Source organism: Luteibacter sp. GL_149, from assembly GCF_057834065.1.
The window spans coordinates 2869186-2981764 of the sequence record NZ_CM174395.1 but is presented as its reverse complement, the minus strand read 5'-3'; the positions used below and the strand labels follow the sequence as shown (position 1 = coordinate 2981764).

At 63.0% G+C, this 112579-nt stretch carries 107 protein-coding genes, 2 tRNA genes, 2 pseudogenes and 1 riboswitch (1 of these 112 cut by a window edge); of the genes and pseudogenes, 67 read left to right on the top strand and 44 right to left on the bottom strand.

Annotated elements, in window-relative coordinates:
• The 5 genes from AC3IR3_RS13235 to AC3IR3_RS13215 form a co-directional block, all read left to right on the top strand.
• A protein-coding gene (locus tag AC3IR3_RS13235; RefSeq protein ID WP_489192746.1) for a hypothetical protein crosses the window boundary here: on the top strand, positions 1-229 show its final stretch. 554 nt of this gene lie to the left of the window's left edge; 229 of the gene's 783 nt are visible here — the last part of the coding sequence; the start codon falls outside the window, past its left edge; the stop codon is at positions 227-229.
• Positions 230-577: 348 nt separating this feature from the next.
• Positions 578-886, top strand: a complete 309-nt coding sequence (locus AC3IR3_RS13230; protein WP_489192745.1) for a zinc ribbon domain-containing protein YjdM — start codon at positions 578-580, stop codon at positions 884-886.
• A gap of 177 nt (positions 887-1063) precedes the next feature.
• Positions 1064-1402, top strand: a complete 339-nt coding sequence (locus tag AC3IR3_RS13225) for a hypothetical protein (protein ID WP_489192743.1) — start codon at positions 1064-1066, stop codon at positions 1400-1402.
• 32 nt (positions 1403-1434) lie between these two features.
• On the top strand, positions 1435-1878 hold the full coding sequence (locus AC3IR3_RS13220; protein WP_489192741.1) for a hypothetical protein: 444 nt from the start codon (positions 1435-1437) through the stop codon (positions 1876-1878).
• Between the two features lie 192 nt (positions 1879-2070).
• Complete coding sequence (locus AC3IR3_RS13215; protein WP_489192739.1) at positions 2071-3018, top strand: DUF6708 domain-containing protein; 948 nt, start codon at positions 2071-2073, stop codon at positions 3016-3018.
• Positions 3019-3221: 203 nt separating this feature from the next.
• On the opposite strand, the gene AC3IR3_RS13210 is transcribed toward AC3IR3_RS13215, so the two are convergent.
• Positions 3222-3584, bottom strand: coding sequence for a winged helix-turn-helix transcriptional regulator (locus tag AC3IR3_RS13210; RefSeq protein ID WP_489192737.1), 363 nt, complete (start codon positions 3582-3584; stop codon positions 3222-3224).
• Between the two features lie 113 nt (positions 3585-3697).
• On the opposite strand from AC3IR3_RS13210, the gene AC3IR3_RS13205 reads away from it, so the two are divergent.
• Positions 3698-4432 (top strand): SDR family NAD(P)-dependent oxidoreductase, encoded by a 735-nt coding sequence (locus AC3IR3_RS13205; protein WP_489192735.1) that lies wholly within the window; start codon positions 3698-3700, stop codon positions 4430-4432.
• A gap of 77 nt (positions 4433-4509) precedes the next feature.
• Complete coding sequence (locus AC3IR3_RS13200; protein ID WP_489192733.1) at positions 4510-5109, top strand: NADPH-dependent F420 reductase; 600 nt, start codon at positions 4510-4512, stop codon at positions 5107-5109.
• Positions 5110-5136: 27 nt separating this feature from the next.
• Here AC3IR3_RS13200 and AC3IR3_RS13195 read toward each other — a convergent pair.
• Positions 5137-5951 (bottom strand): annotated as a pseudogene (locus tag AC3IR3_RS13195) (IS3 family transposase); the annotation flags it as partial.
• Positions 5952-6073: 122 nt separating this feature from the next.
• On the opposite strand from AC3IR3_RS13195, the pseudogene AC3IR3_RS13190 reads away from it, so the two are divergent.
• A pseudogene (locus AC3IR3_RS13190) lies at positions 6074-7036 on the top strand (efflux RND transporter periplasmic adaptor subunit); the annotation flags it as partial.
• Positions 7033-10122 carry an efflux RND transporter permease subunit gene (locus AC3IR3_RS13185; protein ID WP_489192732.1) on the top strand — a complete coding sequence of 1030 codons (3090 nt, stop codon included), beginning with the start codon at positions 7033-7035 and terminating at the stop codon, positions 10120-10122. The pseudogene AC3IR3_RS13190 and the gene AC3IR3_RS13185, both read left to right, overlap by 4 nt.
• A 246-nt stretch (positions 10123-10368) precedes the next feature.
• Here the strand turns inward: AC3IR3_RS13185 and AC3IR3_RS13180 are convergent, their stop codons facing one another.
• Entirely contained in the window at positions 10369-10542 is a 174-nt protein-coding gene (locus tag AC3IR3_RS13180) for a DUF3363 domain-containing protein (RefSeq protein WP_489192730.1), read from the bottom strand.
• Between the two features lie 325 nt (positions 10543-10867).
• Here AC3IR3_RS13180 and AC3IR3_RS13175 point away from each other — a divergent pair, with 325 nt between their 5' ends.
• The 8 genes from AC3IR3_RS13175 (at position 10868) to AC3IR3_RS13140 (ending at position 19788) form a co-directional block, all read left to right on the top strand.
• On the top strand, positions 10868-11287 hold the full coding sequence (locus tag AC3IR3_RS13175) for a heavy metal-responsive transcriptional regulator (protein ID WP_489192729.1): 420 nt from the start codon (positions 10868-10870) through the stop codon (positions 11285-11287).
• Entirely contained in the window at positions 11284-13611 is a 2328-nt protein-coding gene (locus AC3IR3_RS13170; protein ID WP_489192727.1) for a heavy metal translocating P-type ATPase, read from the top strand. Before AC3IR3_RS13175 ends, AC3IR3_RS13170 begins: the two co-directional genes overlap by 4 nt.
• Before the next feature lie 154 nt (positions 13612-13765).
• Complete coding sequence (locus tag AC3IR3_RS13165) at positions 13766-14374, top strand: GNAT family N-acetyltransferase (protein WP_489192725.1); 609 nt, start codon at positions 13766-13768, stop codon at positions 14372-14374.
• On the top strand, positions 14371-15645 hold the full coding sequence (gene folC / locus AC3IR3_RS13160) for a bifunctional tetrahydrofolate synthase/dihydrofolate synthase (protein ID WP_489192724.1): 1275 nt from the start codon (positions 14371-14373) through the stop codon (positions 15643-15645). Before AC3IR3_RS13165 ends, folC begins: the two co-directional genes overlap by 4 nt.
• An 87-nt stretch (positions 15646-15732) precedes the next feature.
• Positions 15733-16776, top strand: coding sequence for an SPOR domain-containing protein (locus AC3IR3_RS13155; protein WP_489192723.1), 1044 nt, complete (start codon positions 15733-15735; stop codon positions 16774-16776).
• A 61-nt stretch (positions 16777-16837) separates the two neighbouring features.
• Entirely contained in the window at positions 16838-17431 is a 594-nt protein-coding gene (locus tag AC3IR3_RS13150) for a CvpA family protein (protein WP_489192721.1), read from the top strand.
• Between the two features lie 13 nt (positions 17432-17444).
• Positions 17445-18923 (top strand): amidophosphoribosyltransferase, encoded by a 1479-nt coding sequence (gene purF, locus AC3IR3_RS13145; protein WP_489192719.1) that lies wholly within the window; start codon positions 17445-17447, stop codon positions 18921-18923.
• Between the two features lie 64 nt (positions 18924-18987).
• Positions 18988-19788, top strand: coding sequence for a ferritin-like domain-containing protein (locus tag AC3IR3_RS13140; RefSeq protein ID WP_489192717.1), 801 nt, complete (start codon positions 18988-18990; stop codon positions 19786-19788).
• A gap of 209 nt (positions 19789-19997) precedes the next feature.
• On the opposite strand, the gene AC3IR3_RS13135 is transcribed toward AC3IR3_RS13140, so the two are convergent.
• From AC3IR3_RS13135 to AC3IR3_RS13090, 10 genes are all read right to left on the bottom strand, one after another.
• On the bottom strand, positions 19998-20849 hold the full coding sequence (locus AC3IR3_RS13135; protein WP_489192716.1) for an ion transporter: 852 nt from the start codon (positions 20847-20849) through the stop codon (positions 19998-20000).
• Positions 20850-20934: 85 nt separating this feature from the next.
• Positions 20935-21669, bottom strand: a complete 735-nt coding sequence (locus tag AC3IR3_RS13130; protein ID WP_489192714.1) for a UDP-2,3-diacylglucosamine diphosphatase — start codon at positions 21667-21669, stop codon at positions 20935-20937.
• A 4-nt stretch (positions 21670-21673) separates the two neighbouring features.
• Positions 21674-22390: a peptidylprolyl isomerase gene (locus tag AC3IR3_RS13125; RefSeq protein WP_489192712.1), complete on the bottom strand. Its 717-nt coding sequence runs from the start codon at positions 22388-22390 to the stop codon at positions 21674-21676.
• A 215-nt stretch (positions 22391-22605) separates the two neighbouring features.
• Complete coding sequence (locus AC3IR3_RS13120; protein WP_489192710.1) at positions 22606-24123, bottom strand: Ppx/GppA phosphatase family protein; 1518 nt, start codon at positions 24121-24123, stop codon at positions 22606-22608.
• A gap of 92 nt (positions 24124-24215) precedes the next feature.
• Positions 24216-24722 (bottom strand): hypothetical protein, encoded by a 507-nt coding sequence (locus AC3IR3_RS13115; RefSeq protein ID WP_489192708.1) that lies wholly within the window; start codon positions 24720-24722, stop codon positions 24216-24218.
• A complete protein-coding gene (locus AC3IR3_RS13110; protein WP_489192706.1) occupies positions 24719-25864 on the bottom strand; it encodes an MGDG synthase family glycosyltransferase in 1146 nt (381 codons plus the stop codon). Before AC3IR3_RS13110 ends, AC3IR3_RS13115 begins: the two co-directional genes overlap by 4 nt.
• Positions 25865-25888: 24 nt before the next feature.
• Positions 25889-27964 (bottom strand): polyphosphate kinase 1, encoded by a 2076-nt coding sequence (ppk1, locus tag AC3IR3_RS13105; protein WP_489192704.1) that lies wholly within the window; start codon positions 27962-27964, stop codon positions 25889-25891.
• A 92-nt stretch (positions 27965-28056) separates the two neighbouring features.
• Positions 28057-29340, bottom strand: coding sequence for a phosphate regulon sensor histidine kinase PhoR (phoR, locus tag AC3IR3_RS13100; RefSeq protein WP_489196930.1), 1284 nt, complete (start codon positions 29338-29340; stop codon positions 28057-28059).
• Positions 29341-29412: 72 nt separating this feature from the next.
• Positions 29413-30102 (bottom strand): phosphate regulon transcriptional regulator PhoB, encoded by a 690-nt coding sequence (gene phoB / locus AC3IR3_RS13095; RefSeq protein WP_132143098.1) that lies wholly within the window; start codon positions 30100-30102, stop codon positions 29413-29415.
• 67 nt (positions 30103-30169) lie between these two features.
• Entirely contained in the window at positions 30170-31801 is a 1632-nt protein-coding gene (locus AC3IR3_RS13090; protein WP_489192702.1) for a beta-barrel assembly-enhancing protease, read from the bottom strand.
• A 175-nt stretch (positions 31802-31976) separates the two neighbouring features.
• Here AC3IR3_RS13090 and grxC point away from each other — a divergent pair, with 175 nt between their 5' ends.
• From grxC to AC3IR3_RS13075, 3 genes are all read left to right on the top strand, one after another.
• The gene (gene grxC, locus AC3IR3_RS13085) at positions 31977-32246 is read left to right on the top strand and encodes a glutaredoxin 3 (RefSeq protein WP_489192700.1); all 270 of its coding nucleotides are present in this window, start codon (positions 31977-31979) and stop codon (positions 32244-32246) included.
• On the top strand, positions 32246-32626 hold the full coding sequence (locus tag AC3IR3_RS13080) for a carboxymuconolactone decarboxylase family protein (protein WP_132143092.1): 381 nt from the start codon (positions 32246-32248) through the stop codon (positions 32624-32626). Before grxC ends, AC3IR3_RS13080 begins: the two co-directional genes overlap by 1 nt.
• Positions 32627-32763: 137 nt before the next feature.
• Entirely contained in the window at positions 32764-33780 is a 1017-nt protein-coding gene (locus AC3IR3_RS13075; RefSeq protein WP_489192698.1) for an isocitrate dehydrogenase, read from the top strand.
• A gap of 83 nt (positions 33781-33863) precedes the next feature.
• Here the strand turns inward: AC3IR3_RS13075 and AC3IR3_RS13070 are convergent, their stop codons facing one another.
• From AC3IR3_RS13070 to AC3IR3_RS13040, 7 genes are all read right to left on the bottom strand, one after another.
• Positions 33864-34778, bottom strand: a complete 915-nt coding sequence (locus AC3IR3_RS13070; protein WP_489192696.1) for a sigma-70 family RNA polymerase sigma factor — start codon at positions 34776-34778, stop codon at positions 33864-33866.
• A gap of 7 nt (positions 34779-34785) precedes the next feature.
• Positions 34786-35739, bottom strand: a complete 954-nt coding sequence (locus AC3IR3_RS13065) for an aspartyl/asparaginyl beta-hydroxylase domain-containing protein (protein ID WP_132143086.1) — start codon at positions 35737-35739, stop codon at positions 34786-34788.
• Positions 35740-35790: 51 nt separating this feature from the next.
• Positions 35791-36567, bottom strand: a complete 777-nt coding sequence (gene thiD, locus AC3IR3_RS13060) for a bifunctional hydroxymethylpyrimidine kinase/phosphomethylpyrimidine kinase (protein WP_489192694.1) — start codon at positions 36565-36567, stop codon at positions 35791-35793.
• Between the two features lie 223 nt (positions 36568-36790).
• Entirely contained in the window at positions 36791-37081 is a 291-nt protein-coding gene (locus AC3IR3_RS13055; protein ID WP_489192692.1) for a GIY-YIG nuclease family protein, read from the bottom strand.
• Between the two features lie 48 nt (positions 37082-37129).
• Positions 37130-38518 carry a PhoH family protein gene (locus AC3IR3_RS13050; protein ID WP_132143080.1) on the bottom strand — a complete coding sequence of 463 codons (1389 nt, stop codon included), beginning with the start codon at positions 38516-38518 and terminating at the stop codon, positions 37130-37132.
• A gap of 197 nt (positions 38519-38715) precedes the next feature.
• The gene (locus AC3IR3_RS13045) at positions 38716-39177 is read right to left on the bottom strand and encodes a peroxiredoxin (protein ID WP_489192690.1); all 462 of its coding nucleotides are present in this window, start codon (positions 39175-39177) and stop codon (positions 38716-38718) included.
• A complete protein-coding gene (locus AC3IR3_RS13040) occupies positions 39178-39738 on the bottom strand; it encodes a glycine cleavage system transcriptional repressor (protein ID WP_489192689.1) in 561 nt (186 codons plus the stop codon). It abuts the gene before it with no gap.
• A 124-nt stretch (positions 39739-39862) separates the two neighbouring features.
• Between AC3IR3_RS13040 and dapA the strand changes: the two genes are divergently transcribed.
• Both dapA and AC3IR3_RS13030 read left to right on the top strand, forming a co-directional pair.
• Complete coding sequence (dapA, locus tag AC3IR3_RS13035; protein WP_489192687.1) at positions 39863-40756, top strand: 4-hydroxy-tetrahydrodipicolinate synthase; 894 nt, start codon at positions 39863-39865, stop codon at positions 40754-40756.
• A 29-nt stretch (positions 40757-40785) separates the two neighbouring features.
• A complete protein-coding gene (locus AC3IR3_RS13030; protein WP_489192685.1) occupies positions 40786-41373 on the top strand; it encodes a hypothetical protein in 588 nt (195 codons plus the stop codon).
• A 146-nt stretch (positions 41374-41519) separates the two neighbouring features.
• Here AC3IR3_RS13030 and fdxA read toward each other — a convergent pair whose 3' ends face one another.
• Both fdxA and AC3IR3_RS13020 read right to left on the bottom strand, forming a co-directional pair.
• The gene (gene fdxA / locus AC3IR3_RS13025; protein WP_132143074.1) at positions 41520-41843 is read right to left on the bottom strand and encodes a ferredoxin FdxA; all 324 of its coding nucleotides are present in this window, start codon (positions 41841-41843) and stop codon (positions 41520-41522) included.
• 30 nt (positions 41844-41873) lie between these two features.
• Positions 41874-41949, bottom strand: a tRNA-Glu gene (locus tag AC3IR3_RS13020).
• Positions 41950-42170: 221 nt separating this feature from the next.
• Between AC3IR3_RS13020 and pcnB the strand changes: the two genes are divergently transcribed.
• From pcnB to pgi, 6 genes are all read left to right on the top strand, one after another.
• The gene (pcnB, locus tag AC3IR3_RS13015) at positions 42171-43532 is read left to right on the top strand and encodes a polynucleotide adenylyltransferase PcnB (protein WP_489192683.1); all 1362 of its coding nucleotides are present in this window, start codon (positions 42171-42173) and stop codon (positions 43530-43532) included.
• Positions 43529-44026, top strand: coding sequence for a 2-amino-4-hydroxy-6-hydroxymethyldihydropteridine diphosphokinase (folK, locus tag AC3IR3_RS13010; protein ID WP_489192681.1), 498 nt, complete (start codon positions 43529-43531; stop codon positions 44024-44026). Before pcnB ends, folK begins: the two co-directional genes overlap by 4 nt.
• A gap of 123 nt (positions 44027-44149) precedes the next feature.
• The gene (panB, locus tag AC3IR3_RS13005) at positions 44150-44914 is read left to right on the top strand and encodes a 3-methyl-2-oxobutanoate hydroxymethyltransferase (RefSeq protein ID WP_489196929.1); all 765 of its coding nucleotides are present in this window, start codon (positions 44150-44152) and stop codon (positions 44912-44914) included.
• Positions 44915-44935: 21 nt separating this feature from the next.
• Complete coding sequence (panC, locus tag AC3IR3_RS13000; protein WP_489192680.1) at positions 44936-45784, top strand: pantoate--beta-alanine ligase; 849 nt, start codon at positions 44936-44938, stop codon at positions 45782-45784.
• 121 nt (positions 45785-45905) lie between these two features.
• Positions 45906-46286, top strand: a complete 381-nt coding sequence (panD, locus tag AC3IR3_RS12995; RefSeq protein ID WP_489192678.1) for an aspartate 1-decarboxylase — start codon at positions 45906-45908, stop codon at positions 46284-46286.
• Positions 46287-46460: 174 nt separating this feature from the next.
• Positions 46461-48092, top strand: a complete 1632-nt coding sequence (pgi, locus tag AC3IR3_RS12990; protein WP_489192677.1) for a glucose-6-phosphate isomerase — start codon at positions 46461-46463, stop codon at positions 48090-48092.
• A gap of 62 nt (positions 48093-48154) precedes the next feature.
• Here pgi and AC3IR3_RS12985 read toward each other — a convergent pair whose 3' ends face one another.
• Positions 48155-49735 carry an amidase gene (locus AC3IR3_RS12985; protein ID WP_489192675.1) on the bottom strand — a complete coding sequence of 527 codons (1581 nt, stop codon included), beginning with the start codon at positions 49733-49735 and terminating at the stop codon, positions 48155-48157.
• Between the two features lie 129 nt (positions 49736-49864).
• On the opposite strand from AC3IR3_RS12985, the gene AC3IR3_RS12980 reads away from it, so the two are divergent.
• The gene (locus AC3IR3_RS12980) at positions 49865-50569 is read left to right on the top strand and encodes a c-type cytochrome (protein WP_489192673.1); all 705 of its coding nucleotides are present in this window, start codon (positions 49865-49867) and stop codon (positions 50567-50569) included.
• Positions 50570-50572: 3 nt separating this feature from the next.
• Positions 50573-51811 (top strand): c-type cytochrome, encoded by a 1239-nt coding sequence (locus AC3IR3_RS12975; RefSeq protein ID WP_489192671.1) that lies wholly within the window; start codon positions 50573-50575, stop codon positions 51809-51811.
• Here the strand turns inward: AC3IR3_RS12975 and AC3IR3_RS12970 are convergent.
• The 3 genes from AC3IR3_RS12970 to typA all read right to left on the bottom strand — a co-directional run bounded on the left by AC3IR3_RS12970 (position 51808) and on the right by typA (position 55096).
• Complete coding sequence (locus AC3IR3_RS12970; protein ID WP_489196928.1) at positions 51808-52311, bottom strand: mismatch-specific DNA-glycosylase; 504 nt, start codon at positions 52309-52311, stop codon at positions 51808-51810. The genes AC3IR3_RS12975 and AC3IR3_RS12970 overlap by 4 nt on opposite strands.
• Positions 52304-52984, bottom strand: a complete 681-nt coding sequence (locus tag AC3IR3_RS12965; RefSeq protein WP_489192669.1) for a Dph6-related ATP pyrophosphatase — start codon at positions 52982-52984, stop codon at positions 52304-52306. The genes AC3IR3_RS12970 and AC3IR3_RS12965 overlap by 8 nt, the downstream gene beginning before the upstream one ends.
• A 282-nt stretch (positions 52985-53266) precedes the next feature.
• Positions 53267-55096 carry a translational GTPase TypA gene (gene typA / locus AC3IR3_RS12960; RefSeq protein WP_489192667.1) on the bottom strand — a complete coding sequence of 610 codons (1830 nt, stop codon included), beginning with the start codon at positions 55094-55096 and terminating at the stop codon, positions 53267-53269.
• 204 nt (positions 55097-55300) lie between these two features.
• Here typA and AC3IR3_RS12955 point away from each other — a divergent pair, with 204 nt between their 5' ends.
• On the top strand, positions 55301-55756 hold the full coding sequence (locus AC3IR3_RS12955; RefSeq protein WP_489192665.1) for an ArsR/SmtB family transcription factor: 456 nt from the start codon (positions 55301-55303) through the stop codon (positions 55754-55756).
• 51 nt (positions 55757-55807) lie between these two features.
• Here the strand turns inward: AC3IR3_RS12955 and AC3IR3_RS12950 are convergent, their stop codons facing one another.
• From AC3IR3_RS12950 to AC3IR3_RS12935, 4 genes are all read right to left on the bottom strand, one after another.
• On the bottom strand, positions 55808-56554 hold the full coding sequence (locus AC3IR3_RS12950; protein WP_489192664.1) for a hypothetical protein: 747 nt from the start codon (positions 56552-56554) through the stop codon (positions 55808-55810).
• A complete protein-coding gene (locus AC3IR3_RS12945; protein ID WP_489192663.1) occupies positions 56551-57942 on the bottom strand; it encodes a hypothetical protein in 1392 nt (463 codons plus the stop codon). Before AC3IR3_RS12945 ends, AC3IR3_RS12950 begins: the two co-directional genes overlap by 4 nt.
• 197 nt (positions 57943-58139) lie before the next feature.
• Positions 58140-58838 carry an alpha/beta fold hydrolase gene (locus AC3IR3_RS12940; RefSeq protein ID WP_132143045.1) on the bottom strand — a complete coding sequence of 233 codons (699 nt, stop codon included), beginning with the start codon at positions 58836-58838 and terminating at the stop codon, positions 58140-58142.
• Between the two features lie 29 nt (positions 58839-58867).
• A complete protein-coding gene (locus tag AC3IR3_RS12935) occupies positions 58868-60265 on the bottom strand; it encodes a GntP family permease (protein ID WP_489192661.1) in 1398 nt (465 codons plus the stop codon).
• 176 nt (positions 60266-60441) lie between these two features.
• Between AC3IR3_RS12935 and AC3IR3_RS12930 the strand changes: the two genes are divergently transcribed.
• From AC3IR3_RS12930 to AC3IR3_RS12920, 3 genes are read left to right on the top strand one after another with little or no spacing between them, the layout of a single operon-like run.
• Positions 60442-62730, top strand: a complete 2289-nt coding sequence (locus tag AC3IR3_RS12930; protein ID WP_489192660.1) for a TonB-dependent receptor — start codon at positions 60442-60444, stop codon at positions 62728-62730.
• Positions 62731-62744: 14 nt separating this feature from the next.
• Complete coding sequence (locus AC3IR3_RS12925; RefSeq protein ID WP_489192658.1) at positions 62745-63788, top strand: extracellular catalytic domain type 2 short-chain-length polyhydroxyalkanoate depolymerase; 1044 nt, start codon at positions 62745-62747, stop codon at positions 63786-63788.
• 16 nt (positions 63789-63804) lie between these two features.
• A complete protein-coding gene (locus tag AC3IR3_RS12920) occupies positions 63805-67086 on the top strand; it encodes a hybrid sensor histidine kinase/response regulator (RefSeq protein ID WP_489192656.1) in 3282 nt (1093 codons plus the stop codon).
• Positions 67087-67138: 52 nt separating this feature from the next.
• Here AC3IR3_RS12920 and AC3IR3_RS12915 read toward each other — a convergent pair whose 3' ends face one another.
• The gene (locus tag AC3IR3_RS12915; protein WP_132143816.1) at positions 67139-67789 is read right to left on the bottom strand and encodes a response regulator transcription factor; all 651 of its coding nucleotides are present in this window, start codon (positions 67787-67789) and stop codon (positions 67139-67141) included.
• 178 nt (positions 67790-67967) lie between these two features.
• On the opposite strand from AC3IR3_RS12915, the gene AC3IR3_RS12910 reads away from it, so the two are divergent.
• The 4 genes from AC3IR3_RS12910 to AC3IR3_RS12895 all read left to right on the top strand — a co-directional run bounded on the left by AC3IR3_RS12910 (position 67968) and on the right by AC3IR3_RS12895 (position 72778).
• Positions 67968-69716, top strand: coding sequence for a 3-hydroxybutyrate oligomer hydrolase family protein (locus AC3IR3_RS12910; RefSeq protein ID WP_489192654.1), 1749 nt, complete (start codon positions 67968-67970; stop codon positions 69714-69716).
• Positions 69717-69848: 132 nt separating this feature from the next.
• Positions 69849-70358: a peptidylprolyl isomerase gene (locus AC3IR3_RS12905; RefSeq protein ID WP_489192652.1), complete on the top strand. Its 510-nt coding sequence runs from the start codon at positions 69849-69851 to the stop codon at positions 70356-70358.
• A 195-nt stretch (positions 70359-70553) separates the two neighbouring features.
• The gene (locus AC3IR3_RS12900) at positions 70554-71753 is read left to right on the top strand and encodes a pyridoxal phosphate-dependent aminotransferase (protein WP_489192650.1); all 1200 of its coding nucleotides are present in this window, start codon (positions 70554-70556) and stop codon (positions 71751-71753) included.
• 41 nt (positions 71754-71794) lie between these two features.
• Positions 71795-72778, top strand: a complete 984-nt coding sequence (locus AC3IR3_RS12895; protein ID WP_489192649.1) for a malate dehydrogenase — start codon at positions 71795-71797, stop codon at positions 72776-72778.
• Between the two features lie 77 nt (positions 72779-72855).
• Here AC3IR3_RS12895 and gnd read toward each other — a convergent pair whose 3' ends face one another.
• A complete protein-coding gene (gnd, locus tag AC3IR3_RS12890; RefSeq protein ID WP_489192647.1) occupies positions 72856-73860 on the bottom strand; it encodes a phosphogluconate dehydrogenase (NAD(+)-dependent, decarboxylating) in 1005 nt (334 codons plus the stop codon).
• Between the two features lie 359 nt (positions 73861-74219).
• On the opposite strand from gnd, the gene AC3IR3_RS12885 reads away from it, so the two are divergent.
• From AC3IR3_RS12885 to AC3IR3_RS12870, 4 genes are all read left to right on the top strand, one after another.
• Positions 74220-75884, top strand: coding sequence for a glycoside hydrolase family 19 protein (locus AC3IR3_RS12885; protein WP_489192645.1), 1665 nt, complete (start codon positions 74220-74222; stop codon positions 75882-75884).
• A 117-nt stretch (positions 75885-76001) separates the two neighbouring features.
• Entirely contained in the window at positions 76002-77984 is a 1983-nt protein-coding gene (locus AC3IR3_RS12880; protein WP_489192643.1) for a M1 family metallopeptidase, read from the top strand.
• A 43-nt stretch (positions 77985-78027) separates the two neighbouring features.
• Positions 78028-78684, top strand: a complete 657-nt coding sequence (locus AC3IR3_RS12875; protein ID WP_489192641.1) for a Pr6Pr family membrane protein — start codon at positions 78028-78030, stop codon at positions 78682-78684.
• A 69-nt stretch (positions 78685-78753) separates the two neighbouring features.
• Positions 78754-80586, top strand: a complete 1833-nt coding sequence (locus AC3IR3_RS12870; protein WP_489192639.1) for an ABC transporter ATP-binding protein — start codon at positions 78754-78756, stop codon at positions 80584-80586.
• A 44-nt stretch (positions 80587-80630) separates the two neighbouring features.
• Here AC3IR3_RS12870 and AC3IR3_RS12865 read toward each other — a convergent pair whose 3' ends face one another.
• Positions 80631-81515 carry a LysR substrate-binding domain-containing protein gene (locus AC3IR3_RS12865; protein ID WP_489192638.1) on the bottom strand — a complete coding sequence of 295 codons (885 nt, stop codon included), beginning with the start codon at positions 81513-81515 and terminating at the stop codon, positions 80631-80633.
• A gap of 96 nt (positions 81516-81611) precedes the next feature.
• Here AC3IR3_RS12865 and AC3IR3_RS12860 point away from each other — a divergent pair, with 96 nt between their 5' ends.
• Entirely contained in the window at positions 81612-82517 is a 906-nt protein-coding gene (locus AC3IR3_RS12860; protein ID WP_489192636.1) for a DMT family transporter, read from the top strand.
• 70 nt (positions 82518-82587) lie between these two features.
• Positions 82588-84222, top strand: coding sequence for a serine hydrolase (locus AC3IR3_RS12855; protein ID WP_489192635.1), 1635 nt, complete (start codon positions 82588-82590; stop codon positions 84220-84222).
• 181 nt (positions 84223-84403) lie between these two features.
• Here the strand turns inward: AC3IR3_RS12855 and AC3IR3_RS12850 are convergent, their stop codons facing one another.
• A complete protein-coding gene (locus tag AC3IR3_RS12850) occupies positions 84404-86800 on the bottom strand; it encodes a DUF3772 domain-containing protein (protein ID WP_489192634.1) in 2397 nt (798 codons plus the stop codon).
• 167 nt (positions 86801-86967) lie between these two features.
• Here AC3IR3_RS12850 and tpiA point away from each other — a divergent pair, with 167 nt between their 5' ends.
• The 6 genes from tpiA to AC3IR3_RS12820 all read left to right on the top strand — a co-directional run bounded on the left by tpiA (position 86968) and on the right by AC3IR3_RS12820 (position 90718).
• The gene (tpiA, locus tag AC3IR3_RS12845) at positions 86968-87717 is read left to right on the top strand and encodes a triose-phosphate isomerase (protein ID WP_489192633.1); all 750 of its coding nucleotides are present in this window, start codon (positions 86968-86970) and stop codon (positions 87715-87717) included.
• A gap of 25 nt (positions 87718-87742) precedes the next feature.
• Positions 87743-88183 carry a preprotein translocase subunit SecG gene (secG, locus tag AC3IR3_RS12840; protein WP_489192631.1) on the top strand — a complete coding sequence of 147 codons (441 nt, stop codon included), beginning with the start codon at positions 87743-87745 and terminating at the stop codon, positions 88181-88183.
• A 20-nt stretch (positions 88184-88203) separates the two neighbouring features.
• Positions 88204-88288, top strand: a tRNA-Leu gene (locus tag AC3IR3_RS12835).
• A 224-nt stretch (positions 88289-88512) separates the two neighbouring features.
• Positions 88513-89208, top strand: a complete 696-nt coding sequence (locus AC3IR3_RS12830) for an outer membrane beta-barrel protein (protein ID WP_489192630.1) — start codon at positions 88513-88515, stop codon at positions 89206-89208.
• Positions 89209-89312: 104 nt separating this feature from the next.
• Positions 89313-89389: riboswitch (S-adenosyl-L-homocysteine riboswitch) on the top strand.
• Between the two features lie 15 nt (positions 89390-89404).
• Positions 89405-90274, top strand: coding sequence for an ATP-grasp domain-containing protein (locus AC3IR3_RS12825; protein ID WP_489192628.1), 870 nt, complete (start codon positions 89405-89407; stop codon positions 90272-90274).
• A gap of 174 nt (positions 90275-90448) precedes the next feature.
• Positions 90449-90718, top strand: a complete 270-nt coding sequence (locus tag AC3IR3_RS12820; protein WP_489192627.1) for a hypothetical protein — start codon at positions 90449-90451, stop codon at positions 90716-90718.
• Between the two features lie 15 nt (positions 90719-90733).
• Here AC3IR3_RS12820 and AC3IR3_RS12815 read toward each other — a convergent pair whose 3' ends face one another.
• Positions 90734-92194 carry a serine hydrolase domain-containing protein gene (locus tag AC3IR3_RS12815; RefSeq protein WP_489192625.1) on the bottom strand — a complete coding sequence of 487 codons (1461 nt, stop codon included), beginning with the start codon at positions 92192-92194 and terminating at the stop codon, positions 90734-90736.
• A 220-nt stretch (positions 92195-92414) separates the two neighbouring features.
• Between AC3IR3_RS12815 and AC3IR3_RS12810 the strand changes: the two genes are divergently transcribed.
• The 4 genes from AC3IR3_RS12810 (at position 92415) to AC3IR3_RS12795 (ending at position 95333) form a co-directional block, all read left to right on the top strand.
• Positions 92415-94022: an MFS transporter gene (locus tag AC3IR3_RS12810; protein WP_489192623.1), complete on the top strand. Its 1608-nt coding sequence runs from the start codon at positions 92415-92417 to the stop codon at positions 94020-94022.
• Between the two features lie 79 nt (positions 94023-94101).
• Positions 94102-94386: a hypothetical protein gene (locus AC3IR3_RS12805; RefSeq protein WP_489192622.1), complete on the top strand. Its 285-nt coding sequence runs from the start codon at positions 94102-94104 to the stop codon at positions 94384-94386.
• A gap of 72 nt (positions 94387-94458) precedes the next feature.
• Positions 94459-94890: a GFA family protein gene (locus tag AC3IR3_RS12800; protein WP_489192620.1), complete on the top strand. Its 432-nt coding sequence runs from the start codon at positions 94459-94461 to the stop codon at positions 94888-94890.
• A gap of 83 nt (positions 94891-94973) precedes the next feature.
• Positions 94974-95333 (top strand): DUF1304 domain-containing protein, encoded by a 360-nt coding sequence (locus AC3IR3_RS12795; protein WP_489192618.1) that lies wholly within the window; start codon positions 94974-94976, stop codon positions 95331-95333.
• A 61-nt stretch (positions 95334-95394) separates the two neighbouring features.
• On the opposite strand, the gene AC3IR3_RS12790 is transcribed toward AC3IR3_RS12795, so the two are convergent.
• The 4 genes from AC3IR3_RS12790 to AC3IR3_RS12775 form a co-directional block, all read right to left on the bottom strand.
• Positions 95395-95736: a DMT family transporter gene (locus AC3IR3_RS12790; RefSeq protein WP_489192616.1), complete on the bottom strand. Its 342-nt coding sequence runs from the start codon at positions 95734-95736 to the stop codon at positions 95395-95397.
• Between the two features lie 72 nt (positions 95737-95808).
• A complete protein-coding gene (arsB, locus tag AC3IR3_RS12785) occupies positions 95809-96882 on the bottom strand; it encodes an ACR3 family arsenite efflux transporter (protein ID WP_489192615.1) in 1074 nt (357 codons plus the stop codon).
• A complete protein-coding gene (locus AC3IR3_RS12780) occupies positions 96875-97387 on the bottom strand; it encodes an arsenate reductase ArsC (protein WP_489192613.1) in 513 nt (170 codons plus the stop codon). The genes arsB and AC3IR3_RS12780 overlap by 8 nt, the downstream gene beginning before the upstream one ends.
• A 25-nt stretch (positions 97388-97412) precedes the next feature.
• Positions 97413-97757 carry an ArsR/SmtB family transcription factor gene (locus tag AC3IR3_RS12775; RefSeq protein ID WP_489192611.1) on the bottom strand — a complete coding sequence of 115 codons (345 nt, stop codon included), beginning with the start codon at positions 97755-97757 and terminating at the stop codon, positions 97413-97415.
• Positions 97758-97795: 38 nt separating this feature from the next.
• Between AC3IR3_RS12775 and arsH the strand changes: the two genes are divergently transcribed.
• Entirely contained in the window at positions 97796-98524 is a 729-nt protein-coding gene (gene arsH, locus AC3IR3_RS12770; protein WP_489192609.1) for an arsenical resistance protein ArsH, read from the top strand.
• Positions 98525-98541: 17 nt separating this feature from the next.
• Here arsH and AC3IR3_RS12765 read toward each other — a convergent pair whose 3' ends face one another.
• A complete protein-coding gene (locus tag AC3IR3_RS12765; protein ID WP_489192607.1) occupies positions 98542-98862 on the bottom strand; it encodes a hypothetical protein in 321 nt (106 codons plus the stop codon).
• A gap of 241 nt (positions 98863-99103) precedes the next feature.
• Between AC3IR3_RS12765 and AC3IR3_RS12760 the strand changes: the two genes are divergently transcribed.
• Both AC3IR3_RS12760 and AC3IR3_RS12755 read left to right on the top strand, forming a co-directional pair.
• Positions 99104-99484, top strand: coding sequence for a tautomerase family protein (locus AC3IR3_RS12760; RefSeq protein ID WP_489192606.1), 381 nt, complete (start codon positions 99104-99106; stop codon positions 99482-99484).
• An 81-nt stretch (positions 99485-99565) separates the two neighbouring features.
• On the top strand, positions 99566-99853 hold the full coding sequence (locus AC3IR3_RS12755; protein WP_489192604.1) for a WYL domain-containing protein: 288 nt from the start codon (positions 99566-99568) through the stop codon (positions 99851-99853).
• On the opposite strand, the gene AC3IR3_RS12750 is transcribed toward AC3IR3_RS12755, so the two are convergent.
• Both AC3IR3_RS12750 and AC3IR3_RS12745 read right to left on the bottom strand, forming a co-directional pair.
• Complete coding sequence (locus AC3IR3_RS12750; protein WP_489192603.1) at positions 99844-100527, bottom strand: HAD family hydrolase; 684 nt, start codon at positions 100525-100527, stop codon at positions 99844-99846. The genes AC3IR3_RS12755 and AC3IR3_RS12750 overlap by 10 nt on opposite strands.
• 36 nt (positions 100528-100563) lie before the next feature.
• Positions 100564-102438 carry an esterase/lipase family protein gene (locus AC3IR3_RS12745; protein WP_489192601.1) on the bottom strand — a complete coding sequence of 625 codons (1875 nt, stop codon included), beginning with the start codon at positions 102436-102438 and terminating at the stop codon, positions 100564-100566.
• Between the two features lie 193 nt (positions 102439-102631).
• Between AC3IR3_RS12745 and AC3IR3_RS12740 the strand changes: the two genes are divergently transcribed.
• The 7 genes from AC3IR3_RS12740 (at position 102632) to AC3IR3_RS12710 (ending at position 109429) form a co-directional block, all read left to right on the top strand.
• A complete protein-coding gene (locus AC3IR3_RS12740) occupies positions 102632-103627 on the top strand; it encodes an Lnb N-terminal periplasmic domain-containing protein (RefSeq protein ID WP_489192599.1) in 996 nt (331 codons plus the stop codon).
• Positions 103628-103823: 196 nt separating this feature from the next.
• The gene (locus AC3IR3_RS12735; protein WP_489192598.1) at positions 103824-104474 is read left to right on the top strand and encodes a PAAR domain-containing protein; all 651 of its coding nucleotides are present in this window, start codon (positions 103824-103826) and stop codon (positions 104472-104474) included.
• An 84-nt stretch (positions 104475-104558) separates the two neighbouring features.
• The gene (locus tag AC3IR3_RS12730; protein ID WP_489192596.1) at positions 104559-105254 is read left to right on the top strand and encodes an NADPH-dependent F420 reductase; all 696 of its coding nucleotides are present in this window, start codon (positions 104559-104561) and stop codon (positions 105252-105254) included.
• 163 nt (positions 105255-105417) lie between these two features.
• A complete protein-coding gene (locus tag AC3IR3_RS12725; protein ID WP_132142949.1) occupies positions 105418-105663 on the top strand; it encodes a hypothetical protein in 246 nt (81 codons plus the stop codon).
• Positions 105664-105726: 63 nt separating this feature from the next.
• A complete protein-coding gene (locus tag AC3IR3_RS12720) occupies positions 105727-105963 on the top strand; it encodes a hypothetical protein (protein WP_489192594.1) in 237 nt (78 codons plus the stop codon).
• A 21-nt stretch (positions 105964-105984) separates the two neighbouring features.
• Entirely contained in the window at positions 105985-106212 is a 228-nt protein-coding gene (locus AC3IR3_RS12715) for a DUF3820 family protein (protein ID WP_489192592.1), read from the top strand.
• A gap of 358 nt (positions 106213-106570) precedes the next feature.
• On the top strand, positions 106571-109429 hold the full coding sequence (locus AC3IR3_RS12710) for a TonB-dependent receptor plug domain-containing protein (RefSeq protein ID WP_489192589.1): 2859 nt from the start codon (positions 106571-106573) through the stop codon (positions 109427-109429).
• 57 nt (positions 109430-109486) lie between these two features.
• On the opposite strand, the gene AC3IR3_RS12705 is transcribed toward AC3IR3_RS12710, so the two are convergent.
• Positions 109487-110443 carry an NAD-dependent epimerase/dehydratase family protein gene (locus AC3IR3_RS12705; RefSeq protein ID WP_489192588.1) on the bottom strand — a complete coding sequence of 319 codons (957 nt, stop codon included), beginning with the start codon at positions 110441-110443 and terminating at the stop codon, positions 109487-109489.
• A gap of 91 nt (positions 110444-110534) precedes the next feature.
• Here AC3IR3_RS12705 and AC3IR3_RS12700 point away from each other — a divergent pair, with 91 nt between their 5' ends.
• Both AC3IR3_RS12700 and AC3IR3_RS12695 read left to right on the top strand, forming a co-directional pair.
• The gene (locus AC3IR3_RS12700) at positions 110535-111434 is read left to right on the top strand and encodes a LysR family transcriptional regulator (RefSeq protein ID WP_489192586.1); all 900 of its coding nucleotides are present in this window, start codon (positions 110535-110537) and stop codon (positions 111432-111434) included.
• A 67-nt stretch (positions 111435-111501) separates the two neighbouring features.
• Positions 111502-111696: a hypothetical protein gene (locus tag AC3IR3_RS12695; protein WP_489192584.1), complete on the top strand. Its 195-nt coding sequence runs from the start codon at positions 111502-111504 to the stop codon at positions 111694-111696.
• Positions 111697-111699: 3 nt separating this feature from the next.
• Here the strand turns inward: AC3IR3_RS12695 and AC3IR3_RS12690 are convergent, their stop codons facing one another.
• The gene (locus AC3IR3_RS12690; protein WP_489192582.1) at positions 111700-111852 is read right to left on the bottom strand and encodes a hypothetical protein; all 153 of its coding nucleotides are present in this window, start codon (positions 111850-111852) and stop codon (positions 111700-111702) included.
• Between the two features lie 129 nt (positions 111853-111981).
• Between AC3IR3_RS12690 and AC3IR3_RS12685 the strand changes: the two genes are divergently transcribed.
• Positions 111982-112572 carry an NADPH-dependent FMN reductase gene (locus AC3IR3_RS12685; protein WP_489192580.1) on the top strand — a complete coding sequence of 197 codons (591 nt, stop codon included), beginning with the start codon at positions 111982-111984 and terminating at the stop codon, positions 112570-112572.
• Positions 112573-112579: the final 7 nt, after the last annotated feature.

Genomic DNA, 112579 nt, shown 5'->3' with positions numbered 1-112579 from the left:
CTATCGCGACGTGTTGCCGCATCTGGATAGCGCGTCCCGACTCGGCGCACTCGAGCTGACGTTCTGGCCGGAGGCGACGGTGCCAGTGCCGCTGGAGATGGCTCAGTTAGCGGCCGCTGCCGTAGGTCGGCACGTCCAGCAGCCGACCCAGCCGAGTCCGCTCTTCGAGGCGGTTCGCGCGCACCTGGCGCCTCCGTCTCGTTTTCATGTGGTAGGTCGTCAAAGGTAGCGTAAGTGAGTGTGCAGGGATGGGCGGCCTATCCGAGGCGGACCAGGTTTTGATACGAAGCGTTTGGGCAGACGTATGCCGTGCGACTCATTGGGAAGGCTGCGACTTATCCATTGGGAGTGACGCCGCGGATCGGGCACTCCATAGTCGTTCACGTGGCTCAGCGATATCGCTCGTTCGGGTGGCATCCTACGAATGGAAATGATGCTTTGCCAGGGCGCTTTTGTCCTGCCCCGTTGGCGCTTCGCCGCATCACTGACTGTGACGACAAAACGACATATTTGTCCTTCTAGATAAGAGAACTTTCCCGTGAACACGTCTGATATTTCAGCTTGCCCGCTTTGCGGCATGGAAAACACCTACGCCGACGGCGACATGTACATCTGTCCCGATTGCGCGCACGAATGGCCTCAGCGGTCGATGAGCGTCGAGGAAAGCGCCGCCCTGGTGCGCGACGTCCATGGCAATGTGCTCGATAACGGTGACTCCGTCGTGGTGATCAAGGACCTGAAAGTGAAAGGATCGTCCATTCCGCTCAAGCAGGGTTCGATCATCCGCAATATCCGCCTGGTGGAAGGCGATGCCGAGCACATCGAAGGGAACTCGGACAAGATCAAAGGTCTTGTGCTCAAAGTGTGCTTTCTGAAAAAGACCTGAGCGTTCGCTAATCGTCATCGGTAAACCGGACGGAGGTGGTTAAACCCACTTATTGCCTCCGTCCCGGTTTCCTGGGCGGTGCCTTGGCATGACGGCGGCCATGGCGTCGGAGTGACGGAGATGGCAAGCGGCAAGAGTACATCCGACTCTTTCGTGGTCCGCGACGGGCAAGGATCGATGAATCCCGATCCCCCGATGACCATCACGGTCGCGGACGGCGAGATTTCGTACTACGCGTGCGGACGCGACGTCGGTGTCTTGCCCGAGACGACGTATACGGGAATCGGAAAATACGTACTGAATGTCGACAAGGCTAGCGCGCAACAAATCGACTCGTTGAAAGCGGCCTTGAGTAGCCGTACTTTTGCGCCGGCGGAAGGCATCGGCAGCGGCACGGTGCTCGACTTTTCATTCGAGAAGGACGGCCGGCACTATGAGGGCGAATACAACTACAGGATGGGCGAAGCGTTCAACGCCCGGCTCGAACCGTTCTATCGGATCGCCGACAAGTCCTGAAGAACGGTCGACCGGAGATCAATCTTCATCCCGTGTTCGCCGCGCATTCGGGCAAGTACGGATTCGTTGTCGATCTCACATTCGGCAACGAAGGGCGGAAGGAAGTCAGCATCGCGGGCCCCGATACCTGGTCGCCCGACCTCACGCGCCCGGATCAGTACAACGTGCAGATCGGCGCGATCAACCGCGCCGGCACCTCCTTCTACGTGCGCCTCGTAAGCCGCTATCTGAGCGACACATCGCGCCGCTACGGCAAGGCAATCGTAGTGAAACCGGGCGAAGCGGTCACGCTGACTTTTCAGGTTCCTTACTCCGCCGTCACGTTAAACAGCACCCCTTCGTCGCGTCGGATTACATCGGGAAGCTATCGCTTCACCGGCCAGATGACCGTCGACTTTCTCGCGCCGGCCGAGCTGCACGGCAAGATCCGTACGCCGATGAACGATGTGCAGTCGGTCGATCTGCAGGCGCCGTGATATCGCGGCGATGGCGCGTACCGCAGCAGCCAATTCGTCGTCAGGGCATTCGCGATGATGTTGCTCGTCAACAACCGGATTCAGGATTGGCTGGAGTTGACGTACTCGGGAAAAGCCAAAAACGTAGCATTGAAGTACAAGATGGCGGAGATGGAAATGTGGCAACTGGACATGGCAACCAAAGGCTGAACGATGGAGTACACCGGTCTTATCAACAAGTACAAGGTCAATCGCCCGCTTACGGAGGAAGAGCGTCGGAACCGGCTCGATCCCGCCCAACGGCTGGAGGTTTCGCCGAACTACTTCAGCTCGACGATCAGGATGAATAGCCGCTACCTGGAGGTCGCGGACAAGTACTACGGCTGGAAAGGGGCGCTGACGTTCGTGACGAGCGCCCTGATGGTCATCTGTCTGGGCATTACATGGATCTGCGCGGATATCTTCTTCGTCGATGGATTGATGGGCAACGCCGGCGAGCGAGCGGCCAATATGCTTCTCGGCGGCGGCCCGTTGCTGTTGGGCATCGCTATGACTTCCGCCCTCGTTTGGCTCATCTCCAGGGAGTGTTTTCGCTTTACGCATTATCCGATTCGCCTGCAACGGGATCTGCGGATGGTGCATGTGTTCCGGCTGGATGGAACCGTACTTTCCGTCCCGTGGGATAAGGTTTTCTTCGCGCTGGGCCGAGGCAATCGACCCTTCGGCATTCAAACGTGGGATGTGCGCGGACATGTGCTCGGCGACGATGGCGTTACCGTCGTGGAGACGTTCTGCTTTGCGCTGGCGTGGCCGGAGAAAGAAGAGCTTCACCGGTATTGGGAATATGTCCGGCGGTATATGGAAGAGGGCGCGGCGGCGATCGTGCCTTATACGCTTGCGTATCTACCCATTTCCGAGCGGCGCGAAACCTGGCGGTTCGGTTTGTTGCGGCTCGCGCTGAATCTGCCTGGCCAGACCTTTGCGCAATTGATTCTGTCGCCGGCTTTGTTGCTGTTCTCGTTCGCTCGATGGTTCGCCATGCGAAGCTGCAGGATTCCGATCTGGCCGAAGCAGATCGAAGATGCTTGCGTAGTCGACGCCGGCGATCCTTTCGCAAAGGACGCCAGCTCGAATCCTGACCGATTCTGGAAGGTGATGTGAGATGCAGGCCGCGACGTCGCTCGGGCAAACGGAGCTACCTGGCATGGCGTCGTGGGTCCAGGGATACCTGAAGAGATCGCTGCCACAAACATGGGCCAGAGCGCCCAAGCCGCGCATCCCGACAGTCTGATCGGAAGAATCCGACCTGTCGCCGTCCCACGAATGCGGAGGGTCGTCCGACTCAGCGGTTCTTCGGCATTCTGCTAGGGCAAAGTGTCGCGCTTGGCGAAGATGCTTGCCATTTCCGCCATGTTCTCGGTTCCCCAGGTGCACAGTGGGATGATCGCGTCAGCCAAGCTGCGACCGAGTGGGGTCAGCGTGTAGTCCACGCGCGGAGGCACTTCCTTGTAGTCGTTCCGCGCCAGCACACGATCGGCCTCCAGATCCTTCAATTGCTGGATCAGCACCTTGTCGCTGACGCCCGGGATCAAGCGCTTGAGCTCGCCGTAGCGCTTCGGGCCGTTGCGCAGGAAAAACAGGACCAGCGGTTTCCACTTGCCCGAGATGATGCGGAGCGTGGCGTTGAGCCCGCAGCCGGGATCGCAGGTTTGAGCAGGCGTCGTCATTCTTTGATACTTACCAAAAAGTGCATACTTGTCCTTAGGTTATCAGAGTCGCATCCTTGTCCTCAAGTAAGCAGTCCCTTGCTTCCGTACAACTTGAACAAAGGATGCACGACATGACCAGACTGAATGGAAAGACCGCCGTGATCACCGGCGGCGCTACCGGCATCGGCCGCGCCGCGGCAAAGCGCTTCATCGAGGAAGGTGCCTTCGTCTTCATTTTCGGCCGCCGGCAGGAAGCGCTCGACGCCGCAGTGGCCGATCTCGGGCCCAATGCCCGCGCGGTGAAGGGCTCGGTCTCCGATGTGGCCGACCTCGACCGACTCTACGCGGCGGTGAAGGCCGAGCGCGGAACCCTCGACATCGTCTTCGCCAATGCCGGGGCGGGAAGCCAGCTTCCGCTTGGCCAGATCACCGCCGAGCATATTGACGAAACCTTCGATACCAATGTGAAGGGTACGATCTTCACGGTCCAGAAGGCGCTGCCGTTGATGGGCGAGGGCGGTTCGATCATCCTGACCGGATCGAGCGCCGGTACCACGGGCGCCCCGGGAATGAGCGCCTACAGCGCGAGCAAGGCGGCAGTGCGCAACCTCGCGCGGACCTGGGCGGAGGACCTGAAGGGCACCGGCATCCGGGTAAACGTGTTGTCGCCCGGGGCGACGGCCACCGAACTCGCGAAGGAAGCGTTAGGCGAGGAGGGCCAGAAGGTCTTCGCCTCGATGACTCCGCTCCAGCGCATGGCCGATCCGGCGGAGATCGGAGCGGTGGCCGCCTTTCTCGCGTCGCGGGACAGCAGCTTCATGACCGCCAGCGAGGTCGCCGTCGACGGCGGCCTGGCGCAACTCTGACGCGCTAGGGCCGGCCGGGCGCTCCGTCCGATGATTCGGAGCACCCGTAGGGCTCGGTGAACTGAAGGAAAATATATATGAGCTACGCAATTATCGGTTTCGGCAAGATCGGCCAGGCCCTGGCCAAGGCGTTTGCCCGCAACGGCGTCGAAGTATCCGTTGCAACCACGCGCGACCCGGAAAGCTTTGCATCCGATGCGGCCGCGATCGGACCCCAGATCATTCCCAAGAAACTGGCGGAAGCGGTCAAGGCGGACATCGTCTTTTTGGCCGTCCGTTTCGAGTCGCACCCGGATGTCGCGAAGGCGCTGCCCAACTGGCAGGGAAAGACCATCATCGATGTGACGAATGCCTACGGCGTGCCCCCTGAGGAACTGGGAGGACGGCCTTCTTCCAGGGTCGTCGCGCAGGCTTTCTCTGGTGCAAGACTGGTTAAGGGCTTCAACCATTTGGGCGCTGCCGTCCTTGCCCAAGACCCGGCCGTACATGGTGGCAGGAGAGTCGTGTTCCTGGCGAGCGACGATGACGGCGCCGCAGCGGAGATCGGTGCGCTTGCGGAAAATCTCGGTTTCTCGCCGATCAAACTTGGCGGGCTTTCGGAAGGTGGACTGCTTGTGCAGGCGCGCGGAACTAGCTGGGGTCAACTGATCTTTAAGGACTTGGTCAAGTTCGACTGATGAATCGCGATCGCTAGTTCGATGCGATCACGCCTCGTGGACAGAGGGCAGCCACGGTTTGATGGAAGCGAAGGCGACGCCGCCGTTGTGGCTATGGCGGCGGGTTCGATTGTAGAAGACTTCGATGTAGTCGAAGTCTTCGGCACGGGCCAGATCGCGAGTTTTGTAGGCGCGTTTGCGGATGCGTTCCTTCTTCAGGCTGCTGAAGAAGGACTCTGCGACAGCATTATCCCAGCAGTTGCCGCGTCGGCTCATGCTCGGCTGTAGACCGTGAGAGCGACAGAAGCGTTGCCAATCATCGCTGCCATATTGTGGGCCTTGGTCGGAGTGCACGATCACGGGTTGTGACGGCTTACGCCGCCATAACGCCATCAACAACGCATCCGGTGCCAACTCGCGCGCCAGGGTCGGCTTCATCGACCAACCCACTACTTTGCGCGAGTGCAGATCGATCACCACCGCCAGGTAAAGCCAGCCCTGCCAGGTCCGCACATAGGTGATGTCGGTGACCCATGCTTGGTCGGGCGTATCTGTCGCCTCCCCGTAAACTTCCGCTCCAGCCGATTGGGCGCGACGATGGATGGCCGCCCCGCGATCCGTCGTGGCGCCTTGTAGCCACGAATCGCCTTGATTTTGCGGTGATGCGTGATCTTCTCGACGCGATGCTTACCACACGTTTCGCCAGCCTCGCGCAGATCACCGAAGACGCGGCTAGCGCCATACACCCCACCGCCGGCCACATACGAATCGCGAATGACGCCAAGTAGGCGTTGGTCTTCGATGTCACGAGCCGACATCGGCTTTTGCATCCATTGATAGAAACCGCCGCGTGTCACGCGCAGAAACCACCCAGTAGCGAAGGCAATGACTTCGGTCAGCTCTTATGCGCCCCGCGCCGTCACATTCGTTTGCCAACCACCGCCGAGTGCTCTGAAGGCAGCAACCGCTGCACGCGCCGATTCGGTTTACAGGAACCGTAGCCGCCCGGGTTCAGAGCGACTTGGGTTTTCGCGTCTCCGGCAAGGTGCTGGAACGGCTTGTGGATACGGGGCAAAGCGTCAAACGTGGTCAGCCGCTTATGCGTATCGACCCCGTCGATTTGAAGCTCACGGCACAAGCGCAGCAGGAGGCGGTCGCCGCCGCGAAAGCTCGGGCGCAACAGACCGCAGAAGATGAAGCTCGTTACCGCGACCTGCGCGGAACAGGCGCGATATCGGCCTCTGCCTACGATCAGGTTAAGGCGGCGGCGGATTCGGCGAGAGCCCAGCTCAATGCGACCGAAGCCCAGGCAGAAGTTGCCCGCAATGCAAACCGATATGCAGAGCTGGTGGCCGATGCCGATGGCGTGGTCATGGAAACACTGGTCGAACCCGGCCAAGTCGTCAGCACCGGACAGGTCGTGGTGCGCTTGGCCCATGCCGGGCGCCGCGAGGCCGTCGTTCAACTGCCGGAAACCCTGCGCCCAACAGTCGGGTCCACAGGACAGGCCACGCTCTTCGGAAAAGAGGGCGTTACCGTTCCGGCCAGACTCCGACAGATCTCGGATGCCGCCGATCGAACGACCCGCACGTTCGAGGCGCGTTACGTACTGGAGGGCGAGCTGGCCAACGCCCCACTGGGGGCCACCGTCAGCATCCAGATTCCCGTTGGATCTGCTTCGGCGCAAAGCGGCTTGCAGGTGCCAATCGGTTCACTGTTCGACGTAGGTAAGGGGCCGGGCGTGTGGGTCATCAACGGCGATCCTGGGAAAGTTACCTGGAGGCCGGTCGCGGTCCAGCGCCTGGATGACGACAGCGCACGCATTGCCGGTCAGCTCAAGCAAGGCGACCGGATAGTTGCACTGGGTGCACATCTGCTGCGCGAAGGCGAGTTGGTGCGAGTTGCTGGCCAGACTGGGGCCGCTGTGTCCGAGGGAGCTCGTCTGTGAGCGAAGGCCGTTTCAACCTGTCAGCGCTCGCGGTACGCGAGCGCTCAATCACCCTGTTCCTGATCTTTCTGATCTCGCTGGCAGGGCTTGTTTCATTCTTCAAATTGGGCCGTGCAGAAGACCCCGCCTTCACAGTCAAGGTAATGACCATCATCACCGCCTGGCCTGGGGCCACTGCGCAAGAAATGCAGGATCAGGTCGCCGAAAAGATCGAAAAGCGCATGCAGGAGTTGCGCTGGTACGACCGTACCGAGACCTATACAAGACCCGGCTTGGCCTTTACGACTTTGACCTTGCTTGACAGCACCCCTCCGTCAGAGGTGCAGGAGCAGTTCTACCAGGCTCGCAAGAAAGTCGGAGACGAGGCAAACAATCTTCCGTCCGGCGTCATCGGGCCGATGGTCAATGACGAGTACGCGGACGTCACCTTTGCTCTGTTCGCGCTCAAAGCCAAGGGTGAGTCGCAGCGCCTGCTCGTACGTGACGCGGAGACGTTGCGCCAGCGGCTTCTGCACGTGCCGGGCGTAAAGAAGGTCAACATCATTGGGGAGCAGTCCGAGCGGATCTTCGTCGAGTTCTCACATGAGCGGCTGGCAACGTTGGGCATCAGTCCACAGGACGTGTTCGCCGCGCTCAATAGCCAGAATGCTCTGACGCCGGCAGGCTCCGTAGAAACCAAGGGGCCAGAGGTATTCATTCGCCTCGATGGCGCTTTCGACGAACTGCAGAAGATCCGCGATACCCCGGTGGTAGCACGGGGGCGCACACTGAAGCTGTCGGATATCGCCACCGTCCAGCGTGGCTATGAAGATCCTTCCACTTTCATGATCCGCAACGGTGGCGAACCTGCGTTGCTGCTGGGCATCGTCATGCGCGATGGTTGGAACGGACTGGACCTGGGCAAGGCGCTGGACAGCGAGGTTGGTGCAATCAACGGCGAGCTGCCGCTGGGCATGAACCTGTCCAAGGTCACAGACCAGGCCGTCAACATCAGTTCGGCAGTTGACGAGTTCATGATCAAGTTCTTCGCCGCGCTGTTGGTGGTCATGCTGGTGTGTTTTGTCAGCATGGGTTGGCGCGTGGGCATCGTGGTCGCCGCGGCGGTGCCGTTGACGCTGGCAACCGTCTTCGTGGTGATGGCCGCGACCGGCAAGAACTTCGACCGCATCACGCTGGGCTCGTTGATCCTGGCGCTGGGTCTGCTTGTCGACGACGCGATCATTGCCATCGAAATGATGGTTGTGAAAATGGAAGAGGGTTGCAGCCGCATCGCCGCTTCCGCCTATGCCTGGAGCCATACCGCAGCTCCTATGCTCGCCGGCACGCTGGTTACGGCCGTCGGCTTCATGCCCAATGGCTTTGCCGCCTCCACCGCAGGCGAATACACCAGCAACATGTTCTCGATCGTGGGTATAGCACTGATCGCTTCCTGGGTGGTTGCGGTGGTTTTCACTCCCTACCTTGGCGTCAAATTGTTGCCTGACCTCCAAAAGGTCAAAGGCGGTCACGAAGCGCTCTACGACACGCCGCGTTACAACCGCTTCCGTCATGCATTGGAGCGCGTCATTGCGCGCAAGTGGCTGATAGCCGGTTCGGTAGTAGGCCTTTTCGTTGTGTCCGTGCTTGGCATGGGGGTGGTCAAGAAGCAGTTCTTCCCGATATCCGACCGTCCGGAAGTATTGGTCGAGGTGCAGATGCCTTACGGCACTTCGATCGCGCAAACCAGCGCCGCCACCGCCAAGGTGGAAGCCTGGCTCGCCAAGCAGGAAGAAGCGAAGATCGTGACCGCCTATGTCGGCCAGGGCGCGCCTCGCTTCTATCTGGCTATGGGGCCCGAACTGCCTGATCCCTCGTTTGCCAAGATTGTGATCCGCACGGACAGCCAAGATGAACGCGAGGCATTGAAAGTGCGTCTGCGTCAGGCAATCGCAGGTGGCCTGGCCCTTGAGGCGCGGGTGCGTGTTACTCAGCTCGTATTCGGCCCGTATTCGCCGTTCCCGGTCGCCTATCGGGTCACCGGTCCGGACCCGGACAAGCTACGCAGCATCGCGGCCGACGTGCAGCACGTCATGGATGCCAGTCCTATGATGCGCACGGTCAATACTGACTGGGGCACGCGCACGCCCGCGTTGCACTTCACCTTGCAACAGGATCGTTTGCAGGCCGTGGGGCTGACTTCCAGTGCCGTGGCGCAGCAACTGCAGTTCTTGCTGAGCGGCGTGCCTGTCACCGCTGTGCGTGAGGATATTCGCACGGTACAGGTCGTCGCCCGTTCGGCGGGCGACATCCGGCTCGACCCTGCCAAGATCGCTGACTTCACGCTGGCGGGTGCCAATGGGCAACGTATCCCGTTATCGCAGGTGGGCAAGGTCGATGTGCGCATGGAAGAGCCGGTCATGCGTCGTCGCGACCGCATGCCGACGATCACCGTAAGGGGCGACATCGCTGATGGTTTGCAACCGCCGGATGTGTCGACAGCCATCGCCCAGCAGCTCAAGCCCATCATGGACAAGCTGCCAGGCGGCTATCGCATCGAGCAGGCAGGGTCTATCGAAGAGTCAGGAAAGGCGACGAAAGCCATGTTGCCACTATTCCCGATCATGCTGGCAATCACTCTGATCATCATCATTTTTCAGGTGCGCTCGATTTCCGCGATGGTCATGGTCTTCCTGACCAGCCCACTGGGTTTGATCGGTGTGGTGCCAACCTTGCTTCTGTTCCAGCAACCATTCGGCATCAATGCGCTGGTCGGCCTGGTTGCACTGTCGGGCATCTTGATGCGCAACACGCTGATCCTGATCGGGCAGATTCACCATAACGAGCAGGAGGGTTTAGATCCGTTCCATGCGGTCGTTGAGGCAACCGTGCAGCGTGCCCGGCCGGTGGTCTTGACCGCACTGGCGGCGATCCTGGCCTTTATTCCGCTTACCCATTCTGTGTTCTGGGGCACGCTTGCCTACACGCTGATTGGCGGCACTCTCGCAGGAACCGTTCTGACGCTGGTGTTCCTGCCAGCTATGTACTCCATCTGGTTCAAGATTCGGCCAAGTGGCGTCAAACAGTTGGTGAAAGCTGGGCCCGCATGATCGGGCAGAACATGTGCTACCGCTATGGCCTCCCGAACAAGGGACAGATTCGGCGACTCCAAGGAGAGTCCCGTACTGCAATCACATCGAGGCCGCGATGCAGGCTCTGATCCTGCCGATGGCGCGTAACTCATTGAGAAATCGAACCGCCACGCAATCCCCGATTGCCGAGCGAAACGGCAAGTGCATCCCCACTGCAAAGGGAGTGGTTGTGCTTGCTTCGGATGAGCTTTCCAGAATCGGCGGCTAGTTGTCTCGGTTGATGCAGAGCCTGGTCATCAGATGGAGAGCCCGCGCTGCCGTCCAAACTCCCCATTGACCCCGCCACCGCGCACCCGTCGCGGCGAACTGCTGGCCCAGTCTCTGTTCAATCACTGACCTCCACGGCACCAGGCTGAATCCCTTGCCGTCGTCGAGCATGGCGTACCGCCCGCTAGCGAGCATTACGCTGCGTCGATAGCTCTCAACACGACCCAGCCCCGAGCCGCAGCGGTAGCGGTCAATAGAAGCCAGATCAACTTCAACTCATAAAGCCCCATTTCAGGTCACCCCCAAAGGGCATTCATGCGATGCCTACTGGTCTGAACGAGGATGCCCGCATGACCTACTCATCGTCGTGGACGCCGTCTGGTCCTAGTCCGCGAACGCCTCGGTTAAGCAGTGACGAGATAAAGGGAGCTCGACAACAGATAATGCCACGTCGTGCTTGACTCTTGACCTAGATCAAGGGTCTAGACTATGTCCCATGACTACCGAATCGAACTCTCTGACTATTGGGCGCATCGCCAGCACCGTGGGCGTTGCTATCGACACCATCCGCTATTACGAGCGCGAGGGACTGCTTCCCCAGCCGCGCCGGCGTGCGTCGGGCTATCGGGAATACGACACTGGCGCGGTGGTGCGCCTGCGTTTTATCCGGCGGGCCAAGGACCTGGGCTTTACCCTTGAGGAAATACGTGAACTGCTGGCTCTTTCGTCCGACCGGGCGGAAGGCGTCAGTGGCGTACGCGAGCGGGCACAGAACCGGCTTGAGGCCATCGACGCGCGCATTGTCGAATTGCAGCGCGTACGTGCCGGGCTGGCGGATCTGATCGACGCCTGCCCGGGGCATGGGGCGCCGGAGGAATGTCCCATTCTTCGCGCCTTGTCGGACGTGCGGGCATGAGCGCCTCGTGTTGTGCAGCCCATGGCGCTACCGCGTCGGTGGAAGTGAAAGATCCGGTTTGCGGGATGACGGTCGATCCGGAAACGGCGAAGCATCGGGCCGGGCACGACGGGCGGACGTACTATTTCTGCGCCGCGCGCTGCCACGATCGTTTCGTCGCCGACCCCGATGCGTTCCTGCATCCGAAGGCGTCGGCCGCACCGGCGGCTCCCGCGGGCGCGATCTATACGTGTCCCATGCATCCGGAAGTCCGTCAGATCGGCCCCGGTTCGTGTCCGAAATGCGGCATGGCGCTGGAGCCGGCCATGCCGTCCGCGGATGACGACGACGGCGAGGTGCGGGCGCTGGGGCGGCGGATGGCCGGGTTGCTGGCGTTGACGCTTCCCGTGTTTCTGCTTGCCATGGGACCGCATTTGTTCGGCTGGCATTTCGCGCATCCGTTCGACGCGATCGCGGGCTGGGTCGAGGCGGTGCTCGCCAGTGTCGTGGTGCTCTGGGGCGGTGCACCGTTCTTCGCGCGCGGCTGGCGTTCGTTGCGGCCGTGGTCACCGAATATGTACACGCTGATCGCGTTGGGTACGGGTGTGGCTTGGACGTATAGCGCGATCGCGTTTCTTTTTCCCGGACTCTTTCCGCCCGCCATGCATGACGGGCACGGTGGTGTAGCCGTCTATTTCGAATCGGCGGCGGTGATCGTTACGCTGGTGTCGCTGGGCGATTTCCTCGAGTTGCGCGCGCGTCGGCGCACCGGAGCCGCATTGCGCGCGCTGCTCGGTCTGGTGCCGAAGACGGCACGGCGTATCGGCAACGATGGCGGCGAGCATGACGTGGCGCTGGAAGATATCGCCGTGGGCGATGTGCTTCGCGTCAGGCCCGGCGAGAAAGTGCCGGTGGACGGTGTTGTCGTCGAGGGCGAAAGCCATGTCGACGAAGCCATGCTCACAGGCGAGCCCATGCCGGTGAGCAAGAGGCATGGCGATCGCGTGACCGGCGGTACGTTGAACCAGCATGGCGCGCTGACCATGCGTGTCGATCGCATCGGCGGCGATACCATGTTGTCGCGCATTGTGGCGCTTGTCGCCGATGCGCAGCGTTCTCGCGCACCGTTGCAGCGTATTGCCGATCGCGTCGCGGCGTGGTTCGTGCCCGCCGTGGTGGCGGTGGCCGTCCTTGCGTTTGCGGCATGGTGGCTGGTCGGTCCCGATCCGCGTTTCGCTCACGCGCTTGTCGCGGCGGTATCGGTTCTGATCATTGCCTGTCCCTGCGCGCTGGGGCTGGCGACGCCGATGTCGATCATGGTCGCGAGCGGTCGTGGTGCGCAGATGGGCATCCTGTTCCGCGATGCGTCGGCGATCGAAACATTGCGCGATGTCGATACGCTGGTGTTCGACAAGACCGGCACGTTGACGGAAGGAAAGCCAACGCTGACCGAGGTACAGACCTACGGTCGCGAACGCGCGGCGGTACTGGCCTTCGCGGCGGCGGTGGAGCGGCCCAGCGAGCATCCGCTCGCGGCGGCGGTCATCGCGGCGGCCGACGCCGAGGGAATAGTCATTCCTGCGGTCACGGGGTTCGAAGTGGCGGTGGGTCGTGGCGTTGTTGGCCGGGTCGGCGACACCGATGTCGCCCTGGGCAATCTGAAACTGATGGAGCAGGAGCGTGTCGATACCGGCGCGGCGCGCGATCGGGCCGAGTCTCTGCGCGCGCACGGCGCCACGGTGATGTTCCTTGCGCTGAACGGACGTCTCGCTGGTTTGCTCGCGTTCGCCGACAAGGTGAAGCCTTCGGCGGCACCCGCACTCGATGCACTGCGCGAAGCTGGCCTGCGTCTGGTGATGCTAACCGGCGACAGCGAAACCACCGCGCGCGCGGTAGCGGCGAATCTGTCGGTCGACGAGGTGCACGCCGGTGCGTCTCCCGAAGAAAAGGCGTCGATCATCCGGGCCCTGAAGCAGGCGGGGCACAAGGTGGCTATGGCGGGCGATGGTGTGAACGACGCACCCGCGCTGGCGCTGGCCGATGTCGGCATCGGGATGGGCAATGGCAGCGATATCGCCATCGAAAGTGCATCGGTCACTTTGCTGAAGGGCGATCTGGCGGGCATCGTGCGTGCGCGTCGTTTGTCTCAGGCGACCGTGACCAATATCCGGCAGAACCTGTTCTTTGCCTTCGTGTACAACGCCATTGGCGTTCCACTGGCGGCGGGCCTGCTGTATCCGCTTTGGGGCGTCACGCTGTCGCCGATGGTGGCCGCGCTGGCGATGAGCCTGAGTTCGGTGTCGGTGGTGGGTAATGCGTTGCGGTTGCGGGGCGAAAAGCTCTGATTGAGGTGGCCCAGCAGGGCAGGCCATTTTTTGTGGGAGCGCGCAGGTGCGCTCCCACCGGGCCCGCTCCGTCGGGCGCTCCGATGTACAGCGTGCGCGTAAGTGCTCTTCGCGCGTTAAGCTTCGCATCTCCCCACCGCTTTCCGAGCGTCCCATGTCCCAGTCCACCGACTTTCGCATCGAAACCTACGTGGGTGCCGCGATGCTCGACCACCTCGACCGGGTGGCCGCGTTGCGCACCGCCGTGTTCCGCGAATGGCCGTACTTGTACGTGGGTGACGACAACTACGAGCGCGAATACCTGTCCCACTACGCGGCATCTCCGCGCAGCATCTGCGTGCTGGCGCGGGTCGGCGACGAGATCGTCGGCGCGTCAACGGGCATCCCCCTGCGCGACGATGCGGCTTCGTACCACCAGCCTTTCGAGCGCAAGGGCATTCCCGTCGACGATGTGTACTATTTCGGCGAATCGGTCGTGTTGTCCGAATGGCGCGGTCGCGGCATCGGTCATCGGTTCTTCGATACCCGCGAAGCGCATGCGCGCACTGTTGGCGATTTTCGCTGGACGGCATTCTGCTCCGTGCAGCGCGACGAGAACGATCCGCGTCGTCCTTCGGGTTATCGCGGAAACGGGGTGTTCTGGACGAAGCGAGGCTACGAGCCGCGCACGGACATGACGTGCGAACTGACGTGGCCGGAAATCGGCAGCGCGGAGCCGGTGAAGCATCGTCTCGGCGTCTGGATGCGGAAGCTCGTACGTTGACCTCGCGCAGCCTCGCCGAATGGCTTTCCTATCAGGAAGGCGTGCATCCGCGAGACATCGCACTCGGTCTCGAACGGGTAAGCAATGTGTGGCAACGCATGGGCGGCGGCAAGCCCGCGCCCATCGTCATCACGGTGGGTGGCACGAACGGCAAGGGGTCGACGGTCGCGCTGCTGGAGGCCATGCTTCGCGCGGCGGACTATCGCGTCGGGTGTTACACCTCGCCGCATCTGCTTGCCTATAACGAACGCATTCGCATCGACGGCAGCGACGCTGCCGACGACGATCTCGTGGCTTCCTTCGAGCGTATCGAGGAAGCGCGCGGCGAGATTCCGCAGACCTATTTCGAATTCGGCACGCTGGCGGCGCTGGATCTGCTGATACGTGCCGACCTGGATGTCGCGATTCTGGAAGTTGGTCTCGGTGGGCGTCTGGACGCGGTCAACATCGTGGACGCCGATGCGGTGGCGATCACGACCGTCGATCTCGATCACCAGGACTGGCTGGGTTCCGACCGCGACAGCATCGGCTATGAAAAGGCAGGTATCGCCCGGGTGGAGCGTCCCGCCATCGTGGGCGAGGCGAATTCCCCCGCGGGTCTGATCAATGCATTGAACACGATCGGCGCGGCGACCGAGCGGGCAGGCGTCGATTTCACGGTGGTGCGCGGTGTCGATGGCTGGCGCTGGACCCATCGCGACGGTACGTCGTTCGACCTGCCGGACCCTGCGCTCGACGCGCCGTGCCAGCACGACAACGCAGCGACGGCCGTAGCCGTTCTGCATGCGTTGCGCGAACGCCTGCCGGTCGGCGTCGACGCGATGGCGGCGGGCCTGCGCGCGGTGCATGTTCCGGCTCGCTTGCAGCAGACGCGCGCCGCGCCGCGCGAAGTGGTGGATGTCGCGCACAACCCGCAGGCGGCCCGTGCGCTGGCGGACTGGCTCGACGCCCGGCCGCACGGGCAGGGCGGTCGTGTGCTCGCGGTCTTTGGCGCGCTTGCCGACAAGGATGTGGCCGGTGTCGTCGGCGCTCTCGGTCGGCGGGTGGACGGCTGGTATCTCGCCGGGCTGGACGGAAGCACGAAGCGCGGACTGACCGCGGGTGCCGTGACGACCTTCCTTCAGGAAACCCTGCCGGGTGCCCATCACGCGTCGTTCGACGATGTCGCCTCGGCGATACGCGCGGCGCGGGAAGATGCGGCGGCGGACGATACGATCCTGATCTTCGGTTCTTTCTTCGTAGCCTCGGCCGGGTTATCCATGGCTATGTGAACGTCCCTGTCGCCACGCAGGCGATGGGTGCCCGATGCCGGGTATAATCGCGGCGATACGCTAAGCGTCAGCCGTATGGAGCCTTCATTGAAAACACGTCTGCTGGGTGCCGCCGTCCTGATCGCTCTGGCGGTCCTGTTCTTGCCGATGATCTTCTCCAGCGCGCCGCCTAAAACGGATGCCGACCAGACCGTCAGCCTGGAAATTCCTCCGGCGCCGGATCGCGAACTGCAGACGCGGACGCTCGATGTCGCGCCGAACGGCGCCCCGGCTTCCGTGGCGGGTGCCCAGGTGGCCAATGGCCCGGTTCCCCAGGCCCCCGTTGCAGCGGCTCCGGCGGGCGACAAGCTCGCCTCGGTCAACATCGCTTCGCGCAAGCCGGCCGACGCCCTGCCGGAAGATTTCGCCAACCAGCCGCAGCCGAAGCCCGCATCGGCTCGCAGCACGCCGGCGCCGAAGCCCGTTACGCCCGTCGCGACCGCTCCGGTGAAGCCGGCCGCGGCGGCAGCAACGCCTGTCGCACCGGCCGAGCCCGCCGGCACGGCCGCACGCGGCAGCTATACGATCAACCTCAGCGCTTATGCGGATCACGCCAAGGCTGATGCGCTGGTATCGAAAGTCCGTGGGCTCGGTTATCCCGTCACCGCCAGCGCCACGACGCAGGCCGGCAAGGCGCTGACCCGCGTCACGGCAGGGCCGTTCGAAAGCCGTACGGCCGCCGAGGCGGCTCGTCTCAAGATCACCTCGTCGGTTCCGGGCGTGCCAGCCTCCCTGTCGGCAGGTTCCAGCAGCCAGCAGGCGGATGTCGCGCCGCGCGCGCCGGCCCCGGTTGCCGCCGCGCCGGCAGGCACCTCTCCCGCGCCTGCACCCGCCGCTGCCAGTGCGCCGCACGCGGGCGGGTTCGCCGTTCAGCTTGCCGCCGTCAGCAACGAAGTCGAAGCCACGCGTCTGCGCGATAAGCTGCGCGCCGCGGGTATCGCGGGTTATGTGGACACCGTGTCCAGCAGCAGCGGCGCGAAGCTCTGGCGCGTACGCGCCGGGCCGCAGACGCAGCGGGACGACGCGGTACGCCTCAAGGAGCAGGTGAAAGCCAAGCTCGGCATCGACGGCGTCGTGGTCACCGCCCCGTAAGGCGGGCGGCCCACTGCGCTTCGATTCCCATGCCTCTCCGCCCCCGCCATGGAACGCCTGAGTGAACTGGCTCGACTACACCATTCTCACGATCCTTGGCTTGTCGGTCTTGATGGGGCTATGGCGCGGCCTCATTTCTGAAGTGTTGTCGCTGGTGATCTGGGCGATGGCTTTCTGGGTCTGCTGGACGTTCGGGCCCTCGGTGGCCGGGTATTTCGAGCACAGCATCCCGCAGCCTTCGGCGCGGATGCTTCTCGGGTACGGCATGTGCTTCGTGGCGGTACTGATCCTGGGCGCGCTGGTGCGTTTCGTGATCGGGCGACTGGTGGCGGGTACGGGACTTGGCGGCACCGATCGCCTGCTGGGCATGGTGTTTGGCTTTGCCCGCGGCGTACTGATCGTGTCGCTGGGCGTGTTCCTGCTGGGATTCACGCCGATCGCCGGCGATTCCTGGGTACGCGATTCGCAGATGTTGCCGCAATTTCGCGGCGTAGCCGACTGGCTCGGCTCAGAATTACCAGCGTCGGTACGCGGGAATTTCCACCTGCCCGACGTGCTGGACCATATTCCCAAGCTGTCGGTGCCGTCGTTGCCGCAGCAGGACACGATCGATCATCTTCACCCTGCCGCCGCGTCCACGGCGGCTCATCAGTAGGAAGGCAAGTCCCATGTGCGGAATCATCGGCATCGTCGGTACCACCGAGGTGGCATCGGCCCTGTATGACGGCCTGACCGTCCTGCAACATCGCGGGCAGGATGCCGCCGGCATTGCCACGGTGGACGGCGCGCGTCTGCGCCTGCACAAGGGCAATGGACTGGTCCGCGACGTATTCAACCAGAGTGGTGTCTCCAAGCTGCACGGTCGCATCGGCATCGGTCATTGCCGCTATCCGACCGCCGGTTCGACCGACATGGAAGAAGCGCAGCCTTTCTACGTGAACTCGCCTTACGGCATTGCCTTCGCGCATAACGGCAATCTCGTGAACACCGAGGTGCTGCGCAAGGAAATGTTCGAAGACGACCGTCGCCACATCGACACCGATTCCGATTCCGAGGTCCTGCTGAACGTGCTCGCGCACGAACTGCAACTGGAAGACCGCGGAAACCTGACGCCCGAACATGTCTTCAAGGCGGTATCCGCCGTGCACGCCCGTGCGCGTGGCGGCTATGCCTGCCTGGCGCTCATCCTCGGCTACGGCCTGGTGGCGTTCCGCGATCCGAACGGCATCCGTCCGCTGGTGCTCGGCGAGCGCGAGACGGTGGGTGGCCGCGAATACGCGGTGGCCTCCGAATCCGTCGCGCTGGACGTCCTCGGTTTCAAGCGCGTGCGCGACGTGGAGCCGGGCGAAGCCGTCATCATCACGGACGGCGGCCAGCTGCATGCCCAGCGCTGCGCGCCGGATGCGGTGCACGCACCGTGCATTTTCGAATACGTCTACCTCGCGCGTCCCGATTCGATGATGGAAGACGTGTCGGTATACAAGGCCCGCCTGCGCATGGGCGAGAAGCTCGCCGAGAAGATCCTTCGCGAGCGTGGTCCGGACCACGGCATCGACGCGGTCATCCCCATCCCGGATACCTCGCGTACGGCAGCCAGTTCGCTGGCGCAGGCGCTCGGCGTTCCGATGCGCGAAGGGCTGGTCAAGAATCACTACATCGGCCGTACCTTCATCATGCCGGGGCAGGGCGAGCGCGTGAAATCGGTGCGTCGCAAGCTCAACGCCATCGAACTGGAATTCCGCAAGAAGAACGTCCTGCTGGTCGACGATTCGATCGTTCGCGGCACGACTTCGAAGCAGATCATCCAGATGGCCCGCGACGCGGGTGCGAAGAACGTCTACTTCGCTTCGGCCGCGCCGCCGGTGCGCTATCCGAACGTCTACGGCATCGACATGCCCGCGACGGCGGAACTGATCGCTGCCGGCCGTACGGTGAAGGAAGTCGAGACGGAGCTTGGCGCCGACTGGCTGGTCTATCAGGACCTCGAAGATCTGATCTGGGCCGTCAGTGACGGCAACGAAGATCTGAAGCACTTCGATACCTCGTGCTTCTCGGGCGAGTACGTGACGGGTGTCGAAGCCGGCTACCTCGCACAGCAGGAAACCCAGCGTTCGGATGCCGCGAAAACGGAACGCCGTAGCGCCTGAGTCCGATCGGCTCCACAACGAGGCGGCCCATCGAGGCCGCCTCGTCGTTTCAGGGATTCTGGACATGACCGATCTCCATGCCGCCGCCAAACGCTGTCTCGATGCCGTCGACCCGGCCGAGAAGGTGCGTCTGTCGTTCGAGACATGGCAGCATCTGCTCGATGGCGAGCTGGGCCCCGATGTCGACGCGCCCGGTCCCGAGCCGGTCGGTCCGCCGGGACGGCCGTCGCTTCCCCGTCTGATATCGCCGCGCGATCTCGCGCAGCGCGGGCTCGGAACGGCCGAAGGGCGTGCCGCGTTGGTCCATGCGATTGCGCATATCGAATTCAACGCCATCAATCTGGCGTGGGACGCCGTTTATCGATATCGCGGCAAGCCCGAGGGTTTCTATCGCGACTGGGCGTCCTGTGCGAACGACGAGGCACGCCACTACACGATGCTGGCCTCGCGTCTGGCGGAGCTTGGCCACGCCTACGGCGATTTCGACGCGCATAACGGCCTGTGGGACATGGCGGAAAAGACGGCGCACAGCGATACCGCACGCATGGCGCTGGTGCCGCGTGTGCTCGAAGCGCGCGGTCTGGACGTTACGCCGGGAATGATCGAACGCCTCAAGCGTCAGGGCGACGATCGGACCGTTGCGATACTCGAAGTGATCCTGCGCGAAGAAGTCGCGCATGTCGCCGCGGGGACCCGCTGGTTCCACTGGTGCTGCGAGCGTGACGGCGTCGAGCCGCGCGCTACCTTTGTCGCGCTGCTCGACGAGTACATGCACGGGTCGCTACGCGGTCCGTTCAATCGCCCGGCCCGCCGCGAGGCCGGCTTCAGCGAGCTGGAGCTGGAGTGGCTGGAAACGTTGGGCTAAGGGCTTTTTGCGCTTTCTGTGGGAGCGCGCCTGCGCGCGAAAGCCAACAGGGTGAGGATGACGGATGCTCACCTTCGCGAGCCCGCTTCCCGGGCTGCGGATGTCACGCATAGCATCTTCGCTACGTTGGCTTTCGCGCGCAGGCGCGCTCCCACGGAAAGCTTCGCACCCCCATAGGCATCCTCACGGAGAGCGCCTTGTTCGTGCGGTTACAATCCTGTCCCGCACTTCCTGCAATATCCCGCATCGCGCTCGTGCCCGACCGTGCCGCAATGCGCACACATGCGCGTATCGCGCTCGCCGCGAATGATGCCGGCGGCCAGTTCCGCACCGACGATGCCGGTGGGCAGTGCGATGATCGCGTAGCCGAGCAGGATGGTGACGGAGGTGAGCATCTGGCCCAGTGGCGTACGCGGCGTGAGGTCGCCGTAACCCGTGGTGCTCAGTGTGACCACTGCCCAGTACATCGCGGCGGGAATGCTGGTGAATCCGTGCTCCGGACCTTCCACGACATACATCATCGTGCCGAGGATCACGACGAGGATGCACACCGCGAAGAAGAACACGAAAATCTTCCGGCGCGCATGCGCCAGCGCCGTCATGAGTCCGTGCGCTTCGTCGAAGTACAGGGGAATCTTCAGCAGCCGGAAAATGCGCAGCAAGCGCAGGATGCGTACGTCGATGAGGTAATGGACGCCAGGGAGTACCAACGCGATATAGGTAGGCAGGATGGCCAGCAGATCGATCACGCCGAACAGGCTGAAGGCATAGCGCAACGGTCGCTGCACGGACAGCAGGCGTACGATGTATTCGGCGGTGAAAGCGACGGTGAACACCCATTCCAGTACATACAGAGGCGCGCTCGCCTGCGCATGGATGGACGTGACACTGTCCAGGATCACGACCAGCACGCTCGTGACGATCACCAGCAGCAACGTGACGTCGAAGCGACGTCCTGCCACCGTGTCCGATTCGAAGATCAGCGCGTGCGCCTTGCGTCGCCATCCGCTCGCGGGCTTACCGAAACGGAGACTGCGCGTGTCTTGCCGGGACATGTTCATGCAAGGAATGCCTCACGGGAGCCGCGCCGAGTCTAGCGCTTTGGCGGGGGCCTGCGGCTATAGAGGAAGTCCGATGGCGATGCCTTCAAGCCGCGGGCAGACGCAGTCCGCGCAGCTCGACACCGTTGGCATCGACGGTCAGCACCGACCCCTGGTCGTACCAGTCGCCCAGCACGATGCGCTGCGCGGATGCGCCGTCCAGTGTGAAATCGTGGATGGCTGGACGATGCGTATGACCGTGGATGAGGCGATGCACGCCCTTGTCGCGCATGGCGGTTTCCACCGTGTGCTGGTTCACGTCCATGATCGCCTCGGCGATACGGCCGGTGCGCTCTTTGCTTTCCGTGCGTGCTTTCGCGGCGAATGCACGGCGTGCCTCGAGCGGCATGGCGAGAATCTGCGCGCCCCATGCGGGCGTCCTTACCTGCCGGCGGAACGCCTGATAGTCGATGTCGTCCGTGCACAGCAGATCGCCGTGCATCAGCAGGGTTGGCGTGCCGTACAGGTCGTGTACGGTGCCGTCGTCGAGAAGAATCATGCCGGCACGTTCGGCGAAGGTCTCGCCGAGCAGGAAGTCCCGGTTGCCCACCATGAAGTACACCGGTACGCCGGCATCGCGCAGGCCGCGCGTCGCGTGTGCGATGCGTCCGGGAAGTTCGGCATCGTCATCGTCGCCGATCCAGGCTTCCACCAGATCGCCCAGGATGTAGAGCGCATCCGCCGCGCGCGCTTCGTCGCTGGCAAGGTAGTTCTCGAACAGGGTCGTGATCGCGGGGCGGCTATCGTCCAGATGCAGGTCGGAAATAAAGAGCGTCGTCATGCGATCAGTGCTTCGCCGTCTTCGCTTTGGCCGGTGCGGGCTTCGTCGCGTCGCTCTTCGGAGCGGGCGGGGCGGGCGGCGCCGGGGCGGTGGGAGCGGGGGGAGTGGCCTTTTCCTCGCCGACGACGTTCGCCGTCGTGATGACGACCAGCGGATCGGGTACGTCGCTGACGAACGGACCTTGCGGGTGCGTTGGCAGTTTCGCGATCTTGTCGACCACGTCCATGCCGGCCACGACCTTGCCGAACACGGCGAAGCCCCAGGTCAGGCCGCTCTGGTTGCTGACGTAGTCCAGTCGGCGGTTGTCGACGAGGTTGATGTAGAACTGGGCGGTACCCGAATTCGGATCGGCGCCGCGCGCTACGGCAATGGTGCCGCGCAGATTCGACAGGCCGTTGTCGGCTTCGCTGGGAATGGCCGCACGCGTACGCCGCTGGGTCAGGTCGCGACCGTAGAGGCCGCCCTGAATCATGTAACCGTCGACCACACGGTGGAATACGGTGCCGTCGTAGAAGCCGTCGCGGATGTACTGCGTGAAGTTCGCCACGCTTTTGGGCGCTTTCTCCGGGTACAGCTCCAGCGTGACGTCGCCCTGGCTGGTATGCATGATCACGCGCGGATGCTGATCGGCGCCGGCCGCCGGAGCGTTGGGTTTGGCCGTCTGCGCCGCAAGCGACAAGGGCAGGGCGAGAAACAGGCTGACTAGGGCGAATCGAAGCATGGGCGTTATCGGGTAGGGCGAGACATTCGGGCGATGATACGCCTATACAGGGGGGCTCTGATGAAGTGCGGGTGGGGGATGGGAAGTGGGGGCGTGCTTCCGGCGAACGCCTGAGGGAACGACAAACGCCAAGCAGCCGTTGCTTCCGCCGGACGATATCCGCCCCCTCAGGCGTTCGTCGGATCTGCGCCCCCACTTCCCATCCCCCACCCCCCTTATTCGGTGGCCAGTTCCAACTGCAATCCGAGATCGGCCAACGGTTCGCGTTCCTGCTCCAGATCGGCCTCGGTCAGCGGATGCTGGTCGAGCCAGTCGGCCGGCATCGACAGGCGCAGGCGCTGACGTGTCGCGGCGACGCGGATGCGTGGCAACGCCTCGGCGCGGCGGGCGCGACGGAACAGTACGCCCAGGCGCAGCAGCGCCGTAATGTGCTTCGCCAGCATGCGGTAACGCACCGGCAGACTTGCCAGCACGGATTTTTCCGGCTTGCGGCGATGGCACTCGACGATGGCGGCCAGCAGTTGCTGTTCCTGCCGCGAGAAGCCGGCGAGGTCCGCATGCCTGAGGATGTAGGCGCCGTGACGCTGATGCTGGCTGTGGGCGATGGCCAGGCCCAGCTCGTGGACCCGGGCGGCCCACGACAGCCATTCGCGGGCGTCGTCGTCCAGTTTCCAGGCCTTCGCCACCTGATCGAAGAATCCGAGCGCGGTGGTTTCCACGCGGCGCGCCTGAGCGCGGTCCACGCCGTAGCGGCTGGCGAGGGCATCGATGCTGGCCGTGCGCGGGTCGGTACCGACCGCGCGACCCATCAGGTCCCACAGGAGGCCTTCGCGCATGGAGCTTTCCGATACGCCCAGCCGTTCGATGCCAAGGGACTCGAACGCGGCTTCGAAGATGGCGACGCCACCGGCGAAGACTTCGGCGCGGTCGTCGGCCAGTCCGGGCAGCTTGAGCGTGGAGGACTGTCCCTGCTCGATGATGGCTTCGCGCACGGCGGCGAGCGAGGCGGGCGTGATGCCGTTGTCGGAAAGTTTCATGGCGCGGACCACGGCGCCGATCGATTTAGCCGTGCCCGACGACCCGTAGGCGTCGGCCCAGCCGGCCTCGCGATATTCCTCGCCGAACTGCTGGAGCAGCACGCCGATTTCGCGGCGCGCTTTTTGCCAGCGCTTGCGCGTGATCTTCCCGCCAGGGAAGAAGCGCATGGTGGAGGCGATGCAGCCGACCTGGACGCTTTCCGTGTGCAGCGGCGCGGTGCCGCGACCGATGATGAATTCGGTGCTGCCGCCGCCGATATCGATCACCAGCCGGTGATCGCGCGAGGCGGGCAGGTCGTGCGCGGCGCCCAGGAAGATCAGGCGTCCCTCTTCGCGACCGGAGACGATTTCGACCGGATGGCCGAGTGCCGCTTCGGCGGCGGACAGGAACGCCTGCGGCGAGGCGAGTCGCCTGACCGTGTTGGTGGCGACCGCACGGACGCGCATGGCGGGGATGCCGGCGATGCGCTGGCCGAAGCGGGCGAGGCTGGCGAGCGCCGCGGCGCGGTGCTCTGCGTCCAGCGTGCCATCGGAGCGCAATCCGACGGCCATGCGCACGGAATCGCGCAGGCGGTCGATGACGCGCGGTTCGCCGTGCTCGAAGCGGGCCACGACCATGTGAAAGCTGTTGGAGCCCAGATCGACGGCGGCGAGCAGTTCGCCTTCATTGATCTGCGATTTGCCGGCATTGCTCAATGGGCCGTCCCGAGACTTCGATTCGGGCGATTCTTGCACGTGCCGAGGGCTTGCAGGCAATAGATCGCGTTCTGTAGGGGCACAGCGGACTCCTACCCGGCGCGGACCCGATCGCGCGACCTCGAAGAGAGGCCCGAAAGCACGAACAACCCCAGCCCCAGCGCGCCATAGACCCAGTAATCCGTCGGCGCCACGCCCCACCAGTGCTTATGCCATGGCACGTCGACAGGATTGAATCGGTCAAGGCCCCAGGCCGGATTCAGCACGAACCAAAGCAGGTCTTCGGTGACCCAGAAGATCATCACGCAGGCGATGGCCCGTACCTCGGCGCGCCACGTCCAGCGGCCCTGGAACACCATAGGGAAGTGGAAGAACAGCGCGATGAACGGGAATACCCAGGCGTGGTAGCCGGTCATGGCGCGACCACCCCACAGCAGGTCCAGCAGCCAGTGGCGTTCGATGCGCCACGTGGGCAGGCTGGTGGCCCAGCCCGCGCCGCCTTCTATCTGGATTTCGACATTGGCGAACATCCAGGCGAGGACCAGGGTGAAGGCAAACGTCGCAATGAGCGTCCACGGTCGTTCGAACCGAAACCTCACGCGGTCGTCGCCAGATCCGCAAGCACGATATTGAGCACATCCTTCGCCGCATCGGGGCGCCCGATGGCGCGGGCGCGTTCGCGCATCGCCTGCAGGTGACCCCGGTTGCGGTTCAGATGGGCGATGCGCCACGCGAGCGCTTCCGCATCGATCCCCTTCAGGGCGGCGCCTTGCTCGAGCAGATAATCCGCGTTGCGTTCTTCCTGCCCGGGGATCGGTGCATTGACGATCATCGGCAGGCCCATCGCCAGGCATTCCGACGTCGTCAGGCCGCCGGGCTTGGTAATGGCCAGATCGCAGCAGGCCATCAACCGCTCGACCTGCCGGCTGAAACCTTGCGGATACAGTCGCCCCGGATGCTGGGCGGCGAGCGTGTGCAGCCGGGCAAGCGCGTCCTCGTTGCGTCCGGCAAGCACGACCAGCTGAAAGTCGCCGTCGACCGCGAGGAGTCTGGCGGCCACGTCGTCCAGACCGCCGACACCCGCACCGCCGCCCATCACCAGATACGCAGGGCGGCCGGGATCGATGCCGTATTCGGCCGCGCAGGCAAGACGATCGGGTGCGGACGAGAAGGCGGGCATGATGGGGATGCCGGTGGTATGCACGTTTTTCCTGTCGATACCGACGGCGTGCATGCGCGCGGCGATTTCGTCGTTGGCCGCGAAGTAACCGCGCATGCGCGGTACGACCCACATGCGGTGCAGGTCGAAATCGGTAACCTGTACCCACACCGGCACGTCGAAGCGATTGCGGCGAATTTCGTGCATCAGCATTTCGGCGGGAAGGAAGTGCGTGCAGACGATGGCGTCGGGACGGAATTCCGCGATCGCCTTGCGCAGCTTGCGCGTGTTCAGCCGCTCCATCGTGCGACGCATGCGCTGCACGAGCGCATCGGGATGCGCGTCGTCCGTGATGCGGTAAAGCATGCCCCACAACTGCGGGTGCTTCGTGATCAGGCGCAGGTAGAAGTCCGAGTACATACGGCGAAAGCTCGACGGGACATAGTCCATCGCGTCGAGGTGCAGGCTGGTGACGTCCACGCCGTTGGCGGCCATCGCCTCGACGGTCGCGTGGAGTGAATCGGCGGCGCGCACGTGACCGGCGCCCGCCGAAACGCTGAGAAGGAGGATTCGACGCGTCATTCTGCACTCATCGGTTGATGCTCATCAGTTGATGTACCTGGCAAGCAACGCTTGCTGGGCGCTGTACGGTTCCTGGCCCTTCCCGGGAATGCGGCGGGTATAGCGCCCGTCGTCTCCCAGCATCCAGGCCTGTGTGTTGTCGCGCAGATAATTTTCCAGCGTTTCTTCGTACACGCGTGTCGCCAGGGCAGGGTCGAGGATGGGTGTGGCGATCTCGATGCGGCGCATCAGGTTGCGTTCCATCCAGTCGGCGCTGGCGCAGTAGATTTCCGGATCGCCGTCGTTGCCAAACCAGTAGATGCGACTGTGCTCGAGGAAACGTCCGATGATCGAGCGCACGCGGATACGCTCCGACACGCCCGGCAGACCCGGTCGCAACGTGCAGGCGCCGCGTACGATGAGTTCGATATCGACACCGGCGTTGGACGCGCGGTAAAGCGCCTCGATCACGTGCGCTTCGTTGAGTGCGTTCAACTTGGCGACGATGCGTGCGGGACGTCCGGCCTTCGCGTGTTCGATTTCCCGCTCGATCTTGCCCATGACGCTGCTGTACAGCGTGAACGGCGAATGCAGCAGACGCTTCAGCTGGATCATCGGTCCCAGCCCCGAAAGCTGCTGGAAGACCTTGTGGATGTCCTCGCCGATTTCCTGGTTCGAGGTCATCAGGCCGATATCGGTATAACCGCGGCTGGTGCCCTGGTGATAATTGCCGGTCGACAGGTGAACGTAGCGACGCAGGCCGTCGCCGTCGCGGCGCACGATCAACAGCATCTTCGCGTGGGTCTTGTAACCCACGACGCCGTATACGACCTGTACGCCCGCTTCCTGCAGACGGTTGGCCAGGCCGATGTTCGCCTCTTCGTCGAAACGCGCGCGCAGTTCGACGACGACGGTTACGTCCTTGCCGTTGCGCGCCGCGTCCACCAGCAGGTCGACCAGCGGCGAGTCCTTGCCCGCACGATAAAGCGTCTGCTTGATCGCGAGTACGTTGGGGTCCTGAGACGCGCGGCGCAGCAGTTCGACGACGGAGGCGAAGGATTCGTAGGGATGATGGAGCAGCACATCGCGCGTGCTGAGCACGTCGAACTCGTTGACCTCTTTCTCGAACACTGGCGACAAGCGCGGCGTGAAACGGGGGAACTTCAGTTCGGGGCGGTCGATCTGGTCGTAGACGATGCCGGCACGAATGATGTTCACCGGGCCATCGCAGCGGTAGATGTCCTGGTCTTCGAGCTGGAAGTTAGCCATCAACATATCGGTGATGGAGCGCGGGCAGTCCGCGCCGACTTCGAGGCGAACGGGGCGCGCATACCCGCGACCGGCCAGTTCCTCGCTGAGCGCGCGGGCGAGGTTTTCGACCTCGGCTTCCTCGACCACCAGCTCGCTGTTGCGCGTGACCCGGAACTGATAAGACGCACAGACATTGAAACCGGGGAACATCTCGACGGCGAAGGCTTGCAGCACTTCGGCGAGAAACACGAAATCGAAGTCCGCACCGGCGACTTCCGCCGGCAGGCGAACCAGGCGCGGCAGCGACCGCGGCGCACGGACCAGCGCCATGTGTCCTTCGCGGCCGAACGCATCGCGGCCCTGCAGGACCACGGCGACGTTGAGCGTCTTGTTAAGAATGCGCGGAAACGGGTGCGCGGGATCGAGGCCCAGCGGCGAGAGCACGGGCATGATCTCGTTCTGGAAATAGCCCTGCAGCCAGCGCCGCTGCTTTTCGGTCCACTGGCTGTGCGTAAGGAAGCGGATGCCTTCGACGGCGAGGGCGGGGCCCAGTTCGTCCTGCCACGTCGTGTAGATGTCGGCGACCAGTTCCAGCGTGCGCTCGCGAATGCGCGCCAGGATTTCCGCCGAGGGCATGCCGTCCGGCCCGGGCGCCGCGGAGCTGAGCGCATGGTGATGCTTCAGCACGGCCACGCGAACCTCGAAGAATTCGTCGAGGTTGTTGCTGACGATGGTGAGGTAACGCAGGCGCTCGAGAACGGGAATCGCGGCGTCGCGGGCTTGCGCCAGTACACGGAAGTTGAATTCCAGCGCCGCCAGTTCCCGGTTCAGATAGAGCTCGGGGGCCCCGAGGTCGACGTACTCGCTCATTCGTTCCACTTCGCCGCGTGACAAACGCCGATGGTGGCGCGTTTGCATCATGCCGGAAAGTGGCAACGCAGCAAGGACGGCGTAGTCACGAATCAGCCATGCAGGTGCAGATCGTGGGCGCGCTCGGGGTCCAGCAGGCGTTCGGTGCCGAAGACGCAGGCGAAAGTGGAGCCCTGGCCGGGTTCGCTGTCGATCTCGAGACGAGCCTGATGCAGGTTGAGTACGTGCTTGACGATGGAAAGACCAAGGCCCGTGCCGCCCGAGTCGCGCGACCGGCTGGAGGACACGCGATAGAAGCGCTCGGTCAGCCGGGCGATATGCGACGCCGGAATGCCGAAGCCGCTGTCCTTGACCGAGAAGGTCGCGCCATGGGCGGTACGCTCCCAGCGAATGTCGATGCGTCCGCCGGTGGGCGTATAGCGAACCGCGTTGCTCACCAGGTTGGAGAAGGCGCTGTGCAGGTCTTTCGGCGAACCGAGGATGTCGGTCGCGATGGAGCCCTCGAGCGCAATCTTGTGGCGCCCCTGACTCAGCGCTTCGGCTTCCTTGCGCAGCGTGGCCAGCAGCGGCGTCATCTGGACCTGCTCTTCGGCGACGTGGTCCTGGGTTTCCAGGCGCGAAAGCGTCAGGAGGTCTTCGACGATCTGCCCCATGCGCTTGGACTGGATGCGCATTTCGTCGATCACCGAAGCCAGTTCCGGGATGTCTTCCGGATCGAGCAGTTCGAGGTAACCGTGAATCACCGTGAGGGGCGTGCGTAGCTCGTGCGAGACATTGGCCACGAAATCGCGGCGAATCTGTTCGAGCCGGGTGAGATGACTGGTGTCTCGGGCCAGTAACAAACGCTGGCGACTGCCGAACGGCAGCAGCGTGACCGAGATATGACGGTTTGGCCGGCCGGGGGCCGTGACATCGTTAAGCGGTTCGCGCGCGCCTTCGGTCAACCAGTCCGCCAGTTCCGAATTGCGCAGCACGTCCAGCAGGTCGCGGCTGCGGTCGGTCGGGCGACGAAGGCCCAGCAGTTCTTCCGCCGCGTGGTTGAACCAGCGCACGTGACGCGCCTGGTCCAGCAGGACCACAGCGTCCGGCAAAGTGCCGGCGGCGCTGCGAAGGTCGCGCAACTGGGAGGCGATACGGCGGGTTCGGGTCATGAGACGGTCATATTGCGGATCGGCCTCGGCGCGGGCCGTGGCCATCATTGGCCGGTTTCGATGACGGATTCGCGACAGCAGTACGACGATTTCGGCCAGCGCGACCACGGTCACACCCGCCAGCGGCGCGTCGACGAACGCACCCGCCACACCCCCGACGACAAGCGCCGCCATAAGAAGGGCGGGCAGTCGCAGGGAGCTGTCGAAACGATAGGACATGGGCATGACCGAAAGGCGGATGGGCCACGGCACCTTACCGTGCCGTGACATCGCCGTCAGCCCGATATTTTCCGAAACTCAGGTGCTTGCGGAAAACCGGTAGCCGGCGCCACGTACCGTCTGCACCATGTCGTCGAGCTTCCACGGCTCGAGCGTCTTGCGCAGGCGACGAATATGGACGTCCACGGTGCGCTCTTCTACGTAGACGCTGCCGCCCCATACATGATCGAGCAACTGGGCGCGCGAGTAGACGCGTTCCGGGTGGGTCATGAAAAAGAACAGCAGCCGGTATTCGGTCGGACCGATGGGGATGGCATCGTCGCCCGCGAATACGCGGTGCGCGGGTCCATCGATGCGCAGACCCCCCAGTTCGACCATGCCCGATCCGTCGTCGCCCTGGCTGCGTCTGAGCACGGCCTTGATGCGGGCGATCAGTTCGCGGGTGGAGAACGGTTTGATGACGTAGTCGTCGACTCCGGCTTCCAGGCCATTGACGCGATCCATCTCCTCGCCGCGGGCGGTGAGCATGATGATGGGGATCTCGCGGCTGAGTTCTTCTTTGCGGAGACGGCGGGCCAGTTCCAGTCCGCTGGTGCCCGGCAGCATCCAGTCGAGCAGGATGAGGTCGGGAACCCGTTCGGAAATGGCGAGCTGGGCGGTGCGGGCGTCGGCGGCGTGTGCCGCGTCCATGCCAGCCTTGCGTAAGGCGAAGGCGACCATGTCGCGTATCGATGCCTCGTCTTCGACGATCAGGATGCGCTTATGCACTCGGGGAGGCTCGTTGGCTGTGACGGTATTATTGCAGCCGGGTTGTGTTACATGGCAATGACAGTTCTCACATTCCTTGCTGGCCGCGACCGTCCGGATTGTCATCGGTCTGTATGCGACGCTTGCGAAGTTCCAGTAAAAGTGGCGTCAGATCGCTGATTCGGGCCTGTATGCGGGATCTTTGGTAGTAATCCAGATCGTCGCGCTTAAGCAGCCGGCGCAGCTGTTCCATGGCGTCGAACGGCCGGCCGGACAGGTAAGCGCTGTCCGCATAGGCCTCGGAGGCGCGGATATTGTCCCCGGCGAGCTCGCTGGCCCGGCCGAAAGTACGGTAAAGCTCGGGGTCATCGCTGTTGTCGAGCATGGGTTTCAGCATCGCGACGGCCTGGCGCGAGGCATCCCTGGCCCCGGTGGCCACCAGCGCCTGGGCGTAACCCAGCGCCACCGCCCGGTTCTGCGGCGAATTCGCGTGCAACTGCTTGTAGATGACCATGGCGTCGGCGCGGCAACCCGCGTCCACCCAGGCATCGGCCATGGCCAGGCGCAGCACGACGCTGTCCGGCTGGGCGTCCACCAGCGGCTGCAACTGGCCGGCGGCCTGCGTGCCGCGGTTGGTGCGGATCAGCGACAGAGCGTAACCGTAGCGGTTGGCGGCGGTGTCGAATTCCTTGTGCTTCAGGTTTTGCTCGTAATACGTGGCGAGCCTCAGCGCGTCCCCCGAGAGCACCCGCGCCCGTTCGCGCATCAGCGCGTAGTTATCGCCCGGGCCGTTGCGCTGCGCGGCTTTGCCGCCGGCCAGGATTTTCGTCGGGTCTTGCACGTAAATGACCGGAGCGGTGCTTTTTTCCCAGGTGGCCTTGTCCAGCGTCGGCTGCCGGGGCCGTTGGGCCAGCTGGGTTTCAAGGACGCGGGCGCGGGCTTTGGCGTCGCTGATACGGTTCATGGTGACCGGATGGGTCTGGAGGAATTCCGGCACGGCGTCCTCGCTGGCACCGGCACCCGTGCGCATCGTGTCCTGCATGCGTTCGAAGAATCCCGCCATGGCTTCCGGATTGAAGCCGGCATTGGCCAGCGTCTGGATACCGACGCGGTCCGCTTCGGTTTCGTCCTTGCGGGTGAAGTTGATCGAGCGCTGCATCAGCAGGCTCTGACCACCCATCAGAACGGCCGGCGCCGCGTCGCCGCTATGCGATCCCGCGCCCGCCGCGATCGCGCCGAGCAGGATCAGGGCCATCAGCGGGCCATTCTTCTTCGAATCCTCGAAGGCGCGATAGAGGTGGTTCTGCGTGATATGGCCGATTTCGTGGGCAATGACGCCCGCCAGCTCGCTTTCGCTGTCGGTAATCGCAATCAGGCCGGAGTTGACGCCGATATAGCCGCCGGGCGCCGCGAACGCGTTGATCTGGTTATCCCGGACGATGAAGAACGAGAATTTGTCCTTCGGCCTGTCGCTGGAGGCGACCAGCCGGAAACCGAGATCGTTGATGTACTGATCGAGCAGCGCGTCGTCCAGGACCATGTCGAGCGCATGCATCTGACGCAGCATGCCCGCGCCGTATTCGTCGGCTTCGCGGGGGCTCAGCAGGGCATTGGCGGAACTGCCGAGGTCGGGCAGGCGGACTTCGTCCTGCGCTCCCGCGGTGACGGGAATGGCGGCGGCTGCCAGGGTGAAAAAGAGGCGTTGGAGAGCGTTGCGCATAGGTCCTTAAACGATACCACTCGTGTCTGCATTCGAGTCCGTTCACGGGCCGTCCGGCGATCCGGCCGCGTCGCCCGGGTCTTGGGCCGCCTTGCCGGCCGGAGGTTCGAGATACGGGCTTGCAATACTGAGCCCGCAACTACATCTTGGCCACCAGTCCCATCTGGAGAAGCCCATGGCTAACCCCGAGATCACCATCTATTCGACCGCTGTCTGCCCGTACTGCGTTGCCGCCAAGAACCTGCTCAAGTCCAAGGGACTGGAGTGGAACGAGGTGCGCATCGACACCGACCCGGCGCAGCGCGACGCGATGCTGACCCGTAGCGGCGGCCGCCGCACCGTGCCGCAGATCTTCGTCAACGACCAGCACGTCGGCGGTTTCGACGATCTGGTGGCTGCGGACCGTAGTGGCAAGCTGGCGGAAATCCTCGAGGTGGCCGGCTGATGAGCGACGACCGCCTCTCGGAGTTCACCGATTTCCGCAAGCGCATGAACGAGCGCATCCTGGCGGAAGACAACCAGGTCGTCCGCCGCTTCTTCGCGCTGGATACCCAGACGTACCGCGAAGGCGCGCTGGATGTGAAGACGAAGGAAATGCTGGGCCTGGTGGCCTCCATGGTCCTGCGCTGCGACGACTGCATCAGCTATCACGTGGCCCAGTGCAAGGAAGCGGGCGTCAATCGCGCCGAATTCTTCGAAGTGTTCAGCGTCGGCCTCGTCGTCGGCGGATCCATCGTGATTCCCCACCTGCGCCGCGCGGTGGACTTTCTCGATTCGCTGGAAGGCGGGCAGGGCGACGCGGCGGTTTGCGCGGATCACGCTTAAGCGCGATGGGGTGCCAGCCCCGGTCTCACCGGGAAAACTTGTGAGTTGAACCCAAGATCGCCGATAATTGGGCGATTTTTCTCGCTCGCGCGCCCCTCCGCGCGCTTCCCCGCGTTCAGCTTCCCAGGAGTTCCCCTATGAGCAAGACCATTGCCGTTATCCCCGGCGACGGCATCGGCCCCGAGATCATGGATGCCACCATCCGTTGCCTCGACGCGCTCGACTGCGGTCTCGTATACGACTATGTCGAAGCCGGCATGGTCGCGCTGGACAAGCTCGGCGACCTCCTGCCCGAAGCCACGGTCGACGCCATCGCGAAGCACAAGGTCGCGCTCAAAGGCCCCCTGACCACGCCGATCGGCGGTGGCTTCACCTCGATCAACGTCACGCTGCGCCGCAAGTTCGACCTGTACGCCAACGTGCGTCCGGCGATCAGCTTCCCGGGCACCAAGGCGCGTTACGAGAATATCGACATCATCACGGTGCGTGAAAACACCGAAGGCGCGTACCTCGCCGAAGGCCAGACGCTGTCCGAGGACGGCCAGGTCGCCCAGTCGATCATCCGCAATACGCGCAAGGGCAGCGAGCGCATCGTCCGCTACGCGTTCGAAATGGCGCGCAGCAAGGGCCGCAAGAAGATCACGGCCGTGCACAAAGCCAACATCATGAAGACGAGCTCGGGCCTGTTCCTGAACGTCGCGCGTGAAGTGGCCAAGGAATACGCGGACATCGAGTTCAACGAGATGATCGTGGACAACACCTGCATGCAGCTGGTGATGAACCCGTACCAGTTCGACGTCATCGTGACGACCAACCTGTTCGGCGACATCCTGTCCGATCTGTGCGCCGGTCTGGTCGGTGGCCTGGGTCTGGCTCCGGGCGCGAACATCGGTGCCGAAGCGGCGATTTTCGAAGCGGTGCACGGTTCGGCTCCCGATATCGCCGGCCAGAAGAAAGCCAACCCCTGCGCACTGCTGCTTGCCGCCGCCGACATGCTCGATCACCTCGACATGGTCGCCAAGGGCACGCGTCTGCGTCACGCCATCCGCGAGACGATCGATGCGCGCGATCGCGTCACGCCGGATCTCGGTGGTAAGGGCACCACGGACACGTTCGCCGATGCACTGGTCGAGCGCATTCGCGCTTCGGCGTAATTGCGCCGGTCAGTTGGATGGAGAGGGCGCTTCGGCGCCCTTTTTTTGTGGATGGGATGAAGAGCGGGGGTGGGGAGTGGGGCCTACGCCCCCACTCCCCACCCCCAACCCCGCTTCACCACGCTTTCCAGGCGACGAAGTTTCTCCGGATTAAGCACGCTGCGAACCGAATGGATGCGCTCGCCGTCGGACTCGATCCACGTCGCCGCGTAAAGCTCGCCGTTCCGCCATGTCAGCAGTACCGGCTCGCCGCGCAGCTCGGCGATGGTCGTGTCCGCACCCGGTGCGAACGCGGCGATGCGTTCGTACATGGCCAGGATGCGCATGGAGCCACGCAAAGGACGCAGCACCGAGCGACGGATGCCGCCGCCATCGCCGATCAGCGTCGCATCGTCCGCCAGCAGGCGTCCCAGCGTTTCTTCCGTCGGATCGGCGATAGCCGCCGCGAACCTTTCCAGCAGGCGGCGCTTGGCATCGTTGTCGATGCTGCGGCCGGCCCGTTCGGTTTGCAGGCGCGTGCGCGCGCGATGAACGCGTTGTCGACATGCTGCTTCCGATCGCCCGATCATCGCGGCGATGGCGGGATAGTCGAGATCGAAAACATCGTGGAGCAGGAACGCGGCACGCTCTTCGGCACCCAGGCGTTCCAGCAGCGCGATGTAGGAGGTCGACAAGGTCTCCGCGCGTTCGAGGCGATCCTCGGGCGAAGCGTCGATGCCATCGTTGGCCGCGACCCAGGGTTCGGCTAGCCAGCGGCCGGGATAGTCCGCGCGTTCGAGTTTCGCGCGGCGCAGGCGATCCAGTGCCAGGCGCGTGGTGGCGGTGACCAGCCATGCCTCGGCGGATTCGACGTTCGCGACATCCTGCGTATGCCAGCGCAGCCATGCTTCCTGCACGATGTCCTCGGCGTCGTCCACGGAGCCGAGCATGCGCCACGCCAGCCGTGTCAGGCGCGCACGCAGCGGATGGAAAAGTTGTTCCGCCGCCGTTCGCGCCATGACGGGCTCAGTGGCCGCGGAAGAACGGGTAGGGCGCGAGGAAGACCAGCCAGATCAACAGCAGGATGCCGATGTATTTGGTGATGCGGAACAGCTTCGGGTAAGCCTTCTTGAATCGTCGGCTACGTTCGCGGCCGCGCTTGTTGACCGCGAACATGCGATTGACGAAACCGACCTGCTCCTTGCCGTCGTCGCTGTTCGGCGAAGCGGTGATCGAGCCCATGAAGGCGCCGACGCGTTTGTTGATCCGCGTCATCAGGCTGCTGCGCAGCGGGCGTTCCACATCGGCGAACAGGATGACGCGGGTCTGGTCGGTAAGATTCTCCGCCCAGTGAACATAGGTTTCGTCGAATACGACGTCCTTGCCATCGCGCCATGCATGCATCTCGCCGTCGACGAAGATGCGGCATTCGTCGGAGTTCGGCGTGATCAGACCGAGGTGATAACGCAGCGAACCGGCGAACGGATCGCGGTGCGGATTGAGCTTGCTGCCCGGCGGCAGCAGCGCGAACATCGCCGCCTTCACGCTGGGGATCGAGTTCAGGAGTTCGACCGTCTTCGGGCACAGCGTCTCGGCCGACGCGAGCGGCTCGCCGTACCACTTCAGGTAGAAGCGCTTCCAGCCCTGTTTGAAGAACGAATTGAAGCTGGCGTCGTTGTGCTTTTCCGCGGCGCGGATGAAACCTTCGTCGAACAGGTGCATGGCCTCTTCGCGGATGGCCTGCCAGTTCTGCTGCAGAAGGTCGAGCTGGGGGAACCCGGCGCGATCGAGGATCGGACGTGCGGGTACCGCCGAGAAGGCGTACATCAGCAGGTTGTACGGTGCGAAGATCGCCGAATGATCGACCAGCTGACGGTCGAAGCGCAGTCGCGAGCGTCCGCGCAGATGGATGACCAGCACGCACAGCGTGAACAGGATCAGCAGGTACAGGGCGATGAATCGCGGCCCGAGGAAATTCATGGCGAAGACTCTTGGATAGCGTGTTTCGGATGGGGCCTAGGATACTCCGGGTCAATGCCCGAGGACGTACAGGTCGCCGCCGCCGGGTTTGTAGCTATTTGCGAAGGTGCGCTGCACATAGGCGATGGCGGCGCGCACGGCGGTGCGGGGCGTCCTGCCCTTCGCCAGCTCCGCGGCGATGGCGGAGGCCAGCGTGCAGCCGCTGCCGTGACCTTCGCGTTTGAGGCGGGGATGGCGGATGGTCATGACGCCGCGCACGTCGTAGAAGCGGTCGACCACTTCCCGGCCGCTGGCGTGTCCTCCTTTGAGGAGGACGGATTTCGCGCCGAGGGCGAGCAGTGCCGCGCCGGCCGCGTCGAAATCGCCGGGCTTGCGGATAGGGATGCCCAGCAGCGCTTCGGCTTCCGGCAGGTTGGGCGTGAGCACATCGGCGAGCGGAATCAGCGCATTCACCATGGCGTCGATCGCGTCGGTGGCCAACAGTCGCGCGCCGCTGGAGGCGATCATCACCGGGTCCACCACCAGCCACGCGGGCTTGCGACGGCGCATTTCCTTCGCCACCAGCCGGGTAACCGCCGCGCTGCCGAGCATGCCGGTCTTCACCGCGCCGATGGGGAAGTCGTCGAACACGGCATCGAGCTGGCTGCGGATGTGCGCCAGCGGGACGGTATGGACGGCTGTGACACCGCGTGTGTTCTGCGACGTGATAGCGGCGATGGCGCTGAGACCGTGCACGCCGCGCGCGTGGAAGGTTTTCAGGTCGGCCTGGATGCCTGCTCCGCCGCCGGAGTCGGAGCCGGCGATGGTGAGTGCGATGGGTTTGGTCATGGGGTGGTAAGGATAGTGGAGGAGCCCGTCGGTTGGGCTGGGGCTTGTTCGGACATGGTCGCGCTGGGTTCCTGCCTGCGCAGGAACGACGAATGATTTTGAGGGGGACGCGGTCAGCGCGTCACCAGCACGTCCGCCGTTCCGTCTCAACCCCCTCGCCGTCGTTCCTGCGCAGGCAGGAACCCAGCGCGATGCAGTGGTAAATACGCGGTGCCGGGTTGTATCAAAGCAGCCCTGGGTAGAAATCGAGCCAATCCGGATTCCCGGCTTCTATCAACCGCAGTTTCCACGCGCGCTTCCATCGCTTAAGCGCCTTCTCGCGAAGGATCGCCGACTCCATGGTCACGTGCGATTCGAACCAGACAAGCGAGTGCACGTTGTAGCTTTTCGAAAAGCCTTCAACAATGCTTTCCTTGTGCTGCCAGACGCGGCGAATCAGATCGCTGGTCACGCCGATATACAGCGTCCCGTTTCGCCCACTCGCAAGCATATAAACAAACGGCTGCCTCTCCATGGCATCTCCAAACGGCGCGGGGCGTCAGCCCCGCGCCTCCAGGGTTCCTTACAACGCTTCGGAAGCAAAATCCGCAAGCCTCGATCGCTCGCCACGCCTCAGCGTGATATGCCCCGAATGCGCCCAAAGCTTGAATCGGTCCACCGCATAGGTCAGGCCCGACGTCGTCTCGGTCAGGTAAGGCGTATCGATCTGCTCCACGTTACCGAGGCAGACGATCTTCGTCCCCGGACCCGCGCGCGTGATCAGCGTTTTCATCTGTTTCGGCGTGAGGTTCTGGGCTTCGTCGATGATCAGGTAACGACTCAGGAAAGTACGGCCACGCATGAAGTTCAGCGAGCGGATCTTCACGCGCGAAGCGAGCAGGTCGTTGGTGGCCTGTCGGCCCCACGAACCGCCTTCCTCGGGATTGGCCAGTACCTCAAGGTTATCGGTCAGCGCACCCATCCAGGGCGTCATCTTCTCTTCCTCGGTACCGGGCAGGAAGCCGATGTCCTCACCGACCGACACCGTCGCGCGGGTCATGATGATTTCGCGATAGCGCTGCTGATCCATGACCTGTGCAAGGCCGGCGGCCAGTGCGAGCAGGGTTTTGCCGGTGCCTGCCGTACCCAGCAGCGTGACGAAGTCGACGTCCGGGTCCATCAGCAGGTTGAGGGCGAAGTTCTGCTCGCGGTTGCGTGCGGCGATACCCCAGACGCCATGCGCGGTATGCGTATGGTCATCCAGCAGTACGAGTTTCGCCGTGCGCTTGTCTTCCGTCTCCACGATTTCCAGCACACGCAGTTCGACGTCGTTTTCGCCGGGCATGTACAGGCACTCGTTGGCGTACCAGTGCTCGTCTTCGCGCATGGTCACTTCGTAGTACGTGCGGCCGCGTTCGTTCCACGAACGAAGTTCGGGATGATGACTCCAGAAATCTTCCGGCAACCCGTCCGAGCCGGTGAACAGCAGCGCGAAATCGTCCAGTGCTCGGTCGTTCTCGTAATCTTCGGCGGTGATGCCGTAGATGGATGCCTTGATCCTGAGGTTGATGTCCTTGGTGACGAGGATGACCGGCCGATCGGGATACTGGTCGCGCAGGTCGATGACGGCTGCGAGAATCTGGTTGTCCGCCTTGCCGTTGCCGTGACTTGCCCGCTGCTGGAAGTAAAGGCGGCCTACCGCGCCGCGTTTCAGTTTGATGCCCTGGGGATTGGACAGCTCGATGCCGTCCTTGATGCCGTGCCCGTTACCTCGTTCGATCAGTTCGTTGAGGAAGCGACTGACCTGGCGGCCGTTGCGCGAGACTTCCGAACCGCCTTTCTTCTTTTCGTCCAGTTCCTCCAGCACCGTCATGGGGATGAATACATCGTGTTCCTCGAAACGGAACAACGACGTCGGGTCGTGCAGGAGCACGTTGGTGTCGAGGGCGTAGATGCGCTTGCTTCCGGTCATGCGGAAGTGACCTCACTTGAGAGGTTGCTGATAGCCGGCTTTCCAGCCGGCCGCTCTGACGGTCGCGTGGGCGACCCCCCTTGCCGCCGGCACGCGGGCGGCGGGCGGCGGGAGACGTGCAAACGCCAACGCCCCGCGTCCGCCCGTCGCGAGCTTCGGGCTCGCGACGGTGGGCAGGGCGTTGACGGTCTTCGGGATCACTCAGTGGGGATGGCTTCTAGTACGTGTTGCGCGTGGCCCGGCACTTTGACGCCACGCCATTCCATGGCGAGCTTGCCGGTGGGGTCGACTAGGAATGTACTCCTGACGATGCCCATGTGGCGCTTTCCGTAGAGAACTTTTTCGCGAATGACATCGAACGCCTGGCACCAGGTTTCGTCGGCGTCGGAGATCAGCGGGAAGGGCAGGGATTGCTTCGTGGCGAAATTGCCGTGCGAGCGTACCGAGTCGCGCGAAACGCCGATGACTTCCGCACCGCGCGAAGCGAATTCGGGATACAGATCGCGAAAATTCTGCGCTTCGGTCGTGCAACCGGGCGTGCTGTCCTTCGGGTAGAAGTAGACGACGATCCATCGGCCTTTCAGCGATGCCAGCTTCAGTGTGGCGCCATCGCCCGTCGTGCCTGCGAGATGGGGTATTTTCTTACCGATTCCGATCATTCAGAACTTCACCGGATCCATGATGGCGTCGAGGTTGAGCCCGTCGCACAGTTCGAGGAAATCGTCGCGTAGCGCGGCGATATGCGTTTCGGCGGGTATGCCGATGGTGATCTGGGCCTGGAACATGTCCGCGCCCGTCTGCATGGCCTGGTAGCGCATCGACGAAAGCTGCTCGACGCTGATGTCGCGGCGGGAGAAGAATTCGATGATCTTGACCAGGATGCCCTGGCGGTCGGCCGCGATGACTTCCACCAGATAGGGCAGCAGATGCGTCCTCGGTTCGCGAGGCGTGGTGCGGTAGTGGACGATCTGCACATCCTCGTCGCGGCCGAGCTTGGCGAGCGCCGTCTCCAGTTTTGCCACCGCATCCCACGATCCGCTTGCCAGCAGCATCACCGATGTGTCGTTGCCAATCGTGGACACGCGGGCGTCAGCCATGTTGCAGCCCGAGTCCGCGATGCGCTTGGCAAGCGGCAGCAACGGGGCGCGATGGGCAGGGGAAAGCGTCTGGATCAGCAACTGGTTGTCGGCGGTGGCGTTACGCGGCGCGGAGCGATTCAAGATGGACTACCTGTGTGCGGTCCCGCGGGGCGCGGGGCGGCCTTAACGTCTGGAGTTCAGCTTACTTGCCCGCGTCGTGAGCCCGCAAGTAACATGGAAGGGCTCGTAACTCGTGGGTCAGCCCTTGAACATCTCTGGAAGTATCTGTGCATTGGCCACGCCGTTCGGTAATGACGGCGGCCTGGACCTCGACGCCTTCGGGCGCCTCATCGACCAGCAGATCGCCGGCGGTACGCAGGCGGTCGTCGTCGCCGGATCTACCGGCGAGTCCCATTTTCTCGATCATCACGAGTTCGACCGGTTGCTGGTCTTCGCCGTCGAGCGCGTCGCGGGCCGTATCCCGGTCATCGCGGGTACGGGTGAAGCCGGTACCGCGAAAACCGTGGCGATGACGCAGCGTGCCCGCGATCTGGGTGCCGATGTCGCGCTGGTCGTGGCCCCCTTTTACGTCCGTCCCACCCAGGAAGGCATGCGCCGGCATTTCCTCGCGGTGGCCGACGAGGGCGGGCTTCCGGTCATTCTCTATAACGTGCCACCGCGCACCGGCTGCGACATCGCGCCGGAAACCACCGCGGTACTGCGCGACCATCCGGCGATCGTCGGCATCAAGGAAGCTCGGGGCGATGCGGAACGCATTCGCGCCACGGCGGAACTTGTGCGCGAAGATTTCGTCTATCTCAGCGGTGACGACGGTTCGGCCCACCAGGCCATGCTAGCCGGCGCCGCTGGCACCATCTCGGTGGTGGCCAACCTGGTACCCGATGCTTTCCGGCAATTGTGCGACGTGGCCCGTTCGGGCGACGCCGATCGCACAGCCCGGCTGGTCGGGCGCCTGGCGCCACTGATCGACGCGCTGAACTGTGCTCCCAATCCCATCCCCGTAAAGGCCGGTCTGGCCGCCCTGGGACTGGGATCGGCGGCGCCGAGGCTGCCGCTGATCGAGCTCGAGTCGGGTCCGGCACTATCCCGATTGCGCGAAACGCTCGCGGCTCTGGCACCATTGGCGTCCGCAGCCTGAAGCCACACCCCTTTCAACGGAACCCGTTCATGAAGAAATCGTCGTTCGCGCTGGCCTTCACGGCAGTCGCCATGTCCACCCTGGTCCTTTCCGGCTGCGGCATGTTCCGCTCCCACAAGGATTGGGACAAGGCGCAGCAGGAAGCCCCGTTGGAGATCCCGCCGGGCCTCGATACGCCGTCGACCAGCGCGGCGCTCGTCATTCCCGACGTCGGTTCCGGCGCTGCTGCCGCAGCCGCTCAGCAGTCGGGCGCTTCCGCGGTCTCCGACGGCTTCGTGTCGGCCGACAACGTCGACAACGTCTATCGCCGTATTGGCGAGGCACTCGGCGCTGGCGATCTCGGCAAGGTGCTGGCGCACGACGACACGGCCCATACCTACCAGCTGTCGGTAGGCAAGGGCACGTCGGAGAGCAAGCCCGGCCTGTTCCGTCGCATGTTCGGCGGCGGCAAGAAGAACGATGCGACCGATGCCGCTCCGTCTTCGTCCACGCCGGGTACGCGTCAGGTCGTCATTACGGTCATTCCCAGCGGCACGGGTAGCGAAGTCCGCGCACAGGGCGACAGCGACGGCGTTCGCCGCGTGGTCGATTCGCTGAAGTCGCGTATGGGCGGCTGAGGTTCGGGCCTTAAGATGCGAAAACGCCGCCCCAGGGCGGCGTTTTCGTTTGCGGGACCATCGTTTGTTGTAGGAGCCCGCAAGCGGGCTCCTACAAAACAAGGCGCTGGGCTGGACAGCAAAACGGCCCTCGAGGGGCCGTCGGGTCAGAGCTGGAGCAGGTCGATCTTGCCGGGTTTGTTTTCCCAGTCCTTGGCGTCTGGCAGGCCATCCTTGCGTTCGGTGATGACCGGCCAGTCTTTTGCCAGGTCGGCATTGAGCTTCACGAAGGATTCCTGACCCGCGGGGACGTCGTCCTCGGGGTAGATCGCATTGATCGGGCATTCCGGCTCGCACAGGGTGCAGTCGATACACTCGTCCGGATCGATGACCAGGAAATTCGGGCCTTCGTGGAAGGCGTCGACCGGGCAAACCTCGACGCAGTCGGTGTACTTGCACTTGATGCAGTTGTCGGTGACGACAAAAGTCATGCCGCGAGCAGCCTTAATGTGCGTGAGGAATGGTGCTCCCTACGAGACTCGAACTCGTGTTCCCGCCTTGAGAGGGCAGTGTCCTAGGCCACTAGACGAAGGGAGCGATTCGTACGCGAAGTACGAGGCGCGCTAGTATAGCGAAATTGCGACAGGCGGCAATGCCTTTGTGAAAGCTTTTGCCCCGTCCCAATGCCGGCATTGGGGGCGATATTCGTAAGTCAGCCACGAATTCGTTACATTGCAATCATTCATCCGAGGTCGGTCTGGACTGACCCGGCGGCTTCGTCACTGGACGCTTGGGCGTCCGCCAGGACTTCTTTCAGCTTGAATCCCGATACAAGGAAGGACGCTCCGCCGGTGTTGCGCATTATCCCGCGTGAGCAGCATTCCATCTCCCGCAAGAACATCAGCAAGGCCGCGCTGCGCGTCCTGTACCGCCTGCACGACGCGGGGTTCGACGCTTACCTCGTCGGCGGCGCCGTGCGCGACCTCCTGCTCGGTGGGCACCCCAAGGACTTCGACGTCGCCACGAACGCGACGCCGGACGAGGTCAAGGGGCTTTTCCGGAATTGCCGCCTGATCGGGCGCCGCTTCCGTCTTGCCCATGTGGTGTTCGGTCCGGAGATCATCGAAGTGGCGACGTTCCGCGGCACGGGCGAGGAGGGCGGCGAAGGCGACCGTCACATCGTCGACGGCCGGATCGTCCGCGACAACATCTGGGGCACGATCGAGGAGGACGCGGTACGCCGCGATTTCCGCGTCAACGCGCTCTATTACGACATCGGCGATTTCAGCGTCCGCGACTACGTCGGCGGCATGCAGGATCTCGAGGACCGCACCATGCGGCTCATCGGCGATCCGGAGCTGCGCTACCGCGAAGATCCCGTACGGATGCTGCGTGCCGCGCGTCTGGCCGCCAAGCTCAATTTCACCATCGACAAAGCGACCGCGGCACCGTTCGCGACATTGGGCCACCTGCTCGGAGAAGCTGCGCCCGCGCGCTTGTTCGACGAATCGCTCAAGCTCTTCCTTGGCGGTCACGGGCTGAAAAGCTTCCGGATGCTGGAAGCTTGCGGCTTGCTGAAATTCCTGTTCCCGGTCACGGCGCGTGCGCTGGAGCGCGGCGACGAAGCGCTTCGCGCGTTGGTGGAGCAGGGGCTGGCCAATACCGACAAGCGCATCGCCGACAGCAAGTCGGTCACGCCGGCCTTCCTGTTCGCGGTGCTGTTGTGGGGCGAAGTGCGCGATCAGGCGCATGCATGGGTGGCCGAGGGTCTGGACGTCAACGAGGCCTGGCAGCGTGCGGCGGTCCATGTCGTGGGCGAGCAGTGCCAGCGCGTGGCGATTCCGCGCCGCTTTACGTTCACGATGGAAGAAATCTGGGCGTTGCAGCCGCGTTTCGAGCAGGTGCATCGCAAGCGCGTCTTCCGGCTGATGGCGCACCCGCGCTTCCGTGCGGCTTTCGACTTCCTGCTGCTGCGGGCGCACGAATCTCCGCAGATAAACGAACTCGGCGAGTGGTGGGCACATGCCCAGCAACTGCCACCCGAAGTGCTCGCGCAGGCGCTGGGCGGCGGTGGCGTCCCCTCGCCGGAACCGACGACCGTCGCCGCGGCGCCCGCGCGCAAACGTCGCCGCCGGCGTAAGCCCGCGGGTCGTGGCAAAGGCGATTCGGGCAACGCGTGAACGTCGTGCCCGGCGCCCGCGCCTACATAGCGCTTGGCAGCAATCTCGGCGATTCGCGCGACCATTTGCTGCGGGCCACTGCGGCGCTGGACGCGCATCCCGGCGTTTCCGTGGTCGCGCGTTCGCGTTATTACCGCACGCCTCCGTGGGGCGTCATCGACCAACCGGATTTCGTCAACGCGGTGATCGAGGTGTCGACCTCGCTTTCCCCATCGGCCCTGCTCGATCTGCTGCTGAGGACCGAACGTGCTTCCGGGCGTGTCCGGGACGGCCAGCGCTGGGGGCCTCGTATCCTCGATCTGGACCTTCTGGTTTACGAAGGCGTCACGCAGGACGACGAGCGGCTGATCCTGCCGCATCCCCGTATCCGCGACCGCGCTTTCGTCCTGCTCCCACTGGCGGATGTTGCCCCCGACCTCCATATCGAGGGGCAGGGCCGTGTAGTCGACCTGCTTGAAGCCGTCGATACCGGCGGTTGCGAAGTCATTCCTTGAGTCCCGTTGCTGCAAAGCGGGATAATTCTCAGGTTCCGCTCACCGACTAAGAGAGCTGCCGTGTACGCCGAAAAAACGAGTGCCCCCTCCCGTAAGCCGGTCACCGTGCCGGGCCTGCGGGCGATGAAGGCCGAAGGGCGCAAGATCACGATGCTCACCGCTTACGACGCGAGCTTCGCGGCCCATCTGGAGGCCGCCGATGTCGATGTCGCCCTGGTGGGCGATTCGCTGGGCATGGTTGTGCAGGGTCGCAGCAGCACGCTGCCGGTGACCGTCGACGACATGGTCTACCACACCATCATGGTGGCGCGTGGTCTGTCCTCGACCCTGCTGGTGGCGGACCTGCCCTTCATGAGCGACCGCGACGTGCCTTCGGCACTGGATGCCGCCGCCCGCCTGGTCGGGCAGGGTGGTGCGGCAATGGTGAAGATCGAGGGCGCCGGACGTATCTGCGAGGTGATCTCGGCCATCGTCGAGCGCGATATTCCGGTTTGCGGACATCTGGGCCTTACTCCCCAGTCGGTCCACAAGTTCGGCGGCTATAAGGTCCAGGGCAAGCAGCAGGACGCCGCGGACAAGCTGGTGGCCGATTCGAAAGCCGTGGAAGCCGCCGGTGCCGACATGCTGGTGCTGGAATGCATCCCGTCGGCGCTTGGCGCGCGTATCGCCCGCGAGCTTTCCATTCCCGTCATCGGCATTGGCGCCGGTGTCGATTGCGACGGTCAGGTGCTGGTCGTCTACGACATGCTCGGCCTTACGCCGGGCAAGCGTCCGAAATTCAGCAAGGATTTCCTCTCCGGCCGCGATTCTATACAGGGCGCTATCGCTGCCTATGTCGCGGACGTGAGGAGCGGGCAGTTCCCCGGCGTCGAACACGGCTTCAACTGACCATCCAGGCTTTAAGAAATCATGCAAACCGTGACAGATGCCGCCGCGCTACGCGCCGCGATCCGTGGCTGGCGTACCGCCGGGCAGACCGTCGGCCTGGTGCCGACGATGGGCAACCTGCATGCGGGGCACCATTCCCTGCTGAAGCTGGTGCGGGACCGCGCCGACCGTGTGGTGGCGAGCGTGTTCGTCAATCCCACGCAGTTCGGTCCGGGCGAGGACTTCGAGCGCTATCCGCGCACCCTGGCGCAGGATCAGGCCGGTCTTGCCGAGGCCGGTTGCGACATCCTGTTCGCGCCGGAAGTGTCGACGATGTATCCGTTCGGCCCCGCGGCCAGCGTCAGCATTCACGTGCCGTTGCTCACCGAAACGCTGGAAGGCGCGCATCGTCCCGGCCATTTCGATGGCGTGGCGACGATCGTGGCCAAGCTGTTCAATCTCGTTCAGCCGGACCTCGCGGTCTTCGGCCAGAAGGATTTCCAGCAGTTGCGGGTCATCGAGCGCATGGTTCGCGACCTGTCGCTGCCGATCAAGGTCATGGCTGCGCCCACGCTGCGCGACGACGACGGCCTGGCCCTCAGCTCGCGCAATCAGTACCTCTCGCCCGCCGAGCGTGCCCGGGCGCCCCAGATCCACGCCACGCTGATCCAGATGCGCGAGCTGTTCGTACAGGGCGGCCATGCCTGGCAGGCGTTGGAGCAGGCCGCCTCGGCCCGACTGCAGCGGGCGGGCTTCGTTCCCGATTACGTGGCGATCCGGCGCGCCGAGGACCTGGGCGCGCCCGGCGTCGACGAGCGGACGGGGCTGGTGGCCCTGGTGGCGGCAAGGCTCGGCAGCACGCGCCTGATCGACAATCTCACCTTCGACTGACCGGCCCCTTGCGCCGGGGCCGGGCGCCCCCATTAACCGCCCCGAAGCGCCTTGACGACGCCGGGGGCGCGGCTGGCTATAATTGGCGTTTGCCTTTCATCGATCCCACGGTATTCCGCTCATGCACCTGAACATGCTCAAGGCCAAGATCCACCGCGCTACGGTGACCCACGCCGAGCTGCATTACGAAGGATCGATCGCCATCGACGGACTCCTGCTCGACGCATCGGGCATCCGCGAGTACGAGCAGATCCACGCCTGGAACATCAATAACGGCAAGCGCTTCGTCACCTATGCGCTGCGTGCCGAAGAGGGCTCCGGGATCATATCGGTCAACGGCAGTGCGGCCCATCGCGCCAAGCCGGGCGACCTGGTGATTATTGCGGCGTTCGTCAGCCTGTCCGAAGCCGAACTTGCGGCGTACAAGCCCGACCTGGTCTATGTCGATCGCGACAACAAGATCACGCACACGAATCACGCGATTCCGAAGCAGGCAGCGTAAGAGCCTGCGATATCCCTGTGGGATTCGGATTGCTGCGGGAGCGCGCAGGCGCGCTCCCGCAGGGTTGGTCGCCTACCTCACCAGGATATCGCCGATCTGTTGGATCGATACAATTCCAACACTGCTCCGTGCGGTAACATCGAGGCTTCCTCCGATGCATAGCAAGTGGGAGCCATGGATTCCAAGCACACCCGTCTGCCGTCCTTCGAAGCGCACGCTTCGCGCCTCGCCTCCACTCATCTGCGCCAGCTGCTCGCCGACGAGGCGCGCGGGGACCGGCTCCGACGTCGCGTCGGACCTATCCTCCTCGACCTGAGCCGGCAGAAACTCGACACGGCCGCACTCGACGCCGTCGGCGAATACATCGAAAGCACGCATTGGCAGGCCGCACGCGATGCGATGTTCTCCGGCGAGCACATCAACACCTCCGAAGATCGCGCCGTGCTGCATACCGCACTGCGTTCCGGTGCCTCGCGCCATCCCGTCGCTCCGGCCGACGTCCGCAAGGAAGTCGAGGCAACGCTGCAGCGCATGGAAAAAATCGTCGGTGCCGTGCATCGGGGCGAAGGCGAAACCGTCGGTCTCATCCCGCAGGTCACCGATGTCGTGAACATCGGTATCGGCGGTTCGGACCTGGGTCCGCGTCTTGCCGTGCATGCGCTGGAACAGTTCCACGTCAAAGGCATCCGCAGTCACTTCCTGACCAATGTGGACGGCCAAGCTGCATACAACCTGATGAACCAGCTCGATCCGCGTCACACGCTGGTCATCCTGGTCTCGAAGACATTCACGACGCAGGAAACCCTGCTCAACGGTGGCGTCTTCCGCGACTGGATTTTGCGGGCGCATGACGGCGACGAACGCGCGGCCTCGAAGCATTTCCTTGCGGTCAGTTCCAACGTCGAAGCCGCCGAGAAGTGGGGCGTACCGGCCGCGCAGGTCCTGCCGATGTGGGATTTCGTCGGCGGCCGTTATTCGTTGTGGTCGGCGGTCGGCGCCGCCATCGCGTTTTCCGTTGGCATGGACAACTTCCGGCAGATGCTCGCCGGTGCGGCCGAAGTGGACGATCACTTTCGCAGTGCGCCGTGGCAGGAGAACGGTCCCGTACTGCTGGCCATTGCCGAGCTGTGGAACCGCAACGTACTGAAGCGCACCAGCCGTGCGGTAGTGCCTTACGTCGACGCGCTGGTCGACCTGCCGTCGTACCTTCAGCAATTGGAGATGGAAAGCCTCGGCAAGCACGTGCATCCGTATGGCGGAAAGGTCGAGGATTCGACCGTGCCCGTGGTCTGGGGCAGCATTGGGACGAACGCGCAGCACGCGTATTTCCAGGCGCTGCATCAGGGCACGGATATCGTGCCGCTGGAATTCATCGGCATCGTGAAGCCCGCGCATCCGTTGGTGAAAAATCATGCGGCGCTGCTGTCGAACCTGCTGGCGCAGGCTGCCGCGCTGGCGCTGGGAAAGACCTTCGACGAGGCACTGGCGGAAGCGAAGAGCGGCACGGATGAACAGCGTCGCGCACTCGCCGAGCAGCGCACGTTCGAAGGCGATCGTCCGAGCACGGTGTTGATGCTCGATTCGCTGACGCCTTACTCGCTGGGTGCGTTGATCGCGCTCTACGAACACAAGGTTTTCTTGCTCGGTCACCTCTGGCGCATCAACGCGTTCGATCAGTGGGGCGTTGAGCTGGGCAAGGCCATCGCCTCGCAGATCCTGCCATCGCTGGATGCGAACCCGGATACCCTGACGCAGTTCGACAGCGCGACACGCGCGCTGATCAAGGCGATTCAGTCCAGAAAATAAGCGCGAAACCTGCGCTGTGTGTAGGAGCCCGCAAGCGGGCTCCTACACACGGTAGTCTGGTTTTACGGAACCGTCGGCAGAAACTTCGGCTTCCGGAAAGCCTGTACCTTCTGCTCGAATCCATAAGCAATCGAAATCAGCGTCGGCTCGCTCCACTTCGTGCCGAAGAACACCACGCCTACCGGTAGATCATGCGCGAAGTCGGCTGGCACCGTGATCGACGGATAGCCGGCGATTGCCGCGGGTGCCGATACGCCGCCGACGGTCGGATCGCCACTGACCACGTGGTCGCCGAGTACCGGATCGGTGAGAAACGCAGGCCCCCAACTTGGCGCGAGCAGCGCATCCAGCCGGTTCGCTTTCAACGCCGCGTCGATACCTTCCGGCCCGGCCAGTCGCTTCGTTTTTTCCACGGCCTCCACATAAACCTTGTCGGTGAGCGCGCCCTTGGCCTGCGCCTGCAGGAAGAGTTCCTGGCCGAACCAGGGCATCTCTTCTTTGGCATGCGCATCGTTGAAGGCGATGAGGTCGGCGAGGCTATGCACGTTCAGGCCGGTACGTGTCGCCAGATAGGCGGCGATATCCTGTTTGAAGTCGTACAGAAGCACGGTCAACTCGTAATCGCCGAACTCTTTCAGATGTGGAATCTCGACGTTATCGACCACGACGGCACCGTTCGCCTTCAGCACGGCGATAGTCTTTTCCAGTGCGCGATCCGCATTCGGTTCGATGCCGGCGAGTTGACGCACCACGCCGATGCGTTTGCCGCGAAGACCGTTGCTGTCGAGGAATCGCGTGTAATCGGTAGCGTGACGGTCGGCTTCCGCGGTCGCCTTGTCGCGTGGATCGGAACCTGCAATCGCCGAAAGCACGGCAGCGACGTCGGCGACGCTGCGTGCCATCGGTCCCGCCGTGTCCTGGCTATGTGAAATGGGCACGATGCCTGCACGGCTGACGAGACCGAGGGTCGGTTTTATGCCGACCAGTCCATTGACCGCGGCGGGACAGATGATCGACCCGTCGGTTTCGCTACCGATGGCGGCGGTCGCCAGACCCGCGGCAATGGCGGCGCCGGAGCCGGCGCTCGATCCGCACGGGTTGCGATCGAGGACGTAAGGATTGCGCGTCTGGCCGCCGCGTCCGCTCCATCCGCTGGATGCGTGGTTCGAGCGCATATTCGCCCATTCGCTCAGGTTGGTTTTACCGAGAATCACCGCACCCGCTGCGCGTAGTTTCGCGGCGACAGTCGAGTCGTGCGGCGCGGGCGGTCCGACCAACGCCAGTGAGCCGGCCGTCGTCTGCATGCGATCGCCCGTGTCGATGTTGTCTTTCAGAAGAATGGCGATGCCGCGCAGCGAGCCCGTGGTGTGTTCGTCGCTTTGTCGCGCAATGGCGAGCGCGTCCGGGTTGACCTCGATCACGGCATTGATGGTCGGTCCGGCTTTATCGATCTTCGCAATGCGGTCGAGGAAGAGTTGGGTTACCCCTTCCGCGGTCAGGCTGCCTTTGGCGTATGCCTGCTTCAGCGAGTCGATGGAAGCGAACGCGGTCGTTTCGTCGGGCGCGGATGCCGAGACGGCGTTGACTGCGCCAAAACAGAGCAAGGCGGCCACAGCCGTCCTCGTGGTGGACTTTACGAACATGCTTTCCCCCTTAAGTCATGCGGCGATGCGCCTCATCTTAGCTCGACATGGGATAGCTATACTGCGTGGACGCAAGGCAAGCCGGATGCACTCAGGGGCTGCCTCTACGTAATGAAACGGAGTCCTCGAATGCGTCCCTGTTCTCTTCGCTGGCTGGCCCTGGCCGCCATTGCCCTGTCCGTGACCGCCGCCCAGGCGGACGACAGGCCGGTTCCCGATACCCTGAAACAGCGCATCGCCAGCTGCACCAGTTGCCATGGCGAGCAAGGGGAGGGCGGCGACAACGGATTCAATCCGCGACTGGCGGGCAAGCCGGCCGGATATCTGGTGCGTCAGATGCAGGACTTCAAACAGGGCCTGCGCCATTACCCGATCATGGAATACACGGTCGCGCCGCTGACCGACGACTATATGCGCGAGATCGCCGACTACTTCGCCGGGCAGGACGTACCGTATACGCAGCAGAAATCGCCGCGCCTGCCCGCGAGTGCGATGACCCGTGGCGAGCAACTGGTTACGAAGGGCGATCCGGCGCGCCATATTCCCGCCTGCTCGGACTGTCACGGTCCGCGTCTGACCGGCATGCAGCCGGACATTCCCGGCCTGGTCGGTCTTCCTTACGACTACATCAGTGCGCAGCTCGGGTCCTGGCGCACGCAGACGCGAAGCACCGTCGCGCCCGATTGCATGGCCACCATTACCAGTCGCCTGAGCGACGCCGATATCAGTGCCGCCGCCGCGTGGCTTTCATCGTTGCCCATTCCCGGCGATACGCATCCGGAACCCGCGGGTTCGCTCACGATGTCCATGCGTTGCGGCAGCGTGGGAGGCTGAGCTATGACGATCATGACCCACCGCATCTTTAGCATCGTCGCATCCTTCGTCCTGTTCGCCGTCGCCGGATCGGCCCTTGCCGTCGATGGCAATCAGGTAGAGCGTGGCCGGTACCTGAGCCTTGCCGGCGACTGCGCGTCCTGCCACACAGCGAAAGGTGGCAAGCCATACGCCGGTGGTCGAACAGTGCCGACGCCGTTCGGCAACATCCCCTCGCCGAACCTCACACCGGACAAGTCGACCGGCATTGGCGACTGGACGGCGGACGAGTTCTACCAGGCCATGCACGACGGTCGCGGCAAGGACGGACAGTTGCTGTATCCGGCATTTCCTTTTACGTCCTACACGCAGGTAACGCGCGTCGATAGCGACGCGATCTTCGCGTACCTGCAAAGCCTGCCCGCGGTGCATAGCGAGAATCGCGACAACGAACTCCGTTTTCCGTACAGCATGCGTCGGCTCATGGCGGGATGGCGGACGTTCTATTTCACGAAGGGCGAGTTCGAAGCCGATCCGAAACAGTCGACCCAGTGGAATCGCGGCGCTTATCTGGTGAAGGGGCTGGGTCATTGCAACGACTGCCATTCGGCGCGCAATTCGCTCGGCGCGACGATCGACGATCCGCGTCTGGCCGGCGGCCTCATTCCGATCCAGGACTGGTACGCGCCCGACCTGAGCACACAGGCTCACGGAGGCCTGTCGGGATGGACGCAAAGCGACATCGTCGACCTGCTCAAGACCGGCCGTTCGGCGCGTGGTACCGCGTTCGGTCCGATGGCCGAAGTCGTTCGCGAAAGCACCCAGCATCTGACGGACGAGGATCTCGCGTCGATCGCCGTTTATCTGCGATCGCTGCCGGCACGACCAGAGCAGAAGAAAGACGACTCGCTGCCTTCACGTCCCATGTTTATTGCGAAGGGACAGAAGGTTTACGCCGATCGCTGCGCGACCTGCCATGGCGATTCCGGCAAGGGCAAGGGAGACGCCTATCCTCCGTTGGACGGCAATTCGTCGGTTGTCGAACCGGTGGGCGTCAATGCGATTCGTGTCGTGTTGTCCGGCGGTTTCGCGACGGCAACGAAGGGCAATCCGCGTCCGTACTCGATGCCGCCGTTCTCGCAGCATCTCAGCGACGACGAGGTGGCCGCGGTGGTCTCGTACATTCGCCAGGCATGGTCGAATGCCGCGAACCCGGTTTCGGCGGATGACGTGCGCACGTACCGGTCGACGCCGGGCGGCTAGCCAGCCGCGTGCACCAGTCGTGCGAGGTCGTGCCAGACATCGGCGTTCCATGAGCGCCGAGCCTGGCCGGAAGGCGAGGGCAGCACGAAAAGGCGCGTGTCGCCGAATGCCTGTTCCTGCAGTCCGTAAGCCGGCTTGCCGCCCAGCGCGCTATGCGCCGCGTGCTTGCTGGTAAAGGCCAGGACACCCGGTGCAAAGGTCGCGATCTTCTTGCGCAGCGCGGCCACGTCGAAGGCATCCGCGGGAAGGTCGATATCGTTGCCGCTATGGAACTTGGCCAGATCCGTCATGCCTATGCCGAAGCCCGGCATCAACGGATATTCCGCCGGTGCGAGCAGGCGGGGCGTCAGTCCGGTCGCGAAGACCGTTCGCCAGAACATGTTGCCCGGATGCGCGTAGTACGCGCCGGCTTCCGCCGAGCGCCGGCCCGCCGCCGTGCCGCAGAACACCAATCGCAGGCCGGGTCCGAGCACATCGGGAAGGATCGGCGCATCACGCATCGGCAAGCAGGAAGTCGGTGTACTGGAAGCGTTCGTCGCGCAGCAGGGAATCGCCGCGCTCCAGGGCTACGTCGCGCGCGAATAGCGGGCCGCCATAGCTCAGCGTGTGAAATTCGCCGCGCTCGCCACAGGCATCGACGCCGTCCGGTAGTTCGTCCAGCAGTGCATCGTCGAAGTCGCGACCGCAGAACGTCGCCTCGAGCTGCGTGGTGTCGACGCAGCACAGCGCGGCACGATGACCCTCGGTAACGAAGCGGCGGGCAAGGGCGGAGGTGTCCTCGCCCCACAGTGGGAACACGCCCTGCCAGTGGTCGCGCGCCAGTTGTGTCTCGCGATAGGCGCGTACGTCGTCGAGAAACAGGTCGCCGAACGCGCAGTGGGAAATGCCCGGCCAGCGCGCACGTGCTTCGTTCAGTGCCGCCTGGTAGATCCGTTCGTAGCTTTCGTTGTCGCTGGGCCACGAGAGGGATGCTTCGATCACGGGAAGGCCGAGCGCCGCGGCTTGTGCGTGCAGCACGGTGCGCCGTATGCCGTGCATTGCGATGCGGTCGTAGTTTGCCGTCACGGTGGTGAGCAGGCCCACCACGTTCCAGCCCGGGTCGGCACGCAGGCGTCCAAGGGCCATCAGGCAGTCTTTGCCGCCGCTCCACGAAAGAATGATCGGTGTGCTCATGCGGACTACTTTACGGGTTTCGTGCTGCGCGGGAAGGGATGGTCAGTTAGTGAGCAAGGCAACGCAAGTGCGTGCCGCATAAGGATGGTTCGGAGTTATCCACATGCTTATGCAGCGACTGTCCACAGCGGTTGTGGATAACGAGGGTATGCATCGCAAATGCCAGGAGCCCGCGTGTGGTTTGTAGGAGTCCGCAAGCGGGCTCCTACAACAAGGTATCGCGGCGCAACAAAAAAGCCCGGCTTTCGCCGGGCTTTTCCTTATCGCTTCATCCAGCGCGCATCAACCGCCGCGCGAATTCTTCTTGCGATCGCCTTCCGTCAGGTGACGCTTGCGGATGCGGATTTCCTTCGGGGTGACTTCGACCAGCTCGTCGTCCTCGATGAAGTCCAGGGCCTGCTCCAGCGTGTGCTTGAAGGCGGGAGTCAGCTTGATGGCATCGTCCTTACCCGAGGCGCGCATGTTGGTCAGCGGCTTGGTCTTGATCGCGTTGACCGTGAGGTCGTTGTCCTTCGAGTGCAGACCGATGATCTGGCCTTCGTACACGTTGTCGCCTTCGGCGGCGAACAGCTTGCCGCGCTCTTCCAGGGGTCCGAGCGAATACGCCGGCGTGGTGCCCGGGGCATTGGCGATCATCACGCCGTTCTGGCGCTTGGCGATGGCGCCCGCTTCCTTCGGAGCGAAATGATCGAACGTGTGGAACAGCAGGCCCGAGCCCTGCGTCAGCGTCTTGAACTCGTTCTGGAAGCCGATCAGGCCGCGAGCCGGAATCAGGTAATCGAGACGAACGCGACCCTTGCCGTCCGACACCATGTTCTTCAGCTGGCCCTTGCGGATGCCCAGCTTTTCCATGACGCCGCCCTGGTGGACTTCTTCGACGTCGACCACGACCTGCTCGACCGGCTCCATGAGGACACCGTCGATTTCCTTGACGATGACTTCCGGACGCGACACGGCAAGCTCGTAACCTTCGCGACGCATGTTCTCGATCAGCACCGACAGATGCAGTTCGCCACGGCCGGAGACCAGGAATTTATCCGGATCGGAGCCTTCTTCCACGCGCAGGGCCACGTTGTGCAGCTTTTCGCGGTCGAGACGCTCGCGGATCTGGCGGCTGGTGATGAACTTGCCGCCGCTGTGGTCCTTGTTGCCGGCGAACGGCGAGTTGTTCACCTGGAAGGTCATGCTGATCGTCGGTTCGTCGACGGTCAGTGCAGGCAGCGCTTCCGGGGTGTTCAGGTCGCAAACGGTATCGGAGATGCCCAGGTCCGCGATGCCCGAGATGGCGACGATATCGCCGGCCTCGGCTTCCTCGACTTCCACGCGCTCCAGGCCCATGAAGCCGAGCACCTGCAGCACCTTGCCCTGGCGCTTCTTGCCATCGGGGCCGACGACGCTGACCGGCATGTTCTTCTTGAGCTTGCCGCGCTGGATGCGGCCGATACCGATCACGCCGACGAAGTTGTTGTAGTCCAGCTGGCTGATGCGCATCTGGAACGGGCCTTCCGGATCGACGTCCGGCTTGCTGACGTGCTTCATGATCGCTTCGTAAAGCGGCGTCATGTCGCCTTCGCGGGCTTCGTGTTCGAGGCTGGCGTAACCGTTCAGGGCCGAGGCGTAGACGATCGGGAAGTCGAGCTGCTCATTGGTGGCGCCGAGCTTGTCGAACAGGTCGAACACCTGGTCGACGACCCAGTCCGGACGGGCGCCCGGGCGGTCGATCTTGTTGACGACGACGATGGGCTTGAAGCCCATGTTGAACGCCTTCTGCGTCACGAAGCGGGTCTGCGGCATCGGGCCGTCCATCGCATCGACGAGGATCAGCACCGAGTCGACCATCGACAGCACGCGCTCGACTTCGCCGCCGAAGTCGGCATGCCCCGGGGTGTCGACGATGTTGATGCGGTTACCGTTCCAGGTGATGGCGGTGTTCTTGGCAAGGATCGTGATGCCACGTTCCTTTTCCTGGTCGTTCGAATCCATGACGCGCTCGGCGAGCACCGTACGCTCGTTGAGCGTGCCGGACTGCTTAAGAAGCTGATCGACGAGGGTGGTCTTGCCATGGTCAACGTGAGCGACGATGGCGATATTGCGCAGGTTTTCGATTGACATCGGGTATGCCCCAGCCTTGAGCCGGTGCACCTCTTTGGATTGGGAAGCCGCCGATTATAAAGGGTTTCCCTAACTTTCGCATGACACGTTGAGAACGCGGTTTTCATGGGGTTTAGGCCGATGGGACGGGGCGCCACGGGGGGGGCGTCGAGACATTCAACCGACTGGTTGACAAAAGAGGGCTGGCGGCAGATATTCAACCTTATGGTTGATAATCCCGGGCAGCAACTCGACTGCGTCTTCGCGGCGATGGCCGATCCCACCCGCCGCGCGATGTTGGCGCGACTGGCGCTCGGCCCCGTCAGCATTGGCGAACTGGCCGCTCCCTTCGAGATGTCGCTCGCCGCGGCGTCCAAGCACGTGAAGGTACTCGAACGGGCCGGACTCCTCGTGCGCCGCGTGCAGGGAAGGACCCATCTGTGTGAGCTGGACGCCACGCCAATGCACGCGGGCATGGAATGGCTGTGTCATTACGAACGGTTCTGGAGCGGCAGGCTCGACACCCTAAACGATATGAACGATAGGACAAGGGCGGCGAACTCCGTAGGCGCTCTCTGTGGGAGCGCGCCTGCGCGCGAAAACCAGATTGCCTCAGACACCCCACTTATCGGCAATCAAGACGAAAGCCAGGTCACCGTATCGTCAAAGTTATCGGTATAGATAACGTCGCGACCGGTCCCGATGCCATCGCGGGCATCGGGACCGGTAGCTCTAAGCGCGAAAACGCATGGTGAAATGGGATGTGCCGGTTGTTCTGCCGACTGTCCCATCACCTCCGTAGGACGTAATCGCTCCCCGAAGGTATTTCTGAACCAGCAATCCAGCGTCGGAGTAGGTTGGCGGATGGCTATCGGGGTCGATGCGCATGCTCAGGTCGTAGTCCACTTCAGCGGCTCGCGCTTCTTTCAGAAGAGAGCGTAGCTTTACGGATTCATCGATGGTTGTCTCTAGCCCCGCATAGTCGATGGACCCGTTTCCTTGTATGCCGAATTTGCCATGGCCTATGAGCGCGCCCTGCTCATCGCGACCACCGCTCTGCGTATCGTATGCCTTGACCACCTGCTGGTTAAATTCGACAGCCAGCCGGGCAAGGTCGGGGTCGGCATTAAGCTGGTCTTCGATCCACTGAACATCGCCCCATAGTTCAGTATCGACGATCTTAAGACGTCCCTTCTCGACAACGACGTCGAACTTCGCATCGGCCAGGTAAGGCCGCTTGACGCCGATCTCGTCCAGCCGTGTCGAAAAGACCTCGGCAAAGCGGGCGAATGACTTGCCGGTTTCGACCATGGATTGAAAGTACGCCATGAAACTCTCGTGGGCGTCGAACGTTGGCACCGAAGGCGTTGACAGGATTTCTCCGGGTGCGTCATCTCCACTCAGCTGTGATTCCATTACATGACTGTTTCGCGGTGTTTCGAAGGGCGTCTTTACGGATGGGGAGAAATCGATTTTCATGGGCGGTTCCCCCGATATTGTTCGTCACAAATATGCGTGAAGAAGACAATGCCTGGCCATGTAATGGGTTCGTCGTTATCCGTTTTGACGATGACGAACGCGTTCGGGGCGTAGGTGATATCCCAGAATTCCGCGGGGTAGGAGAATGTGGCGAAACGATGCGGCCCGAGTATGCCGGGGCCTCGGCACTTTCCAATGGGAAGTTTCGTTTCAAACGATCCGCTTTCGTCGGTAAGACCTTCCATCCTGGCGAGAAGAACTGCGGAATCTCGCGTGCCATCGGAGTCATAGACCTCGATGGTGACGTGTTCACCTGCGGGCTGCGTAACATTGCCTGACTTGTCCCATACGGTAACGCCGACGTCGATTTCGCGGGCGGCCGTGAATGGGCCGGGCGCGAGGCCGCTCAACTGCTCACTGCTAGTGTGTTTGTACACCCCACCTTTATTGGTTGGGTCGCTCATGTGGATCACATATGGGGCTGCCGCTGTGGCCGCAGAAGTTGGGCTATAGCTTCGTAGATTGATGGGTTGCCCACTTATCGACCGAATGGGCTTTTTTTGGTCTGGAGGAAGTGTTCTCCATGTTCCATCGACAAGTACTTCCGTGGTTTGCCCTGGGGCACCGGTGAACGTAATCCACGTTACGGTCTGCGCCGCAGGTGGGGTAATTGCGTAATAGTCAAAATCGTCAGGCGTATCGAGTGTTGCCTGAAGATGATGATTGCCTGTCAATGGCGTTGCGCGAGCCAGAGAATCGTTTGCTTCGTACTGGTCGAATTTCCCCGATTCCAGAAGTTGGAATCTGAAATCCGAGCCACCTTCGCCTGACTGCGCGTCAATGACGAAAAGAACGCGCGTAGGCTCTGAAGTAATGGTTTGTACCAGCTTGAAAGATTCGGTGCCGGTTTGGCTATCCAGTGTGGTCCACGTTCCGTCGTCTGCGATCCTGAAAAGGTAGGCATCATGGCGTTCGCCACCGGGAAGATCGCTTACATAGGCCGTTATTTTCTTCGACGATTCCGCGACGAACTGAAAGCATCGAATGCTGCCGGTGGGCGCAGTGGGGGCGCTGTACAGACTACCGACAGCAATTTCGTCACATCCATCGAGCGGCGCCGGGACCTTCGCCGAATCGACCTTGCCTGCGGATTGAATTCGTCTGGCGAGATTTTTCTGCTCTGCAACTGACTGTTTCGTATGCAGCGGCATAGGCAGCTGGAATGTTTTGATCGGCGCATTGTTTGCTACGGCGCGATCGATGACATCAGTCGCTTCGGCCGTTGCGGATGCGTTCGATAACGATGTATGTCCATGCGAGGCTCGAGAATTTGGCGCAGTGGCTATCAGTGCCGCTACGATAAGCAGTTGAAATGCCCTGGGTTTCATCGAATGGTTCCCGTGGATTTGGCGGAGCATCGTCGAGCGTATTCAGCGCTCGATGCATCGCCAGCCTTTGCGGCTCGATGAAATTAGTTGTCCCCACGTCTTGCGTCGGCAGGCGGCAGCTATACGGTGACGTGCTCCTACTCGCCTCGGTTCGTAGGTAGTTGGCGCATCCCTGCGCCGTTAGTCATGCGTCCCTGCTAAAGCAAATTCACCTGCTGCGTCGCCGTATACCAGAGCAGCCCGTAATGGCCATACGGGAAGGTGTAGCTCGCCGTCTCGCCGGCAATCTGCGAGGTGTGCACGCCATAGACGAGGCATACGCCGCCGTAACAGTTGATCTCGTCGGCATACGACTTGAACGAGTACATGCGCGCGCCGAACTTGTGTCCCGAAATACCGTTGAGGAAGGGGTTGTTGACCGAAAGACCCCAGCTGCCGCAGGTCGTGGTCGCCACGTTGAACGGATAGGTGCCGCAGCTCCACAGGCCGCGGAATGCGCCCGCGATACCGATGAACGCGTCTACCGACGTGGATGCGCCGATACGATCGATAACGCGTGCGGCGAGCGTCGCGCCCATGGAGTGACCGATGACGTCGATCTTGCCCGTGCACGAGGACGCCAGCGCGTCGACGATGGCATTCTCGACCGGTGTTTCCTCGGTGCCTTTGTGATCGTTGCATGCGGCGCAGAAGGCGTTGCCCCATGCTGGAGCGAAGATCTGCGACTCGGTATAGCCGCGTTGCACGAGCAGATCGTGCGTGGCCTGGAAATCGGTCGGCTTGCCGGTATTGCCATGGACCAGCACGACATTGTCGACGCAGGCGGCATAGGCACTCCCTGTGCCGATGAGCGAAAGAACGAGAAGCGCGGAAAACAGACGACGTAGGGAACGCATGCTGACGTACCTCCGGTTGGTGCGCTCGTTCAGACGACTCCAAGCGCGTAGTAGGCGACGATCGCGACGAAGACGGCGAGCGTCTTGATCACGGTGATCGCGAAGATGTCGCGGTAAGACTGGCGATGGGTCAGGCCGGTGACAGCCAGCAGCGTGATGACCGCGCCGTTGTGGGGCAGGGTGTCCATGCCGCCCGATGCCATGGCCGCGATGCGGTGGAGCACTTCCATCGGAATGCCAGCCGCTTCGGCGTTATGTATGAACGTATCGGCCATGGCGCCGAGTGCGATGCTCATGCCACCCGACGCCGACCCGGTGATGCCGGCCAGCGCCGTGACCGATATCGCTTCGTTGACCAGGGGATTGGGAATGGCATGCAGTGCATCGGCCACGATCCGGAAACCGGGCAACGCGGCGATGACGGCGCCGAAACCGTATTCGGACGCCGTGTTCATCGACGCAAGCAACGCACCGCCGACGGCTGCCTTGCTGCCTTCGGCGAAACGGGTCACGACCGGCTTCCATGCGAAGGCGAACACGGCCGCGATGCCGATAAGCAACGCACCCTCGACGGCCCAGATCGCGGAGACTTTCGACACCTCCTGCACGACGGGCGCCGATGCACCGACCACGGTCGGCATGAACGACTGCGTTGAGCCGTAGAGTCTGGGAATCGCGAGGGTGAGCAGCTTGTTCGCCACGCCCACAAGCACCAGCGGCAGCAGGGCAAGCAGCGGATGGGCGAGTTTTTCGCCGGTAAAAGCAACCGGTTCGTTGACCAGCGATTCGCCATAGCCTTCGCCTGCGGCCGCCGCGGCACGACGGCGGTGCTCCAGATAAAGCAAGCCGACGACGAGAATGAAAACCGACCCAAGCAGTCCGAGCCATGGCGCGGCCCAGGTATTCGTGCCGAAGAAGCCGGTGGGAATGATGTTCTGGATCTGCGGCGTGCCGGGCAGCGAGTCCATCGTGAACGTAAACGCGCCGAGTGCGATCGTGCCGGGAATGAGCCGCTTCGGGATGCCTGCCTGGCGAAACAGTTCCGCCGCGAACGGATACACCGCGAAGACCACGACGAAGAGCGAGACGCCGCCATAGGTCAGCAGCGCGCATACGAGCACGATGGAAAGGATGGCCCTGCGCTCGCCGAGCAGGCCGATGGTCGCCGCTACGATAGCGCGTGAGAAACCCGACAATTCGATCAGCTTGCCGAAGACGGCGCCGAGCATGAAGACGGGAAAATACAGCTTGAGGAAACCGACCATCTTGTCCATGAACAAGCCGGTGAACATCGGCGCGACCAGGGACGGATCGGTCAGCAGCACGGCACCCAGCGCGGCCACGGGCGCAAACAGGATCACGCTATAGCCGCGATAAGCGACCAGCATGAGGAAGGCCAGGGCGGCCAGCACGATCAGCAATGCCACGAGACTCTCGTCCTTAAGCGTCGCGTACGAAGCGCGACTTCGGCGGCGAGTATCCGCAGGGGGCGTGCGGCGCGGCACTGTACCAAGGTACAAGTGTGAACGCGTACGCCCCCTACCTATGCTTCATGTCATACGGCGCCAAGGGGGCGTCGACTTTCGATGTACCCGGGGGAACCATGAAGCACACACCGCTGACGTTCGCGATCGGCCTGGCACTTGGACTTGTCTGCGCGCTGCCCGCCGCGGCGCAGGATGCCGCCGCGCCGTCCGCCACCTCCACCGAGGCGCAGAAGAAACAGCAGAGCGCGACGCAGTTGTCCGAAGTGACGGTAAGCGCGCGCCGCCGCGACGAGTCGATGGAGAAAGTGCCCGTCGCCGTCAGCGCGTTCGGCGAAGACGATATGAAAGACCTGCAGGCCACCAGCATCGATGGCCTGCAGGGCGCCGTGCCCAATATGAATATCGTGCAGGGCCGCGGTTCGTCCTCGTCGGTCAATATCTTCATTCGCGGCATCGGTCAGCCAGACGCGCTGCAGACTTTCGATCCCGGCGTCGGCATGTATGTCGACGATGTCTACTATTCGCGTATTCAGGGCGCGCTGATCAGCCTGTTCGATGTCGATCGCATCGAAGTGCTGCGCGGTCCGCAAGGCACGCTATACGGCAAGAACTCCACTGGCGGCGCGGTGAAGGTCGTCACGAAGAATCCGGGAACGACGCCGGAGGGCTCGGTCGAAGCGACCTTCGGGAACTATGGTCGTCGCGAAGGGCGTTTCTACGGTTCGACGCCGTTGAGCAAGGACGGCGCATGGTCGGCCTCGCTGGCCGGCGCAATCACGCGTAACGACGGTTACGTGAAAGATAACGAAGGTCATCGCTATAACGACGACGACACGAAGTCGATTCGCGGCAAGCTGCGCTATCACCCGTCGGAAACGTTCGACGGCGTTCTGACGCTCGACTATACGAAGATGGATACGGCCCTGACGCTGGGCCAGCCGGTGTCGCCGCTGACCCAGACCGATCTGGCGCGTGGGCCGGTCGTGCTGCTGCGCCCGAACCTGGACGAGAAGTACAACTTCCACACGGAAACCTCGTTCGATCCGGACAAGGGCCAGAAGCTGACCCACAAGGGCGCGGCGCTGAACATGAGCTGGCGTCTGTCCGACCAGTGGAATCTGAAAAGCATCACCGCCATCCGCAAGCTCGACAGCAATTCGTATATCGACATCGATGCATCCAAATACCAGCTGGGCGACGTATTCGTCGGCTTCCGGCAGAAGCAGGTCAGTCAGGAACTCCAGCTGGCATTCGACAACGGAAGCAACCTGCAATCGGTATTCGGCGCGTACTTCCTGCGCGAGAACGTGCCGTCGACGCAGTATGCGTACGCGGACGACCTGTTCGCGCTGGCCGGCCGGAAGATCACGTTCCTGCGCAGCATCGACGACGATCTGACGACAAAGAGCTATGCGGCGTTCGGTCACGTGAACTGGGAGTTCACCCCGAGCTGGACGCTCGCCGCCGGCCTGCGTTACAGCCGCGAAAGCAAGGACTACGACCGCACGACCAGCACATTCTGGGGTGTTCCCTTCATGGCGCTGGACGAAACGGTCGCACTGGCCAAGAGTAAGACCTGGAGTGCATGGACGCCGACGGTCAGCCTGCAGAAGCAGTTCAGTCCGCAGGCGATGGGATACATTTCGGCGAGTCGCGGCTTCAAGTCGGGCGGCTTCAACGGTCGCGCGAATGCCGCGAACGAAGCGAAGAATCCCGAGTTCGATCCAGAATACGTGTGGACCTATGAGGCTGGCCTGAAGCTGCGTTCGGCCGATAATCGCCTGCAAGCCAATATCGCCGCGTTCCATAGCGACTACAAGGATTTCCAGGCGCGTGTGTCGGAAATCCAGAACTCGGGTTCGCTCACGCCGACTTTTGCGTTCCCGGTCATCAATGCGGCGAAGCTCAAGATGGATGGCTTCGAAGTCGAAGGCGTCGCGCTGCTCGGCACCGGGACGAAGCTGAGTACGCAGATCGGTTATCTGGACGCGAGGTACGACAAGTTCGACGACGCGCGGCTGGATCCCACTAATCCGCAATACAACCCGCACCTCCATGACCATGTGCCATTCTCGCCGAAGTGGACCTCGCGCATCGCGGTATCGCAGACCTTCTCCGTCGGCGGTGGCGCGTTGACGGTGGGCGCCGATGCGTCCTATCGCACGGAAACATGGCTCAGCGTCGACAACTACACTGCGCTCAGCCAGAAAGCCTATACGCTGGCTGGCCTGTTCGGCGTGTTCGATTCCGGCGATGGCCACTGGCAGCTTCGTGCCGGCGTGCGCAACGCGACCAACAAGGTCTACAAGACCGATGGCCAGGAGTTCTCCAGCGTCGGTAACATCCGTACCGCGTACTACGGTATGCCGCGCAATTACTACGGTAGCGTTCGCTATAACTTCTGATGCGGGAAACGACGATGAAACCTTCGTTCAAGACAATGTGCCGGACGGCATTCGCTGTCGCAATCGTATCGGCGGGCGCGGCGATGGCGGCCGATGCTCCCGCGAAGCTTCCCACGTTGCATGTCGACGCGGCGCGCGTCACGGTGGCGGGACTGTCGTCCGGCGCATATATGGCGACGCAGGCGCAGATGGCGTATCCGGACGTGTTCCATGGCGCCGCGCTCGTCGCCGGCGGGCCGTATGGTTGTGCCGGTGGCAAGCTCGATGTCGCGCTGGGCAGCTGCATGAAGGGTACGCCGGTGCCGGATGTTGCCGCGCTGGCGAAGAGCGCTCGCGAACGCGCCGGCAAAGGCGAGATCGGTCCGCTTGGCGCGCTTGCGCATACCCGGATTTACGCGCTGCACGGTGCGCAAGACGCGCTGGTCGCTCCGGTCGTCGGCCATGCGTCGGCGGGTTTCTACGAAGCGTTGCGCAAGGGCGATCCGGCGCTTGCCGGCATGACGATCGTGGACGATGGAGATCGCGCCTTCGCACATAACCTGCCGGTCGGTGCCGCTGGCGACGATTGCGGAAAGTCGGTGGCGCCGTATCTCGGGCACTGCGGGTTCGACGCGGCCGGAGCGATCTTCGCTCAACTGTATGGCAAGCCGGGAAAGCAGGCGGGGAAGGCGGCGGGCGAGATCCGCCCCTTCGATCAGGATGCTTATCGGACGGATGGCAAGGACGCGTTCCTTGCCAGCACCGGTTATATCTATCTGCCACCGGACTGCCTTGCCGGCAAACCCTGCGGTGTGATGGTCGCGCTGCATGGCTGCAAGCAGAACGCCGATGCGGTGGGACAGGCGTTTGTCGCGGATGCGGGCTTCAATCGCTGGGCCGACGTGTACGACGTGGCCGTCCTGTATCCTCAGACCCGCGCGGTCTTCGCGCCATTGAATCCGCAGGCATGCTGGGACTGGTGGGGATATTCGGGGGAAGGTTACGACTCGCGGGCAGGCGTCCAGCTGACATGGCTGACGAACGCGCTCGTGGGGTTGGGCGTGTCCAGGCCGCATTGATTCCGGCGACGCGCTCATGAGCGCGTGGATCGTCGCGACCGCCGCGGGTCTCTGGCTTTGCTTGTTGTTCGGGGTGGCGCTCTACGGCGAGCGTCGTCCCGGTCTGTTCCAGCGGCGCTGGGCCGTGGTGTATTCGCTGTCGCTGGCGATCCACTGCACATCGTGGACGTTCTATGGAACGGTGACCCAGGCCAGTCGCTCCGGCTGGTGGCTGCCGCCGACCTTCGTCGGCGCGATCCTGATGTACGTACTGGCGGTCGGTGTGCTGCGACGGCTCGTCGTACTCGCGCGCGACTACAACGCCGGTTCGCTCGCCGATCTGATTTCCGTGCGCCTGGGAAGGCATCGCGGTCTTGCGGCGCTGGTGACCGTGGTCATGCTCGTCGGCATCGTTCCGTATATCGCGCTGCAGTTGAAAGCGGTGGCGATGAGTTACGGTTTGCTTGCGCGCGGCCGTCATCCCGATGCGCCGGCATGGCAGGACAGCGCGCTCTATATCGCGCTGCTGATGGCCGCCTTCGCCATGCTGTTCGGCACGCGACGCGCCTCGGCGATGGCGCATAACCGCGGGCTGGTGCTCGCGATGGCATTCGAGTCGTTGTTCAAGCTCGGCGCGATGCTCGCGTTGGGCACGCTTCTGTTCGGTGCTGCGCCTGTATTGTCTGCACTGCCCGCCGTTGTCGTGCCGCCGGTGCACGATACCGGCGGCTTTCCCGCCTTGATCCTGCTGGGTGCGCTGGCGATGTTTACCCTGCCGCACCAGTTTCACGCCGGCATGGTCGAGTGCCGCGATGTGCGGCACGTGCGTACGGCGCGCTGGCTGTTTCCGGCCTATATGCTGCTTATCTCGCTTCCGATCCTGCCGCTCGCGCGACTTGGCGATGCCACGCTGGCGCCGCTGGGCGTACCGTCGGATCTTTACGTGCTGGCCTTGCCGCTGGCGCGCGAACAGAACGGTCTGGCCTTGCTCGCTTTTCTGGGGGGACTGAGTGCCGCGACCAGCATGGTCGTCGTGGCGACGCTGGCCCTGAGCCTGATGGTGGTGAATCATTTCATCGCACCGGTCCGCGTGCTTGCCGGTTGGGGCAGGGACGAGCGCGGCGACCTGCGTGGCCAGGTCATTTCCCAGCGTCGCGTGGCGATCCTGGTGGTCATTCTGCTGGCCTGGACGTATAGCCGTGTACTGGCGGGCAACGACGTCCTGGCCGATATCGGCGGCATCTCGTTTTCCGCGCTGGCGGGACTCGCCCCCGCACTGATCGTCGCCGTTTATCGTCCGCAGACGGGCGCGCGTGCCGTGGCCTCGGGCCTCGCCGTCGGAACGCTGGTATGGCTTTACGTGCTGTTGCCGGCGCTGGCGGCGCATGCGCCGGACTGGATCGTCCACGGTCCGTTCGGGCTTGGCTGGCTCGCGCCCGATCGTTTGCTGGGACTGGAGGAATGGAGCCGGCTCGGCCGCGCCGTCGTATTGAGTCTGGGCGCGAATGTCGCCGTTATCGCGCTGGTCGCGCATTCGCGTTTCGGTCGCGAAGTGGCGCCGCCGTCGCGTCTGGGCGAGGTGGATACCGGCGACCTGCGCGCACTGGCGGCGCGCTTTCTTCCGACCGAACGTGTCGACATCGTATTCGCGAACGCACCGGCCCACGGTCCGGCGGGCAGCGTGCGCGCGGGGGCCGTCGAGCACGAACTGGCGGCGGTGATCGGCGCGGGTTCCGCGCGGCTGCTGCTTCAGGTCGTACAGCGGCAACGACAGGACGAGCTGGATACGGTAGCCGCCATCGTCGGCGAAGCGACCGAGGACCTACGCTTCAACCAGCGAGTACTCGAAGCCGCGCTGGAAACCATGAGCCAGGGTATCTGTGTCGTGGACGGCGAGCTGAACCTGGTGGCGTGGAATCGCCCCTATGCCGAGCTGTTCGGTTATCCCGGCGGACTGCTGGACGTCGGGCGTTCCGCGGCCGATCTGGTCCGGCATAATATTGTCGCCGGCCTGGTCGGGCCCGGCGATATCGATGCGCGGGTCGATCGGCGGATGCAGTTGATGCGTTCGGGTTCGCCGCATCTGGCAGAACGTCGCTTTCCCGATGGCACGGTCGTGGAGATTCGCGGCAATCCGATGCCCGGCGGCGGCTACGTGGCGACGTTTACCGATGTAACGATGTATCGCGAGACCGAGGACGAGCTGAAGCGAACGAACGAAACGCTGGAACTTCGCGTCGTCGAACGGACGTCCGAACTGAAGCAGGCGAACGAAGCGAAGAGCCACTTCCTGACCGCGGTCAGTCACGATCTTCTGCAACCGTTGCACGCCGCGCAGTTATTCGCGCACGCCTTGCGCCATGGTGCGGACAGCGATGGACAGACGGCGAGGCATCTCGACGGCGCGCTGGCCGCCACCGAAAATCTGCTGGCCGGCTTGCTGGATATCGCACGGCTCGAAGGCGGGAGGCTGTCGCCGCAGATTCGCGACGTCCCGCTGGCCGATGTGCTGGGTCCGCTGGCTGCCGAGTGCCATGCGCTGGCGAGCGACCGTGGCATTCGTTTCGACAATGTGGCCAGCCTGGCGTGGGTGCGCACCGATCCGCAATTGCTGCGGCGCGTGGTGCAGAACTTTCTGTCGAATGCGCTGCGTTACGCGGATGGCGGCCAGGTATTGCTCGGTTGTCGTCGCGTGGCGGATGCGTTGCGAATCGAGGTGTGGGACACCGGCCCCGGCATCGCGCCGGAAGATCGCTCGCTGATCTTCGATGCTTTCCGTCGCGGACAGCATGCGGCCGGGCAGGGGCTGGGCCTCGGTCTGGCCATTGCCGAGCGTACCGCGAGCCTGCTCGGTCATCCCATCGGCCTGCGTTCCTGGCCTGGACGGGGAAGCGTTTTCGACGTCACGGTGCCGTGGGCGCCGGTCGGCGTGGTCGAGCGCGTGGAGCCGGTGGTACTGGCCGACGTGCCGCTGGGTCACGCGATCGTGGTGGACAACGATCCTTCCGCGCTTGCCGCGACGGCGACGCTGTTGCGCCGTTGGGGCTGGACTGTGGATGCGTTGCGCGTGCCCGAAGGCGATGCGGCAATACCCGATCTTCTGGTGCTCGACTACCATCTGGACGCGGGGCGGACCGGGCTCGATGCGTTGGGTGTACTGCGCGGGCGATTCGGCGACGTGCCGGCGATTTTCGTGACCGCGGATCGCGACGGCGAGTTGCGCGCGCGGTTGCAGGAGGTTGGCGGGCATGTGTTGTACAAGCCGCTGAAGCCGCTGGCGCTGAGGCAAGTGCTGCAGCGCTTCGCTGGGGCGTTGTAACGATCATCGGACTAAGCTGCCTGTTCCCACAGAGAGCACAAAGGATGCCGTGCTACAGCGCGTCCCCAAGATCCAGCGACCGCAACAGCACGCTTGCCTGCGTGCGATTGCGCACGCCCAGCTTCTCGAACACCGCCGTCACATGCGCTTTCACCGTTCGCTCCTGCACCGACAGTCGATCCGCGATCTGCTTGTTGAGCAACCCTTCCGACAACAGCGACAGCACACGGAACTGCTGCTCGGTGAGACGCGCAAGCTTCGCCGCCAGTGCGGAATCCGCCGTATCGGCGGGCAGGGCGGCGATGGCGCGCGCGAGGTCCGGCGGCAACCAGCGGCCGCAATCCAGCACCGTGCGCACGGCTTCGGCGATCTGTTTCGGATCGGCGCTTTTCGGTATGAAACCCGCCGCGCCGTGATCGAGGACGCGACGGACCAGTCGGGGTTCGTCGTGGGCCGATACGACCAGCACCGCTACGCCCGGATATTGCGCGCGCAGCGCGGCCAGTCCCGACAGGCCCCGGCTTCCGGGCATGCGCAGATCGAGCAACACCAGATCGGTGTCGGGCTGTGCCGCGAGGGCGCTCATCACGCCATCGAGGTCGGCGGCTTCGGTCAGCTCGGCGTCATCGACAGCGGACGCCGCTGCCTGAAGCAGCGCGGCGCGAAACAGCGGATGGTCGTCGGCGATCAGAAGTCGGTTCATCGCCGCGACGGTAGCGTCAGCGGCGCGTGCCGTCGAGTGCGGCATGGCCCTTTCGTACGATGGCGGTGGCGAACGGGCTTGCTATGGTGACCGTATGTCACGCATCTTCCCATCGAGCTTCGTTCTTTCCGCTCTCGTCGCCCTGACCGGTTGTGCGACGGCGCCCAGGGAGTCACGCATGTCCGCCAGCGAGGTCTTCGGAGAAGTAAGGGTCACGACGTATCGTGGCTCCGACGATCTTCTGAGCGCGGGACTGGGCTTGCGCGGTCTGGCCGGAACGCTCGCACCGTTCGCGCAGCCCACCGGACCCACGCCTGCGGAACTGCGTCGCCGCGCGATCCAGTCGAGTTGGAAAGGCATTGCCGACCTGGGGCCGAAGGGCGGCTTCGGCAGCGTCTATGGCGCGGTTCCCGCCGTGCCCGGCCGCGAGTATCAGGCATTCGCCCGGCTGCCCGCGGCCGGCTCGCCGCATCGCGTGCTGGTGCAGGTGCCCGACGATTTCGACCGTACGCGCCGGTGTCTGGTCGTGACCGCTTCGTCGGGATCGCGGGGCATTTATGGTGCGATCGCGCTGGCCGGTGCCTGGGGCCTGCCTCGCGGATGCGCCGTGGCGTATACGGACAAAGGCACGGGATCGGGTTACTTCGATACGGCCGACGGCACGGGTGTGGCGCTCGACGGTACGCGCGCGAAAGCCGGCACGGCCGAACTGGAATTCGAACCGAAGCATCCCACGGTCGATGCGGGTATCGCGGTCAAGCATGCGCATTCGGGCGACAACCCGGAAGCGGACTGGGGACGTCACGTATTGCAGGCGGCGCGTTTCGGGCTGGCCATGCTCGATCGTGCCTTTCCCGAGCAGGCGCCCTTCACCGCGGCGAACACACGGGTCATCGCGACGGGCCTTTCCAACGGCGGCGGCGCGGTGTTGCAGGCGGCGGGAGACGACAACGACGATATGCTGGCCGGCGTCGTGGCGCTGGAACCGAATGTCTATGTCGCCGGACAGGGGCGTTCTTTCTTCGACTACGGCACGGAAGCCGCGCTGCTGTTGCCGTGCGCGATGGCGGCGCCGGCATTCGATGGCGTTCCCTTCGCGCGTGTCGCGGGAGTCTCGCCGCCGGGTTGGGCATTGCGCTGTGCAAGTTTGCATGCGCATGGAAGGCTCGCATCGGCTACGCCGCAGGGGCAGGCCAGCGAGGCGCTGGAGAAGTTGCACGCAACGGGATGGAAGGACAACGCGCTGGCCGTCGCCGCATCGTCGACGTCGCTGGACCTGTGGCGCGCCGTGACGGCGGCCTATGCGTCGGCCTACCTGCGCCGTGGCGTCGGGGCCATGCCGTGCGGGTTCTCCTACCGCACGCTCAATGCCGCCGGTGTGCCCGGTCCTGCCGATCCGCGCATGCGTGCCGCCTGGTGGGCGGATGCCGGGGGCATTCCACCCGGCGCTGGCGTGGTACTGGCCGGCGGTACGGACCTGTCACTGGATCCGACGCTTCCCGGCAATATCTGCCTGCGCGATCTGTGGGTGGGTGTCGATGGCGATGCCGTGGCTCTGCGTGCCGGCGTGGAAGCCACGGCGGCCGCGCTCCCTCGGGAAGGTCTGCCGGTGTTCGTCGTGCATGGCGCGGACGACGGTCTCATACCCGCGGCTTTCAGTTCCGAGCCGTACGTGCGCTGGCTGCGCGCTTCCGGCCGTGCACCGGTGTTCTGGAAAGTGCCTTACGCCCAGCACTTCGACGCTTTCCTCGCGTTCCCGGATTTCGGCGACCGCCATGTCCCGCTGCTTGCCTTCGGTTATGCGGCGCTCGACCGGCTTTGGGAACATGTTGCGAAGGGCCGGGCGCTCCCGGAGGACGCGGCGGCGGCCGGCACCAGGCCGCGGGGAGCCGGCGCGCTCACGCCCGCGAATCTGGGAATCGACTGAAGCCTCGCATCGTCGTCACGCTTTATCGCTTGAAGTCTCGGGGCAGGGCCGCCATCTTCGGTATCCTTTGCGGCCCTCCGGGCAATGGCGCTGTGCCATTACCCGACTTTTCAACGATTTACAGGAAAAGCGATGACCATCAACGTCACCTTCAAGACCAATAGGGGCGATATCCACCTCCGCCTGCACGACGACAAGACGCCGGTGACGGTTGCCAATTTCGTCAATCTGGCCAAGCGCGGCTATTACGATGGCCTGTCGTTCCATCGCGTCATCAGCGATTTCATGGTCCAGGGCGGTTGCCCCGAAGGCAGCGGTCGCGGCGGTCCGGGCTATAAGTTCGGCGATGAGTTCGACGCCAGCCTGCGCCACGACAAGCCGGGTGTACTGTCCATGGCCAATGCCGGCCCGGGCACCAATGGCAGCCAGTTCTTCATCACCCACGGCGCCACGCCTTGGCTGGACGGCAAGCACAGCGTCTTCGGCGAAGTGGTCGGTCCGGAAGACCAGAAGGTGGTCGATGCCATCCGTCAGGAAGACACCATCGAGAAAGTGATTGTCGAAGGCGACGTCGACGCGCTGCTGGCGAAGCAGGCCGACCAGGTCGCCGAGTGGAACAAGGTGCTCGACAACCGCGGTTGATCCGTTTGTCGTGAGTTCCGGAAAAGCCGCCGCCCGGTCCCCGGGCGGCGGCTTTTTTGCTGCCTGTGGGAGCGCGCAGGCGCGCTCCCACAGGTTGTTCCCACAGGTCAGTTCCACAGAAAGCGGCCGGTTCTCCTGGCTTCGACTCCCCGTGATAAAATGACGGCCTTTGCTCTCGCCAGATCGAGGATAACGATGCCCCAGCTTGCCCAGCGTATGAGCCGTGCCAAACCCAGCGCGATCATGGTCATTGCCGAGAAGGCGAAAAAGCTCAAGGCCGAAGGCCGCGACATCGTCAGTTTCTCGATCGGTGTCCCGAACTTCCTCCCCGGCGCCCACGTGTACGCCGCCGCGCGCGAAGCGCTGGACAAGGACTCGGGCCAGTACGGCAGCAATCGCGGTCCGGACGTCCTGCTGGACGCCTTCATCGCTCATATCGAAGCACTGGGCCTCACGGGTTACACCCGCGCCAACATCACCACGGGCGTCGGCGCGAAACAGGTGCTGTACAACCTGGCCGAAGCGCTGCTGGACGAGGGCGACGAAATCGCGTTCCCGGCACCGTACTGGACCAGCTATCTCGACATCGCCGAAATCGTCGGTGCGAAGATCAACATCCTGCCGTGTCCGCCCGAACAAAACTACAAGCTCACGCCCGCGCAGCTCGATGCCGCGCTGGCGCGCAAGCCGCGCGTCTTCCTGTTCAACAATCCGTCCAATCCGACCGGCATGGTCTATACGCGCGATGAAATCGCCGCGCTGGCCGATGTCATCGCGAAGTATCCGGACACCTGGGTCATCACGGACGACATCTACAACACGATGGTGTTCGACGGCGTGGGTTACCACAATTTCGTGCACGTCCGCCCGGAACTGAAGGATCGGGTGATCTTCGTCGACTCGCTGTCCAAGACATACGGCATGCCAGGCTGGCGCGTGGGCTTCATCGCCGCGCCGGAAGTCGTGGCGAAAGCCGTCACCACGCTCAATTCCAATCACATCACCAGCCTGCCCGAAGTGACGCTGGCCGCCGCGCACGCCGCGCTTACCGGTCCACAGGACGTGCCGCTGGCCAGGTGCGCGGAGTTCGCGATCAAGCGCGACCGTGTCTACAACGCATTGGTGTCCATTCCCGGCGTGGTCTGTCCGCGTCCGCAGGGCGCGTTCTACGCCTTCCCCGATATCTCCGTCGCGTTCGGCAAGAAGCACAACGGTGCCGCTATCGACAGCGATGTCGACTTCTGCGCCGTGCTGCTCGAAGCGAAGGGCGTGGCCTGCGTGCCGGGTTCCGCTTTCGGCGAGCCGCGTGCGCTGCGCATTTCCTATTCGTGTCCCGACGACGCGCTCGACAAGGGCATGGCCCGCATCGTCGAGTTCTTCGCCGAACTGACCTGATCGACCGTTCGATCGTAACGATTTCCAGAGGAGTCACCCACATGAAAGCCCCCGTTCGTGTTGCCGTGACCGGCGCTGCCGGCCAGATTGGTTATGCCTTGCTGTTTCGTATCGCCGCTGGCGACATGCTGGGCCCGGACCAGCCGGTGATCCTGCACCTGCTCGAAATCACCCCGGCGCTGCCCGCGCTGCAGGGCGTGGTCATGGAACTGAACGACTGCGCGTTCCCGACGCTGGCCGGCGTGGTCGCCACCGACGACGTCAACGTCGCGTTCAAGGACGTCGACTACGCACTGCTGGTCGGCGCACGTCCGCGTGGCCCGGGCATGGAGCGCAAGGATCTGCTCGAAGCCAACGGCGCCATCTTCGGCCCGCAGGGCAAGGCGCTGAACGATTACGCCAAGCGTGACGTCCGCGTCCTGGTCGTCGGCAACCCGGCCAACACCAATGCGCTGATCGCGCAGCAGAACGCACCGGATCTCGATCCGAAGTGCTTCACGGCCATGGTCCGCCTCGACCACAACCGCGCGCTGTCGCAGCTGGCCGAGAAGACCGGCTCGCACACGACCGACATCAAGAAGGTCACGATCTGGGGCAACCATAGCTCGACACAGTATCCGGACCTGCACCAGACCACGGTGAAGGGCAAGGCCGCGCTCGAACAGGTCGACCAGGCCTGGTACGAATCGGACTTCATCCCGACGGTGCAGCAGCGTGGCGCCGCCATCATCAAGGCACGCGGTGCGTCGTCGGCCGCCTCGGCCGCCTCGGCCGCCATCGATCACATGCGCGACTGGTCTCTCGGTACGACCGACGGCGACTGGGTGTCGATGGGTATTCCGTCCGACGGGTCGTACGGCATCGAGCCGGGCGTGATCTTCGGTTACCCGGTGACGGTGAAGAACGGCAAGTACGCCATCGTGCAGGGTCTGGAAATCAACGGGTTCTCGCAGGCTCGCATCGATGCGACCGAGAAGGAACTGCGTGAAGAGCGCGACGGCGTGAAGCACCTGTTCGCTAAATAAGAACGAGGCCGCCGAAAGGCGGCCTTCTTTTTGTGTAGGAGCCCGCAAGCGGGCTCCTACCGTGTTTCGTCAAACGCTCAGGAAGCCTCGCCCTGCTTCGGCGGCTGGCCGCGGCCTTCGATGTGGCCGCCGAAGCCCATGCGCATCGCCGACAGCAGTCGTTCGGCGTACGTGTGTTCCTGACGCGAACGGAAGCGGGCATACAGGGCGGACGACAGCACTTCGGCGGGTACGGCCTCTTCGATGGCGGCGGCGATGGTCCAGCGGCCTTCGCCGGAATCGTCGACGTAGCCGGAGTAGTTATCCAGTTCCGGCCCCTTCGCCAGCGCGCTGGCGCACAGGTCGAGCAGCCACGACGACACGACGCTGCCGCGACGCCAGACTTCCGCGATGTCGGCCACGTTCAGGTCGAAGCGCTCGCCATCGGGCAATTGCGGCTGATTGCGGTTGCGCATGATGTCGAAGCCTTCCGCGAACGCCTGCATCAGACCGTATTCGATGCCGTTGTGGACCATCTTGGTGAAATGGCCCGAGCCGGCGGGGCCGGTATGCATATAGCCGTTCTCGACGCGCGGATCGGCACCGGCAGGCCGTTCGGTGCGCGGGATGTCGCCGGCGCCCGGCGCCAGCGTGGCGAAGATCGGATCGAGATAGTCGACCGTGGCCTTGTCGCCGCCGATCATCATGCAGTACCCGCGCTGCAGGCCCCATACGCCGCCGGACGTGCCGACGTCGACATAATGCATGCCTTTGCGTTCAAGAACTTTCGAACGGCGTACGTCGTCCTTGTAGAACGTGTTGCCGCCGTCGATGACGATATCGTCCTTCGACAGCAGTTCGGTCAGCTGACCGATGGTGTTCTCGGTAATCTCGCCGGCCGGCAGCATCACCCATACGGTGCGGGGCGCGGGCAGGGCTTCGACCATGGCGGCCAGCGACGTGACAGCGGTGGCGCCATCCTTGGCCAGGGCGGCCCGCGCGTCGGCGTTGTTGTCGTAGACCACGCACTGGTGGCCGTCCAGCATCAGGCGTCGTGCGATGTTGCCGCCCATGCGGCCAAGTCCGATCAAACCGATCTGCATTTGTCTGTCCTCGAAGTGTGCAAGCGTTAGCTATATGCGGGCATGACGCGGCACCGCAAGGTATAGGAAAGCATAGCGTGCCGGTCCCGGGACCGCGCGTCGACACCGGGCATCCGGTCGACCGGAACGAACCGCATGGCGTTGACCTGGTCTCCGTCGTTTGCAACGTCCCGGAGTATCGCATCGGGCGAGAAGATTTCGTCACGAGAGACCGAAGGGCGAGCGGAAGATTGATCGAGGTCGAGTCCTTGTGAAGTTGCCGGGCTTAAGTGTCCGATTTTTCAGAATTGTCTCGTTACGTTATCTGTTACCCGGCGGACACAATCGTTCGGGCCACTACGGCTCAACAAGGACGATACATGTTCAGAAAAACCATCCTCACGACGGCGATGGCATTCGCCATCTTCGCCTCCACGGGCGTGTTGGCGGCCACGGTCGTGGATTTCAGTTCGGCGGCAAGTTATCCCGCCGACTCCATCGTTCGTTACAACAACGAACTGTTTCGCGCCAAGTGGTGGGTCAACGCGAACTCGCTGACACCGGCCTCCGTCGACGACGTCGCGAACCCGTGGGATACGCCCTGGGAAAGGTACGAGGGCGATCCGGGCGATCCCGGCGATCCGGGCGATCCGGGCGATCCGGGCGATCCGGGCGATCCGGGCGACCCCGGTACGCCCGCTTACGATGCGTCGCATATCTATCAGGCGGGCGACAAGGTGTTGTTCGAAAACGTCGTCTACATCGCGCAGTGGTATGTCAATGCGGGACAGAGTCCCGCCGAGGTCGATCCGGTGACACCGTGGGCTTCGCCGTGGAAGGTCTATGTCGAAGGAGAAGAACCGGGTGGTCCCGGACCGGTCGATCCGCCGTCGCTGGAGGCGGTCTACCGCAGTCTCGACGACATGCGCGCCGAAGAGGCCACGCTGCGAAGCGCCCCCGCCTTGCAGAAGACCCTGCATTCCGTGCGCACGCTGGATAACGACACTGTGGCGAAGGTGAAGCCGGGTGCTACCGACAATCCCTCGAACGTACGTCGCGTCGAAGCCATCGTGTCCGACAGTGAATTCGAATTCCTGTTCCCGTATCGCGACAAGGCCTACCAGTACACCGGATTCCTCCAGGCCGTAGCCAAGTTCCCGGCTTTTTGCGGCGACTACGACGACGGTCGCGATGCCGAGGCGATCTGTCGCACGTCGCTGGCGACAATGTTCGCTCACTTCGGTCAGGAAACCGGCGGCCACGACGGTAACGACGGACAGGTTCCGGAGTGGCGGCAGGCGCTCGTCTGGGTACGCGAGATGAATCTCTCCGAAGGTTTCACGGGCGGCTACGGCATCTGCGACAAGGCTCTGTGGCAGGGCTATGCCTTCCCGTGTGCGGTACTCGAAAGCGGTCCGGACGCCGGTAAGTTCAAGAACTACTTCGGTCGCGGTGCCAAGCAGTTGTCTTACAACTACAACTATGGGCCTTTCTCGCAGGCGATCTACGGCAATAAGAGCGTGCTGCTCAATTCGCCGGAGCTGGTGGCCGATACATGGCTGAACCTGGCCAGTGCTGTCTTCTTCTTCGTCTATCCGCAGCCGCCCAAGCCCTCGATGCTCCATGTGGTCGACGGCACCTGGGTTCCGAACGACGCCGACAAGGCCGACCATCGCCTCAAGGGGTTCGGCACGACCACGCTCATCATCAACGGCGGTGTCGAGTGCGGCGGTGCGAACGAAAACCAGCAGTCGCTCAATCGCATGCGTTATCACGGCGACATGGCCAACCACCTGAAGGCCGTCATCGCACCGGGCGAGCCACAGGGTTGCAAGGGTATGAAGGAGTTCACGGAAGCCAGCTCGGCGGCCCTGAAACTGTCCTGGGTACAGGACTATTCGTGGGTGGAGTCCAATGTCGGCGGTCTCTCGTACAAGTGTCAGCTGACGAACGAGCAAACGCCTTTCAGTGCGCTGGTCGACAATGACTATGAGAAATGCGTGCAGTACTACTTCCCTAACGTGGTGACCGAACCGGTCCGATAACCGGTCGATGGGAGGTCGCGACGAAAGTCGCGGCCTCCCATGCCGTATGGCAGGGTGACGAAAGGTCGGGCGACGTTATATTGACCGACCATGCCATTCGTCACGTTGCCGATCTCCATGACCCAGACTTTCCGTCGCGCCGCGGTACTCGTTCTTTTCGCTACCGCCGCAACTGGCACCGTCGCAGGTTCCTACGATCCTCGCGAGGCGTTCGCCCCCTTCGTTTATCCGCAGCCGGTGACCGCGTATCGCTCTGGCAGCGGCATGCCGGGACCGCTTTTCTGGCAGAACCGGGCCGACTACGAACTTCGTGCGGAGCTCGATCCCGTACGCAATCATCTGGCCGGCCGCGCGACGATTCACTACACCAACAACAGTCCCGATGCGCTGGATGTGTTGTGGTTGCAGATGGAACAGAATCGTTATCGCGAGGATGCCCGCGGCAACTTCACGTCCGACCGTATGCCGAAGCAGCATACCGACGGCTATCGCGTCGCATCGGTCAAGGTGGAGCAGGGTGGACGTACGGTCGATGCGACGTATGTCGTCGCCGATACACGCATGCAGATTCGGCTGCCCCAGGCCGTGGCGGCACGGGGTGGCAAGGTCTCGGTCACTATCGAATACAGCTACGAGCTGCCGGGCGATTTTGGTGGACGCACGGGTTTCGCGGGTTCGAAGAACGGCAATATTTACGAGATGGCCCAGTGGTATCCACGCATGTGCGTCTACGATGACCTGCGTGGATGGGATACCGCGCCATTCCTCAATAGTGAGTTTTATCTCGAGTACGGCGATTTCGATTACTCGATCACCGTGCCCTCGAACATGATCGTCGCCGGCTCCGGCGAACTGGTGAATCCGGACGACGTCCTCACGGCCACGCAGCGTCAACGGCTGGCCAGGGCTCGGGACAGCGATGCCACGGTCATGATCCGTACGCCAGCGGAAGTGACCGACCCGGCCAGCCGGCCGAAGAAGGACGGTACGCTGACCTGGCATTTCCGCATGAAGAACACGCGCGATGTCGCGTTCGGCGCGTCGACGGCTTATGTCTGGGACGCCGCCCGCATCAATCTTCCCGAAGGCCGCAAAGCGCTGGCGATGTCGGTGTATCCGGTCGAAAGCGTCGGCGATCAGTCGTGGGGGCGTTCCACCGAATACCTCAAAGCATCCGTCGAACACTTTTCCACGAAGTGGTATCCGTACCCTTATCCTGTCGCTATCAACGAGGCCGGTTCGGCGGCCAGCGGTATGGAGTACCCGGGCATCGTGTTCGATCCGATGGAGGCGAAGCCCAAAGACCTGCACATGGTCACCGCCCATGAGATCGGTCACACCTGGTTCCCGATGATCGTCGGCACCGACGAGCGTCGCAACGCCTGGATGGACGAGGGCTTCAATACATTCATCGATGTATACGAGGCCGATGCCTTTCATCGTGGCGAGTTCGCGCCCAAGCGCGATGGCGAGTACGCCCCAAAGGGTGGCAACCCGGTGGACGAGATATTGCCGCTGTTGGCCGACGCCGATGCGCCGCCGCTGCTGATGGGCGCCGATATGGTCAAGGAGAAGTACCGCCACCCGGCGACCTACTTCAAGTCCGCGCTGGGCCTGGTGTTGCTCCGCGAACAGATCATCGGGCCGGAACGTTTCGATCCGGCGTTCCGCAAGTACATCGCCACCTGGGCATACAAGCATCCGTCGCCGTCGGATTTCTTCCGCCTGATGGAAAGCGAGGCGGGCGAGGACCTTTCGTGGTTCTGGCGTGGCTGGTACCAGAACAACTGGCAGCTGGACCTGGCGGTAATCAACGTGGCCTATGTCGACGGCGACTTCCACAAGGGAGCCATCGTCACGGTCGAAAATCTCGATCGTCTGGTGATGCCGTCGACGGTACGGGTAACCTACGACGACGGGTCGACGACGAATGTGCGCCTTCCGGTGGAAACCTGGCAGCAGCACACGCGCTTCGCGCTGACGGTTCCGGGCGATAAGCGAGTGGTTTCGGCCGCCGTCGACCCCGATCGTGTGCTGCCGGACCGCAATCGCGCCAACGATCGCTTCGACATGCGTTCGCCACGGACTGGCTCGAAGTAACCCGTCGATTGGCGGCGGGCAGGGTGTTGCGTACCATCGACCGATGCCGACTATCTCGCCAACACCCCGCCTGAGCGCGACCAGCCTCCTTCTCGCCACGGTCATCGCCGCCGTGGCGTGGCCCGCGCTCGGCCTTCAGTACTGGCTGCTGATATGGGGCGGCGGGGTGCTGGCCATGACGATCGCCTTCCTGAGTTTCTTCACGATCGTCAGCAATATCGCCGTCGCGCTGGTATGTACCTTCGTGGCGACGGGCGGCGAACTCCCCTTTCTGCGCTGGTGGCGCAGGCCGCACGTTCTCGGCGCCGTAGCGCTGTATATCGCGGTGACCGGGCTTATCTACGCTGTCCTGCTTCACGGTCTGTACCATCCGCAGGGCCCCCAGTTGTGGGTCGATGTGGCGCTGCACGACGTGGTTCCCGTGCTTTATCTGATCTGGTGGATCGGGTTCACGCCGCATGGTGCGTTGCGCTGGGCGGACGCGGGGCGCTGGCTGATCGTGCCGGCGATTTATGCCGCATGGACGATCGGCCGGGGCGCTATCGTCGGGACCTATCCCTATCCGTTCATCGACGTGATCCAGCTTGGTTATCCCCGCGCCATATTCAACGGCATCGGTGTCGGCATTTTCTTCTACGTGCTGAGTCTGGGGCTGATCGCCATCGACCGTCTGCTGGGGCGTCGGAGCTCGGCGGTTTGACCGCCGTTTTGCCGGGTAACGGCAATCGAGGCACATCCATCCGACATCGGCGTGCCTTAAGATGGCGCCATGATATTCCGTCGTTTCGAATCCCTTATCGACATCTTCAAGGAAGCGCCCGACAAGGCGCCTCCGACCGGTGTCCTGCGTTTCTACGCCTATTACCTGCGCCAGGTCTGGCGCGTCTTCGTAGCCGCGCTGGTCGTTGGCCTGCTCGTCGCGCTGGTCGAAGTCGCGCTGTTCGACTTCCTCGGTCGCATCGTCGACATGGCCCAGAAGACCCCGGCCGCGCAGTTCTTCGCCATCCACTGGCGCGAGCTGGTGTGGATGGGCGTGGTCACGGTCATCCTGCGACCGCTGTTCATCGGATTGCACGATCTGCTCGTCAATCAGACGCTGACGCCGGGCATGACAAACATGGTGCGCTGGCAGCACCATCGTTATGTGCTGAAGCAGAGCCTGGGCTTCTTCCAGAACGATTTCGCCGGCCGTATCGCGAACCGGATCATGCAGACGGCGCCGGCCCTGCGCGAATCCGCCGTGCAGGTGGTCGACGCACTGTGGTACGTCAGCGTCTATGCGGGCACCGCCATCTATCTTTTCGCGAAAGCCGATATATGGCTCGCGTTGCCGCTGATTATCTGGATCGCGATGTACATCGGCATGCTGGCGTTCTTCGTGCCACGCGTGAAAGAACGTTCATGGCTGGCATCGGAGGCGCGTTCCAAACTGATGGGGCGTATCGTCGACGGCTATAGCAACATCATGACGCTGAAGCTCTTCGCGCATACCCACCGCGAGGAAGCCTATGCACGCGAGGCAATGACCGAGCAGACCCAGAAGGTGCGCAGCTCGTCGCGCATGATCACGACGATGGACATGTCGATCACCACGCTCAACGGTTTCCTGATCGCGGGCACGAGCCTGCTGGCGGTATGGCTGTGGTCGCGCGGCACGGTGTCGACGGGGCAGGTGGCGCTGGCCGTTGGTCTGGTCATCCGCATCAACAACATGTCCGGCTGGATCATGTGGGTGGTCAACGGCATTTTCGATAACGTGGGTACGGTGCAGGACGGCATCACTACCATTGCCCAGCCGCGTACGGTCGTGGATCGCGAGGATGCGCTGCCGCTGGTCGTACGGCGCGGCGAAGTGCGCTTCGACGATATCCACTTCCACTACGGGAAGGCCGGCGGCGTGATCGGCGGACTCGACCTGATCGTGCGTCCGGGCGAGAAAATCGGTCTGGTCGGGCCTTCGGGCGCGGGTAAGTCCACGCTGGTCAATATCCTGCTGCGTCTGTACGACCTGGAAGACGGTCATATCTACATCGATGGCCAGGACATCGCGAAGGTCACGCAGGAATCGCTGCGTTCGCAGATCGGCGTGGTCACGCAAGACACGTCGCTGCTGCACCGGTCAATCCGCGACAACCTGCTTTACGGCCGTCCCGATGCCACCGACGAGGAGATGCACGAGGCGGTGCGCAAGGCACGCGCCGACGAATTCATTCCCATGCTATCGGACGGCGGCGGTCGCACGGGCTACGACGCTCACGCGGGCGAGCGCGGCGTGAAACTGTCGGGTGGACAACGCCAACGCATCGCCATTGCGCGCGTGCTATTGAAGGATGCGCCGATTCTGATCATGGACGAAGCGACTTCGGCGCTGGATTCGGAAGCCGAAGCGGCTATCCAGGAAAGCCTGGAAACCCTGATGCAGGGCAAGACGGTGATCGCTATCGCCCACCGGCTGTCGACGATCGCGCGGATGGATCGTCTGGTGGTCATGGAGCATGGGGCGATCGTCGAGACCGGGACGCATGCGGAGTTGATCGCGCATGGCGGGTTGTATGCGCGGCTTTGGCAGCATCAGACGGGTGGGTTCGTGGGGGTGGAGTGAGCTTGCGGGCGAAAGCCAACGGAGCGATGAAGCGGAATCGCCGACTACCCCCGAGGCTCTAAAGCCTCCCGCTCCAGCCACGCAATAAACGACAACGCCGCCGCGCTTGGCGGCCGATGCGCCGAATGCACGATGTAATACGCATAACGCGTCGGCAGTTCCGGTCCGGGCAAACGAACGAGACGCCCGTCGGCAAGATGCGCGGTCGCGAGCCGGGTGCGGGCAAGCACGGCTCCCAGTCCCGACGCCGCGGCATTCAGGCCATCGGCCGAATCGCTGATCGTGTGCATGGTGCCGGTACGTGGATAGCGCACGGCTGCCGCGCGGAACCATTCGCGCCACCCTTCGGGCGCGATATCGGTAAGCAGGGGCAGGGTGGCGACATCTTCGGCGCTGGTTACCCGCGCAGCCAGTTCAGGCGAGGCGAGCGGTTGCAGCGTATCGTCCATCAGGAAGCGCGATGCCAGACCCGGCCACTGGCCGAGACCATAGCGGATGCCGATATCCGGACCGCCCTCGTCGAAGCGCACCAGCGAACGGTCGGTGTCGATCGAGAGCCGTACGGTGGGGTGGAGATCGATAAAACGCTTCAACCGGGGCGTAAGCCAGGTAGCCGCGAGCGACGGCAGGATGGTGATGCGCAGGCCGTTATCGCGGCGATGCTGTCTCAGGCCGTCCAGCACGGATTCGATTTCGGCCAGTGCGGAGCCCGCGGCGTCGGCCAGAAGGCGTCCCTCCGGGGTAAGTACCACTCCTCGGGCATGCCGCTGGAACAAGCTGACGCCCAGCGCTGTCTCCAGTTTGCGCACGTGATGGCTGACCGCGCTGGCGGTAAGGTGCAGTTCCTCTGCCGCGTGGGCGAAGTTCTGGTGTCGGGCGGCCGAGGCAAAGGCGGCGAGGGCGGGTAGCAGGGCGGATCGCATGGGCAAGACTTGAATAAATTTATAGGCTGACTCAAGAAGCATGCGCTTGTTGGCGCTGCGGTTCCAGCCACAATACACGGGTAGCCACAAGCGAGGTTCGTCATGTCGTCCGTCTCAGATGCATCTGTCCCGTCCGCCGCTCCGCTGGTCGAGCCGCGCGATTGGCGTACACCGGTCGAACTGGTCTCACTTGGCGCTATCTGGGGCGGTTCGTTCCTCTTCATGCGCGTAGCGGCGAAAGACTTCGGCCCGTTCCCGATGGTGGCCACGCGGCTGCTGCTGGGCGCGGCGGTGCTGGCGCCGCTGCTGTGGCGGGCTCGTGCGGCGATCCGCCCGGCCCATATCTGGAAGATGCTCGGCATCGGCGCGCTGAGCGCAGCGATTCCGTTCACCCTGTTTGCCTGGGGCGCCGAGCGCGCACCCGCCGGTATCGGGGCGATCGCCAATAGCATGACCGTGCTGTTCGCGGCGCTGGTGGCGTTCGTGGCATTCGGCGAGAAGATCGATACGCGGAAGGCCATCGCCCTCGTGGCGGGTTTCGTCGGCGTCGTGATTCTGGCCAGTGGTCGCACAGCGGGCGACAACATCGCTCCGGCGGCACTGGCCGGCGCGCTGGCGTCGTTGTGTTACGGCATTTCCGCCAACCTCATCAAGCGCTACCTCGCCGATCTGCCGCCCACCGCCGTGGCGGCCGGTTGCCTGCTGGGCGCTGCGATCCTCACGGCGCCGCTGGCCCTCGCCACGTGGCCGAGCGCACCGATTCCGGGCAAGTCGTGGCTGTGCGTGATCGCTCTGGGCGTCCTGTGCACGGGGTTGGCGTATGCCTTCTACTTCCGCCTGATCCAGCGCATCGGCGCACCGCGCGCGGCAACGTCGACCTATCTGGTGCCGCTGTTCGGCGTGGCCTGGGCGTGGATGTTCCTGGGCGAGGCCTTGACGCCGACGATGGCTCTTGCCGGCGCCATCATCCTGGGCAGTGTGATCTTCAGCCAGAAACGCAAGGCCTGACAGGCAGCTTCCCCTCGACGGTCCCGGCATGGAATAGTCCCGTCTGACTTTCATCACGTCAGGACTATCCATGCCGCTGCGCTCCCGTCTTCTCCTTTCCTTCGGCGTCTGTACGTTCGCCTTCGCGCTGGCAGCCGGCGCGCAGGACGTCGCACCCGTCGCGACTCCGGTAGCCGCCACCTCCGACGTGCGTCCGGCCCAGCTGGCCGATTACGACGCGTACGTGGATGCGGTACGCAAACAGTTCGACGTGCCGGGTATCGCGGTCGCCATCGTGAAGGACGGCAAGGTCGTACTGGAGTTGGGTTCGGGCGTGCGCCGCATGGGCGAAGCCGCGAAGGTCGACGCGCATACGCAGTTCGCCATTGCGTCGAACACGAAGGCTTTCACCGCCGCGTCGCTGTCCATGCTGGCCGACGAGAAGAAGCTGGATATGAACGACCGGGTGATCGATCACCTGCCGTGGTTCCAGATGTCCGATCCTTATGTCACTCGCGAAATGCGCGTGCGCGATCTGCTTGCGCACCGCAGCGGCCTGAGCCTTGGCGCAGGCGATCTCCTGTACTGGCCGGCCACGACGTATTCCACCGAGGAAGTGGTGCGGCGCCTGCGCAACGTGCCGCTGACCAATAGCTTCCGCGCCGAATACGCGTACGACAATATTCTGTTCGCCGTGGCCGGTCTGGTGATCGAGAAGGTGTCGGGCAAGAGTTACGAAGACTTCCTGCACGACCGCATCTTCGTACCGCTGGGCATGACCGAAACGCGCACCAACGTCACCAGCGTCAAGAGTGGCGACGATGTTGCCTTCGGCCACGCGAAGTACAACTTCAAGGAACTGAAGCCGGTCGAGCCGATGGCCTGGGCGAACAACACCGCGGCGGGCGGCATCTATTCCAGTGTCCACGACATGTCGAAGTGGATGCGCATGCAGCTGGATAGCGGTGTGTATGGAAAGGGTGCCGACGGCAAGGACCAGCCACTTTTCAGCGTCGAACGCCAGAAGGAAATGTGGTCGCTGATCACGCCTATCCGTATCCCCGAGCCGAGCGTTCCCGAGCTTGTCGCGGCGAAGCCGAATTTCTCCGGCTACGGCGAAGGCTGGTTCGTCTCGGACTATCGCGGTCACAAGCTGGTGTGGCACACCGGTGGCTGGCCGGGCATGGTGTCGCGCGTGACGCTGGTCCCCGATCTGAAGCTTGGCATCGTGGTCCTGACCAATCAGGAATCCGGCGCCGCCTTCCAGGCCGTGACCATGCGCGGTCTGGACGCTTTCATGGATGCGCCGAAGACCGACTGGATCGCCGCGTACGCCGCCGCCGTCAAGAAGGCGGAGGCCAGGGCCGATGACAGCATGCAGAAGCATGAGGCCGCTCGCGCGAAGGGCAGCAAGCCGTCGCTGCCGCTGGACGGTTATGCCGGTACGTACAAGGACCCCTGGTACGGCGACGTCACGGTGAAGAAGGAAGGCGGCAAGCTGGTGATGCGTTTCTCGAAGACCGCCCAGCTGACCGGCACGATGGAGCCGTGGCAGCACGATACGTTCATCGTTCGCTGGAACGATCGCTCGTTGAATGGCGACGCCTTCGTCAACTTCGCGCTGGACCCGGACGGCAAGATCCGCGAGGTACGCATGGAGCCGGTGTCGCCGCTGACCGACTTCAGCTTCGACTTCCAGGACCTCCGCCTGGTGCCGAAGGCCTGAGCCATCCCTTAGCTCTGGTAAGAGCGCCCTCGAGCGCGATCCCTTCGAAGCAAAACGGCCGGTAACGCGAATGACGCGTACCGGCCGTTTTTTTTCCGGCGATCGTTCGCTACCCGTACTGGGGGATCGCGCTCAAGCGCACTCTTGCGGACGCGTTGTCCGTTACAGGTGCTTCGTACGATCAGGTTGGTGGCGCATCCGTGCTCGACACGGGTGCGCCGGCCGCATTCGGTCCCGGTACGTCGCTCCCCGTGCTGCGCAATACCAGATCCTGCGGGCGCAGCAGCGGGATATCCGCTCCACGCAATCGCGCAAGCACATCGAACAACAGATCGCTGCGCACATTGCCGACATCGCGCGGACTACCGACGTACGCGGTAGCGACGAACATCATCGCGGTGCGATCCACGCTGTCCAGTTGCACGGTGGGCGGGGGTGTCGACTGCACGGCATGATGCGCTTTCATCGATTCCAGCATGATGGTGCGCGCGGCGGACGCATCGGTATCCAGCGGCATCGGCAACTTGATCTGCACGCGACCCTGCGGATTGGCCATCGTCATGTTGCGCACGGGTTTCGTGATGAACGAGGAGTTCGGCACGATGACCGTCGAGCGGTCGCCCATCTGGATTTCGGTGGCGCGGACATTAATGCGGCGGATATCGCCCTCGGCATCGTCGAGGACCACCCAGTCGCCGACCTTCACCGGACGTTCGGCCAGCAGGATCAGACCCGAAATAAAGTTCTGCACGATCGCCTGGAGACCGAAACCGATACCCACCGACAGGGCACTGGCGACCCATGCGATGTTCTGCACACTGAGCCCCATGATGAACAGCGCGAACGCGAACACCAGCACGCCGCCGGCATAGCCGAGCAGGGTGGTGAGCGAACTGCGCATGCCGGCATCCAGGCTGGTGCGCGGCAGCCACTGGTGGGCCAGCCAGTTCTTCAGGATGCGGACGGCGAGAAGGCCCAGAAAGAAGATGCCGATAGCACCGAGAATGCGATCGGGTTGGATGGCGAGTCCGTAGAACGTCATTCCCTCGAGTTTGCTGCCCAGCGCGACGATGTCCGTTGCCCCGGCGCCGAAACCCGTCATCACCGCGCTGACGCCGAACAGGAACAAAGCGAGGCGGGCCACACCCGACAGCAAGACACCGGCCTGGTCGAGCAGCTTCGGATCCATACCGAAGGCTGCCTGCGCGCGTGCGCTCATCGGGCCCTTTTCCGACAGCAGCGTTTCGAACAGATCGTCGACGAGGCGCATGGCGAGATACGTCGCACCGACCACCAGCGTCGTCCAGATGATCTGCCGCGAGATGAAAACGGCGAACGCGATGTACCCGCTAAGCATGCCCAGCCACGACGCGACGACGCACAGTGTGGCGGCGGCGATCATGACGCTGGCCCAGATCGGTCGCGGCGTTGGCGGTGTACCGTCTTCGTGGAGGCGATGCGTGCGGCTCAGGCGGACCAGCGACATCGTAATAAGTGTGGAGAGCACCGCCGCATGCAGGAAACTGGTGACGACAGTGGCCGCGAGACTGGCGCCGGTCGTGCGGTTGATTTCCTTGATGAACTCGAAGACCACCGCCGCGGTGGCGATGTAGAAAGGAAAGCGGCGCAGTTTGTCCGCGGTCTCGTCGCTGAGGGTCGGCAAACGCCACGAAGGCCGCTTCGGCGAAAGCAGTGCGCGGCCCAGTCCCGCGACGAAGGCGCCAAGGAAGAACAGGCGGACAAGCCCTTTCGCCAGCCCGTCGACTTCTTCGCTCAGCGTGCCGTTCCAGTTGACGCCCTGATAAATGAGCTGCGCACCGAGGCCCGTGGTGAACGTCGCAAGAAACGTAATGGCCAGCGCCATCGCCGACCGACGCAACCGGCCGGCGGGCATGCGGTCGGTCGTGAGCTTGAAGACGCGGCGTTCCAGATACCAGCGCACGACGGTGATCAGCAGCAACCCGAACAGCGTGCAGACAAAAAAGGGTACGCGATTGCCGGGCTGGAAATCGGCGACAAGGTCGTCGCGCGCCTGGACCGTCAGGTCGCGCAGGTTCGAGTAGTCGCGCGGAAATGCCTGGGCGGTGTCCGACCAGAACGGTTTCGAGAAGGGCGAGTTCGTGCGCCGGGAAATCGTTTCCTGAAAACGCGTGCGGCGCAGATCGCTTAGCTGGGAAGCGAGCTGGGTCGCATCGAGCGCGATGGCGTCGGCCTGCTTGACCTGCCCATCCGCCGTGTCGAAGCCTTTCTGGGCATCCTTTCGCTGCGTGGCCAGTTCGGGCGCTTCCTTCGTCGTGCCGGTCGGCGCGGGCCCCAGCTGGTCGAGTCTCGCCTTCGCGGCATCGCGGTTCGGTTGCAACGCGATCGACAGCTTCTGCGCCTGTCCTTGCAGGTCGGTGACCTTGCTACGCAGATCGTCTATCTGCGAATCGGTCAGATCGGTCGTCTTCGCCGTCTTGATCTGGGTGATCTGGTCGCGCAGATCGTCCAGTTTCTTATTGGTGTCGTCGTCCTGCGCGAAGGCCGCGCCCACGCATGCGAAGAGGATCAGGGTCAGGAGAAATCGTAGGGTTCGCATGGCTCGCATAGTCGGGGGAGGCGGGACGGCGGGTCAACGGAGAGCCGCTTTGTGCGCCATCCGCGGTGAACATCGCGTAAGGTGCCTATCTTATGCGGCATTGCAGCGTTGCTGCGCCCCATTCCGGCGGCTATCCTGCCGCCCCTCTGAAGGGAGAGGAATCCGTCATGCGCAAGAAGCTGGTTGCCGGGAACTGGAAAATGCACGGCTCGCGCGTCATGGCCGAGGAACTGGTCGATGGCATCCTGGCGAATCTGCCGACGGGTGTCGATGTCCTGGTCTGCCCGCCGAGTGTATATATCGGCGAACTCGTCGCCCGCCATGGCGGCACGGCGCTGGCTTTCGGTGCGCAGGATTGCTGCCCGCATCCGGGGTCGGGCGCCTATACGGGCGATGTTTCAGCGGAAATGCTCCGCGACGTCGGCGCGACCTGGGTCATCGTGGGTCATTCCGAGCGTCGCCAGTATCACCAGGAGTCGGACGAACTGGTCGCGCAGAAGTTCGCTGCGGCACAGGCCGCCGGTCTGACTCCCATCCTGTGCGTGGGCGAAACCCTCGCGGAACACGAGGCCGGTCTTGCGCACGAGGTCATCGCGCGCCAGCTGGCCGCCGTACTGTCCGCCAATGGTGTCGGGGCCTTCTGGAACGCCGTGGTGGCCTACGAGCCGGTCTGGGCCATTGGCACCGGTCTGACGGCCTCGCCGGACAAGGCGCAGAAAATTCATTCATTCATCCGTAGCCAACTGGCAAAAGAGGATGCTAATATTGCTCGTCTGACCCGGGTGCTTTACGGCGGAAGCGTCAAGCCGGCCAATGCGGCCGAGCTGTTCGCCCAGCCTGATGTAGACGGGGGTTTGATCGGCGGCGCCGCTCTGGCAGCAACCGATTTCCTGGCGATTTGCGCCGCGGCGCGTTAACTGGCGCGACTCGGCGAGAGAAAACATGTTCATCATCTTTAGCGTTTTCTACATTCTGGTTGCCGCTGCGATGATCGTGCTGATTCTCATGCAGCGCGGCGCCGGTGCCGATGCAGGCTCCGGTTTCGGTGGCGGCGCATCCGCAACGGTCTTCGGCGCACGTGGCTCGTCCAGCTTCATGACGCGCGCCACGGGCGTCCTGGCGGCACTGTTCTTCGTGCTCAGCCTCGGCATGGGTATCTATCTCGGTCGTGGCACCGTCGCGCAGCCCGCTGCGGATCTTGGCGTGATGTCCGGCCTTGAAACGCCGAAGGCTCCCGCCAACAATACAGCGCCGGCAACGCCCGCCGCGACGGACGTGCCGAAGGCCGCTCCCGCCGCGAACGGAGACGTCCCGTCGGCAACCCAGGCACCGGCAACGGCGCCCAAGGGCGATGTACCCGCCGCTGACCCGGCGAAGAAGTAACAAGCAACACCAACAGATTTGCCCAGATGGCGGAATTGGTAGACGCACTACCTTGAGGTGGTAGCGACTTAGGTCGTGGGGGTTCGAGTCCCCCTTTGGGCACCAATGCAAAGCAAAAAAACCCGCCTATGGCGGGTTTTTTTGTGGGCGTGATTTTCATTTGCCGTTTCAATCCCTTTGGCCCCCAGTGTCAAGAGTGTTTCTTGTCTAATGGATGCCGGACTTCGACTTCATAGTAGGGTGCGCGCCGTGCGACGTGAAGTTAGACTTGAGCAGCCTCGTAGCCACACTGATCAGTCGATCAGTGTGTAGTGGGAACAGGGAAATTCATGAAGAAGGTTCTTTCTGCTGCAGTGCTGGCATCGGCTATATATCTGGCTGCGCCCGTTACTTACGCCAACGATGGCGAAGCGTTCATCGCAGTCAATGCCGGACAAAGTCGGTTTGGTTCGAATCAACTGCTGATGCCCCGCCAGTTGGGCCCTGATAGCGGACCTCTCGACAAACAATCGATTGATCGGACTGATCGCGCGTTCAGTGTTTCTGCCGGCTACCGCTGGGCAATGTCGGACACGCTTAAGCTCGGCTTCGAGGGTGGCTATGTCGACCTCGGTGAGGTCGCCAGTCGCTACCAGCGGGGTTCGGTTTATGGGTGGTATACCGACGAGAAGCGCAAAGAGAAGGCGAAAGCCCCGTTTCTGGGCCTGAATGGACGCTGGACCATTACCGGGAAGTGGTCATTGATGGCACGGGCAGGTATCGCGCGTTATCGATCGAGGTTTACGGTCGATGGGCAATACTGGATGTATGGCTTGAGGCGTGCCCCATTCCATGACAACCAGGATCGGTCCAGTAACGCCTATTACTACGGTGTAGCCGTTGGATATGACATCACTCCGCGTCTTGGTATTGCTCTTTCCTTCGACGAGTACGCGCCCAGGATTCAGAGCGACGAGTTCGGGCTCATGCGAATGGAAAAAGTCCATGTTCGCGTATCGGGCATCCGGGCCGAATATCGTTTCTGAGCGTCGATGGAGGCTCTACCGTATGGATATTGCCTATCCATACGGTAACGGTATCCTCGATACTCGATCTCGACCTTTTGCGCGCAAGCCAGTCTTCGCGCAGTCGAACCGAGGGGTGCTGCGACGGATCTGATCCGCCACGCTCGGTTTCGATCTCTTCGGACAAGGGCGCCCTCCATGACCGGATGGTTTCGCCATGTCTGCTTCCGTTATTCGTCTTGCCATCGCTACGTCCGTGATTGTTCCGGACATCCATCAGGACGATAGCCATTTTGTGGCTTCGCTGCGGCGCCTTGGCATCGAGTCCACCGCCTGCGTCTGGAACGATTCCGCCGTGGATTGGGTGACATTCGATGCGGTGCTGATCCGTTCGATCTGGGATTACTTCAAGCACTACGCGGCCTTCAGGCAATGGCTGGACCAGTTGCCCGTTCCGACAATTAACAACAAAGACCTGCTGCGCTGGAATAGCGACAAGCGTTATCTGCTCGAACTCGCGGAGCAGGGCGTCGATATTATTCCTACGCAGATCGTATCGGCGAAGGAGTTGCAGCAAACGCTGGCCACGATGACCGCACAGGAAGTCGTCGTTAAACCGACAATCAGCGGCACGGCCTGGCATACGGCACGCGGCGTGGTTGGCGAAGCAGGGTTCGAGCGCGCCATCGCGCAACTGCCGCTGGAATTCGACTATCTGGTGCAGCCCTACGTCCCCGAAGTTGTCAGCGATGGTGAATGGTCATTGCTTTTTTTCGACGGCGAGTACAGCCATGCGGTGATCAAGCGACCGGCCGCCGGCGACTATCGCGTGCAGTCCGACTTCGGTGGTACCGCAGAACTCGTCGAGCCCGATGCGGCTCTTATCGCCAGCGCGAAACTTGCCCTTGCGGCCGCGGCAGCGATCGGCCATGCCGACGCCGCCTATGCACGCGTGGACGGGGTGGTTGCCCAAGGTAATTTCCTGCTGATGGAGCTGGAAATGATCGAACCCTTTCTGCATCTCGAGGCTTACCCTGAGGCTGCGGAGCGCTTTGCGGGCAATATATGGAAGCGTTTGGCTGTCTGATGTCGTCCGGACGTTATCGGAAAATTCCGCTCGGCATCGCATCGGCGCGGAGTTACTCGCATTGAAGGTCTCTTTGCCGGACGCGCCACCCCAGGCATCTGCCACCACAGGTTCGGTGGCTCCTTCTTCAGTGTTTGAAAGGAGCGGATTATGACAATACGGAGCATAGTCGAAATGGATTTAGCAGAATCGCAGAACGGTATACGTTGGAATTACGCAGGTAAAGGTGGATATCGAGAGGCGGCAACAGACACACTTGATCGTAAGTTAAGGCAAGCGGCAGGTTTGTCTGCACTTCTTTACGGGGATGGGCTGACGCCCTTTCTAGGAATGAATGACGTGATTAAGGATGACATTCTTTGGTTGCTGCACGACACCATCTGTGAAGCGATAGAAGCCCGAGAGGAAGAATCGAATGGGCTTAGGGCAAAGAAGAATGAGTAATTTTCTTTCCAGGGCTCACGGCATTTGCTTACCGCCATCGAATGTCGCACGTCGCCCGCCGATCGATAGCGTCAACGGTGTTCCCTTGGCCGACATTTCGATGGTTTCCCCAGTTTCCAGCGAAACGAAACTCCTCGGCCCGGTAGGGATCAGACGTACCACTCCGATGTCGGGAAGCATCAGCGACCAGTCATCGTTTTTCTTTGTCAGTACGACGATATCCGGAGTGCGTTCAGGGGTGTTGTCAAAGCGATACGTGCCAAGGTGGGCTACCGCCGCGTCGCGATCCACGGGGACCATTTCGGCAACGCGCGGGCGAAAGTCCGGCCAGTCGTACGCTGCGGCGACGGCTTTGACGTACTCGCCACCCAGATAAGAGCCGTTGTCCCCGTTGGTCATCACCACTATGCCGTCGCCGCTGTCCAGGTACATCGCATAGGTGCTTTTAAACCCTGCGTTTCCACCTGAGTGCATGACTCGACGATGGGCTCCCTCACCGGCGACAAACACACCGAAAGCGTACTTGTTGAGTGCCGGCATCAGCATGTTGTGTGCCCATTCCGTGGTCAGGAATGAGTCGCCTTGCAGATAGGCACGCCGCATTGCTGTCACAAAAAGAGCCAGATCCCTGGGAGTCGTCCATAATCCGGCGGCGGCTTTCTCCGGGTAAATATTGGCACCTCCAGGGATTTCAGTTCCATCGTAGAAATGGCCTGTCGCACGCTTCGTAACGCTTGCGGGCAACGGCTGTTCGAAGGTGCTGTGTCGCATCTGCAACGGATCGATTACCCATTGTCTCATCAGTTGCTCATAGGTCTGTCCCATACGTCGTTCGAGAGCAACCTGCGCAACGGTATAGCCGCCGCCTGAGTACGCGTAATTCGTACCCGGCACGGTCGCGATAGTTACGGGTGCGGTCGATGCAGGTGCATGACCGGACACGACCTGCTCGTCCGTGGGGATCGCAGTGCCCGGTGGATAGCCCGGAAAGCCCGGCACGGTTGCCCCGGCGGTATGCGTAAGAAGCTTGCGCAGGGTAACGGGGTTGTCTGGTGTTTGCTTGCCGGGTGGTAGCCGCATGGGCGCCAGGTAGATATCGATGTCGGTATCCAGATCGATCTTGCCGGCCTGGGCGAGGCGGGTTGCCAGCAGACCGGTCACGCTCTTACTGATGGATGCTGCCTGGAAGACGGTGTCTTCGGACATTGCAGGCGGAGTGGTCGAAGGCAGTTCGTAGACGGCAGTCCAGATCACGTCGCCGCCACGAATGACGGCGACGCTCATGGCCGGGACGCGATAGCGTTTCATGCGGTCGTAAACATTGAATGTCCGCGCTGGCTCGCCCTGAACCACTGTCCTCGGCATCAGGCCGTTCTCGACCGCCTTGCGTATATCTACATGGCCGGATGTAGCGCAGCCAGTTGTCAGGATAGCTATCGAGAGTGCGGCAATGCGGGTAATAAGCATGAACGTCATCGATGCACCTTGTTGTGAAAGAAGCCATCCGACGGCGAGGAATTGTTGTTGTGGCGGCGGGCTGGCAGGTCGACAGACGCATCGATCCTTCGCGCGCCCCTTGTCCGATGCGCGGAGTATGGAAAAGGTTTACCAGCACGTGCCCATGCTTCGTATTTGCTGCCGATGCGGTTGAATCGGCCGGAGTAAGCTTCGGCAAGGTCGATATCTCGCGGACGTCATGAGTCAGATCGGAAAGCTTCCCAGCGACGACGGCAGCATTCTGCACGGTGACGTGGATGTGCCTTGCTCTGCGTCATCGCGTCGCTGGACGCTTGTCGCCGCGGTACTAGGATCGGGTCTGGCGTTCATCGATGGCACCGTCGTTAACGTGGCACTTCCGTCCATTCAACGGGATCTGGGGGCTACCACGTCCGATGCGCAATGGGTCATGGAGTCGTACGCGCTGTTCCTGGCATCGCTGCTATTGGTGGGAGGCGTGCTCGGCGATCGTTTCGGGCGTCGGCGTATCTTCATGATCGGGATTGTCCTGTTCGCTCTTTCCTCGATCGGGTGTTCCTTGTCCGTTGGCGTCGGCCAGCTTATCGCCGCGCGGGCAGTGCAAGGTATAGGCGCAGCCCTGCTCGTACCCGGAAGCCTGGCACTCATCAGTGCCACGTTCCCTCAGTCGGAACGCGGCGCCGCCATCGGTACGTGGTCCGCTTTCAGTGGCATCACAGCTGCTATCGGACCGGTGATTGGCGGCTTTCTCGTCGAGCACTATTCGTGGATCTGGGCCTTTCTGATAAACGTGCCCATAGGTATCGCGCTGCTGCTGATCTGCATGGCGAAGGTGCCCGAAAGCCGGGGTTCGGGTGGTAGCAGCCCGATCGACGCGATGGGGCCCTGCCTCGCAACCATCGGGCTGGCAGGTGTGGTGTTCGCGCTTATCGAGGCACCGAGCCGCGGATGGGGGGCAACACCCGTCTGGATGGCTGCCTGCATCGGCATCGTTGCGCTCGTCCTGTTCGTCTGGGTGGAAGGTGAAGGTCGTAGTGCCGCACCTATGTTGCCGCTGTCGCTCTTTCGCGAACGCAATTTCGCAGGGGCCAATCTCCTGACCTTATTGCTATATGCCGCGCTCGGGGGAAGCCTGTTCTTCCTCCCGCTCAATCTGATCCAGGTTCAGGGTTACGGTGCCACGTTCGCGGGGGCCGCCCTGCTGCCGTTCATAGCGATCATGTTTTTCCTGTCCCGTTGGGCAGGAACCCTGGTAGACGTATTCGGCCCAAGGCTACCGCTGGTCGCAGGTCCCATCGTGGCGGCGTTTGGGTTCGCTTTGCTCGCCGTACCGTCCGTGGGCAGCAATTACTGGACGACATTTTTCCCGGCGATTTGCGTTCTCGGTTTTGGTATGACCGTTACGATAGCGCCGCTGACTACCACGGTCATGAATGCCCTTGGGCCGGAACGGGCGGGTACTGCCTCCGGTATCAATAACGCCGTTTCCCGCGCCGCCGGATTGCTGGCGATCGCGATTTTCGGCATCGTTCTGACGTGGGCGTTCAATGTCAGGCTAAACCATGAACTCGCATCCGTACGGGTGCCGGCGGAGCTCGTGTCGTCCATCGTGACGCAACGTCAGAAACTGGCCGGCATGGTTATCCCCGGCGGATATCCGGCTTCGGCGACCTCAGCGATGAGGCATGCGATTGACGTATCGTTTGTGTCGGGATTCCGATGGGTCATGCTGGTTTCCGCAACGCTTGCGCTGCTTAGCGCGATTAGCGCATGGATTTTCATCGCGGAGCGTCCGGGAAGGCCGGTGGACGAACGTTCTGGCGATTAGGGTAAGCTGAGTGGCGTGAGGATGGGCAGGGCTTGTGCAACCGGAATGATCAAGTTTTACGGTATGGATCAAGGACAATATGTTTCGCGTCATTCTTTCCTGCAAAGGTGTGCCGGACGGTGCCGGAACGATGGCGGCGACCGACATCTCGGAAGAATTCGTCGTGCGGCCGTGGCATAAAAACGTCCGATGTCTTTGGGATGGAGAAAAAATCATGCTCCACGCCGAGAATAACTTTGACGCTACCGGGGAGGCACTCCTTGACGAGTTCTCCGATGCCGTTTTCGCTTGCATCTCCATCGAGGACTCGACCATCTCGTTTCATATTGAGTCAGTTGCGGAAATAGCTGAGTATTCGCCGTAGGCAACTCGCAAGTTATGAATTGCGGCATCGGGCGGGGCAGGGCAACAGGTCGTACCAGCGGATATCGAACACATGTTGATTCACGGTAAATGTCATTGCGGCAACATCTTGTTCTCCCTCACATGGGAGCCCGATCCGGTTGAAATTCCCGCTCGCGCTTGCGACTGTTCATTCTGCACAAAGCACGGTGGCGTATGGACGGCCAATCCGGATAGCAGCTTGAAAGTCGTCGTCGAAAATTCCCGGCTCGTTTCCAGATATTCATTCGACACTGGCACGGCGGAATTCCACACGTGTTCACGATGTGGCGTAGTACCCGTCGTAACCAGCCTGATAGACGGCCAGCTATTCGCCGTCGTAAGCGTCAACGCGTTCGACGATGTCGATCCGGCACTCCTCCGGCATACATCGGGAAGCTTCGATGGCGAAGCGAAGGAATCGCGGCTGGCCCGCAGGAAGCGCAACTGGATTGGCCGGGTCGAGTACGTCGAGAGCCGCGTTTAGAACGAGTATCCTCTGCCGCGTGGCAACGGACTTCCCGGAAAGCCCGGCCATCCCGTCAACCCGAAAGAAGGAGCTGAGGTGCGATGGCAATTCTCGCGACCATCCTGACCCTGCTGGTCATCGTGATTCACGTCTATATCGTCGTACTGGAGATGTTTCTCTGGCAGAGCCGGGGACCCAAAGTCTTTGGCATGACGCCACAGTTTGCCAAAGAGACCGTCACGCTTGCCTCGAATCAGGGCCTGTACAACGGCTTTCTGGTGGCGGCCCTGATTCTCGGGCTCGTACTGGGTGGACCCGTCGGCACGGGTTTTGTCTTCTACGGTCTGGCGTGTGTCGTGGTAGCCGGCGTGTGGGGCGGTATTACGGCCAGCAAGCGCATTCTGTATGTGCAGGCGTTGCCGGCTGTTCTTGCGTTGGCGGCGCAGATATTCGTGCCCTGAGGCACCCATATTCCTGCTTGCGCTTGCCGCAAAGTCCGGTGGCCCGAGCCGGTATTTCCGGTCAACCGTGTTCCACCGACTTCGAAAGCAGGTTGACCACGAGTACTCCGGCAAGGATCAACCCGATGCCGGTCAATCCCCATGCATCGAGCTTCTGCCCGAATCGTACCCAGCCTACTGCCGCGATCAGCACGATACCCAGCCCGCTCCAGATCGCGTAAGCGATGGCGACGGGAATGTGCCGAAGCGTAAGCGACAGGAAGTAGAACGCGATGCCGTAAGCTGCCAGCGACACCACGGTCGGGACCGTTTTGCTGAAGCCTTCGCTGGCTTTCAGGGACGAGGTGCCGACGACTTCAAAGACGATGGCGCCAAGCAACGCAAGATAGGAAAGCCAGTTCATCGCGCTTTGCTCCGCAAAGAACCGTACGTTAGGCCAGTGGCGCCGGATCGTCGAGACTCGACAGTCCGGCGTTTACGTGCGCAATGTTTTTCGGCTGGGGAGTTCGTACCAGCGGCGGGACGCATTGACGATGCGCACGACCGACAGCATGACCGGTACTTCCACCAGTACTCCGACGACCGTGGCGAGCGCGGCACCGGAGTTCAGTCCGAACAGGCTTACCGCCGCGGCGACGGCAAGTTCGAAGAAGTTGCTCGCGCCAATCAGCGCCGACGGGCCGGCGATGCAGTGTTCGACGCCTAGCCAGCGGTTGAGCAGATAGGCCAGTCCCGAATTGAAGTAGACCTGCACCAGAATGGGTATGGCGAGGATGGCAATGACCAGAGGCTGGGCGATGATCTGCTTGCCCTGGAATCCGAACAGCAGGGTCAGTGTCAGCAACAACGCGACGAGCGAGACCGGTGCGAATCGGTGCAGCCATGTGGCAAGACCGTCGTGACCCGACCTGGCGACGATCAGTCGCCGCAACACGGTGGCACCGATGACGGGGACGACGATATACAGCCCGACCGATAGCGCGAGCGTCGCCCAGGGTACGGTTATCGCGGACATGCCGAGAAGCAGGGCAACCAGCGGTGCGAAGGCGAATACCATGATCGCGTCGTTGATGGCGACCTGACTCAGGGTGAAGTTCGGCTCGCCGTCGCACAGGTTGCTCCAGACGAACACCATGGCGGTGCACGGCGCCGCCGCGAGCAGGATCAATCCCGCGACGTACGAATCGATCTGCGCTGCGGGCAGGTACGCCGCGAATACGTGACGCAGGAATACCCAGCCCAGCAGCGTCATCGAAAAAGGTTTCACCGCCCAGTTGATGAACAGGGTGACGCCGATACCTTTCCACTGTCGTCCGACATGGCGCATCGCGCCGAAGTCGATCTTCAGCAACATCGGAATAATCATCAGCCAGATCAGGACGGCGACAGGCAGATTGACCTTCGCGACTTCCAGCGTTCCCAGGGTTTCGAAAGTGCGCGGAAGCAGGTGGCCCAGTGCCGTCCCCAGCACGATGCACGCTACGACCCACAGTGTCAGATAGCGCTCGAATACGCCGATAGCCAGTCGTTTCGATGCCACCTCAGACATGCGCCGCGTCCTCGGACTGAATGAATCCGATGCGGTCCAGTGCGATCTTCAACATCTCGCGGTCGGCCCATGTGGAGGCCGGTAACGTGAGGAAGGCAAGCAGGCGCGCCTTGATCACGGCGTGGGCCAGTTTGAATGCGGCCTGCTTATCGTCATCGCTGCCTTCGACGGCGGCGGGGTCGGGAAGCCCCCAGTGCGTTCGCACGAAATCCCCGAAAAATACGGGACATGCTTCCGCGGCGGCGCTGTCGCAGACAGTGACGACGAGATCGATGGCAGGCGCGTCGTCGCCGGAAAACTCGTCCCAGGATTTACTGCGTAGTCCCGCCGTGGCGATGCCTTCCGCGGTCAGGATTTGCAGCGCGTAGGGATTGATCGTGCCTGCAGGTTTGCTTCCCGCGCTGAATGCTTCGAAGCGGGAACCTCCCCAGGCACGTAGCGTCGCTTCGGCCAGCACGCTACGGGCGGAATTTCCGGTACAGACGAATAGCACGCGGTGAGTCATGGCGAGATTCCGGTGAGTCGAAGGTTTATTTGCACGAACCGTCCGGGAGGCAGGCGCCGTCGACCGGAGCGCAGTTCGTCGAATCGCTGCCCGCGCAGCAATTGAAAGTGAGATAGGCGATCAGGCCATTCATGGCATCGAAGTTGGCGCGATAGCAGATGTATCGCCCCTGCTGCTCGCCGGCGATCAGTCCCGCAGCGGCCAGTTCCTTGAGATGGAACGACAGTGTGGCGCCCGGGACGCTCAGGGTTTCCGCCAGATCGCCGGCCATGCGGCCCGCCGGCCCCGCGACCACCAGCAGTCGAAAAATGGCCAGGCGGGTGGCATGGCCGAGAGCGGTGAGGGCGTCGATTGCTTCTTTCGTTTCCATAAAACTAGAATAGTCGAATAGTAAATGCCGGACAAGCCATGACCACCGAACTCCCCAACGTATTGCCCGACCATCTGTCGCCGCCCGATATCGAGCGATTGCGCCTGCCGGGCGATGCCGATCATCCGCCGCGTATCCTCATTCTGTACGGTTCGCTGCGGCCTCAGTCGTTCAGCAGGAAACTGGCGCACGAAGCCGAACGGGTGCTCAGGCGCCTGGGGGCGGAAACGCGTGTATTCGATCCGCACGACTTGCCGGTACTCGATAGCGTTCCGTCCAGCCATCCCGAAGTACGCCGTCTGCGCGAGTGGTCGCAATGGTCGGAGGGGCAGGTGTGGGTGAGTCCCGAACGTCACGGGACGATCACCGGCGTGTTCAAGAACCAGATCGACTGGTTGCCGCTCGAAGAGGGCAGCGTACGTCCCACGCAGGGCCGCACGCTGGCGGTGATGCAGGTCAGCGGTGGCTCGCAGTCGTTCAACGTGGTCAATGCGCTGCGCGTGCTTGGCCGCTGGATGCGCATGGTGACCGTCCCCAATCAGTCGTCGGTCCCCAAGGCGTGGCAGGAATTCGACGAGCAGGGGCGCATGAAGCCATCGGCATACTACGACCGGGTGGTGGACGTAATGGAGGAACTGGTGAAGTTCACGCTGATGGTGCGTGGCCGTAGCGACTACCTCGTCAGCCGCTACAGCGAGCGCAAGGGCGATGCCGAACAGGCTGCCCTTGCACGCGCCGCGCAGGCTGTCGAGACGACGGGAAGCTGAGCGGGGGAGTTCCCGCTTCAGCGCACGCCTGCGGCGCCCGAGCGGTACGCCGCGACGCCGAGTTGCGCGTAAATGTCGATGGCTTCGTCGAGCAGGCCGCGGATGAGGTAGGCGGCGCGCGAGACCGTGGCTGTTTCGACGTCGACACTTTGCGCATCGACCAGCAGGTCGGCGACGCTGCGCGCGCCAGTAAGGCGCACCGTCATTGCGTCGTGCAGATCGGAAGGCGCGACATCGCGTTTGTCCCGGCAGACCGGACAGCGCAGGGTCACGCCGGTGGACGCGAACAACGCGCGTGCGTCGGGAAGGGTATAGCGGGGCAGATTGTTTTCGCTCATCGGGACGTCCATGTAAGAGTGTGTGATTGCGTCATGCGGATGGCAGATACCCGGATGTCCGGACAGCCGGTCGACACGTGAAGCGTGGCGATGCGCAGAGGATCGCGTGGGCGTTGCGTGGGGTCAACGGGAGAAACGAAAATTCCGAAAAGTCTGAATTTATGGGGCAATTAGCGGACGCCATCGCCGGTTCATCTGTAATATCGACAAACCCCTCAAAGCCCCCACCGGAGAAACGGTCATGCCCCTGGTTCGAGTCGATCTGCTGTCGGGCCGCTCCAGCGACGAGCGCGATACCATCGGCGATGTCATCTATCAGGCCATGCGCGCCACGCTCAACGTGCCCGAGAATGACCGGTTCCAGATCATCACCGAACATCCGGCCGGCGACCTCGTGATCGACCGTACTTATCTGGGCATCGATCGTACCGATGCCTGTGTTTTCATCCAGGTCACGCTCAACGGCGGACGTACCGTGGACATGAAGAAGGCCTTCTATAAGGCCGTCGCGGACGGGCTTCACGAACGGATGGGCCAGCGTCGCGAGGACGTGTTCATCAATCTGGTGGAAGTGGTGAAAGAAAACTGGTCCTTCGGCAACGGCGAAGCCCAGTACGCCTGACCGTTCCGGGTCCGGCAATCGGCCTCCGGTCGTCGGGTCTGCCTTCGCGCCACTGCCACACGGCAGGCGTATGCTCGGGCGATGTCCATTTGTCTGGCCATAGCGCAGCACCGGCTGCTCATCTTCAGCTACGACGGCAGCGAGCGTGTCGTGGAGCCCCATGCGTACGGCGTGGATGCAAAAGGCGATGGTCTGCTCAGCGCATACCAGATCGAAGGCGACAGCCTTTCGGGAGCCACGACGGGATGGAAGTTCTTCCGCATGGAGAAAATGATCGGCCTGAGGGTGCTGGATCGGCATTTCGCCGGAGCCCGGCCGGACTACCGGCACAGCGATGGGGCGTTCGCGACGATCCAGTGTCAGCTGTGAGCGATGATGCAGGCCTCGCGTAGCCGCTTATTCACTTCGTGCAGATCATTCGCGACATGGATCGCCATGCGGCGCATTTCCGCGTTGGCGGGCAACAGGTCGGGCACCATGATCGTCGGGACGCCCGCGGCGACGGCGGAGCGGACGCCCAGATGCGAGTCTTCCAGTGCCAGGCAGCACAGGGGTGGCTTGTTGAGGATGCGGGCGGCGAGCAGGTAAGGATCGGGGTACGGCTTGGTGCGCTCGCAATCGCCGGAGGCGACCACCGCGTCGAAGCGATCGCGCAGCCCGGACGCTTCAAGGTGATGCGTGGCCACCATATGCGAGGACGAGGTCACCACGGCCCTGGGTATGCCGAATTCATCCAGCGTATCCAGCAGCTCGATGGCACCGGCCTTGACGCGCAATTCGGTTTCCAGTTTCGTCCGGATACGTCCCGCGGCGGCGCTCCATAGCTCGTCGAGGTCGATGTCGTTGCCGACATGTTCGCGCAGCAGCATGCGTGCCGCCTGCGCGTGGAGGCCGACCATCCGGTCGCATAACGACAGCGGTACATCGATTCCCGCCGCTGTCGCGGTTTCGCGAAGCGCATCCCGATAGAGTATTTCGGTATCGAACAGGACACCGTCCAGGTCGAAGAAGACGGCCATGGGTGTCGCGGGAAAAAGGACCATGGCCACCCGCCCTCCAGATGCTTGCCACGCGATGGTTCAGTTCGTTACTGCCGCCGCGTGTTCCCTGAGGATGCGGCGTAGTTCCAGAATGGCCTGCGGCGTTTCCTGGACGCTATGCCATGACGGTACCGCGAGTTCGGACTCGGCGCCATCCAGATGTGCGCTGGCATAAGGCACGACGCCGTCGCTGCTGTCCGCAAGCGGTCCTTTCAGCTTATATACCCCGACGATCGTGTGGTAGCGGACGGCCGGCGAGATAGGCAGGCTGGCCGTGGCGCGGATGAACGGATCTTTGTCGCTGAGGTTGTCGACGCTGTTCGGGATACGGGCGGAGCCGCCGTCGACGCCCGGGTTCCAGGCGTCCGATACGCTGGCCACCTCTTTCAGCAGGTCGGCGGGCAGGCGGATAAGATTGCCCAGCCAGCGTGCGATCCGATGCTGGGCGTACGGGGTACCGCGATGCGGCGAGGCGAGGAAGACGGCACGCGTCACTCCCGGCATCGGCGAGAAACGCAGATAGGGGGTCAGGCGTTCGCGTACCTGGCGTTGGCGTTCGGGCGAGAGGTCGCGCCGGAGCGGTATGACATTCCAGAGGCTTTCGTCGCTGGTGGACACCAGCAGGCGGGCGATGACGCCGCCCATGCTGTGGCCGACCAGCACGATATTGTGCGAGGCACGGGCCTGGCCCGAGGGATCGAAATGCGCGAGCGTCGCGTCCAGCGCTTTGCGGATATTGGCGAGATTCACGGCGACCGGCGCGTTGGTGGGATAGTAGACCTGCCATATCTGGTAAGTGCGGCGGAGGTCGTCGTCGCCCATGACCTCGTTGTCCACGTTGACCCACGCCTCGGGGCTACTGGCCAGCCCATGCAGCATGATCACGGTGATGCGATTCGGATCGTAAGGCTGCATCAAAAGAACGCGCGGCGTTTTCAGGCCGCCCTCGCGACCCAGCAGGGAGCGGATCGACTGGCTGGCGAAGCCCGAGCGGGCCAGCCATACGCCGTACGGCGCTGTGAAGTTGGCTGCCAGCGGAACCTTCTGGCCACCGAACGTAACGCTTCCGTCGTGATAGGGATCGCTGGCGAGGATGCTGACGTCCTTTACGGCGAGTACGGCGGCCGCGGTATCGCCCGCGAATTCCAGGGTTCCGGTGATCGGCGCATAGTCCGGATTGCGCCAGGGCACGGTGTTATCGGGCGCGTCGGGAGCCGCCACCGCGACGAAATTGGAACCGAAGCCGTCGCGCTTGTAGATATTCCTCAGACCGTCGAAGCGCAGGCCGGACGCCGCGATCAGTTCGGCGGGGACGCCGTTCCCGTCGCCCACGCGGACATCCGAGCGCGGACGATGAATCGTCCATCCCGCGAACTCCGTTTGCGTCCAGTCCGTGCCCAGACTCGGCAGGGCTGCGAAGAATCGGGTCATCGCGCGCTGCGTGGCGAAGTTATAGAAATCGATCACCTGTACCTGGCGTAGCTCGAACGCGCGTGCCGTGGGTGCCCGCGACGTGCGGAACAGATAGACGTAGGCGTAACGGGCGGAACGCATATAGGCGTCCAACGCGCGGTCGTCGAGTGCGCGTTTGCCGTCACCCGGGTCGGCTCGTACCGCAACATCCAGCCACAGTTCCGACAGCGCGGAAAAGCGCTGCTCGTCGGTGAGGCCAGCCGATCCCTCGATCGTCGTTTCGCAGGGTGCCAGTTCGGCCAGGCAATCGTCGGGCAAGAGCGCGACGACGTTGAGCGTCTGGATGGTGCTGTCGCTCAGGCGCCGGGTACTCAGGACGTCCGAGCGGCGCTCGTTGACGTAGTCGCGCGGTGCGACATGGCGAATCCCCACCATATTGATATTGCAGGCGGTGGAGGCGAGGGCGAGGGCGAGCAGCAGAAAAAGTCGTGGCTGGAACATGGGCGCGTGGCGCTACTTCTCCGTGAGTCGCATGAAGGATGGATAGATTGGTGCAGAAAGCAAGAAGAACCTCACTTCGCGGGCGATGACGCGGGTCCTGCCGCGAGCCATTGCGTTATCCCGCGAGAACCCCGACGCTTCCCCTCACGGCCGTCGGGGTCGCGAAGCGGGTGCGCGGATGAGAAAGCGAGGGATGCTGATCAGGACGGTCCTTGGAGCGCTTACGGGTGTCGTCGTATTCGTTTCGGGGGTATGGGGCGGTTTCGCGCTCTGGTACCAGCTTCCCGGCGGTCAGGCGGTGCGTTGGGCCGGTAGCGCGACCTGGGCGCTGGCGGTCATCGCGGTACTTGCACTGACAGTGACAAGGCGCGCCTTGTGGCCGGCGCTTGCGTACGCTGGGTTGCTGCTCCTGCTTGTCGTGTGGTGGACGACGATCCGGCCTTCGAACGACCGGGTATGGTCTCCCGACGTAGCGCACCTGTTGCGCGGGTCGGTGGATGGGAGCCGCGTTACCCTGGTCAATGTCCGCGACTTCGACTGGCGTACCGACGACGATTTCGACGAACGCTGGGACACGCGAACTTACGATCTGGACCAGCTGGTATCCGCGGATGCCATCCTTTCGTACTGGGGTAGCAAGGCCATTGCCCATGCCATGATCTCGTTCGGTTTTTCCGACGGCAGGCACGTCGTTTTTTCGATGGAGATCCGGCGCGAACGCGGCGAAGCCTTCTCCGAGATCGGTGGATTCTTCAAGCAGTTCGAGCTTGTGCTGATCGCGGCGGACGAACGCGACATCGTTCGCGTGCGAACCAACGTGCGGGATGAGGACGACTACCTGTTTCCGTTGAGCATGCCTCGCGAGGCCATGCGTTCACTGTTCCTGTCTTACGTGAACGCCGCGAACGAACTGACGACGACACCGCGTTTCTACAACACGATCACCTCGAACTGCACAACCATCGTCTATCGCATGGCGCGCCGTATCGATCCGGGGTTACCCATGGATCTGCGGCTCCTTCTCACGGGTTACCTTCCCGAATACCTGCACGACAACGGCACACTCGATCCACGGCTTTCAGTCGACGAATGGCGTCGTCAGGGGCGTATCACCGACCGGGCGCGAGGGTCGACGGCCAGCGACGATTTTTCGCGGGTCATCCGCGATGGCGTACCGCCCGCACGTTAAGTTTGGCTTTGCCGGATTTATTACGTGTCGTAATTCAGAACAATCGTATATCCCGAGGGATGCGAGGTCGATCTAATGGCAAAAGGAGGCCGCGTCGGATGACGCGTCCACGATGCCAGGGTTCATGGAGGAACCATCCAATGGATCGACACCCGGACATGCCCGGGCACGTGCGCCCCCTGGCAAAGGGCGGCCGATGAGCCGGCCCATCGTCGTGGTCGGCGACATCACCACGCATGGCGGCCGGGTGATCTCCGGTTGTCCGGTCGCGCGCCTTTACGGTCTGGCCGTGGCGCGGATCGGCGACAAGGTCATCTGCGACGCTTGCGGCACGATCGCGTCCATCGTCGAAACGGGATTGCCGCCCATCGGCGACGGGCAGCGCTTTGCCGTCCATGGCGACCGCACTTCCTGTGGCGCATGGGTCATGAGCAGTCTCTGGCGCTATAGCTACCCGGCGGACGTCATCCGCCCGATCCGGCCACGCGCGCGATCCATGGCCTGCATCGCGGAGCGCCGTCTGCAGGGGGACGCCGCCTTGCCGCCCGTCCTTCGCTTCAGGGTCACGCACGCGGTCAGTGGCCTTCCGGTTCCCGATACCTCGTATGTCGTACCGCGTAGCGAAGGCGGAGAAGACTGGCGCTATACCGATGCGTACGGTCTTACGGCGCCGGTGACGATGGCATTCTCCGACGCGCCACCCGTCTACTTCGAGTTCGGGTTTCCGGCGGAACGGCGACTCGAACTCGTCGCTATCGATTTCATGCCGGAAGAGCTGCCGCCGCCGGCACCGCAGCGTCGACGCCGGGGCCGTCCGCGACGCGACGTCATACCTCGCTCGCCTTGAATTCACGACGGTGGCCAAAGAATGGCCGGGAAAGGACAGCGCCACGGTGGCGTGTCCATCCACACATCGCATCTGGAGGTTCGAATGAAGATCGGCATTATCGGGGCGGGAAACATTGGTTCGACATTGACGAAGCGCTTCCGCGAACTTGGCCATGACGTATTCGTCGCCAATTCGCGTGGGCCGGACACGCTGGCATCCCTTGCCGCGGAAACGGGTGCCACGGCGGTTACGGTGCAGGAGGCCGCGCGTGCCGGCGATGTCGTGATCGTTACCATTCCCCAACATCGCGTCCCGGATTTGCCCGGCGATCTTTTCGCAGGCGTTGGCGAACATGTCGTCGTGGTCGATACCGGCAACTACTACCCGCGCCAGCGCGATGGCCGCATCGATGGCATCGAGCAAGGCATGACGGAAAGCCGCTGGGTATCCGGCCAGATCGGCCGTCCCGTCATCAAGGCGTTCAATAACATCTATGCCGATCATCTGTTGAAGCTGGGGCGGTCGCCGGGTGCGCGCGATCGCGTGGCACTGCCTGTGGCGGGCGACGACGCCAATGCCAAGGCGACGGTCCTGAAGCTGGTCGAGGCGCTGGGGTTCGACGGAGTGGACTCGGGGACGCTGGATGAGTCCTGGCGGCAACAGCCGGGAACGCCGGTCTATACGACCGATTTCCAGCTCGACCGGCTGATTCTGGGTCTCAACGACGCATCCCGCCAGCGCACGTCCGACTGGCAGGCGACGGATCGCAGCCCCGGTAGTTTCGAGCAGCCGCGCTGACGCGAGATGTTAGGACGGCGTGAAAATCCGGAATCCCGGAACCGCGTTGTTCCTTCGTTGGCGAAAGCGCTAACCTTGCGGGTCGCGAATGGCGAGGAGCGCCCGGCATTCGTGGCCCCCGGCGACTGTTGGTTCTACCGGCTCGGTGGAGTAACGCCTGATCATGAGTCTTGCGATCTACGATATTCCGTTCAATCCGGACCTGGCCGGTCTTTGGCATGTCCAGTTGAATGGCGTGCCCATGGAGAACTTCGCGACGCGCGTGGCAGCTATTGCCTACGCCGTCGCGCAGTCGAAACTGATCGGTGCGCAGCGAGGCGTACGCGTGCTTGTATCCGTCGAAGGCGCCGATGGTATCTGGCGCGAGTTCGAGTCGAACGCGAAGCGTCCCGTCAGCGGATTGCTCTGAGCGCTACACGCGATATTTATCGCCGATGGTTAGCATGGGGCCACAGTCCCTGCAGTGAAAATCATGACGCATCGAAAGATCGGTTATTTCGACGTGGAAGCCACCTGTTACATGGCCAAGCCGGGCCGATGGCGCGGCAAATACGTCATCCGCGAAGATGGCGACGAGGTGCTCGAAAAGCTCTGCGTCGCCTTGCACGAATCGGAAGCGGATGCGTGCGCGGAAGGTATGAAAAAGGGTATCGAAGCGGCACGGCGCATGATGGTCGAGCGCGAAGGTTTCGATCCCGGCGCCGGCTGATCGCGCGGTATGCTTCGCGCCATGGACGATATCTCACTCAAACCCGACGACCTCAAACGCCTCGCCACCTTGACGATGCCCTATGGCAAGCACAAGGGCACGCCCGTGGCTGACCTTCCTGGGCCTTATCTTGCGTGGTTCGCCCGCGAGGGATTTCCTCCGGGCGATCTGGGCCGGCTTCTGGCCCTGATGCACGAGCTGGACCACAACGGTCTGCGCTCGCTGCTCACCCCCTTGCGAAAGCCGTAAAAACGGCCAGCTACTCCCTCGCTGATAGAGCATGGTTCGTGCCAGAGCGTTTTCGCAGAATTTCACATTTCGTGGATTGTGCGGTTCGTGAATTCGGCGTAGCGTCTTTGCTGCGCTGCCGTGAATGAAATGTTGTCGGTTCATTCGGGTGCGCAGGTCATGCGGGAGGGCATGGCCTTTCGGACAATGACGATACGGCGCGGAGTGTCGGGTCGCCTTTGCTCTGGAGTGCTAATGACTTCATAACGCCCACCGATGTCGCGTCCGTGCCACAAGGCAAAACGGACGTACGCGCGTGCCGGCACTCCTTGAGATCACCAGTCGCCTCAACTCCCCTGACAGGCTCCGGAGATCGCTCATGAAAACCTGCTCCCCGCTACGGGTTCGATTCCCATTACGGGCATATCGTCGCCATTCCCTCGCAAAGGCCATCGCTTTCGCTATCGCCTGCACGAGTGTCGCAAGCTTCGCGCAGTCCGCGCCGCCTCCGGCTCCTGCCCCACAGGACCAGAAAGGGACCACCGAACTGCAGACCATCACCGTTACTGGCTCGGCGCTCCCCCGCATCGATGTCGAAACGCCGTCGCCCGTGACCGTCATTACGGCGGACATGATCCGCAAGAGCGGTCTGACAACTATTTCGGACGTTATCCGCGCGGTATCGGCGGACAACAGCGGATCGATTCCCACGTCGTTTACAGCCGGTTTCGCGGCCGGGTCATCGGGTGTTGCCCTGCGCGGCCTGACCGTGAACTCAACTCTCGTGCTGATCGATGGCCGCCGTGCGGCCAGTTACGCGCTGGCCGACGATGGGCAGCGTTCGTTCGTCGATCTGAATACCATTCCGACCAACGCGATCGAACGCATCGACGTACTGAAAGACGGTGCATCGTCGCTGTATGGCGCCGATGCCATCGCCGGTGTGGTGAACATCATCCTGAAGCCGGGCTATCAAGGTGCGGAAGCCTCGGCGAGCGTGGGTACGTCACAGCATGGCGGCGGTACGCAGAAGCGTGCGAGCGTGTTGTTCGGCGGCGGCGATCTGAACAAGGACGGCTACAATGCCTATGTCAGTGTCGAATATCAGAAGGACGACGATATTCGCATTCGGCAGCGTGGCTTCCCTTACAACACGGTGGACCTGTCGCGGATCGGCGGAAATAACCTCATCACCGGACAGCCGTCGCTGAATCTCGGCTCCACGGTCGGTACCGTCACGCCCGGTCAACTGTCCCGGCCCGGCGATGTAACCAGTGGCGTCCCGAACACGGGGGCGGTTGCGCAGCCCCTTGGGCCGTGCGGTCCCAACGGCACCACGCTGGTGACCGGGGATCCCAACAATCCGGGTAGCTATTGCTCGCAGAACGTCAATCAGTTGTATGGCGACATCGCACCGAGCATCGATCGGCGTGGCGTCTATGGTCGCTTCACCCTGAAGGTGTCGGACAACATGCAGGCCTATATCGGGGCCAGCTATTACGAGACGAAGACGACGGTGTCCGGCCTTCCCGCGCAGATCCAGGCGGGTACGCCGAACAACACCAATACTATTGCGCTGCCGGCGACGCTGCCCGACGGCTCGCCGAATCCGAATAACCCGTTTGCGGCCGCCGGCAACGCGGCGCTCATCAACTACGGGTTCCCGGGAATACTGGGCGGCGCCGTGAACGATAACCACAACTTCCGTCTGGTCGGCGGCCTGACCGGCACATTCGGCGAATGGAACTACGACACCGCGCTGGTGCTCAACCATACGTCGCTCGATGTCACCAATTTCGGCTTCCTCAACTACAATCAACTGATCTCCGCGGTAACGAACGGGACGTATAATTTCCTCAACCCGTCCGCGAATAGTCAGGCGTTGATCGCCGCACTGGCGCCTCCCCTGAAAAAGACCTCGACGAGCGACCTGCAATCGATCGACTTCCGCCTGTCGCGTTCGTTGATGGATCTGAAGGGCGGTCAACTAGGTCTGGCAACGGGTATCGATATCCGTCGCGAGGCGCAGGACGATCCGGACCTGAATCCGAATCTTGCCGCGCAGGGCCTGGGTATTGCACATACCCGGGGTAAACGCACGGTGTCCGGCGTCTACGCCGAAATCGACGCGCCCTTCCTGGAATCGCTGGAGGTCGATCTGTCCGGACGTTTCGATCATTACTCCGACTTCGGCAATAACTTCTCGCCGAAGATCGGCTTCAAGTGGAAACCGATCGAGGAACTGGCGTTCCGCGGCACCTTCTCGAAGGGCTTCCGCGCGCCAAGCTTCGCGGAAAACGGATCGAGCGCGGCCGAAGGTTTCACGCTGTACACGCCGCCGGCGGATTTCCAGAACCAGCATGGAAATAGCGGTTACGTGCAGCCGTACGGACTTGCCTTCCTGACTTCCGCGAATCCGAACATCAAGCCGGAACGTTCGAAGAGCTACACCTTCGGCATCCTGTACCAGCCGATCCCGCAACTGTCGGCATCGCTGGACTATTACGCGATCAAGAAGACCGGCGTCATCGCGCAGCAGAGTTCCAACGCGATACTCGACGCCTATTACGCAGGCCTGCCACTGCCGGCCGGTTCGTTCGTTACCGTCGACGGTCCCGATCCCGCGGCGCCCACCGCGCTTCCGCGTCCGTTGATCGTGGCGGCGCCGTATGTGAACCAGAACGCGCTGAAAACCGAAGGTATCGACCTGGACCTGAAGGGCAATTTCGACTTCAGCGAGAACGTGCACTTCACCAGCGAAATCCAGCTCACGAAAATCCTGAGCTGGAAGCTGATCCTGCAGGACGGCACGGAACTGCAGTTCGTTGGCACGCATGGTCCGTACCAGCTGTCTTCCGGCGCGGGCACGCCGCGCTATCGCGGTTCGTGGGCCAACAGTGTCAGCTTCGGCAAAGCGACGGTGACCGCAACGGCCTACTACACGAGCGGACTGAAGTTCACGGTGCCGGACATCACGAGCGGATGTTTCTCGACCAATACGCTCACGGGTGCCGACTTCCCGGCCAGCTGCCATATGTCGTCGTTTACGGATGTGGATCTGACGGGTAGTTACGACTTCACGCCGAAGCTCTCCGTGAACGCCTCGGTGATGAATATCTTCGACAGGAAGGCACCACTGGATCCCATCAACTATGCGGCGATCAACTACAACCCGACCTATGCGATGAATGGCGTGATCGGGCGGTTCTATAGCCTCGGAGTGCGGGTGAAGTTCTGATGTGCCTGAACCGGCCGCCACCGTGGGCGGCCGGTTCTTTTCCGCAGGTGCACGCTCCTACGCGAGTCCGACGTCCATGGTGGCCAGCGTCGCGCGCAACGCCGCGTCGATGCCGGTATGCGGCACATCGCCGAGGAACGCGTGCAGCTTGTGGCCATCCAGGCGTAGCGGCGTTTTCCACAGGTAGCGCATGGGGCGCAGTTCGCGCAGCGTTTCGACAAAGGGCGACGCCAGTACGATCAGCGGCCAGGGAAAGGCGCGTACGCGCAGATCGGGCGCGTTCGCCGCGCGACGGATCGCATCCACCATTTCGTCGCCCGTTATGTAGTGTCCTTCGAAATGGAACGCATCGAACATGGCCAGGTCGCGTTCGCGATCGAGGAGCCGTGCCATCGTTTCACCGACGTCGGGCAGATAGGCCCAGCTATGGGGCAGCTGGCGCGGACCTGGGTAGGTCACCGTGCGCAAAGGCTGGCCCGGTTTGACCAGTCCCTGGGTGAACCAGTTGTTGGCTGCACGCGGACCGAAGAAGTCGCCGCAGCGGAGGATCAGCACGGGCGTTCCATCGCGGGCCGCGTCGGCGAGACGTTGCTCCATGGCGACGCGGATCTCGCCCTTGTGTGTGCGGGGGTGTTGGGGCGATGCCTCGGTCAGCACCGGAAAGGCATCATCGCCGTAGTTGTATACGGTACCCGGCAGGACGATGCGCGCGCCGGCGGCACGTGCGGCGGCGATCGTATGGTCGAGCATCGGCAGCACCAGACGATTCCAGCCGCGGTAGCCGGGCGGGTTGACCGCATGGACAATGACGGCCACCCCTTCGGCGGCACATCGCACGTCGTCGGCATTCATCGCATCGCCCTGGCGCCAGTCGATACCGCCCCCGTCGTTTTCGCGGAAGGTCCGGGTCAACGCCCGCACGGTCCAGCCATGCCGGAGCAGCGCGCGCGCCGCTTCGCCACCTACGCCTCCGGTCGCACCCAGTACCAGTACCGTCTTGCCGTTCGCGTTCATGGTCGATCCCGTTGAGAAGACGGACCCATCCTGAGTCCCGGCCCGCATAAAAAGAATTGCCTAGGGGCTAAGAGCTGCTATACGTTTTTGCATGGCCAACACCGAACCCAGCTGGGAACTGCTCCGCTCCTTTCTCGCCGTGATGCGGGAGGGGAGCCTGTCGGGTGCGGCGCGGTCGCTCGGTATGACCCAGCCGAGTCTCGGCCGGCACGTCCGCGAACTCGAAGCGGTGCTGGGCGTGCCGCTATTCGCGCGATCGCCGCAAGGACTGGTGCCGACCGACGTCGCGGACGAACTGCTTCCGCATGCCGAGGCCATGGCGGCCGCATCGGCGTCTCTTCACCGTGCCGCATCCGGAGGGCGAACCGATCCGCAAGGCGTGGTCAGGATTACAGCAAGCGAAATGATCGGTGGGGAAGTCCTGCCCGCGATGCTTGTACCGTTCCGCGAACGTCATCCGGGCATCGTGGTTGAGTTGTCGCTATCCAACCGTACGGAGGATCTCCTTCGTCGCGACGCCGATATCGCCATCCGTATGGTGCGTCCCTCGCAGGACGCACTCGTGGCGCGGCATGTCGGCACCGTGAAGCTCGGCCTGCATGCGCATCGCCGCTATCTGGATACGCACGGCACGCCGCGCGACCTTGGCGAACTGGCCGCGCATACGTTGATCGGTTACGACGAAGAGCAGCCCTATGTCCGCGCGCTTCGCCCCGAAGGCATGGCGTACTCGCGCGGCGATTTCGCCTTGCGCACGGACAGCGACCTGGCCGCGCTGGCGGCGATCCGCGCGGGTTACGGCATCGGTGTCTGCCAGGTAGCGTTGGCGCGCCGGGATGCAAACCTGGTCCGGCTGTTTCCGGCGCAGGTCGACATCGGTATGGATACCTGGGTGACGATGCACGAAGACCTTCGCCGGAGTCTGCGCACGCGACTGATGTTCGATCACCTGGCCGCCGCCATGGTGGAATACACACGAGGTGTCACGTAGATACCGTTGACGTTGCCGCTTTTTTCGCTTACTAAGACAACAGGGACTATCCACGGGGGGCCAGATTTTGGCCATCGCAACACCGGTTTTTTCTGGCGATACCGAATCGACTGTCGCAGCGCCCTGGCCGGACGGCTTCGTCCCGGGCACGGTGGCGCCCTTTGTCATGCGTTACGGCGTGGACTGGCTGGTGGCCGTGCAGCGTGCCACGCAGGCGACGGATACGTGGACCGCGGATGCTCCCGCGCCCGCCGCAGCCTGATCGTCAGCGTTGCGGCGAAGGCGTGGCATGTTGCGTCGCGCCCTGATCGGGCGCGTCGTCGCCCGACGAGCCGCCATTGCGAATGGCTCCCACGACCATGATCGCCACCATGGCGACGATGAGCGCGATCAGTGCGAGGAAGCGCGTGCGGTTCATAGGGTCTAGCCTTCGGCGTTGAGTCGGAGCATTGCAGGCCATCGGTCAATGAAACGGCAGGTGCTTGTTAGTGCGCCGTAGGCATGGCTGCCGTCACGTATCATGCACGTCACGTCCGGGGAATTCTCCATGACCGAATCGAAGTCGTTGTCCTTTGCCGTATTGCTGGGTTCCGTCCGGCAGGAAAGGATGGGCATACGCGCCGCGCGCATGGCGGTGAACGCACTGGAGGCGCGAGGCCACGAAGCGGTCCTTGTCGATCCCATGGTGGTTCGCCTGCCGTTGCTGGACCGGATGTACAAAGAATACGCCAGTGGCGAGGCACCCGAAGTGCTGGAAACGCTCGCGACGCTGTATCGGCGCGTCGATGCGTTCGTTATCGTCACCGCCGAATACAACCACGGGATACCGCCCGCGCTGAAGAACCTGCTCGATCATTTCCTGGAAGAGTATTTCTGGCGGCCGTCGGGCATCGTTTCATATTCCGCGGGCCAGTTCGGTGGCGTGCGCGCGGCTTTCGCGCTGCGGGAGATCGTCGCAGAGCTCGGCATGCCGAGTATCTCCAGTACATGCCCCGTTCCGCGTATCGGTCATGCGCTGGACGAGCAGGGCACGCCGACGGACGAGCGGCTTGGCCGCTCGCTTGGCCGTTTCCTCGATGAGCTGGAGTGGTATGCCCGGGCCCTGAAGCGACAGCGTGCGGAAGGTACGCCGTACTAAGCGGTGC

What these genes read in the sequence shown, in the direction of transcription:
- AC3IR3_RS13230 (WP_489192745.1), top strand. Translation starts at nt 578, where the DNA reads ATGGAAAACACCTACGCCGACGGCGACATGTACATCTGTCCCGATTGC.
- AC3IR3_RS13225 (WP_489192743.1), top strand. Translation starts at nt 1,064, where the DNA reads ATGAATCCCGATCCCCCGATGACCATCACGGTCGCGGACGGCGAGATT.
- AC3IR3_RS13215 (WP_489192739.1), top strand. Translation starts at nt 2,071, where the DNA reads ATGGAGTACACCGGTCTTATCAACAAGTACAAGGTCAATCGCCCGCTT.
- AC3IR3_RS13210 (WP_489192737.1), bottom strand. Translation starts at nt 3,584, where the DNA reads ATGACGACGCCTGCTCAAACCTGCGATCCCGGCTGCGGGCTCAACGCC.
- AC3IR3_RS13205 (WP_489192735.1), top strand. Translation starts at nt 3,698, where the DNA reads ATGACCAGACTGAATGGAAAGACCGCCGTGATCACCGGCGGCGCTACC.
- AC3IR3_RS13200 (WP_489192733.1), top strand. Translation starts at nt 4,510, where the DNA reads ATGAGCTACGCAATTATCGGTTTCGGCAAGATCGGCCAGGCCCTGGCC.
- AC3IR3_RS13180 (WP_489192730.1), bottom strand. Translation starts at nt 10,542, where the DNA reads ATGCTCGACGACGGCAAGGGATTCAGCCTGGTGCCGTGGAGGTCAGTG.
- AC3IR3_RS13175 (WP_489192729.1), top strand. Translation starts at nt 10,868, where the DNA reads ATGACTACCGAATCGAACTCTCTGACTATTGGGCGCATCGCCAGCACC.
- AC3IR3_RS13170 (WP_489192727.1), top strand. Translation starts at nt 11,284, where the DNA reads ATGAGCGCCTCGTGTTGTGCAGCCCATGGCGCTACCGCGTCGGTGGAA.
- AC3IR3_RS13165 (WP_489192725.1), top strand. Translation starts at nt 13,766, where the DNA reads ATGTCCCAGTCCACCGACTTTCGCATCGAAACCTACGTGGGTGCCGCG.
- purF (WP_489192719.1), top strand. Translation starts at nt 17,445, where the DNA reads ATGTGCGGAATCATCGGCATCGTCGGTACCACCGAGGTGGCATCGGCC.
- AC3IR3_RS13140 (WP_489192717.1), top strand. Translation starts at nt 18,988, where the DNA reads ATGACCGATCTCCATGCCGCCGCCAAACGCTGTCTCGATGCCGTCGAC.
- AC3IR3_RS13135 (WP_489192716.1), bottom strand. Translation starts at nt 20,849, where the DNA reads ATGAACATGTCCCGGCAAGACACGCGCAGTCTCCGTTTCGGTAAGCCC.
- AC3IR3_RS13130 (WP_489192714.1), bottom strand. Translation starts at nt 21,669, where the DNA reads ATGACGACGCTCTTTATTTCCGACCTGCATCTGGACGATAGCCGCCCC.
- AC3IR3_RS13125 (WP_489192712.1), bottom strand. Translation starts at nt 22,390, where the DNA reads ATGCTTCGATTCGCCCTAGTCAGCCTGTTTCTCGCCCTGCCCTTGTCG.
- AC3IR3_RS13110 (WP_489192706.1), bottom strand. Translation starts at nt 25,864, where the DNA reads ATGACGCGTCGAATCCTCCTTCTCAGCGTTTCGGCGGGCGCCGGTCAC.
- ppk1 (WP_489192704.1), bottom strand. Translation starts at nt 27,964, where the DNA reads ATGAGCGAGTACGTCGACCTCGGGGCCCCCGAGCTCTATCTGAACCGG.
- phoR (WP_489196930.1), bottom strand. Translation starts at nt 29,340, where the DNA reads ATGCCCATGTCCTATCGTTTCGACAGCTCCCTGCGACTGCCCGCCCTT.
- AC3IR3_RS13090 (WP_489192702.1), bottom strand. Translation starts at nt 31,801, where the DNA reads ATGCGCAACGCTCTCCAACGCCTCTTTTTCACCCTGGCAGCCGCCGCC.
- grxC (WP_489192700.1), top strand. Translation starts at nt 31,977, where the DNA reads ATGGCTAACCCCGAGATCACCATCTATTCGACCGCTGTCTGCCCGTAC.
- AC3IR3_RS13080 (WP_132143092.1), top strand. Translation starts at nt 32,246, where the DNA reads ATGAGCGACGACCGCCTCTCGGAGTTCACCGATTTCCGCAAGCGCATG.
- AC3IR3_RS13075 (WP_489192698.1), top strand. Translation starts at nt 32,764, where the DNA reads ATGAGCAAGACCATTGCCGTTATCCCCGGCGACGGCATCGGCCCCGAG.
- AC3IR3_RS13070 (WP_489192696.1), bottom strand. Translation starts at nt 34,778, where the DNA reads ATGGCGCGAACGGCGGCGGAACAACTTTTCCATCCGCTGCGTGCGCGC.
- AC3IR3_RS13065 (WP_132143086.1), bottom strand. Translation starts at nt 35,739, where the DNA reads ATGAATTTCCTCGGGCCGCGATTCATCGCCCTGTACCTGCTGATCCTG.
- thiD (WP_489192694.1), bottom strand. Translation starts at nt 36,567, where the DNA reads ATGACCAAACCCATCGCACTCACCATCGCCGGCTCCGACTCCGGCGGC.
- AC3IR3_RS13055 (WP_489192692.1), bottom strand. Translation starts at nt 37,081, where the DNA reads ATGGAGAGGCAGCCGTTTGTTTATATGCTTGCGAGTGGGCGAAACGGG.
- AC3IR3_RS13050 (WP_132143080.1), bottom strand. Translation starts at nt 38,518, where the DNA reads ATGACCGGAAGCAAGCGCATCTACGCCCTCGACACCAACGTGCTCCTG.
- AC3IR3_RS13045 (WP_489192690.1), bottom strand. Translation starts at nt 39,177, where the DNA reads ATGATCGGAATCGGTAAGAAAATACCCCATCTCGCAGGCACGACGGGC.
- AC3IR3_RS13030 (WP_489192685.1), top strand. Translation starts at nt 40,786, where the DNA reads ATGAAGAAATCGTCGTTCGCGCTGGCCTTCACGGCAGTCGCCATGTCC.
- fdxA (WP_132143074.1), bottom strand. Translation starts at nt 41,843, where the DNA reads ATGACTTTTGTCGTCACCGACAACTGCATCAAGTGCAAGTACACCGAC.
- panB (WP_489196929.1), top strand. Translation starts at nt 44,150, where the DNA reads ATGAAGGCCGAAGGGCGCAAGATCACGATGCTCACCGCTTACGACGCG.
- panC (WP_489192680.1), top strand. Translation starts at nt 44,936, where the DNA reads ATGCAAACCGTGACAGATGCCGCCGCGCTACGCGCCGCGATCCGTGGC.
- panD (WP_489192678.1), top strand. Translation starts at nt 45,906, where the DNA reads ATGCACCTGAACATGCTCAAGGCCAAGATCCACCGCGCTACGGTGACC.
- pgi (WP_489192677.1), top strand. Translation starts at nt 46,461, where the DNA reads ATGGATTCCAAGCACACCCGTCTGCCGTCCTTCGAAGCGCACGCTTCG.
- AC3IR3_RS12985 (WP_489192675.1), bottom strand. Translation starts at nt 49,735, where the DNA reads ATGTTCGTAAAGTCCACCACGAGGACGGCTGTGGCCGCCTTGCTCTGT.
- AC3IR3_RS12980 (WP_489192673.1), top strand. Translation starts at nt 49,865, where the DNA reads ATGCGTCCCTGTTCTCTTCGCTGGCTGGCCCTGGCCGCCATTGCCCTG.
- AC3IR3_RS12975 (WP_489192671.1), top strand. Translation starts at nt 50,573, where the DNA reads ATGACGATCATGACCCACCGCATCTTTAGCATCGTCGCATCCTTCGTC.
- AC3IR3_RS12970 (WP_489196928.1), bottom strand. Translation starts at nt 52,311, where the DNA reads ATGCGTGATGCGCCGATCCTTCCCGATGTGCTCGGACCCGGCCTGCGA.
- AC3IR3_RS12965 (WP_489192669.1), bottom strand. Translation starts at nt 52,984, where the DNA reads ATGAGCACACCGATCATTCTTTCGTGGAGCGGCGGCAAAGACTGCCTG.
- typA (WP_489192667.1), bottom strand. Translation starts at nt 55,096, where the DNA reads ATGTCAATCGAAAACCTGCGCAATATCGCCATCGTCGCTCACGTTGAC.
- AC3IR3_RS12955 (WP_489192665.1), top strand. Translation starts at nt 55,301, where the DNA reads ATGGTTGATAATCCCGGGCAGCAACTCGACTGCGTCTTCGCGGCGATG.
- AC3IR3_RS12950 (WP_489192664.1), bottom strand. Translation starts at nt 56,554, where the DNA reads ATGAAAATCGATTTCTCCCCATCCGTAAAGACGCCCTTCGAAACACCG.
- AC3IR3_RS12945 (WP_489192663.1), bottom strand. Translation starts at nt 57,942, where the DNA reads ATGAAACCCAGGGCATTTCAACTGCTTATCGTAGCGGCACTGATAGCC.
- AC3IR3_RS12940 (WP_132143045.1), bottom strand. Translation starts at nt 58,838, where the DNA reads ATGCGTTCCCTACGTCGTCTGTTTTCCGCGCTTCTCGTTCTTTCGCTC.
- AC3IR3_RS12930 (WP_489192660.1), top strand. Translation starts at nt 60,442, where the DNA reads ATGAAGCACACACCGCTGACGTTCGCGATCGGCCTGGCACTTGGACTT.
- AC3IR3_RS12925 (WP_489192658.1), top strand. Translation starts at nt 62,745, where the DNA reads ATGAAACCTTCGTTCAAGACAATGTGCCGGACGGCATTCGCTGTCGCA.
- AC3IR3_RS12920 (WP_489192656.1), top strand. Translation starts at nt 63,805, where the DNA reads ATGAGCGCGTGGATCGTCGCGACCGCCGCGGGTCTCTGGCTTTGCTTG.
- AC3IR3_RS12915 (WP_132143816.1), bottom strand. Translation starts at nt 67,789, where the DNA reads ATGAACCGACTTCTGATCGCCGACGACCATCCGCTGTTTCGCGCCGCG.
- AC3IR3_RS12910 (WP_489192654.1), top strand. Translation starts at nt 67,968, where the DNA reads ATGTCCGCCAGCGAGGTCTTCGGAGAAGTAAGGGTCACGACGTATCGT.
- AC3IR3_RS12905 (WP_489192652.1), top strand. Translation starts at nt 69,849, where the DNA reads ATGACCATCAACGTCACCTTCAAGACCAATAGGGGCGATATCCACCTC.
- AC3IR3_RS12900 (WP_489192650.1), top strand. Translation starts at nt 70,554, where the DNA reads ATGCCCCAGCTTGCCCAGCGTATGAGCCGTGCCAAACCCAGCGCGATC.
- AC3IR3_RS12895 (WP_489192649.1), top strand. Translation starts at nt 71,795, where the DNA reads ATGAAAGCCCCCGTTCGTGTTGCCGTGACCGGCGCTGCCGGCCAGATT.
- gnd (WP_489192647.1), bottom strand. Translation starts at nt 73,860, where the DNA reads ATGCAGATCGGTTTGATCGGACTTGGCCGCATGGGCGGCAACATCGCA.
- AC3IR3_RS12885 (WP_489192645.1), top strand. Translation starts at nt 74,220, where the DNA reads ATGTTCAGAAAAACCATCCTCACGACGGCGATGGCATTCGCCATCTTC.
- AC3IR3_RS12880 (WP_489192643.1), top strand. Translation starts at nt 76,002, where the DNA reads ATGACCCAGACTTTCCGTCGCGCCGCGGTACTCGTTCTTTTCGCTACC.
- AC3IR3_RS12875 (WP_489192641.1), top strand. Translation starts at nt 78,028, where the DNA reads ATGCCGACTATCTCGCCAACACCCCGCCTGAGCGCGACCAGCCTCCTT.
- AC3IR3_RS12870 (WP_489192639.1), top strand. Translation starts at nt 78,754, where the DNA reads ATGATATTCCGTCGTTTCGAATCCCTTATCGACATCTTCAAGGAAGCG.
- AC3IR3_RS12860 (WP_489192636.1), top strand. Translation starts at nt 81,612, where the DNA reads ATGTCGTCCGTCTCAGATGCATCTGTCCCGTCCGCCGCTCCGCTGGTC.
- AC3IR3_RS12855 (WP_489192635.1), top strand. Translation starts at nt 82,588, where the DNA reads ATGCCGCTGCGCTCCCGTCTTCTCCTTTCCTTCGGCGTCTGTACGTTC.
- AC3IR3_RS12850 (WP_489192634.1), bottom strand. Translation starts at nt 86,800, where the DNA reads ATGCGAACCCTACGATTTCTCCTGACCCTGATCCTCTTCGCATGCGTG.
- tpiA (WP_489192633.1), top strand. Translation starts at nt 86,968, where the DNA reads ATGCGCAAGAAGCTGGTTGCCGGGAACTGGAAAATGCACGGCTCGCGC.
- secG (WP_489192631.1), top strand. Translation starts at nt 87,743, where the DNA reads ATGTTCATCATCTTTAGCGTTTTCTACATTCTGGTTGCCGCTGCGATG.
- AC3IR3_RS12830 (WP_489192630.1), top strand. Translation starts at nt 88,513, where the DNA reads ATGAAGAAGGTTCTTTCTGCTGCAGTGCTGGCATCGGCTATATATCTG.
- AC3IR3_RS12825 (WP_489192628.1), top strand. Translation starts at nt 89,405, where the DNA reads ATGTCTGCTTCCGTTATTCGTCTTGCCATCGCTACGTCCGTGATTGTT.
- AC3IR3_RS12820 (WP_489192627.1), top strand. Translation starts at nt 90,449, where the DNA reads ATGGATTTAGCAGAATCGCAGAACGGTATACGTTGGAATTACGCAGGT.
- AC3IR3_RS12815 (WP_489192625.1), bottom strand. Translation starts at nt 92,194, where the DNA reads ATGACGTTCATGCTTATTACCCGCATTGCCGCACTCTCGATAGCTATC.
- AC3IR3_RS12810 (WP_489192623.1), top strand. Translation starts at nt 92,415, where the DNA reads ATGAGTCAGATCGGAAAGCTTCCCAGCGACGACGGCAGCATTCTGCAC.
- AC3IR3_RS12805 (WP_489192622.1), top strand. Translation starts at nt 94,102, where the DNA reads ATGTTTCGCGTCATTCTTTCCTGCAAAGGTGTGCCGGACGGTGCCGGA.
- AC3IR3_RS12800 (WP_489192620.1), top strand. Translation starts at nt 94,459, where the DNA reads ATGTTGATTCACGGTAAATGTCATTGCGGCAACATCTTGTTCTCCCTC.
- AC3IR3_RS12795 (WP_489192618.1), top strand. Translation starts at nt 94,974, where the DNA reads ATGGCAATTCTCGCGACCATCCTGACCCTGCTGGTCATCGTGATTCAC.
- AC3IR3_RS12790 (WP_489192616.1), bottom strand. Translation starts at nt 95,736, where the DNA reads ATGAACTGGCTTTCCTATCTTGCGTTGCTTGGCGCCATCGTCTTTGAA.
- arsB (WP_489192615.1), bottom strand. Translation starts at nt 96,882, where the DNA reads ATGTCTGAGGTGGCATCGAAACGACTGGCTATCGGCGTATTCGAGCGC.
- AC3IR3_RS12780 (WP_489192613.1), bottom strand. Translation starts at nt 97,387, where the DNA reads ATGACTCACCGCGTGCTATTCGTCTGTACCGGAAATTCCGCCCGTAGC.
- AC3IR3_RS12775 (WP_489192611.1), bottom strand. Translation starts at nt 97,757, where the DNA reads ATGGAAACGAAAGAAGCAATCGACGCCCTCACCGCTCTCGGCCATGCC.
- arsH (WP_489192609.1), top strand. Translation starts at nt 97,796, where the DNA reads ATGACCACCGAACTCCCCAACGTATTGCCCGACCATCTGTCGCCGCCC.
- AC3IR3_RS12765 (WP_489192607.1), bottom strand. Translation starts at nt 98,862, where the DNA reads ATGAGCGAAAACAATCTGCCCCGCTATACCCTTCCCGACGCACGCGCG.
- AC3IR3_RS12760 (WP_489192606.1), top strand. Translation starts at nt 99,104, where the DNA reads ATGCCCCTGGTTCGAGTCGATCTGCTGTCGGGCCGCTCCAGCGACGAG.
- AC3IR3_RS12755 (WP_489192604.1), top strand. Translation starts at nt 99,566, where the DNA reads ATGTCCATTTGTCTGGCCATAGCGCAGCACCGGCTGCTCATCTTCAGC.
- AC3IR3_RS12750 (WP_489192603.1), bottom strand. Translation starts at nt 100,527, where the DNA reads ATGGTCCTTTTTCCCGCGACACCCATGGCCGTCTTCTTCGACCTGGAC.
- AC3IR3_RS12745 (WP_489192601.1), bottom strand. Translation starts at nt 102,438, where the DNA reads ATGTTCCAGCCACGACTTTTTCTGCTGCTCGCCCTCGCCCTCGCCTCC.
- AC3IR3_RS12740 (WP_489192599.1), top strand. Translation starts at nt 102,632, where the DNA reads ATGCTGATCAGGACGGTCCTTGGAGCGCTTACGGGTGTCGTCGTATTC.
- AC3IR3_RS12735 (WP_489192598.1), top strand. Translation starts at nt 103,824, where the DNA reads ATGAGCCGGCCCATCGTCGTGGTCGGCGACATCACCACGCATGGCGGC.
- AC3IR3_RS12730 (WP_489192596.1), top strand. Translation starts at nt 104,559, where the DNA reads ATGAAGATCGGCATTATCGGGGCGGGAAACATTGGTTCGACATTGACG.
- AC3IR3_RS12725 (WP_132142949.1), top strand. Translation starts at nt 105,418, where the DNA reads ATGAGTCTTGCGATCTACGATATTCCGTTCAATCCGGACCTGGCCGGT.
- AC3IR3_RS12720 (WP_489192594.1), top strand. Translation starts at nt 105,727, where the DNA reads ATGACGCATCGAAAGATCGGTTATTTCGACGTGGAAGCCACCTGTTAC.
- AC3IR3_RS12715 (WP_489192592.1), top strand. Translation starts at nt 105,985, where the DNA reads ATGGACGATATCTCACTCAAACCCGACGACCTCAAACGCCTCGCCACC.
- AC3IR3_RS12710 (WP_489192589.1), top strand. Translation starts at nt 106,571, where the DNA reads ATGAAAACCTGCTCCCCGCTACGGGTTCGATTCCCATTACGGGCATAT.
- AC3IR3_RS12705 (WP_489192588.1), bottom strand. Translation starts at nt 110,443, where the DNA reads ATGAACGCGAACGGCAAGACGGTACTGGTACTGGGTGCGACCGGAGGC.
- AC3IR3_RS12700 (WP_489192586.1), top strand. Translation starts at nt 110,535, where the DNA reads ATGGCCAACACCGAACCCAGCTGGGAACTGCTCCGCTCCTTTCTCGCC.
- AC3IR3_RS12690 (WP_489192582.1), bottom strand. Translation starts at nt 111,852, where the DNA reads ATGAACCGCACGCGCTTCCTCGCACTGATCGCGCTCATCGTCGCCATG.
- AC3IR3_RS12685 (WP_489192580.1), top strand. Translation starts at nt 111,982, where the DNA reads ATGACCGAATCGAAGTCGTTGTCCTTTGCCGTATTGCTGGGTTCCGTC.